Annotated in this window: 115 protein-coding genes and 1 riboswitch (2 of these 116 only partly in view); of the genes, 70 read left to right on the top strand and 45 right to left on the bottom strand. The window is 72.0% G+C overall.

What is annotated here, in order from left to right; all coding sequences use genetic code 11:
• The 3 genes in view from JT1_RS10560 to meaB are tightly spaced (each overlapping or abutting the next) and all read left to right on the top strand, a layout consistent with a single transcriptional unit that may run on beyond the window.
• Positions 1 to 391: the final stretch of a methylmalonyl-CoA mutase family protein gene (locus JT1_RS10560; protein ID WP_255218308.1), read on the top strand. 1,472 nt of this gene lie to the left of the window's left edge; only the last 391 of its 1,863 coding nucleotides appear in the window; its start codon lies beyond the left edge, outside the window; it ends in the stop codon at positions 389 to 391.
• Positions 388 to 2,598 carry a methylmalonyl-CoA mutase gene (gene scpA, locus JT1_RS10555; protein WP_068325996.1) on the top strand — a complete coding sequence of 737 codons (2,211 nt, stop codon included), beginning with the start codon at positions 388 to 390 and terminating at the stop codon, positions 2,596 to 2,598. The genes JT1_RS10560 and scpA overlap by 4 nt, the downstream gene beginning before the upstream one ends.
• Entirely contained in the window at positions 2,591 to 3,592 is a 1,002-nt protein-coding gene (gene meaB, locus JT1_RS10550; RefSeq protein WP_068325994.1) for a methylmalonyl Co-A mutase-associated GTPase MeaB, read from the top strand. The genes scpA and meaB overlap by 8 nt, the downstream gene beginning before the upstream one ends.
• Positions 3,593 to 3,677: 85 nt before the next feature.
• On the opposite strand, the gene JT1_RS10545 is transcribed toward meaB, so the two are convergent.
• Positions 3,678 to 5,099 (bottom strand): CPBP family intramembrane glutamic endopeptidase, encoded by a 1,422-nt coding sequence (locus JT1_RS10545; protein ID WP_068325992.1) that lies wholly within the window; start codon positions 5,097 to 5,099, stop codon positions 3,678 to 3,680.
• A 166-nt stretch (positions 5,100 to 5,265) separates the two neighbouring features.
• Between JT1_RS10545 and infA the strand changes: the two genes are divergently transcribed.
• The 8 genes from infA to truA all read left to right on the top strand — a co-directional run bounded on the left by infA (position 5,266) and on the right by truA (position 10,246).
• Entirely contained in the window at positions 5,266 to 5,487 is a 222-nt protein-coding gene (gene infA, locus JT1_RS10540; RefSeq protein ID WP_007928045.1) for a translation initiation factor IF-1, read from the top strand.
• Positions 5,488 to 5,592: 105 nt separating this feature from the next.
• Positions 5,593 to 5,706, top strand: a complete 114-nt coding sequence (rpmJ, locus tag JT1_RS10535) for a 50S ribosomal protein L36 (protein ID WP_006592630.1) — start codon at positions 5,593 to 5,595, stop codon at positions 5,704 to 5,706.
• A gap of 224 nt (positions 5,707 to 5,930) precedes the next feature.
• Positions 5,931 to 6,302 carry a 30S ribosomal protein S13 gene (gene rpsM / locus JT1_RS10530; protein WP_068325988.1) on the top strand — a complete coding sequence of 124 codons (372 nt, stop codon included), beginning with the start codon at positions 5,931 to 5,933 and terminating at the stop codon, positions 6,300 to 6,302.
• Between the two features lie 74 nt (positions 6,303 to 6,376).
• Positions 6,377 to 6,775: a 30S ribosomal protein S11 gene (gene rpsK / locus JT1_RS10525; protein ID WP_068325987.1), complete on the top strand. Its 399-nt coding sequence runs from the start codon at positions 6,377 to 6,379 to the stop codon at positions 6,773 to 6,775.
• 29 nt (positions 6,776 to 6,804) lie between these two features.
• Positions 6,805 to 7,413: a 30S ribosomal protein S4 gene (rpsD, locus tag JT1_RS10520; protein ID WP_068325985.1), complete on the top strand. Its 609-nt coding sequence runs from the start codon at positions 6,805 to 6,807 to the stop codon at positions 7,411 to 7,413.
• A 116-nt stretch (positions 7,414 to 7,529) separates the two neighbouring features.
• Entirely contained in the window at positions 7,530 to 8,564 is a 1,035-nt protein-coding gene (locus tag JT1_RS10515) for a DNA-directed RNA polymerase subunit alpha (protein ID WP_068325983.1), read from the top strand.
• A gap of 58 nt (positions 8,565 to 8,622) precedes the next feature.
• Positions 8,623 to 9,324: a 50S ribosomal protein L17, sunset domain variant gene (gene rplQ / locus JT1_RS10510; protein ID WP_068325981.1), complete on the top strand. Its 702-nt coding sequence runs from the start codon at positions 8,623 to 8,625 to the stop codon at positions 9,322 to 9,324.
• Between the two features lie 91 nt (positions 9,325 to 9,415).
• Positions 9,416 to 10,246 carry a tRNA pseudouridine(38-40) synthase TruA gene (gene truA, locus JT1_RS10505; protein ID WP_068329047.1) on the top strand — a complete coding sequence of 277 codons (831 nt, stop codon included), beginning with the start codon at positions 9,416 to 9,418 and terminating at the stop codon, positions 10,244 to 10,246.
• A 39-nt stretch (positions 10,247 to 10,285) separates the two neighbouring features.
• Here the strand turns inward: truA and JT1_RS10500 are convergent, their stop codons facing one another.
• Positions 10,286 to 10,852, bottom strand: a complete 567-nt coding sequence (locus JT1_RS10500) for an ArsR/SmtB family transcription factor (RefSeq protein WP_068325978.1) — start codon at positions 10,850 to 10,852, stop codon at positions 10,286 to 10,288.
• 231 nt (positions 10,853 to 11,083) lie between these two features.
• Here JT1_RS10500 and rplM point away from each other — a divergent pair, with 231 nt between their 5' ends.
• The gene (rplM, locus tag JT1_RS10495) at positions 11,084 to 11,527 is read left to right on the top strand and encodes a 50S ribosomal protein L13 (RefSeq protein WP_068329044.1); all 444 of its coding nucleotides are present in this window, start codon (positions 11,084 to 11,086) and stop codon (positions 11,525 to 11,527) included.
• Positions 11,528 to 11,557: 30 nt separating this feature from the next.
• Positions 11,558 to 12,073: a 30S ribosomal protein S9 gene (gene rpsI, locus JT1_RS10490; RefSeq protein ID WP_068325975.1), complete on the top strand. Its 516-nt coding sequence runs from the start codon at positions 11,558 to 11,560 to the stop codon at positions 12,071 to 12,073.
• 106 nt (positions 12,074 to 12,179) lie between these two features.
• On the opposite strand, the gene JT1_RS10485 is transcribed toward rpsI, so the two are convergent.
• Positions 12,180 to 13,316 carry a glutamate--cysteine ligase gene (locus tag JT1_RS10485; RefSeq protein WP_068325970.1) on the bottom strand — a complete coding sequence of 379 codons (1,137 nt, stop codon included), beginning with the start codon at positions 13,314 to 13,316 and terminating at the stop codon, positions 12,180 to 12,182.
• A gap of 118 nt (positions 13,317 to 13,434) precedes the next feature.
• On the opposite strand from JT1_RS10485, the gene glmM reads away from it, so the two are divergent.
• Positions 13,435 to 14,784: a phosphoglucosamine mutase gene (gene glmM / locus JT1_RS10480; RefSeq protein ID WP_068325968.1), complete on the top strand. Its 1,350-nt coding sequence runs from the start codon at positions 13,435 to 13,437 to the stop codon at positions 14,782 to 14,784.
• 70 nt (positions 14,785 to 14,854) lie between these two features.
• Here the strand turns inward: glmM and JT1_RS10475 are convergent, their stop codons facing one another.
• Complete coding sequence (locus tag JT1_RS10475) at positions 14,855 to 15,370, bottom strand: beta-class carbonic anhydrase (protein WP_068325965.1); 516 nt, start codon at positions 15,368 to 15,370, stop codon at positions 14,855 to 14,857.
• Between the two features lie 195 nt (positions 15,371 to 15,565).
• Here JT1_RS10475 and JT1_RS10470 point away from each other — a divergent pair, with 195 nt between their 5' ends.
• From JT1_RS10470 to JT1_RS10455, 4 genes are read left to right on the top strand one after another with little or no spacing between them, the layout of a single operon-like run.
• On the top strand, positions 15,566 to 16,873 hold the full coding sequence (locus JT1_RS10470; protein WP_169701953.1) for an extracellular solute-binding protein: 1,308 nt from the start codon (positions 15,566 to 15,568) through the stop codon (positions 16,871 to 16,873).
• Complete coding sequence (locus JT1_RS10465; RefSeq protein WP_068325962.1) at positions 16,870 to 17,814, top strand: carbohydrate ABC transporter permease; 945 nt, start codon at positions 16,870 to 16,872, stop codon at positions 17,812 to 17,814. Before JT1_RS10470 ends, JT1_RS10465 begins: the two co-directional genes overlap by 4 nt.
• 1 nt (position 17,815) lies before the next feature.
• Positions 17,816 to 18,673: a carbohydrate ABC transporter permease gene (locus JT1_RS10460; protein WP_068325960.1), complete on the top strand. Its 858-nt coding sequence runs from the start codon at positions 17,816 to 17,818 to the stop codon at positions 18,671 to 18,673.
• Positions 18,674 to 18,703: 30 nt separating this feature from the next.
• Entirely contained in the window at positions 18,704 to 19,957 is a 1,254-nt protein-coding gene (locus JT1_RS10455) for an ABC transporter ATP-binding protein (RefSeq protein ID WP_068325959.1), read from the top strand.
• A gap of 27 nt (positions 19,958 to 19,984) precedes the next feature.
• Here the strand turns inward: JT1_RS10455 and JT1_RS10450 are convergent, their stop codons facing one another.
• Genes JT1_RS10450 through glpX form a run of 3 tightly spaced genes read right to left on the bottom strand, consistent with a single transcriptional unit; the run spans position 19,985 to position 22,604 of the window.
• Entirely contained in the window at positions 19,985 to 20,638 is a 654-nt protein-coding gene (locus tag JT1_RS10450; RefSeq protein ID WP_068325946.1) for a class I SAM-dependent methyltransferase, read from the bottom strand.
• A complete protein-coding gene (locus JT1_RS10445) occupies positions 20,635 to 21,585 on the bottom strand; it encodes a PfkB family carbohydrate kinase (protein WP_068325944.1) in 951 nt (316 codons plus the stop codon). Before JT1_RS10445 ends, JT1_RS10450 begins: the two co-directional genes overlap by 4 nt.
• Before the next feature lie 2 nt (positions 21,586 to 21,587).
• Positions 21,588 to 22,604: a class II fructose-bisphosphatase gene (gene glpX, locus JT1_RS10440; RefSeq protein WP_068325941.1), complete on the bottom strand. Its 1,017-nt coding sequence runs from the start codon at positions 22,602 to 22,604 to the stop codon at positions 21,588 to 21,590.
• A 79-nt stretch (positions 22,605 to 22,683) separates the two neighbouring features.
• On the opposite strand from glpX, the gene JT1_RS10435 reads away from it, so the two are divergent.
• Entirely contained in the window at positions 22,684 to 23,358 is a 675-nt protein-coding gene (locus tag JT1_RS10435; RefSeq protein WP_068325939.1) for a DUF4245 domain-containing protein, read from the top strand.
• Between the two features lie 68 nt (positions 23,359 to 23,426).
• Here the strand turns inward: JT1_RS10435 and JT1_RS10430 are convergent, their stop codons facing one another.
• Together JT1_RS10430 and xseA are read right to left on the bottom strand one after the other, a co-directional pair.
• Positions 23,427 to 23,705: an exodeoxyribonuclease VII small subunit gene (locus JT1_RS10430; protein ID WP_068329038.1), complete on the bottom strand. Its 279-nt coding sequence runs from the start codon at positions 23,703 to 23,705 to the stop codon at positions 23,427 to 23,429.
• A 174-nt stretch (positions 23,706 to 23,879) separates the two neighbouring features.
• The gene (gene xseA / locus JT1_RS10425) at positions 23,880 to 25,112 is read right to left on the bottom strand and encodes an exodeoxyribonuclease VII large subunit (RefSeq protein WP_068325938.1); all 1,233 of its coding nucleotides are present in this window, start codon (positions 25,110 to 25,112) and stop codon (positions 23,880 to 23,882) included.
• Positions 25,113 to 25,203: 91 nt separating this feature from the next.
• Here xseA and JT1_RS10420 point away from each other — a divergent pair, with 91 nt between their 5' ends.
• On the top strand, positions 25,204 to 26,256 hold the full coding sequence (locus JT1_RS10420; RefSeq protein ID WP_068325936.1) for a 4-hydroxy-3-methylbut-2-enyl diphosphate reductase: 1,053 nt from the start codon (positions 25,204 to 25,206) through the stop codon (positions 26,254 to 26,256).
• A gap of 43 nt (positions 26,257 to 26,299) precedes the next feature.
• On the opposite strand, the gene JT1_RS10415 is transcribed toward JT1_RS10420, so the two are convergent.
• The 4 genes from JT1_RS10415 to JT1_RS10405 all read right to left on the bottom strand — a co-directional run bounded on the left by JT1_RS10415 (position 26,300) and on the right by JT1_RS10405 (position 29,037).
• On the bottom strand, positions 26,300 to 26,551 hold the full coding sequence (locus JT1_RS10415; protein ID WP_218005587.1) for a hypothetical protein: 252 nt from the start codon (positions 26,549 to 26,551) through the stop codon (positions 26,300 to 26,302).
• On the bottom strand, positions 26,551 to 28,083 hold the full coding sequence (locus JT1_RS10410; protein WP_068325933.1) for a molybdopterin-dependent oxidoreductase: 1,533 nt from the start codon (positions 28,081 to 28,083) through the stop codon (positions 26,551 to 26,553). The genes JT1_RS10415 and JT1_RS10410 overlap by 1 nt, the downstream gene beginning before the upstream one ends.
• A gap of 20 nt (positions 28,084 to 28,103) precedes the next feature.
• On the bottom strand, positions 28,104 to 28,232 hold the full coding sequence (locus tag JT1_RS18710) for an RpiB/LacA/LacB family sugar-phosphate isomerase (RefSeq protein ID WP_218005586.1): 129 nt from the start codon (positions 28,230 to 28,232) through the stop codon (positions 28,104 to 28,106).
• 64 nt (positions 28,233 to 28,296) lie between these two features.
• A complete protein-coding gene (locus JT1_RS10405; protein ID WP_068325931.1) occupies positions 28,297 to 29,037 on the bottom strand; it encodes an IclR family transcriptional regulator in 741 nt (246 codons plus the stop codon).
• A 79-nt stretch (positions 29,038 to 29,116) separates the two neighbouring features.
• Between JT1_RS10405 and hutH the strand changes: the two genes are divergently transcribed.
• From hutH to JT1_RS10380, 5 genes are all read left to right on the top strand, one after another.
• Positions 29,117 to 30,670, top strand: a complete 1,554-nt coding sequence (gene hutH, locus JT1_RS10400) for a histidine ammonia-lyase (RefSeq protein WP_068325928.1) — start codon at positions 29,117 to 29,119, stop codon at positions 30,668 to 30,670.
• An 80-nt stretch (positions 30,671 to 30,750) separates the two neighbouring features.
• Complete coding sequence (gene hutU / locus JT1_RS10395) at positions 30,751 to 32,442, top strand: urocanate hydratase (RefSeq protein WP_068325925.1); 1,692 nt, start codon at positions 30,751 to 30,753, stop codon at positions 32,440 to 32,442.
• A complete protein-coding gene (gene hutG / locus JT1_RS10390) occupies positions 32,442 to 33,356 on the top strand; it encodes a formimidoylglutamase (protein ID WP_068325919.1) in 915 nt (304 codons plus the stop codon). Before hutU ends, hutG begins: the two co-directional genes overlap by 1 nt.
• Before the next feature lie 4 nt (positions 33,357 to 33,360).
• Positions 33,361 to 34,521 carry an imidazolonepropionase gene (gene hutI, locus JT1_RS10385; protein WP_068325910.1) on the top strand — a complete coding sequence of 387 codons (1,161 nt, stop codon included), beginning with the start codon at positions 33,361 to 33,363 and terminating at the stop codon, positions 34,519 to 34,521.
• Between the two features lie 135 nt (positions 34,522 to 34,656).
• The gene (locus JT1_RS10380; RefSeq protein WP_082807614.1) at positions 34,657 to 36,024 is read left to right on the top strand and encodes an MFS transporter; all 1,368 of its coding nucleotides are present in this window, start codon (positions 34,657 to 34,659) and stop codon (positions 36,022 to 36,024) included.
• Positions 36,025 to 36,293: 269 nt separating this feature from the next.
• Here the strand turns inward: JT1_RS10380 and JT1_RS10375 are convergent, their stop codons facing one another.
• Positions 36,294 to 36,542, bottom strand: coding sequence for a MaoC/PaaZ C-terminal domain-containing protein (locus JT1_RS10375; RefSeq protein WP_218005585.1), 249 nt, complete (start codon positions 36,540 to 36,542; stop codon positions 36,294 to 36,296).
• Between the two features lie 138 nt (positions 36,543 to 36,680).
• On the opposite strand from JT1_RS10375, the gene JT1_RS10370 reads away from it, so the two are divergent.
• Complete coding sequence (locus tag JT1_RS10370; RefSeq protein ID WP_169701952.1) at positions 36,681 to 37,904, top strand: FAD-dependent oxidoreductase; 1,224 nt, start codon at positions 36,681 to 36,683, stop codon at positions 37,902 to 37,904.
• A 24-nt stretch (positions 37,905 to 37,928) separates the two neighbouring features.
• Here JT1_RS10370 and JT1_RS10365 read toward each other — a convergent pair whose 3' ends face one another.
• Genes JT1_RS10365 through JT1_RS10355 form a run of 3 tightly spaced genes read right to left on the bottom strand, consistent with a single transcriptional unit; the run spans position 37,929 to position 41,361 of the window.
• Complete coding sequence (locus JT1_RS10365; RefSeq protein WP_068325906.1) at positions 37,929 to 38,507, bottom strand: mycothiol transferase; 579 nt, start codon at positions 38,505 to 38,507, stop codon at positions 37,929 to 37,931.
• The gene (locus JT1_RS10360) at positions 38,504 to 39,709 is read right to left on the bottom strand and encodes a DNA recombination protein RmuC (protein WP_068325905.1); all 1,206 of its coding nucleotides are present in this window, start codon (positions 39,707 to 39,709) and stop codon (positions 38,504 to 38,506) included. The genes JT1_RS10365 and JT1_RS10360 overlap by 4 nt, the downstream gene beginning before the upstream one ends.
• Positions 39,710 to 39,744: 35 nt before the next feature.
• A complete protein-coding gene (locus tag JT1_RS10355) occupies positions 39,745 to 41,361 on the bottom strand; it encodes an HNH endonuclease (RefSeq protein ID WP_169701951.1) in 1,617 nt (538 codons plus the stop codon).
• A gap of 109 nt (positions 41,362 to 41,470) precedes the next feature.
• Between JT1_RS10355 and JT1_RS18950 the strand changes: the two genes are divergently transcribed.
• Genes JT1_RS18950 through ychF form a run of 5 tightly spaced genes read left to right on the top strand, consistent with a single transcriptional unit; the run spans position 41,471 to position 43,899 of the window.
• The gene (locus JT1_RS18950) at positions 41,471 to 41,857 is read left to right on the top strand and encodes a mycothiol transferase (RefSeq protein ID WP_255218307.1); all 387 of its coding nucleotides are present in this window, start codon (positions 41,471 to 41,473) and stop codon (positions 41,855 to 41,857) included.
• Complete coding sequence (locus JT1_RS18945; RefSeq protein ID WP_255218344.1) at positions 41,854 to 41,931, top strand: mycothiol transferase; 78 nt, start codon at positions 41,854 to 41,856, stop codon at positions 41,929 to 41,931. The genes JT1_RS18950 and JT1_RS18945 overlap by 4 nt, the downstream gene beginning before the upstream one ends.
• A 19-nt stretch (positions 41,932 to 41,950) precedes the next feature.
• Positions 41,951 to 42,511, top strand: a complete 561-nt coding sequence (locus tag JT1_RS10345) for an NUDIX domain-containing protein (RefSeq protein WP_068325894.1) — start codon at positions 41,951 to 41,953, stop codon at positions 42,509 to 42,511.
• On the top strand, positions 42,508 to 42,801 hold the full coding sequence (locus JT1_RS10340; protein ID WP_068325889.1) for a hypothetical protein: 294 nt from the start codon (positions 42,508 to 42,510) through the stop codon (positions 42,799 to 42,801). Before JT1_RS10345 ends, JT1_RS10340 begins: the two co-directional genes overlap by 4 nt.
• A 12-nt stretch (positions 42,802 to 42,813) precedes the next feature.
• Positions 42,814 to 43,899, top strand: coding sequence for a redox-regulated ATPase YchF (gene ychF, locus JT1_RS10335; RefSeq protein WP_068325886.1), 1,086 nt, complete (start codon positions 42,814 to 42,816; stop codon positions 43,897 to 43,899).
• Here the strand turns inward: ychF and JT1_RS10330 are convergent.
• Both JT1_RS10330 and JT1_RS10325 read right to left on the bottom strand, forming a co-directional pair.
• Positions 43,889 to 45,211 (bottom strand): amidase family protein, encoded by a 1,323-nt coding sequence (locus JT1_RS10330; RefSeq protein ID WP_218005583.1) that lies wholly within the window; start codon positions 45,209 to 45,211, stop codon positions 43,889 to 43,891. The genes ychF and JT1_RS10330 overlap by 11 nt on opposite strands.
• Complete coding sequence (locus JT1_RS10325) at positions 45,208 to 45,417, bottom strand: dodecin (RefSeq protein WP_068329033.1); 210 nt, start codon at positions 45,415 to 45,417, stop codon at positions 45,208 to 45,210. The genes JT1_RS10330 and JT1_RS10325 overlap by 4 nt, the downstream gene beginning before the upstream one ends.
• An 83-nt stretch (positions 45,418 to 45,500) precedes the next feature.
• Here JT1_RS10325 and JT1_RS10320 point away from each other — a divergent pair, with 83 nt between their 5' ends.
• Positions 45,501 to 46,175, top strand: a complete 675-nt coding sequence (locus JT1_RS10320) for a hypothetical protein (RefSeq protein ID WP_068325883.1) — start codon at positions 45,501 to 45,503, stop codon at positions 46,173 to 46,175.
• A gap of 20 nt (positions 46,176 to 46,195) precedes the next feature.
• On the opposite strand, the gene JT1_RS10315 is transcribed toward JT1_RS10320, so the two are convergent.
• A complete protein-coding gene (locus JT1_RS10315) occupies positions 46,196 to 46,630 on the bottom strand; it encodes a VOC family protein (protein ID WP_068325880.1) in 435 nt (144 codons plus the stop codon).
• Between the two features lie 24 nt (positions 46,631 to 46,654).
• Between JT1_RS10315 and JT1_RS10310 the strand changes: the two genes are divergently transcribed.
• From JT1_RS10310 to JT1_RS10295, 4 genes are read left to right on the top strand one after another with little or no spacing between them, the layout of a single operon-like run.
• A complete protein-coding gene (locus JT1_RS10310) occupies positions 46,655 to 47,020 on the top strand; it encodes a zinc ribbon domain-containing protein YjdM (protein WP_068325878.1) in 366 nt (121 codons plus the stop codon).
• Between the two features lie 45 nt (positions 47,021 to 47,065).
• The gene (locus tag JT1_RS10305) at positions 47,066 to 47,989 is read left to right on the top strand and encodes an NADP-dependent oxidoreductase (RefSeq protein WP_068325876.1); all 924 of its coding nucleotides are present in this window, start codon (positions 47,066 to 47,068) and stop codon (positions 47,987 to 47,989) included.
• Between the two features lie 22 nt (positions 47,990 to 48,011).
• Positions 48,012 to 48,455, top strand: coding sequence for an SRPBCC family protein (locus JT1_RS10300; RefSeq protein WP_068325874.1), 444 nt, complete (start codon positions 48,012 to 48,014; stop codon positions 48,453 to 48,455).
• Positions 48,456 to 48,487: 32 nt separating this feature from the next.
• Positions 48,488 to 49,060: a protein-L-isoaspartate O-methyltransferase family protein gene (locus JT1_RS10295; RefSeq protein ID WP_068325872.1), complete on the top strand. Its 573-nt coding sequence runs from the start codon at positions 48,488 to 48,490 to the stop codon at positions 49,058 to 49,060.
• A 27-nt stretch (positions 49,061 to 49,087) separates the two neighbouring features.
• Here JT1_RS10295 and JT1_RS10290 read toward each other — a convergent pair whose 3' ends face one another.
• The 3 genes from JT1_RS10290 to JT1_RS10285 all read right to left on the bottom strand — a co-directional run bounded on the left by JT1_RS10290 (position 49,088) and on the right by JT1_RS10285 (position 50,311).
• Positions 49,088 to 49,267: a hypothetical protein gene (locus JT1_RS10290; RefSeq protein ID WP_068325865.1), complete on the bottom strand. Its 180-nt coding sequence runs from the start codon at positions 49,265 to 49,267 to the stop codon at positions 49,088 to 49,090.
• A gap of 1 nt (position 49,268) precedes the next feature.
• Entirely contained in the window at positions 49,269 to 49,394 is a 126-nt protein-coding gene (locus tag JT1_RS18940; protein ID WP_255218306.1) for a hypothetical protein, read from the bottom strand.
• Between the two features lie 119 nt (positions 49,395 to 49,513).
• The gene (locus JT1_RS10285) at positions 49,514 to 50,311 is read right to left on the bottom strand and encodes a helix-turn-helix transcriptional regulator (RefSeq protein ID WP_068325860.1); all 798 of its coding nucleotides are present in this window, start codon (positions 50,309 to 50,311) and stop codon (positions 49,514 to 49,516) included.
• Positions 50,312 to 50,372: 61 nt separating this feature from the next.
• Between JT1_RS10285 and JT1_RS10280 the strand changes: the two genes are divergently transcribed.
• Both JT1_RS10280 and JT1_RS10275 read left to right on the top strand, forming a co-directional pair.
• Positions 50,373 to 50,900, top strand: coding sequence for a DinB family protein (locus tag JT1_RS10280; RefSeq protein WP_068329031.1), 528 nt, complete (start codon positions 50,373 to 50,375; stop codon positions 50,898 to 50,900).
• A gap of 1 nt (position 50,901) precedes the next feature.
• On the top strand, positions 50,902 to 51,927 hold the full coding sequence (locus JT1_RS10275) for a tellurite resistance/C4-dicarboxylate transporter family protein (RefSeq protein WP_068325857.1): 1,026 nt from the start codon (positions 50,902 to 50,904) through the stop codon (positions 51,925 to 51,927).
• Positions 51,928 to 51,948: 21 nt separating this feature from the next.
• On the opposite strand, the gene thiD is transcribed toward JT1_RS10275, so the two are convergent.
• Positions 51,949 to 52,791, bottom strand: coding sequence for a bifunctional hydroxymethylpyrimidine kinase/phosphomethylpyrimidine kinase (gene thiD / locus JT1_RS10270; protein ID WP_068325852.1), 843 nt, complete (start codon positions 52,789 to 52,791; stop codon positions 51,949 to 51,951).
• A gap of 29 nt (positions 52,792 to 52,820) precedes the next feature.
• Positions 52,821 to 52,930: riboswitch (TPP riboswitch) on the top strand.
• Here thiD and thiC point away from each other — a divergent pair.
• From thiC to JT1_RS10250, 4 genes are all read left to right on the top strand, one after another.
• Positions 52,925 to 54,676 (top strand): phosphomethylpyrimidine synthase ThiC, encoded by a 1,752-nt coding sequence (gene thiC, locus JT1_RS10265; RefSeq protein WP_082807612.1) that lies wholly within the window; start codon positions 52,925 to 52,927, stop codon positions 54,674 to 54,676. It overlaps the preceding riboswitch by 6 nt.
• Complete coding sequence (locus JT1_RS10260) at positions 54,673 to 56,028, top strand: MFS transporter (RefSeq protein ID WP_082807611.1); 1,356 nt, start codon at positions 54,673 to 54,675, stop codon at positions 56,026 to 56,028. Before thiC ends, JT1_RS10260 begins: the two co-directional genes overlap by 4 nt.
• On the top strand, positions 56,025 to 56,828 hold the full coding sequence (gene thiM / locus JT1_RS10255) for a hydroxyethylthiazole kinase (protein WP_068325848.1): 804 nt from the start codon (positions 56,025 to 56,027) through the stop codon (positions 56,826 to 56,828). The genes JT1_RS10260 and thiM overlap by 4 nt, the downstream gene beginning before the upstream one ends.
• Entirely contained in the window at positions 56,819 to 57,466 is a 648-nt protein-coding gene (locus JT1_RS10250) for a thiamine phosphate synthase (RefSeq protein ID WP_068325846.1), read from the top strand. The genes thiM and JT1_RS10250 overlap by 10 nt, the downstream gene beginning before the upstream one ends.
• A gap of 1 nt (position 57,467) precedes the next feature.
• Here the strand turns inward: JT1_RS10250 and JT1_RS10245 are convergent, their stop codons facing one another.
• Positions 57,468 to 58,697, bottom strand: a complete 1,230-nt coding sequence (locus JT1_RS10245; RefSeq protein ID WP_068325844.1) for an MFS transporter — start codon at positions 58,695 to 58,697, stop codon at positions 57,468 to 57,470.
• Between the two features lie 73 nt (positions 58,698 to 58,770).
• On the opposite strand from JT1_RS10245, the gene JT1_RS10240 reads away from it, so the two are divergent.
• Both JT1_RS10240 and JT1_RS10235 read left to right on the top strand, forming a co-directional pair.
• Positions 58,771 to 59,226: a deoxycytidylate deaminase gene (locus JT1_RS10240; protein ID WP_068325843.1), complete on the top strand. Its 456-nt coding sequence runs from the start codon at positions 58,771 to 58,773 to the stop codon at positions 59,224 to 59,226.
• A 40-nt stretch (positions 59,227 to 59,266) separates the two neighbouring features.
• On the top strand, positions 59,267 to 60,178 hold the full coding sequence (locus tag JT1_RS10235) for a universal stress protein (RefSeq protein WP_068325842.1): 912 nt from the start codon (positions 59,267 to 59,269) through the stop codon (positions 60,176 to 60,178).
• Positions 60,179 to 60,208: 30 nt separating this feature from the next.
• On the opposite strand, the gene JT1_RS10230 is transcribed toward JT1_RS10235, so the two are convergent.
• Positions 60,209 to 60,907, bottom strand: a complete 699-nt coding sequence (locus tag JT1_RS10230) for an alpha/beta fold hydrolase (RefSeq protein WP_068325841.1) — start codon at positions 60,905 to 60,907, stop codon at positions 60,209 to 60,211.
• Position 60,908: 1 nt separating this feature from the next.
• Complete coding sequence (locus tag JT1_RS18395) at positions 60,909 to 61,826, bottom strand: pirin family protein (protein WP_068325839.1); 918 nt, start codon at positions 61,824 to 61,826, stop codon at positions 60,909 to 60,911.
• 60 nt (positions 61,827 to 61,886) lie between these two features.
• Between JT1_RS18395 and malQ the strand changes: the two genes are divergently transcribed.
• The 6 genes from malQ to JT1_RS10195 all read left to right on the top strand — a co-directional run bounded on the left by malQ (position 61,887) and on the right by JT1_RS10195 (position 70,088).
• Entirely contained in the window at positions 61,887 to 63,974 is a 2,088-nt protein-coding gene (gene malQ / locus JT1_RS10220) for a 4-alpha-glucanotransferase (protein WP_068325838.1), read from the top strand.
• Between the two features lie 226 nt (positions 63,975 to 64,200).
• Entirely contained in the window at positions 64,201 to 65,832 is a 1,632-nt protein-coding gene (locus tag JT1_RS10215) for a peptide ABC transporter substrate-binding protein (protein ID WP_245634728.1), read from the top strand.
• A gap of 173 nt (positions 65,833 to 66,005) precedes the next feature.
• Complete coding sequence (locus JT1_RS10210; RefSeq protein WP_068325836.1) at positions 66,006 to 66,935, top strand: ABC transporter permease; 930 nt, start codon at positions 66,006 to 66,008, stop codon at positions 66,933 to 66,935.
• Positions 66,928 to 67,932 (top strand): ABC transporter permease, encoded by a 1,005-nt coding sequence (locus JT1_RS10205; protein ID WP_068325820.1) that lies wholly within the window; start codon positions 66,928 to 66,930, stop codon positions 67,930 to 67,932. The genes JT1_RS10210 and JT1_RS10205 overlap by 8 nt, the downstream gene beginning before the upstream one ends.
• A 19-nt stretch (positions 67,933 to 67,951) precedes the next feature.
• Positions 67,952 to 68,953: an ABC transporter ATP-binding protein gene (locus JT1_RS10200; RefSeq protein WP_068329025.1), complete on the top strand. Its 1,002-nt coding sequence runs from the start codon at positions 67,952 to 67,954 to the stop codon at positions 68,951 to 68,953.
• The gene (locus JT1_RS10195) at positions 68,946 to 70,088 is read left to right on the top strand and encodes an ABC transporter ATP-binding protein (RefSeq protein WP_068325813.1); all 1,143 of its coding nucleotides are present in this window, start codon (positions 68,946 to 68,948) and stop codon (positions 70,086 to 70,088) included. Before JT1_RS10200 ends, JT1_RS10195 begins: the two co-directional genes overlap by 8 nt.
• An 84-nt stretch (positions 70,089 to 70,172) precedes the next feature.
• Here the strand turns inward: JT1_RS10195 and JT1_RS10190 are convergent, their stop codons facing one another.
• From JT1_RS10190 to JT1_RS10170, 5 genes are all read right to left on the bottom strand, one after another.
• Entirely contained in the window at positions 70,173 to 71,345 is a 1,173-nt protein-coding gene (locus tag JT1_RS10190; RefSeq protein ID WP_068325807.1) for an ABC transporter ATP-binding protein, read from the bottom strand.
• The gene (locus JT1_RS10185) at positions 71,342 to 72,391 is read right to left on the bottom strand and encodes an ABC transporter ATP-binding protein (protein WP_068325804.1); all 1,050 of its coding nucleotides are present in this window, start codon (positions 72,389 to 72,391) and stop codon (positions 71,342 to 71,344) included. Before JT1_RS10185 ends, JT1_RS10190 begins: the two co-directional genes overlap by 4 nt.
• A 5-nt stretch (positions 72,392 to 72,396) precedes the next feature.
• A complete protein-coding gene (locus JT1_RS10180) occupies positions 72,397 to 73,359 on the bottom strand; it encodes an ABC transporter permease (RefSeq protein WP_068325801.1) in 963 nt (320 codons plus the stop codon).
• A complete protein-coding gene (locus JT1_RS10175; RefSeq protein WP_068325799.1) occupies positions 73,356 to 74,360 on the bottom strand; it encodes an ABC transporter permease in 1,005 nt (334 codons plus the stop codon). The genes JT1_RS10180 and JT1_RS10175 overlap by 4 nt, the downstream gene beginning before the upstream one ends.
• A gap of 89 nt (positions 74,361 to 74,449) precedes the next feature.
• On the bottom strand, positions 74,450 to 76,114 hold the full coding sequence (locus JT1_RS10170; protein ID WP_068325798.1) for an ABC transporter substrate-binding protein: 1,665 nt from the start codon (positions 76,112 to 76,114) through the stop codon (positions 74,450 to 74,452).
• A gap of 266 nt (positions 76,115 to 76,380) precedes the next feature.
• Between JT1_RS10170 and typA the strand changes: the two genes are divergently transcribed.
• The 5 genes from typA to JT1_RS10145 are packed head-to-tail and all read left to right on the top strand — an operon-like array spanning position 76,381 to position 83,182.
• The gene (gene typA / locus JT1_RS10165) at positions 76,381 to 78,276 is read left to right on the top strand and encodes a translational GTPase TypA (protein WP_068325797.1); all 1,896 of its coding nucleotides are present in this window, start codon (positions 76,381 to 76,383) and stop codon (positions 78,274 to 78,276) included.
• Between the two features lie 11 nt (positions 78,277 to 78,287).
• Entirely contained in the window at positions 78,288 to 80,027 is a 1,740-nt protein-coding gene (locus tag JT1_RS10160; RefSeq protein WP_068325794.1) for an ABC transporter substrate-binding protein, read from the top strand.
• Positions 80,024 to 80,944, top strand: coding sequence for an N-acetyl-1-D-myo-inositol-2-amino-2-deoxy-alpha-D-glucopyranoside deacetylase (mshB, locus tag JT1_RS10155; protein WP_068325791.1), 921 nt, complete (start codon positions 80,024 to 80,026; stop codon positions 80,942 to 80,944). Before JT1_RS10160 ends, mshB begins: the two co-directional genes overlap by 4 nt.
• The gene (locus JT1_RS10150) at positions 80,941 to 81,429 is read left to right on the top strand and encodes a flavin reductase family protein (RefSeq protein ID WP_068325789.1); all 489 of its coding nucleotides are present in this window, start codon (positions 80,941 to 80,943) and stop codon (positions 81,427 to 81,429) included. The genes mshB and JT1_RS10150 overlap by 4 nt, the downstream gene beginning before the upstream one ends.
• A 4-nt stretch (positions 81,430 to 81,433) precedes the next feature.
• Positions 81,434 to 83,182 (top strand): VanW family protein, encoded by a 1,749-nt coding sequence (locus JT1_RS10145; RefSeq protein WP_068325786.1) that lies wholly within the window; start codon positions 81,434 to 81,436, stop codon positions 83,180 to 83,182.
• A 19-nt stretch (positions 83,183 to 83,201) separates the two neighbouring features.
• Here the strand turns inward: JT1_RS10145 and JT1_RS10140 are convergent, their stop codons facing one another.
• The 4 genes from JT1_RS10140 to JT1_RS10125 are packed head-to-tail and all read right to left on the bottom strand — an operon-like array spanning position 83,202 to position 89,363.
• Positions 83,202 to 84,236 carry an ABC transporter ATP-binding protein gene (locus JT1_RS10140; protein ID WP_068325783.1) on the bottom strand — a complete coding sequence of 345 codons (1,035 nt, stop codon included), beginning with the start codon at positions 84,234 to 84,236 and terminating at the stop codon, positions 83,202 to 83,204.
• Positions 84,233 to 85,735, bottom strand: coding sequence for an ABC transporter permease (locus JT1_RS10135; RefSeq protein ID WP_255218305.1), 1,503 nt, complete (start codon positions 85,733 to 85,735; stop codon positions 84,233 to 84,235). Before JT1_RS10135 ends, JT1_RS10140 begins: the two co-directional genes overlap by 4 nt.
• 10 nt (positions 85,736 to 85,745) lie before the next feature.
• On the bottom strand, positions 85,746 to 86,765 hold the full coding sequence (locus JT1_RS10130; protein ID WP_068329023.1) for an iron ABC transporter substrate-binding protein: 1,020 nt from the start codon (positions 86,763 to 86,765) through the stop codon (positions 85,746 to 85,748).
• A 21-nt stretch (positions 86,766 to 86,786) separates the two neighbouring features.
• Positions 86,787 to 89,363 carry an AMP-binding protein gene (locus tag JT1_RS10125; protein WP_068325772.1) on the bottom strand — a complete coding sequence of 859 codons (2,577 nt, stop codon included), beginning with the start codon at positions 89,361 to 89,363 and terminating at the stop codon, positions 86,787 to 86,789.
• A 61-nt stretch (positions 89,364 to 89,424) separates the two neighbouring features.
• Here JT1_RS10125 and JT1_RS10120 point away from each other — a divergent pair, with 61 nt between their 5' ends.
• A complete protein-coding gene (locus tag JT1_RS10120; protein ID WP_068325764.1) occupies positions 89,425 to 89,988 on the top strand; it encodes a 4'-phosphopantetheinyl transferase family protein in 564 nt (187 codons plus the stop codon).
• Here the strand turns inward: JT1_RS10120 and JT1_RS10115 are convergent.
• Positions 89,970 to 90,971: a GNAT family N-acetyltransferase gene (locus tag JT1_RS10115; RefSeq protein ID WP_169701949.1), complete on the bottom strand. Its 1,002-nt coding sequence runs from the start codon at positions 90,969 to 90,971 to the stop codon at positions 89,970 to 89,972. The two genes, JT1_RS10120 and JT1_RS10115, sit on opposite strands and share 19 nt — an antisense overlap.
• A gap of 22 nt (positions 90,972 to 90,993) precedes the next feature.
• Between JT1_RS10115 and fdxA the strand changes: the two genes are divergently transcribed.
• The 3 genes from fdxA (at position 90,994) to JT1_RS10100 (ending at position 93,886) form a co-directional block, all read left to right on the top strand.
• The gene (gene fdxA, locus JT1_RS10110; RefSeq protein WP_068262057.1) at positions 90,994 to 91,320 is read left to right on the top strand and encodes a ferredoxin; all 327 of its coding nucleotides are present in this window, start codon (positions 90,994 to 90,996) and stop codon (positions 91,318 to 91,320) included.
• A gap of 16 nt (positions 91,321 to 91,336) precedes the next feature.
• Positions 91,337 to 92,491: a succinyldiaminopimelate transaminase gene (gene dapC, locus JT1_RS10105; RefSeq protein ID WP_068325758.1), complete on the top strand. Its 1,155-nt coding sequence runs from the start codon at positions 91,337 to 91,339 to the stop codon at positions 92,489 to 92,491.
• Positions 92,492 to 92,602: 111 nt separating this feature from the next.
• Positions 92,603 to 93,886 (top strand): citrate synthase, encoded by a 1,284-nt coding sequence (locus JT1_RS10100; protein ID WP_068325750.1) that lies wholly within the window; start codon positions 92,603 to 92,605, stop codon positions 93,884 to 93,886.
• Positions 93,887 to 93,953: 67 nt separating this feature from the next.
• Here JT1_RS10100 and JT1_RS10095 read toward each other — a convergent pair whose 3' ends face one another.
• The 3 genes from JT1_RS10095 to JT1_RS10085 are packed head-to-tail and all read right to left on the bottom strand — an operon-like array spanning position 93,954 to position 96,412.
• Complete coding sequence (locus tag JT1_RS10095) at positions 93,954 to 94,829, bottom strand: hypothetical protein (RefSeq protein ID WP_255218304.1); 876 nt, start codon at positions 94,827 to 94,829, stop codon at positions 93,954 to 93,956.
• A 2-nt stretch (positions 94,830 to 94,831) separates the two neighbouring features.
• The gene (gene dapD / locus JT1_RS10090; protein WP_068325747.1) at positions 94,832 to 95,764 is read right to left on the bottom strand and encodes a 2,3,4,5-tetrahydropyridine-2,6-dicarboxylate N-succinyltransferase; all 933 of its coding nucleotides are present in this window, start codon (positions 95,762 to 95,764) and stop codon (positions 94,832 to 94,834) included.
• A gap of 21 nt (positions 95,765 to 95,785) precedes the next feature.
• Positions 95,786 to 96,412: a helix-turn-helix domain-containing protein gene (locus JT1_RS10085; RefSeq protein WP_068325743.1), complete on the bottom strand. Its 627-nt coding sequence runs from the start codon at positions 96,410 to 96,412 to the stop codon at positions 95,786 to 95,788.
• A 256-nt stretch (positions 96,413 to 96,668) separates the two neighbouring features.
• Between JT1_RS10085 and dapE the strand changes: the two genes are divergently transcribed.
• The 7 genes from dapE (at position 96,669) to JT1_RS10055 (ending at position 102,340) form a co-directional block, all read left to right on the top strand.
• Positions 96,669 to 97,745 carry a succinyl-diaminopimelate desuccinylase gene (gene dapE / locus JT1_RS10080; RefSeq protein WP_068325741.1) on the top strand — a complete coding sequence of 359 codons (1,077 nt, stop codon included), beginning with the start codon at positions 96,669 to 96,671 and terminating at the stop codon, positions 97,743 to 97,745.
• Between the two features lie 10 nt (positions 97,746 to 97,755).
• Entirely contained in the window at positions 97,756 to 98,538 is a 783-nt protein-coding gene (locus JT1_RS10075) for an LOG family protein (RefSeq protein WP_068325739.1), read from the top strand.
• Between the two features lie 2 nt (positions 98,539 to 98,540).
• Positions 98,541 to 98,831, top strand: coding sequence for a DivIVA domain-containing protein (locus JT1_RS10070; protein WP_068325737.1), 291 nt, complete (start codon positions 98,541 to 98,543; stop codon positions 98,829 to 98,831).
• Positions 98,809 to 100,125, top strand: a complete 1,317-nt coding sequence (locus tag JT1_RS10065) for a putative hexosyltransferase (protein ID WP_068325735.1) — start codon at positions 98,809 to 98,811, stop codon at positions 100,123 to 100,125. The genes JT1_RS10070 and JT1_RS10065 overlap by 23 nt, the downstream gene beginning before the upstream one ends.
• A 142-nt stretch (positions 100,126 to 100,267) precedes the next feature.
• Entirely contained in the window at positions 100,268 to 100,444 is a 177-nt protein-coding gene (locus JT1_RS17860; RefSeq protein ID WP_007923758.1) for a DUF3117 domain-containing protein, read from the top strand.
• A gap of 70 nt (positions 100,445 to 100,514) precedes the next feature.
• A complete protein-coding gene (locus JT1_RS10060) occupies positions 100,515 to 101,984 on the top strand; it encodes a leucyl aminopeptidase family protein (RefSeq protein ID WP_068325734.1) in 1,470 nt (489 codons plus the stop codon).
• A complete protein-coding gene (locus JT1_RS10055; RefSeq protein WP_068325733.1) occupies positions 101,984 to 102,340 on the top strand; it encodes a hypothetical protein in 357 nt (118 codons plus the stop codon). The genes JT1_RS10060 and JT1_RS10055 overlap by 1 nt, the downstream gene beginning before the upstream one ends.
• A 4-nt stretch (positions 102,341 to 102,344) precedes the next feature.
• On the opposite strand, the gene JT1_RS10050 is transcribed toward JT1_RS10055, so the two are convergent.
• On the bottom strand, positions 102,345 to 102,983 hold the full coding sequence (locus tag JT1_RS10050) for an O-methyltransferase (RefSeq protein ID WP_068325732.1): 639 nt from the start codon (positions 102,981 to 102,983) through the stop codon (positions 102,345 to 102,347).
• Between the two features lie 67 nt (positions 102,984 to 103,050).
• Here JT1_RS10050 and sigE point away from each other — a divergent pair, with 67 nt between their 5' ends.
• The 3 genes from sigE to JT1_RS10035 are packed head-to-tail and all read left to right on the top strand — an operon-like array spanning position 103,051 to position 105,390.
• Positions 103,051 to 103,683, top strand: coding sequence for an RNA polymerase sigma factor SigE (sigE, locus tag JT1_RS10045; protein WP_068329017.1), 633 nt, complete (start codon positions 103,051 to 103,053; stop codon positions 103,681 to 103,683).
• Between the two features lie 34 nt (positions 103,684 to 103,717).
• Positions 103,718 to 105,010: a S1C family serine protease gene (locus JT1_RS10040; protein WP_068325727.1), complete on the top strand. Its 1,293-nt coding sequence runs from the start codon at positions 103,718 to 103,720 to the stop codon at positions 105,008 to 105,010.
• A gap of 2 nt (positions 105,011 to 105,012) precedes the next feature.
• The gene (locus tag JT1_RS10035; protein ID WP_068325725.1) at positions 105,013 to 105,390 is read left to right on the top strand and encodes a twin-arginine translocase TatA/TatE family subunit; all 378 of its coding nucleotides are present in this window, start codon (positions 105,013 to 105,015) and stop codon (positions 105,388 to 105,390) included.
• A gap of 133 nt (positions 105,391 to 105,523) precedes the next feature.
• Here the strand turns inward: JT1_RS10035 and JT1_RS10030 are convergent, their stop codons facing one another.
• The 4 genes from JT1_RS10030 to JT1_RS10015 all read right to left on the bottom strand — a co-directional run bounded on the left by JT1_RS10030 (position 105,524) and on the right by JT1_RS10015 (position 109,102).
• On the bottom strand, positions 105,524 to 106,669 hold the full coding sequence (locus tag JT1_RS10030; RefSeq protein ID WP_068325724.1) for an Mrp/NBP35 family ATP-binding protein: 1,146 nt from the start codon (positions 106,667 to 106,669) through the stop codon (positions 105,524 to 105,526).
• A gap of 65 nt (positions 106,670 to 106,734) precedes the next feature.
• A complete protein-coding gene (locus JT1_RS10025) occupies positions 106,735 to 107,289 on the bottom strand; it encodes a DUF1003 domain-containing protein (RefSeq protein ID WP_068325722.1) in 555 nt (184 codons plus the stop codon).
• Entirely contained in the window at positions 107,282 to 108,556 is a 1,275-nt protein-coding gene (locus JT1_RS10020) for a magnesium transporter MgtE N-terminal domain-containing protein (protein WP_068325720.1), read from the bottom strand. The genes JT1_RS10025 and JT1_RS10020 overlap by 8 nt, the downstream gene beginning before the upstream one ends.
• Before the next feature lie 36 nt (positions 108,557 to 108,592).
• Entirely contained in the window at positions 108,593 to 109,102 is a 510-nt protein-coding gene (locus JT1_RS10015) for a hypothetical protein (protein ID WP_068325719.1), read from the bottom strand.
• Positions 109,103 to 109,214: 112 nt separating this feature from the next.
• Between JT1_RS10015 and JT1_RS10010 the strand changes: the two genes are divergently transcribed.
• Positions 109,215 to 109,444, top strand: the beginning of a protein-coding gene (locus tag JT1_RS10010; protein ID WP_068325717.1) for an HpcH/HpaI aldolase/citrate lyase family protein. It continues 841 nt past the right edge of the window; 230 of the gene's 1,071 nt are visible here — the first part of the coding sequence; it begins with the start codon at positions 109,215 to 109,217; the stop codon falls past the right edge of the window.

The following is a 109,444-nucleotide window of genomic DNA, read 5'->3' as shown; positions in this document are numbered from 1 at the left end:
CACCGGGGACGTCAGCGTCCCGGTCCTGGCCCTCGGTCCCGCCCGTGAGCACACCGCCCGCCTGACCTTCGTCGCCAACCTCCTCGGCGTCGCCGGCATCCGGCCCGACGTCGTGGAGGTCACCGACGCCGCCGACATCGCGGCCGCCGACGCCCCGGTCGTGATCATCGCCTCCTCCCGGACCGGCTACGAGGCGCTCGCCGAGGCGAGCGTCGCCTCCCTTCGCTCCGCCGGCGTGCAGCGCGTCCTCGTCGCCGGCTCGGCCACGGAGCTCGGCGGGACCACCGTCGACGGCGAGATCCGCGACGGCATGGACGTCGTCGCCTTCCTCACGGAGCTCTTGGACCTCCTCGACACCCCCCGCGCCCCGCAGGCAGGAGCAGACGCATGAGCGCGCAGATCCCCACCTTCGACACCGTCGACCTCGGCGAGGGCACCCCGTCCCCGGACGCCGCCGCCCGCTGGCAGGAGGCGCTCGAGGCGACCCCCGGTGCGGCCGACGGCTGGGAGACGCCGGAGAAGATCGCGGTCGCCCCGGTCTACACCGAGGCCGACACCGCGGACCTCGACTTCCTCGAGACCGCCCCGGGCGCGGCCCCCTTCCTCCGCGGCCCGTACCCCACGATGTACGTGAACCAGCCGTGGACGATCCGGCAGTACGCCGGCTTCTCCACGGCCGAGGAGTCCAACGCGTTCTACCGACGCAACCTCGCTGCCGGGCAGAAGGGCCTGTCCGTCGCCTTCGACCTGGCGACGCACCGCGGGTACGACAGCGACCACCCGCGCGTCTCCGGTGACGTCGGCATGGCGGGTGTCGCGATCGACTCGATCTACGACATGCGCACCCTCTTCGACGGCATCCCGCTGGACCGGATGAGCGTGTCGATGACGATGAACGGCGCGGTCCTGCCGATCCTCGCCCTCTACGTCGTCGCGGCCGAGGAGCAGGGGGTGAGCCCGGAGCAGCTGAGCGGCACTATCCAGAACGACATCCTCAAGGAGTTCATGGTCCGCAACACCTACATCTACCCGCCGACGCCGTCGATGCGGATCATCTCCGACATCTTCGCGTACACGAGCCAGCGGATGCCGCGGTTCAACTCGATCTCCATCTCCGGCTACCACATGCAGGAGGCCGGGGCGACGCAGGACCTCGAGCTCGGCTACACGCTCGCCGACGGCATCGAGTACATCCGGGCCGGCAGGGCGGCCGGCATGGACGTCGACGCCTTCGCGCCGCGGCTGTCCTTCTTCTGGGCCATCGGGATGAACTTCTACATGGAGGTCGCCAAGCTGCGCGCTGCGCGACTGCTGTGGGCGCGCCTGGTCAAGGAGAACTTCGAGCCGACCAACGCCAAGTCGCTCTCGCTGCGCACCCACTCGCAGACCTCCGGCTGGAGCCTCACCGCGCAGGACGTCTACAACAACGTCGTGCGCACGTGCGTCGAGGCGATGGCCTCGACGCAGGGCCACACGCAGAGCCTGCACACCAACGCGCTCGACGAGGCGATCGCGCTGCCGACGGACTTCTCCGCGCGCATCGCCCGCAACACCCAGCTCGTGCTCCAGCAGGAGTCGGGCACGACGCGCGTCATCGACCCGTGGGGCGGCAGCGCCTACGTCGAGCGCCTGACGCATGACCTCGCGCAGCGGGCTTGGGCCCACATCGAGGAGGTCGAGGCGGCCGGCGGCATGGCCAGGGCCATCGAGGCCGGCATCCCCAAGATGCGCATCGAGGAGGCGGCCGCCCGCACGCAGGCGCGCATCGACTCCGGCCAGCAGCCGGTCATCGGTGTCAACACCTACCCGGTCACCGAGAGCAGCGTCGACGAGGCCATCGAGATCCTCAAGGTGGACAACGCCGCGGTCCGTGCCTCGCAGATCGCCAAGCTCGAGCGCCTGCGTGCCGAGCGGGACGAAGGGGAGGCCCGCGCTGCCCTCGCAGCGCTCACCGAGGCGGCTCGTGCCGAGGGCGGCACGATGGAGACCAACCTCCTGGCGCTCGCGATCGACGCGGCCCGCGCCAAGGCGACCGTCGGCGAGATCTCCTCCGCGCTGGAGGAGGTCTACGGCCGCTACACCGCGCAGATCCGTACGATCTCGGGTGTGTACCGGGACGAGGCAGGCAAGGGCGGGGCCGTCGACGAGGTCCTGGCCAAGGTCGAGGAGTTCGAGCAGGCCGAGGGCCGGCGCCCCCGGATCCTCGTCGCCAAGATGGGCCAGGACGGCCACGACCGCGGGCAGAAGGTCATCGCGACCGCCTTCGCCGACCTCGGCTTCGACGTCGACGTGGGCCCGCTCTTCCAGACGCCCGCGGAGGTGGCCCGCCAGGCCGTCGAGGGCGACGTGCACGTCGTCGGGGTGTCCTCGTTGGCCGCGGGGCACCTCACCCTGGTGCCCGCGCTGCGGGCCGAGCTCGACGAGCTCGGGCGCGAGGACCTGATGATCGTCGTGGGCGGTGTCATCCCCGACCAGGACTTCGAGGAGCTGCGCGCCGCCGGTGCCGACGACATCTACCCGCCGGGGACCGTCATCGCCACGGCGGCCGGTCGCCTCGTCGACCGGCTGCGGGAGCGGGCCGCCGGCACCGATGCCTGAGTCGGTCGCCGACCTCGCCCAAGGGGTGCGCGATCGCTCCCGGGCGCACATCGCCCGGGCGATCACGCTCGTCGAGTCCTCGCGCCCGGACCACCGGGAGCGGGCCCGCGAGCTGCTCGCGCTGATCGCCCCGCACACCGGTCAGGGCATGCGCGTGGGCGTCTCGGGGATCCCGGGCGCCGGCAAGTCGACCTTCATCGACGCTCTCGGCACGCGACTCATCGAGCGCGGCCACCGGGTCGCCGTCGTCGCGGTCGACCCGAGCAGCGCGCGCACCGGCGGCTCGGTCCTCGGTGACCGCACCCGGATGGCGTCGCTGACCGCGAGCGAGGACGCCTTCGTCCGGCCGTCGCCGTCGGGTGCGCACCTGGGTGGCGTCGCGCGGGCGACCCGTGAGGGGATGCTCGTGCTCGAGGCCGCCGGGTACGACGTCGTGCTCGTCGAGACCGTCGGTGTCGGCCAGTCCGAGGTCGCGGTCGCGGAGATGGTCGACACCTTCCTCATGCTCGCCCTGGCCCGCGGCGGCGACCAGCTCCAGGGCATCAAGCGCGGCATCCTCGAGATGGCCGACGTCATCGCCGTCAACAAGGCCGACGGCGAGCACGCGGGTGATGCCCGCGTCGCCGCGCGCGAGCTGGCCGGCGCGATGCGCCTGATGAACTCCGACCCCGACGCCCGCCGTCCCCCGGTCCTCACCTGCAGCGCGCACACCGGCGACGGTCTCGACGAGGTGTGGGAGGCCGTGCTCGAGCACCGTGCCTACCTCGAGGAGCAGGGCTCGCTCCTGGGCCGGCGCGCGGAGCAGCAGCGCGAGTGGATGTGGGCGATGGTCGACGCCGAGCTGCGTGACGCCGTGCGCCGCTCGCCGCGGGTGCGCGAGCTCCTCGGGGCGCTCACGAGCGGGGTGCGCTCCGGCGAGGTGAGCGCCGTCGACGGTGCCGCGCGCATCATCGAGGCCTTCTCCGCCGATCTCGCCGAGCGATCCGGCGACTGACGCGTCCCCGGAGCCCGCGTCCCGGAGCCCGCATTCCCCTAGGGCAATGCACATCCCGTGTGCATTGCCCTAGGGGAATGCAGCGTCAGGCGAGTGGGTCGGCAGGCGCGGGGGAGCTCGTGGCCGGGGCGCCGAGCTTCTTCGGGGCGACGCCGGCGCGGCGCGCCTGCCACAGCAGGATCGCCGTCATGACGAAGGTCGCGAGCACCCCGAGCCCGGCGGTCCCCGCGGTGCTCGTCGTCTGCTCGGTGACGTACGCGTCCTGGAGCCCGCCGAGCAGGGTCAGGCCGATGGTGATGACGAGGTTGTTGACGACGTGGAGCACGATCGCGGCCTCGAGCCCACCGGTGCGCCACGTGAGGTAGCAGCAGGCGATCGCCATGCCGCCGAGGTCGAGGAGCACCCACGGGTCGAGCGAGGTGTGCGCGAGCGCGAAGAGCGCGGCCGACAGGACCGTCGTCACGACGAGGGCGATCACGGGGCGCCGGATCCACGCGCCGACGCCCTGCATGAGCCCGCCTCGGAAGGCGACCTCCTCACCCGCTGCCTGCAGGGGAGTGGTGAGCACCGTGATGACGAGCAGCCAGGGCCAGTGCTCGGGGCGCGCGCTGGTCTCCTCGCCGCCGGCGAACCACATGACCGCGAGGTAGGCGCCCCACACGATCGTCGTGACGAGCGCCGCGCGCAGCAGCCACCGCCAGCGGATGCGGCCCGCGACGGAGAAGAGCTTGCCGACGGGCCGCCAGTGGCCCACCCGCGTCGCGACCATCGTGGCCGGGATGAGCCCGGCGAGGATGAGGTTGCCGATGAGCATCGTCACCGGGGCGGCGGGGTCGACGTCCGCGCTCCCGGTGGCGTCGAGCATCGACGGGTCGAGGACGAACCACAGGATGCTGAGCGCGACCGCGATGACGACGAAGGTCGCGATCCCCGCGGCCAGCGCGAGCAGGGGCCGCCACCAGCGGTAGCCGGTGGTGCGCATCTGGTGGACGTAGCTGCGCGGCTCGTCGTCGGGCAGTGGGGCGAAGGGAGATCGCGCGGCGGTCGTCGGACCGGCGTGCCGGCGGGCGGCCTCGACGAAGGCCACCGCCACCGGGTGGATCCCCGCCTCCGCTGCCAGCGGCAGGGCCGAGAGGGTCGCGAAGGGAGCTCCGCCGGACCGCACGGTCGCCGGAGCGGCCGGCCCCGCGGGCTCGTCCGTCGTCCAGGTCGTCCCGGGAGCGGTGAGGTAGTCGCCGGCCGGGCGGGCGCCCCCTTCGTCCCCGCCGAGCGGACCGACGACCGGCAGGCCGAGGTGGAGAGCCCAGGAGATCGTCGGGTCGTGCACCGTCGGGTCCGTCTCGGGCGAAGGGAGGACCCACACCCCGTCGAGGTCGGGCGTGGGCGCGGCGCCGGTCGGCAGGCTCACCACCTGCGCGTCCGGGGCCAGGACGGACAGCGCGCGCCGCGCGTGGAGTGCGTCGGGCCGGTCCGTCGGTCCGACGAGGGCGATCCTGGGGCCGGTCATGGCTCGACCCTACGTGGGGGTGAGGATTTCCCTCTGGGTGGCCCCATGCCGTAATCTTGACTGTCGGTCACGTCTGTCATGCCTTCCCGGTCCCCGGGGAGGCGTTGCACGCGTGCCGCCCAGGCCACTCCCACCCAGGGATCGGCCACCAACGGATTGAGAGGGTATGGCCAAGAAGGACGGTGTCATCGAGGTCGAGGGCACGATCGTCGAAGCTCTCCCGAACGCAATGTTCCGGGTCGAGCTCACGAACGGTCACAAGGTTCTCGCCCACATCTCGGGCAAGATGCGGCAGCACTACATCCGGATCCTCCCCGAGGACAAGGTTGTCGTGGAGCTCAGCCCGTACGACCTGACCCGCGGCCGGATCGTCTTCCGTTACCGCTGATCGAGGCGGTCGTGGGCCTGCCGACGACCGACGAGTGAAGCACCACGAGCACGACCCGTCACCACATCCTGGGGCGGGACAGATCGAGAAAGATGCGAGACGGCAATGAAGGTTCAGCCGAGCGTCAAGAAGATCTGCGACAAGTGCAAGGTGATCCGCCGCAACGGTCGGGTCATGGTGATCTGCGAGAACCTGCGCCACAAGCAGCGCCAGGGCTGATCGCGTCCACCAGGACCCCCGTACGGCGGGGACCACGGCTTGTCGCCGGATCCTCGAGCAACGCCCAGTGAAGAAGCACGCACCACCCGGCCCCTTCCCCTTCGCGGGGCAGGACGTCACCCCCGGCTCGGAGGCTGGGGACCGATGGCCCGCTGACAGCAGCGGGAGACACCGTCGGACCGGTGGTGTACCAGACCTCCGAGAGAAGCAAAGGAAGCCAGCACATGGCACGACTTGTTGGAGTCGACCTCCCGCGTGAGAAGCGCGCCGAGGTCGCCCTGACCTACATCTTCGGTGTGGGACGCACGACCGCGCAGAAGGCCCTCGCCGCCACCGGCGTCGACCCGAGCATCCGGGTCAAGGACCTGGACGACGAGCAGCTCGTCGCCCTCCGTGACTACCTCGAGGCGAACGTCCAGCTCGAGGGTGACCTCCGCCGCGAGGTCGCTGCCGACATCCGCCGCAAGGTCGAGATCGGCACCTACGAGGGTCTGCGGCACCGCCGCGGTCTCCCCGTCCGCGGTCAGCGCACCAAGACCAACGCCCGGACCCGCAAGGGCCCGAAGCGCACCGTCGCGGGCAAGAAGAAGGCCTAAGACACCCCGCGTCGCCGCCCTGGGCCAGCCCACGGAGCGGTGACGACCCCACCGAAGAACCTCGTAGGAGAAACATGCCCCCCAAGACCCGCTCCGGCGCCAAGGTGCGCCGCAAGGTCAAGAAGAACGTGGCCGTGGGCCAGGCCCACATCAAGAGCACGTTCAACAACACGATCATCTCGATCACCGACCCCACCGGCGCCGTGATCTCCTGGGCCTCCGCCGGCCAGGTCGGCTTCAAGGGTTCGCGCAAGTCCACCCCGTACGCCGCCCAGATGGCCGCCGAGGCCGCCGCGCGCCGCGCCATGGAGCACGGCATGAAGAAGGTCGACGTCTTCGTCAAGGGCCCGGGGTCCGGTCGCGAGACCGCCATCCGCTCCCTGACCGCCGCCGGCCTCGAGGTCGGCGCGATCTCGGACGTCACGCCCAGCCCGCACAACGGTGTCCGCCCGCCCAAGCGCCGTCGCGTCTGAGCAGCAGAGATACGGGAGACAGATAAGACATGGCTCGTTACACCGGCCCCATCACCAAGAAGTCCCGCCGCCTCAAGCTCGACCTCGTCGGCGGCGACAAGAACTTCGAGCTCCGTCCCTTCCCGCCCGGCCAGCACGGCCGTCGGCGGATCCAGGAGAAGGAGTACCTCACCCAGCTGCAGGAGAAGCAGAAGGCCCGCTTCACCTACGGCGTCATGGAGAAGCAGTTCGTCCGGTACTACAAGGAGGCGGCCAACCGCCCCGGCCAGACCGGTCACAACCTGCTGATCATCCTCGAGTCACGCCTCGACAACGTGATCTACCGCGCGGGCCTGGCCCGCACGCGTCGTCAGGCCCGTCAGCTCGTCACGCACGGCCACTTCGAGGTCAACGGCGTGCGCACCGACGTGCCCAGCCAGCGGGTCGAGCAGTACGACATCATCACCGTCCGCAAGCAGTCGGTCGAGGCCTTCCCGATCCAGCTCGCTCGCGAGACCTTCGGTGAGCGTCCGATCCCGGCGTGGCTGCACGTCATCCCCGGCAGCCTCAAGGTGCTCGTGCACCAGCTGCCGACGCGCGAGCAGATCGACACCCCGCTCACCGAGCAGCTCATCGTCGAGCTCTACTCGAAGAACTGATCCAGCTGCACTGAGGGTGGCTCCCGCGGACCGATGCGGGAGCCACCGTCCGGCTCACGACCGGACACCTTCACGAGGCGTCATATAGCGGTCGCCCGTGGGAAGGAAGAATCACCGTGCTCATCGCACAGCGCCCCAACCTCAGCGAAGAGGTCATCGCCGACAACCGCTCGCGGTTCGTCATCGAGCCCCTCGAGCCCGGCTTCGGGTACACCATCGGCAACTCGCTGCGTCGCACCCTGCTCTCGAGCATCCCGGGTGCCTCGCTCACCTCGATCCGCATCGACGGGGTCCTCCACGAGTTCTCCACGATCCCCGGGGTCAAGGAGGACGTCACCGAGATCATCCTCAACATCAAGTCCCTCGTCGTCTCCAGCGAGAACGACGAGCCGGTCGTGATGTACCTGCGCAAGTCGGGTGCCGGTGCGGTCACCGCCGCCGACATCAACCCGCCCGCGGGTGTCGAGGTGCACAACCCCGACCTGCACATCGCCACGCTCAACGACAAGGGCTCCATCGAGATGGAGCTGACGGTCGAGCGCGGTCGCGGCTACGTCTCGGCGCAGCAGAACAAGTCCGGCGACCAGGAGATCGGCCGCATCCCGGTCGACTCCATCTACTCGCCGGTCCTCGCGGTGACCTACAAGGTCGAGGCGACCCGTGTCGAGCAGCGCACCGACTTCGACCGCCTCGTCGTCGACGTCGAGACCAAGAACTCGATCGCCCCCCGGGACGCGCTGGCCTCCGCCGGCAAGACCCTGGTCGAGCTCTTCGGCCTGGCCCGCGAGCTCAACGTCGAGGCCGAGGGCATCGACATGGGCCCGTCGCCGACCGACGCCGCGATCGCGGCCGACCTGGCGCTGCCGATCGAGGACCTCGACCTCACCGTCCGCTCGTACAACTGCCTCAAGCGCGAGGGCATCCACACCGTGGGTGAGCTCGTCGGGCGCAGCGAGGCCGACCTGCTCGACATCCGCAACTTCGGTGCGAAGTCGATCGACGAGGTCAAGGCCAAGCTGCACGAGATGGACCTGGCCCTGAAGGACAGCCCGCCCGGGTTCGACCCGACGTCCATCCCCGGCTACGGCGAGGACGACGACGACGAGTCGGTGGACGAGGATGCCTCGTTCGCCGAGGACGAGCAGCTCTGACCCACCGCCCTGTTGACCACCGCTGACGCGCGGTAGGTCAGAAACCAAGGAGAACCACATGCCCACCCCCACCAAGGGTCCCCGTATCGGTGGCGGCCCGGCTCACGAGCGGCTGATCCTCGCGAACCTCGCCACCGCGCTCTTCGAGCACGACCAGATCACGACGACGCAGGCCAAGGCCAAGCGTCTGCGTCCCCTGGCCGAGCGCCTCATCACCTTCGCCAAGCGTGGTGACCTCCACGCCCGCCGCAAGGTCATGACGGTCGTCAAGGACAAGAGCGTCGTCCACCGTCTCTTCGTCGAGATCGCGCCCGACGTGGCCGACCGCCCGGGTGGCTACACCCGGATCACGAAGATCGCCGCCCGCAAGGGTGACAACGCCCCCATGTGCGTCATCGAGCTCGTCCGCGAGCCCGTCGACGCCAAGCCCCGGCGAGCGGTCGTCGCCGAGGCGGAGGCCGCCACGCAGCGCTCCGCCCGCGACGAGGCGGCCGAGACCGAGGCCGAGACCGCTGCCCCCGCCGCGCTCGTGGACCTGCCCGAGGGTGCCGTTGCGCCGCTCGAGGACGGTGCCGCGCCGAGCGACGAGTACACGGTCAAGGGCAACCTCGACTCGATGAAGTACCACGTCGCGGGCTCGCAGTGGTACGACCAGACCACCGCCGAGGTCTGGTTCAAGAACGCCGACGAGGCCAAGGCGGCCGGCTTCGAGCCGGCCGGCGGCGAGGCCAAGCAGCAGGAGTCCGACGAGGAGGCCTGAGCCGCCTGAGTCCTCGGACACCCCGGCGAAGGGGGCCGCACCCGTGACGGGTGCGGCCCCCTTCGTCGTCGGCTCGCCTACGCTGGCCCGCATGCGGCTGCGCCTCGACCTCGCCTACGACGGGACCGACTTCCACGGGTGGGCGGCGCAGCCCGGGCTGCGGACCGTCGAGGCCGAGCTGTCGGCGGCGATCACGACGGTGCTGCGTCTGGCCGAGCCGGCGCGGCTGACCGTCGCCGGGCGCACCGACGCCGGCGTCCACGCGGCCGGGCAGGTCGTGCACGTCGACATCGAGCCGGATGAGCTGGAGCGCGCGGTCGGGCACTCGGGCCGTCGCCCCGAGGAAGCCCTGGCGACCCGCCTGCGCGGCGTCCTGCCGCCCGACGCCGTCGTGCACCGCGTACGGGTCGCGCCCGAGGGATTCGACGCGCGCTTCTCGGCCGTGAGCCGGCGCTACCGCTACCTCGTGTGCGACGACCCGGCGCGGGTGGACCCCCTTCGTCGGCGCGAGGTCGTCAGCCTGCGCACGCCGCTCGACGTGGACGCCATGAACTCCGCCACCCGGCAGCTGCTCGGGCTGCGCAACTTCGCGGCCTTCTGCAAGAAGCGCGAGGGGGCGAGCACCACCCGCACGCTGCTGCGCTACGACTGGACCCGCCGCGAGGACGGGCTGCTCGAGGCGAGCGTGCTCGCCGACGCCTTCTGCCACTCGATGGTGCGCGCGCTCATCGGCGCGCTCGTGCCGGTGGGGACGGGGGCGCGCGGGACGGACTTCCCCGCCGAGGTCCTCACCACGGGTGTGCGCGACCCGCGCGTGAAGGTGATGCCGGCGCACGGGCTCTGCCTCGTCGAGGTCGGGTACCCGGCCGACGACGCGCTGGCGGCCCGGGCGCTCGAGGCCCGGGCCCGACGCGAGGAGTGACCTGGTCGCGCTCGGCGGACCCGGGTGGCAGCGGCCACCCTACGGGCGCCGGGGGAGCGGGGTGAGCGCCACGGTGGCCGTGACCCGTCGCGCTCCGGGTGTGCCCGCGCCACGCCGTCGGTAGCGGTCGAGGACGGCGCCGAGCTCGGCGCGCAGTGCGGCCAGCTGGGTCTCGTCGACGAGCACCTCGCGGTCCTCGATGCCGCACTCCTCCTGCCACACGAGCGGCCACGAGACCTGGGAGTCGATCCACGCGTGCTGTCGCTGGGCGTGGTGGTCGACGAGGTCGTGGGCGAGCCAGAGCGCGTCGGCGAGCTCCTCCGCGTCGTCGATCGTGCTCACGGCGACCGTCTCGAGGTCCTCCTCCTCGTCGCTCTCGGCGGCGGCCCACACCCGCGAGCGCCCGTCACCCAGCCCGGTGTCCTCGAGCAGCCCGGCCTGGGCGAGCACGCGGGCGTGGTAGCTCGTGGCGCCGGTGTTGGTGCCGAGGGCGCGGGCCAGCTCCGCGGCCGTCGCGCCGCCGTGCAGCCGCAGGTGGGCGAGGATCCGGGAGCGCAGCGGGTGCGCCAGCAGGCGCCAGGGGGCGGCGGACGGGGTCTCGGTCACCGCCCAAGAATTGCACAAGTATTGTGCAGTTGTCCGGCGCAGATCCTGCACGCAGCGGTCGAAGGGGGCGAAAAGCCCTGTCCTGCAAGGGTTGTGAGCCGTCCGCACGGATTTCGGCAGGCCGCACGGCCCCCGTAGAATTGATCGAAGCGGCGCCGCGTCCCTGCGGGGACGAGCGGCGCCTCCCCTTCGCTCAACCACGAGGGGGACGGACGAGCAGAAGGCATGAACATGCGCACGTACACCCCCAAGGGCGGTGAGATCACCCGTCAGTGGCACGTCATCGACGCCACGGACGTCGTGCTCGGCCGCCTCGCGAGCCAGGCCGCCATCCTGCTGCGCGGCAAGCACAAGACGACCTTCGCCCCCCACGTGGACACCGGCGACTTCGTCATCATCATCAACGCCGACAAGATCGCGCTCACCGGCGCCAAGGCCGAGCAGAAGCGCGCCTACCGCCACTCCGGTCACCCGGGCGGCCTGTCGTCGATGAACTACACCGAGATGCTCGAGAAGCACCCGACCCGCGCCGTGGAGAAGGCCGTCCGCGGCATGCTCCCGCGCAACAGCCTCGGCCGCCAGCAGCTGGACAAGCTCAAGGTCTACGCGGGTGCCGAGCACCCGCACGCCGCCCAGCAGCCCACCCCCTACACGATCTCGCAGGTCGCGCAGTAAGCGCGCCCGATCAGGAACTGAGGATTACCCGTGGCTGAGACCACCGAAAACACCGAGGTGCTCGAGGGCGACGAGCCCGAGCTGAGCTCCTACACCTCCGAGTCCGAGGGCCCCGTCGCCGGCGGCTCCGACGAGCCCGTGCGCCGTCCCTCGGCCTCCGCTCCCGGCGCGGCCACCGGTCGCCGCAAGCAGGCCATCGCCCGCGTCCGGATCGTCCCGGGCACCGGCGAGTGGAAGGTCAACGGGCGCACGCTCGAGGAGTACTTCCCGAACAAGGTCCACCAGCAGATCGTCAACGAGCCGCTCGTCGCGCTCGAGCTCGACGGCGCCTACGACGTGCTCGTGCGCGTCCACGGCGGTGGCCCCTCCGGCCAGGCCGGTGCCGTGCGGCTCGGCGTCGCGCGCTCGCTCAACGGGGTCGACCCCGAGCTCAACCGCGCCACGCTGAAGAAGGCCGGCTACCTCACCCGTGACGCCCGCGTCCCGGAGCGCAAGAAGGCCGGTCTCAAGAAGGCCCGCAAGGCCCCGCAGTACAGCAAGCGCTGATCCACCGATCACCCGCTGGTCGAGGAGCGTGCGCAGCACGCACCCGGAGACCACGAAGGGCGCCACTCACCTCACGGTGGGTGGCGCCCTTCGCCGTGCGCGGGGCCTAGGCGGGCAGCGGCCGCCCGGCCCGCATCTCGGCCGCGAGCGAGCGCGCCACCTCGACGAGGTCACCGTCGTGCGCCTGGGCCACGGCGAGCTGGCGCTGGTAGCTGGCGCCGCTGCGGATGATGTCCTCGACCCCGGCGAGCTCGGCCTCGCAGCCGAGGCGGCGGGCGATGGGGGAGAGGCGCTCGAGCAGGTCGTGCAGCTCGTCGGTGACGAGGCGCTCGCGGTTGCGCGAGTCGAGGATGATGATCGCGTCCATGCCGTAGCGGGCGGCGCGCCACTTGTTCTCCTGGACGTGCCACGGCGGCAGGACCGGGATCGTGCCGCCGTCGGTCAGCCGGTCGTCGAGGTGGACCATCAGGCACTGGGTGAGGGCCGTGATGGCGGCGATCTCGTGGATCGTCGGGACACCGTCGCAGACCCGCACCTCGAGGGTGCCGAGGCGCGGTGAGGGCCGCAGGTCCCACCGGATCTCCTTGATCTCGTCGATGACGCCGGTGACGAGCAGGTCGTCGACGTAGCGCTCGTACTCGGCCCAGGTGTCGAACTGGAAGGGCAGGCCGGCCGTCGGCAGCTGCTGGAACATCTGGGCCCGGTTGCTCGCGTAGTCGGTCGGGACCCCGCCCCACCACGGCGACGACGCGGAGAGCGCCTGCAGGTGCGGGGCGTAGGTGAGCATGCCGCCGAGGAGGGGCAGCACCTTGTCGCGGTGGGTCACGCCGACGTGCGTGTGCACCCCGTAGATGAGCATCTGCCGGCCCCACCACCGGGTGCGGTCGATGAGGGTCGCGTAGCGCGCGCCCTCGCTGACCTGCTGGGACTCCCACCGAGCGAAGGGGTGCGTGCCCGCGCAGAGCATCTCCAGACCCAGGTCGTCGGTGAGCGAGCGCAGCCGGGTGAGGCTCGCGGAGAGGTCGGCGACCACCTCGGGCACGGTCCGGCACTTGTCCGTGACGATCTCGACGGTGTTGGTCAGCAGCTCGCGGTGCAGCTTGGGCGCGAGGCCGTCCTCGGCGGCGAGCGGCTCGACGACGCTGTCCGCCAGCGGGACGAGGTCGAAGGTCTCGCCGTCGACGAGCGCGATCTCCCACTCGACCCCGAGGGTGGGGCCGTCGGACGGCGTGAACTCGATCATCGTGCTCTCTCTCGACACCCTGGACCTGCGGTCCTCCAGCGTAACCAGCGGGTATCGTCGATCAGGCCCGCTGCCCCTGCGACATGCGGCGGTCCCCCCACGAGAGGTAGTTCCATCCATGTCCCGACTCTTCGGTACCGACGGTGTGCGCGGTCTGGCCAACGGCGAGGTCATCACGGCCGACCTCGCCCTGCGACTGGCCCAGGCGGCGGCACTCGTGCTGCGCGACCCCGAGGGCACGGAGGGGCGGCGACCCCTCGCCGTCGTGGGTCGGGACCCACGGGCCTCGGGTGAGTTCCTCTCCGCGGCGGTCATCGCGGGCCTCGCGAGCAGCGGCGTCGACGTCCTCGACGCGGGCGTGGTCCCCACCCCGACCGTCGCCTACCTGACGGCCGACACGCGCGCCGACTTCGGCGTCATGCTCTCCGCCTCGCACAACGCCATGCCGGACAACGGGATCAAGTTCTTCGCCCTCGGTGGGCACAAGCTGCCCGACGCCGTCGAGGACGCCATCGAGGCCGCGATGGGCGAGGAGCCGGAGCGTCCGACCGGTGTCGACGTGGGCCGCGTGACCCGCATGGAGGACGGGGGCACCCGCTACGTGCGCCACCTGCTCCAGGCCGTGCCGCAGCGCCTCGACGGGTTGACGATCGTCCTCGACACCGCCCACGGCGCCGCGAGCGAGGTCTCGCCGGAGGTCTTCCGCCTCGCCGGGGCCACCGTGCACGTCATCGGCGCCCACCCCGACGGGCTCAACATCAACGACGGGGTCGGCTCCACCCACCTCGAGCCGCTGCAGGAGGCGGTCCTGCGCCACGGCGCCGACCTGGGCATCGCCCACGACGGCGACGCCGACCGCTGCCTCGCGGTCGACGCCGCCGGCGAGCCGATCGACGGCGACCAGATCATGGCGATCCTCGCGATCGACCTCAAGGAGCGCGGGCAGCTCGTCGACGACACCCTCGTCGCGACGGTCATGAGCAACCTCGGGCTCATCCGGGCCATGGAGCGGGCCGGCATCACCGTCGTCCAGGCAGGCGTCGGCGACCGCTACGTCCTCGAGGAGATGCGCAGGGGCGGCTACTCGCTCGGTGGCGAGCAGTCCGGCCACGTCATCATGCTCGAGCACGCCACCACCGGCGACGGCGTCCTCACCGGCCTCATGCTCGCCGCCCGGGTCGCCGCCACCGGGCGGCCGATGTCCGAGCTCGCCGCTGCGATGACCCGCATGCCCCAGGTCCTCATCAACGTCAAGGGCGTCGACAAGCACCGCGTCGACGGGGACGAAGGGGTGCGCGCCGCCGTCGTCGAGGAGGAGACCTCGCTCGCCGAAGAGGGCCGCGTCCTGCTGCGCAAGTCCGGCACCGAGCCGGTCGTGCGGGTCATGGTCGAGGCCGCGACCCACGAGCGGGCCCTCGCCACCGCCGAACGGCTCTCCGGCGTCGTCAGGGAGCGCCTGGCGCTCTGACCGCCGCTCAGACGATGCTGCCCGTGGTGACAGGGGACGTGCGACCCCTGTCGCCACGGGCGGGTCCGACTCAGAAGTGCTGGGCGAGCAGGCCGGTGTCGACGTCGTAGACGAAGCCGCCGACCTTGGCGCGCCCGGCGATGAGCGGGTGCGTGCGCACGGCGGCGACATCCTGGCGCAGGGCGTCGAGCTGGTCGTGGACGACGTGGAAGCCCTGCCACGAGGCGTCCTGGCCGGCGGAGGCGCCGACCTTGGCCCGGAACTCGTCCTCCGTGGCGCTGCCCATGGCGCACCGGGTGTGCGGGATGACGAGGATGCGCTCGACCTTGAGCAGGTGCACGCCGAGGACGAGGGCCTCGAGCGCGGCAGAGGTGACGCGACCGCCGGGGTTGCGGAAGATCTTGGCGTCGCCCGGGGCGAGGCCGAGCATGCCGAGCGGGTCGATCCGGCTGTCCATGCAGGTGACGATCGCGACGCCCGCATGGGCGATCCCGTCGAAGCCGCTCAGCGCGAAGCTCTCGGAGAAGGTCTGGTTGGCCGCCATCAGGTCGGCGAAGTCCTCAGGGGCGGACGGGGTTGCGGGCATTGGGTTCCTTTCGACGTGGTCCTTGCACACTAGACCCGGCGCCGGACCCCACTTGACCCCTGTCATCACAAACACGTCGCGACCCGAGATCGTGGCCGCGGGAACGTGGTGCGGACCACGTCCGGGGTGTAGACAAGGGCGCAGGGAGGCGACGTCGTGTGTCCTTGTCGCGCCCGGGACGAGAGGAGTGACGTGGTGACACGACGACGGCGTCGGATCGCCTTCATGGCGGCCGCGGCCACCGCCGCCAGCCTCGGGCTGGCCGCGTGCGGCGACGACAGCAGTGGCGGGGGTACCGCCCATCTCACCTGGTACATCAATCCCGATGGTGGTGGTTCCGACCCCGCCGGTGGCGGCCAGGCCCAGCTGGCCAAGGAGTGCTCGGACGCCTCCGACGGCGCCTACACGATCGGCGTCCAGCTCCTGCCCAACAGCGCGAGCGACCAGCGCCAGCAGCTCCTGCGGCGCCTCGCCTCGCAGGACAAGGGCGTCGACCTCATGTCGATCGACCCGGTCTTCGTCGCCGAGTTCGCCGAGGCCGGCTTCCTCGCGCCGGTGCCGCAGGACAAGAAGGAGGAGTTCACCGGCGACGCGGTGGACCCCTCCGTCACCAACGCGACGTGGAAGGACGAGCTGTACGCCGCTCCCTTCTGGGCCAACACCCAGCTCCTCTGGTACCGCAAGTCGGTCGCCAAGAAGGCCGGACTCGACATGACCAAGCCGGTCACCTGGGACCAGGTGATCAAGGCTGCCAAGGAGACCGACAGCGAGATCGGTGTGCAGGCCTCGCGCTACGAGGGCTACATGGTGTGGATCAACGCGCTCGTCGAGGGCGGCGGTGACCACATCGTCGAGAACCCCGGTGCCGACGGCGGCCAGCTGAAGTTCGGCCTCGAGTCCGAGGGGGGCAAGAAGGCCGCGGAGATCATCCGCTCCGTCTCCTCCGAGGGCGTCGGTGGACCGGCCCTCAGCTCGACCAACGAGACGACGACGCTGGACATGTTCCAGAACGAGCAGGCCGGTTTCATGGTCAACTGGCCCTACGTCTACGCCGCGCTCTCGGGCGCGAAGGTCGACTGGATGAAGGACCTCGCCTGGGCGCGCTACCCGCAGACGGTCGAGGGCACCAAGTCCAAGCCCCCGCTCGGCGGCATCGAGATGGCCGTCGCCTCCTCCTCGGAGAAGCAGGAGCAGGCGTGGGACGCCGTCGAGTGCCTGACCTCCGAGGAGAGCCAGAAGAAGTACATGGTCGGCACCGGCAACCCGGCCGCCCGCAAGGCGGTCTACGACGACCCGGAGGTGAAGAAGGCCTTCCCCATGGCGGCCCTGATCCGCCAGTCCCTCGACTCCAGCGGACCGCGTCCGCTGACGCAGTACTACGGCGATGTCTCCAGCGGGATCCAGCGTGAGTACAGCCCACCGGGGTCGGTCGACCCGGGGAGCACGCCGCAGCAGACGACCACCTTGCTCCAGGACGTGCTGAAGGGAGATGCGTTGCTGTGAGTACCGTGACCGACCCGTCGCCGGAGGTGACGAGGAGGGCCAAGCCCCGCCTGTCCGACCGCTCCCGGGCCGAGGAGCGACTGGGCTGGAAGCTCGCCATGCCGGCCTTCGTCGTCATGCTGCTCGTCACGGCCTACCCGATCCTGCAGGCCGTGTGGAACAGCTTCTTCGCCTACCGGCTCACCGACCCCGCGAACCGCGAGTTCGTCGGGCTCAACAACTACATCGTCTCCTTCAGCGACTCCGTCTTCTGGAGCGCGATGTGGGCGACGGTACTCATCACCGTCATCACCGTCGTCGTCGAGCTGATCCTCGGCTTCATCATCGCCCTGGTGATGCACCGGATCGTGCTCCCGCGGCGCACCCTGCGGACCATCGTGCTCATCCCGTACTCGATCATCACGGTGGTCTCCGGCTTCACCTGGCTCTTCATGTACCGCACCGACACGGGCTTCGTGAACAGGTGGACGAGCTGGGTCCCGGGCGTCAGCGAGAACTACGACTGGTTCGGCAGCTTCTGGCCCTCGATCTTCGTCATCTGCCTCTCGGAGATCTGGAAGACCACGCCGTTCATGTCGCTGCTGCTCCTGGCTGGCCTCGCCCAGGTCGACACCTCGATGGAGGAGGCGGCCAAGGTCGACGGCGCCTCGTGGCTGCAGGTGCTGGTCAAGGTGATCCTGCCGAACATGAAGCCGGCGATCATGGTGGCGGTGCTCTTCCGCACCCTCGACGCCTTCCGCATCTTCGACAACATCTTCATCATGACCGGAGGCGCCAACGGGACGAACTCCCTCTCCGGCCTGATCTACCGGCAGACGATCGACCGGACGGAGATCGGCCTCGGGTCGGCGCTGTCGGTGATCCTCTTCCTCTGCGTGCTCGCCATCGCGGCGCTCTTCGTCCGCGGCTTCAAGGTCGACCTGACCCAGGGGAGGAACTGACATGGCCAAGGAGCCGATCAAGGGGTCGGGACTGTGGACCGCCCTCGCCGTGCCGATCATGATCTGGACCGCGCTGCCGCTGCTGTGGATGCTCTCGCTCTCGCTCAAGAGTGCCGACACCCTCGCGGACCCGGAGTCGAGCTATCTCGGCAACTTCTGGCCGAAGGACCCGACGCTCGACAACTACCGGCTGATCTTCACCGGGGGAGCGAGCGACCTCTTCATGCCGGCGTTGCGCAACTCGCTCATCGTCTGCCTGCTCGCGACCCTCATCTCGGTCGTGCTCGCGATGTTCTGCGCGTACGCGATCTCGCGGCTGGAGTTCAAGGGCAAGAAGATGATCCTCACGACCGCGCTCGCGGTCAGCTTCTTCCCCGTCGTCGCGATGGTCACGCCCCTGTTCGACGTGTGGCGGCGGGTCGGGCTCTTCGACACGATCCCGGGCCTGATCATCCCCTACCTCGCACTCACCCTGCCGCTGTCGATCTGGACGATGTCGGCCTTCTTCACGCAGATCCCGTGGGAGATGGAGCAGGCCGCCCAGGTCGACGGCGCGAGCAGCTGGCAGGCCTTCCGCAAGGTGATCATCCCGCTCGCCGCACCCGGCGTCTTCACCACGGCGATCATCACCTTCTTCACCGCGTGGAACGACTTCGTCTTCGCGATCTCGCTGACCTCCGACCAGGCCCGCACGGTCCCCGCCGCGCTGGCCTTCTTCACCGGGGCCAGCCAGTTCGAGCAGCCGACGGGCGCCATCATGGCGGCCTCCGTCGTCGTCACCATCCCCGTCGTCATCCTCGTGCTGATCTTCCAGCGCCGGATCGTCGCCGGCCTGACCTCGGGCGCCGTCAAGGGCTGACCCCCGCCTTCAAGAACTGGAGAGAATCCCATGGCTGAGATCACCCTCAACAACCTCGTCAAGAAGTACGGCGACGGCTTCCCGGCGGTCAACGACGTGAGCCTGGACATCAAGGACGGCGAGTTCATGATCTTCGTCGGCCCGTCCGGGTGCGGGAAGTCGACGCTGCTGCGCATGGTCGTCGGGCTCGAGGACATCACGAGCGGCGACCTGCTCATCGACGGCGAGCGGGTCAACGACAAGTCCCCGAAGGACCGCAACCTGTCGATGGTCTTCCAGAACTACGCGCTCTACCCGCACCTGAGCGTGTTCGAGAACATCGCCTTCCCCCTTCGTCTGGCGAAGGGGGCGCACAGCGAGGAGGAGGTCCGGCAGAAGGTCACCGCCGCGAGCGCCATGCTCGAGCTCGACGAGCACCTCGAGCGCAAGCCGGCGAACCTCTCCGGCGGCCAGCGGCAACGAGTCGCGATGGGGCGGGCGATCGTGCGTGACGCGGACGGCTTCCTCTTCGACGAGCCGCTGTCCAACCTCGACGCCAAGCTGCGCGGGCAGATGCGCACCGAGATCGCACGCATGCAGCGGCGTCTCGGTGTCACGACGATCTACGTCACCCACGACCAGACCGAGGCCCTGACCCTCGGTGACCGGGTCGCCGTGCTCAAGAAGGGCGTCCTGCAGCAGTGCGCCAGCCCTCGCGAGCTCTACGACCAGCCGGTCAACCTCTTCGTCGCGGGCTTCATCGGCACCCCGCCGATGAACTTCCTGCCCGCGGAGATCGAGGGCGACGAGCTCGTCCTGCCCTTCTGCCGGGTGCCGTTGCCGGCGGCCGTGCGCGAGCGGGCCGGCGGCACGGGCCTGCTCATCGTCGGCATCCGACCCGAGCACATCAAGGACTCCGACCTGGGCGACGTCCCGAGCCAGGGCGTGCACTTCGATGCGCCCGTCGACCAGACGGAGTGGCTGGGCAACGAGCAGTACGCCTACGTGCCCTTCTCGGTCGAGGGTGACGTCAAGGCCAAGCTCGACGAGCTGGACAAGGAGCTCGACGGCGAGGGCATGCGCACCCAGATGGTCATCAACCTCGACCCGCGCTCGCGGGTGCGTGAGGGCGACGACGGGCACTTCGTCTTCGACCCGGCCCTCATGCACGTCTTCGACCCGGAGTCGGGGGACTGCCTCACCCGCGACGAGGAGCGGGCAGCGGACCTCGCCCGGCAGTCGGAGGAGGACCGCACCCGCGCGCTCGAGCGGGCCAAGGCACGCGAGGCGCAGCCCACCGCCTGACGGGACACCCGACCGCCCCCGGCCGCATCAGCGGTCGGGGGCGTCGCCGTCCCGGGTGTACTCGGCGACCCACAGCGGGCCGGGGACCTCGTCGAGGGAGACCAGGCGCAGTCCCTGGCCGAGGGCGAGCATCGCGTCGCGGGTCTGCGCGAAGGGCGGTCCGTCCTGCGGGGACCCGCTCCCGTCGTGCCGGTACTGGATCGCGAGGAGCCGCCCGCCGGGCGCGAGGAGGCTGCGCACACCAGTGGCCAGGGTCGGACGCACGCGGGCCTCGACGGCCTGGAGGGTGAAGATCTCGACGACGAGGTCGAAGGCCCCGGCCCACTCCCGCGGCAGGTCGGTGAGGTCGGCGACGTGCAGGTCGAGCGCGGGGTGCCGGCGACGCGCCTCGGCGATGGCCGAGGGGGACAGGTCGAACCCGGTGGTCGTCCAGCCCTGAGCAGCCAGGAAGGCGACGTCGGCCGCGAGCCCGCAGCCCACGACGACGGCGCGCCCGTCGAGGGTCGGTCCGCGCGTGGCCGCCCAACGAGCCAGCTCGGGGTGGGGGTCGGTGCGTGACCACGGCATGCCGATCGCGCCGGAGCTCGCCTCGGCGTAGAGCCGTTCGAACCACGCCGTGGGCTCGCCCGCGGCGATCGCCTCGTCGCTGAGCTCCCCGGCCCGGCGGCCCCAGTCGCTCACCGGGCGAGGTCGGCGCGGGTGGGCGGCTGTGCTCCCGGGCGCTGCACGGTGAGCGCCGACGCGTCGATGCCGCGCTGCACCGCGGGCACCACGACGGAGCCGCGCGCCTTGCGCAGGCGCCTGCGCGCGTCCGCGCCGCCGAGCAGACCGGCGTCGAGGAGCCCGGAGACCAGCCCGGCCATGAAGGAGTCCCCGGCACCCACGGTGTCGGCGACCACCACCTGACGACCCGGCAGGTCCACGCGGCGACCCGAAGGGAGGATGACCATGGCCCCCTTCGCCCCCAGGGTGGCGACGGCGAGGGTGGGTCCGAGCGCCCGCCAGGCGCGGAGCCGGTCGGCGACGGCGTCGCCGTCGAGCGGGCCGCCGGCGAGCCACTCGAGGTCCTCGTCGCTCACCTTGACGACATCGCTCACGGCGACGCGGCGCTCGATCTCCGCGAGCGCGACCTCGCGATCGGGCAGGAGCGCGGGGCGCACGTTGGGGTCGTAGGAGACGGTGGTGGTGCGTGCCGCGCCCGACATGGCAGCGAGCACGTCGACGCCGCCGCGACCGAGCAGCGCGCCGATCGAGCCGGTGTGCAGGTGCCCGGTGACCTGTGGCAGCTGCGGCATCCGCCAGGTGAGGTCGAAGTCGTAGGTGGCGGCGCCGGTGGTGTCGATCGTCGCGGTCGCGACCGAGGTCTCCTCGGCGCTGTCGCTGCCGGGCAGGAGGTGGACGTCGGCATCGGCGAGATGGGCACCGATCGTCGCGCCGCGGGCGTCCCGGCCGAAGCACGTCGCCAGGCTGACCCGGTGGTCCAACCGGGCCAGCCCCACCGCGACGTTGAGCGGGCTGCCTCCGACGTGCTCGTCCCGGCTCCCGTCCGCGCCGACGACGACGTCGACGAGCGACTCGCCGACGACGAGGGTGGGGGCCGGGGCGGGAGTGCGGCGGAGGCTGGGCACGGCTAGGAGGTGAGCGCGGGGGAGAGCCGCTGCACCTTGGTCAGGTTGTGGTGGGCCTCGACGAGGCGGGTCGTCCCGGACTTGCTGCGCATGACGAGGGAGTGGGTCGTCGCGCCGCCGGCGCGGTAGCGCACCCCACGGAGCAGCTCGCCGTCGGTGATGCCGGTGGCGACGAAGTAGCAGTTGTCGGTCTGCACGAGGTCGTCGGTCGTGAGGACCCGGTCGAGGTCGTGGCCCTCGTCGATCGCGTGCTGCTGCTCCTCGTCGTCGCGGGGCCACAACTTGCCCTGGATGACGCCGCCGAGGCACTTGATCGCGCAGGCGGTGATGATCCCCTCGGGGGTGCCGCCGACACCGAGGAGCAGGTCGATGCCGGTGTCGGGGCGCGCGGCCATGATCGCGCCGGCGACGTCACCGTCGGAGATGAAGCGGATCCGCGCCCCGGCAGCCCGGACCTGCTCGGCCAGCTCGGCGTGACGGGGCCGGTCGAGCATGACGACCGTGACGTCCTCGGGCTGGGTGCGCTTGGCCTTGGCGATGCGACGGATGTTCTCCGCGACGGGCAGGCGGATGTCGACGGTGTCGGCGGCGTCGGGACCGGTGACGAGCTTGTCCATGTAGAACACGGCGCTCGGGTCGTACATGGTCCCGCGGTCGGCGACGGCCATGACGGAGACCGCGTTGGTCATCCCCTTCGCGGTGAGGGTCGTGCCGTCGATCGGGTCGACCGCGACGTCACAGGCGGGGCCGGTGCCGTCGCCGACCTTCTCGCCGTTGTAGAGCATCGGGGCCTCGTCCTTCTCGCCTTCGCCGATGATCACGGTGCCGTCCATCTGGATGCTCGAGATCATCTCGCGCATGGCGTCGACGGCGGCGCCGTCGGCGGTGTTCTTGTCACCACGACCGACCCACCGCCCGCCGGCGAGGGCGGCGGCCTCGGTGACGCGCACGAGCTCCATCGCGAGGTTGCGGTCGGGGTGCATCACCGCGGCGCTCTGGGTGGGCTTGGACTCGCTCATCGTTCTCCTCGGGTGGCGTGGTGCTCGTCGCCTCCGAGCCTATCTGCCGCTCCCATGCGCGCGTGCGACCATGTCATCCATGAGTTCGACCCCCGGCGAGCCCGCCGAGACCGCCCCCGCCGACGCGCCGCAGCGCGATCTGACCCCGAACGAGCTGGCCGCGCAGCAGGGGGTGCCCGCGCGTGGCGCCAGCCACTACGCCAAGGGCACGACCGCCAACATGGTGCGCTCGATGGCCGTCATCGTCGCGATCACCCTGGCCCTGTTCTTCATGACCGGCCGGGCCAACAACCGCACGCCCGAGTCCGTCGACGTCGCCGGTACCGCGCAGTACCGCGCGCAGCAGGCCGGGCAGCCCTTCGCCCACGCGAAGGGCCTGCCGGACGGCTGGGTCGCCACGAACGTGCGCTACGTCCGCTCCAAGGACGGGGTCATGGTCTGGAACGCGGGTTACACCACGCCCGACGGCGAGTACGTGTCGGTGCAGCAGGCCCTCGACCCCGGCAAGGCCTGGGTCGACACCCAGACCAACAACGGCGCCCGCGTCGGTGTGCTCGAGACCAAGGACGGGACCAGCTGGGTCAAGCGGGACCGTGAGGGCAAGATCCAGCGCAGCCTCGTCCACGTCCCCGAGGACAAGGGCGAGCTGACCACGCTCGTGACCGGTACCGGGAGCTGGGAGCAGCTCGAGCTCTTCGCCGATCACCTGGAGCCCGCGAAGGTCACCAACCCCACACCCTCCGCGAGCAGCTGAGGACCTGCATTCCCCTAGGGCAATGCGGACCTGAACCTGCATTGCCCTAGGGGAATGCGGGCGAGCGGTCAGTCGTCGGTGGGGCCGTCGGTCGGTGCGGGCGTGGTGGCCGACGAAGGGGGAGCGGCCGCGTCCGGCGACAGGCTCGCCTCGGCCTTGTCGAGCCACGCCTCGCAGTGCGCGGCCAGCGCCTCGCCGCGCTGCCACAGCCGCATCGACTCCTCGAGGCCGGCCTGACCCCCTTCGAGCCGGGCGACGAGGTCGATCAGCTCCTGCCGCGCCTCCTCGTAGCTGAGGTCGGCGACGTCGGTCTGCTCCTGCTCGGTCTGCTGCGGATCGATGGCCATGGACACCACCCTATGCGTGGCATCCGACGTCGGTCCCGGCTCGTGACCCGCGGGTACGACGACATGCTGGCGGGATCTGCGGTGGCCGAATCCCGAGATCTCGGGGTTCGTGCGCGCTTCTGCTCCTGTAGTGCACGTCGTACCCGCAAGTAACTTTCCGGCGACGAAGGGCGGTCAGGATCCGGCGACGCGGACGGCGAAGTCGCCGTCCGCCACCGTCACGCGCAGCAGGTCGTCGACGGCGAGGGGCTCGCGTGAGGTGATGACCTCCCCTTCGGGCCGTTGGACGATCGCGTACCCGCGCTCGAGGGTGGACGCGGGGGAGAGCACCCGGGCCTGGGCGCGCAGGTGGACGATGCGGTCGCGCTCGCGGTGCAGGCGCGCCTCGACCCGGCCGTGGGCGCGCCGCCGCAGCGACTCGACGACCTCGCGCTGGCCGCGGACGAAGGCCGTCCGGTCGGTGAGCACCGGCCGGCTCGTGAGGTGCACCAGGCCGCGGCGCTCCCGCTCGACCAACCCGGCCAGGGCCGCCCGGGCGCGACCCCGTGCGTCGAGGACCCCGGCGCGCTCGGCGGCGGCGTCGGGGCACACGAGCTTGGCGGCATCGGTCGGGGTGGAGGCACGCACGTCGGCGACGAGGTCGAGCAGCGGGGCGTCGACGTCGTGCCCGATCGCGCTCACGACGGGGGTGCGCGCCTCGGCGACGGCCCGCACCATCGTCTCGTTGCTGAAGGGCAGCAGGTCCTCGACCGACCCGCCGCCGCGGGTGACGATGATGACGTCGACGTCGTCCATGGCGTCGAGCTCGGCGATCGCCGCCACGACCTCGGTCACCGCGGTGGGTCCCTGCACCGCGACCTGCTTGACGGCGAAGGGGAGGCCCGGCCAGCGGCGACGGGCGTTCTCCACGACGTCGCGCTCGGCGGCGCTCGCGCGCCCGCAGACGAGCCCGACGCGGCGGGGGAGGAAGGGGAGGGACCGCTTGCGGGAGGCGTCGAAGAGCCCCTCCGAGCGCAGGTGCTGCTTGAGGTACTCGATGCGGGCGAGCAGCTCGCCGACGCCGACCGGACGGATCTGGCGCACGTCCATCGACAGCGAGCCGCGCTGGGTCCAGTAGCTCGGCTTGGCCTGGACGACGACGCGGGCCCCCTCGCCGAGCGGCGTGGGCATGGCGTCCAGGGCCGTGGTGCGGACCATGCACGACAGGGACATGTCGACGTCGGGGTCACGCAGGGTCAGCCACGCGGTGCGCGCGCCGGGCCGGCGAGTCAGCTGGACGACCTGCCCCTCGACCCAGGTGACCGACATGCGATCGACGTACTCGGCGATCTTCATGCTCAGCAGGCGCACCGGCCAGGGTTGCTCGGCCGTGGTGTCGGCGGCCTTGTCCGGCAGGGGTGCGCTCACGGGGCCAGCGTACGAGGCCCCCGACGACGGCGCTCGGTCCCGGGGCCCTACGGTCAGGGCCCGCTCAGGGCCCTCACCTACGATGGGGTCCATGACCACCAGTGCGACCCAGCCCATCGCCGGCGCGGCCCCGCAGGACGCCAAGCGCGTCCTGCTCGCGGCCCCCCGTGGGTACTGCGCCGGCGTCGACCGCGCCGTCGTCACCGTCGAGAAGGCCCTCGAGCTCTACGGGCCGCCGGTATTCGTCCGCAAGGAGATCGTCCACAACAAGCACGTCGTCACCACGCTGGAGAAGCGCGGCGCGATCTTCGTCGAGGAGACCGACGAGGTCCCCGAGGGCGCGACCGTCGTCTTCTCCGCGCACGGCGTCGCCCCGGTCGTCCACGAGGAGGCCAAGGCGCTCAGCCTCAAGACGATCGACGCGACCTGCCCGCTCGTGACCAAGGTCCACCGCGAGGCCGTGCGCTTCGCCGACGACGACTTCGACATCCTGCTCATCGGTCACGAGGGCCACGAGGAGGTCGTCGGCACCTCCGGGGAGGCGCCCGAGCACATCACGCTCGTCGAGGGCCCCGACGACGTCGCCAACGTCGAGGTGCGCGACCCCGACAAGGTCGTCTGGCTCTCCCAGACCACCCTGTCCGTCGACGAGACGATGGAGACCGTGCGGAGGCTGCGGGAGAAGTTCCCCCAGCTGCAGGACCCGCCGAGCGACGACATCTGCTACGCGACGCAGAACCGCCAGCTCGCCGTGAAGCAGATGGCCAAGGACTGCGACCTGATGATCGTCGTCGGCTCGCGCAACTCCTCCAACTCGGTGCGTCTCGTCGAGGTCGCCATCGAGCACGGCTCGCGCGACGGGCACCTCGTCGACTACGCCGAGGAGATCGACGAGGCCTGGCTCGAGGGTGTGCGCACCGTCGGCGTCACCTCCGGTGCGTCCGTCCCCGAGATCCTCGTGCGCGGGGTCCTCGACTTCCTCGCGGCGCGTGGATACGGCGAGCCGCAGCCGATCGTCGCCGCCGAGGAGTCGCTCCTCTTCGCCCTGCCCAAGGAGCTGCGTCGCGACCTCAAGGCCGCGGGCATGAGCGACCAGATGAAGCACGACGCCGGCGCGCTCGGCGATGCCGGCCAGCTGCACTGACACGGCACCCACGGCGAGCGCAGACTGACCCGTCCTCGGGGAGCTACCCGTCCACGACGCGGTAGTCGCCCGCCCGGGTCAGGGCCCGGTCGATCAGCTCCGGCGTGGGCTGCACGTCGGCGCGGTGCTTGACCCACAGGCGCGTGTGCTCGCCCGGGATGACCTCGAAGGTCGCCTGCCCGAGGCCGTGCGACGCGAAGATGTCGTAGAGGGCCTGCAGGGCGGCCTTGGTGTCGTCGTCGTCATGGACACCGTCGACGAGGAAGCGGGTGGTCACGATCCTCGGCACCGACATCAGATCCTTCCGTTGAACGCCTGCAGGGCGGAGTCCTCCCTGGTCCCACCACGCCCGTCACCGTAGTCGGCGTAGTCGTGGATCCACATGACCCGGCGAACCCACTTGACGTGCTTGTAGCCGTGGTTGGACTCGACCCGCAGGCGGGCCGGTGCGCCCAAGTGCTCCTCGACCGGGTGACCGTTGCGCTCGTACGCGAGGATCGACTCCTCTTCCGCCATCGTCTCGAGGTCGATCACCGCGTAGAAGGGCTCGCGAGGACGGTTGTCGTACATCTTCTGCGCCAGCCCGTAGGACTCGGCCATGAGGTACCGCGCGCCCTCGGGGCGGGGCCCGAGCACGTCCATGAGGTCCGTGAGGCGCACCCCGGTCCACCGGGAGGTGGCCGACCAGCCCTGCATGCACGTGTGGGTCGCGATGTAGGAGTGCCGCGGCAGCGCCCGGACCTGCGCCGGGGTCAGCTGCTGCTCGACGTCGTTGATGTCGTCGCGCACGGTGATCGTCAGGCCCTGCCAGTCGTTGTCCCGGGCCTCGACCCACTGCTGGGACTCGTCCTCGGTCGGCGGCAGGCCGTTGGTCCAGTGGAACTGCGAGATGTCCCGGTCCGTGTACGCCGTCTTCCTCGCCCCGAGCGGACGCATCCGGTTGAGGAAAAGCCTGCGTCCCATGTCGGAGAACCCCGCGGTGAACCGCTGCGCCCGCACGCGGTCGGCGAGGGACCAGTACGACAGGGCGATCCAGAAGACGATGACGGCGACGATGGTCGCGATCATGATCACCAGGGCTTGGGCCGCGCGAGCGGTGGTGACCTCCCCTCCACCGAAGACCATGTGGATGACGTTGTGGTCCCGGTGGACGAGGAGGACGAGCGAGACGTGCATGACGATGAAGCCCGCGAAGGCCACCAGGCCGATGAAGTGCAGCGACCGGGCGCCCTGGTGGCCGCCCAGCGCCTTGACGAACCACGGGAAGCGTGAGCGGACGGCCGGTGACATCGCCACGCCGGTGAGCATCTGGAAGGGCGCCAGGATGAAGACGACGAAGGTGTAGCCCAGCATCTGCAGCGAGTCGTAGGGCGCGAAGTGGCTGATGTCCGGGGTCTCGAGGCTGAAGTACACCAGCAGCGAGTCCCACGCCTGAGGGAAGACCTCCCAGGACGTGGGCACGATCCGCCGCCAGAGCCCGGTGGCGAGGAGCAGGGTCGCGTAGACGATCCCGTTGAGGACCCAGAGCATCACGGACACGCCGTGCCAGTGCCGCCCGAGCCCGATGTTCTCCCGCCCGGGGAGGGAGAGCAGGGGGGAGACCGACCTCTCGTCCATGAGCGAGGTGTAGACGCCCTCCTCCCGCGGCAGCTCACGCCTGGTGAACTTCAGCCACTCCGTCCCGGGCGCGCAGTCGTTGCGCCACCACAGACGCGGCAGCGAGGAGAGCATCTCGATGCCCGAGCGGATGAGCATGCCCAGGAGGACGAAGTTGAGCAGGTGCTGGGCGCGCAGCCACAGCGGGAAGTCCGATCCGGCGACGTCCATGGTCTGCCTCCTGGCGGGTCTCAGAGCTGGGGGGTCGGCCTGCTGCTGCCGGTGCCGCAGACGAGGACCACCCGGTCGGCCCCTCCGGAGGCCACCGACTGTGTGGCCTCGAAGGACAGCTTCGGGTAGACGCCCACGACGATGCGCATGACCGGCCAGCCCTTCTTCGACGACGTCCCGTCGCACTCTGGCACAGGGGGGCGCAGCGTGGGGTCAGAGGCGGGCGCTGATCCGGCCGGCCGTCTCCCGGGCGCTCGCGGCGAGGCCGGCGGCACCCCCTTCGTCCACCTCGTCGCTGCGGTAGGTGAGCGCCACCGCGGCGACCGGGTGGCCGTCGCGGTCGAGGACCGCCGCGGCGACGGACGAGAGCCCGGGGGAGACGGAGCCGACCTCCACCGCGAAGCCCCGTGCCCGCACGTCGACGAGCTCGCGTCGCAACGCCGACGGGGTCAAGGGGCCCTCGCTCACCATGACCGTGGCCGACGGGTACAGCGCGGTCACCTGGCGCCGCGGCAGCGCCGCGAGCATCGCCAGACCGCTGGCGGTCACCGTCGCGGGCAGGCGCACGCCCACGTCCGTGACGAGCGAAGGGCGTCCCGCCGCACGTTCCTCGATGACGTAGAGGACGTCGCGCCCCGAGAGCACCGCGAGGTGGGCGTTGTGCGTCGTGGAGTCGACGAGGCGCTCGACGAGCGGGCGGGCGAGGCGCTGGAGCGGGTCCTGGCGCTGGTAGCCGGCGCCGAGCTCGTGGACGGCAGCACCGATGCCGTAGGTGCGCTCCTCCTCGTAGTGGACGACGTAGCCGTGCTCCACGAGCACGCTGAGCAGGTGGTAGGTGCTGCTGCGCGGCAGGCCGAGGGCCCGGGCGAGGTGGGCCGCCGGGATCGGCTCGGCGCGACTGGCCAGGTGGGTCAGGGCACGCAGGGCATGGCCTGCGGCGGAGGCATTGGGCATGAGGCTCCTGTCTCGTATCCGAGACACTATCCGGTCTGGTCGGTGCCCGGGCAGGGGCGGGGAGGAGTTGCATGGACGCATGAGCACCGACACCAGCGCCGTCGTCCTCGGCGACCGGCCCCTCACCATCGACGAGGTCGTCGCCGTCGCCCGGCACGGCGCGCCGGTCACCATCAGCGACGCCGCCTGGGAGCGCGTGCGCGCCGCCCGCACGGTCATCGAGGGCCTGGCGCAGGACACCGAGGCGCACTACGGCGTCTCCACGGGGTTCGGCGCGCTCGCCACGACCCACATCCCGCACGAGAAGCGCACGCAGCTGCAGCGCTCGCTCGTGCGCAGCCACGCCGCCGGGGCCGGCGCGGAGGTCGAGGCGGAGGTCGTCCGCGCGCTCATGCTCCTGCGCGTGCAGACCCTCGCGACCGGACGTACCGGCATCCGCGAGGAGACCCTGCGCCTCTACCTCGCACTCATCCAGCAGCGGATCACGCCCGTGGTCCACGAGTACGGCTCGCTCGGCTGCTCCGGTGACCTCTCGCCGCTCAGCCACTGCGCCCTCGTCCTCATGGGCGAGGGGGAGGTCGTCGCCGGCGACGAGCACCTCCCCGCCGCCGACGCCCTGGCCGCCGCGGGACTGACCCCGGTCGAGCTCCACGAGAAGGAGGGCCTCGCCCTCATCAACGGCACCGACGGCATGCTCGGCATGCTCTGCCTCGCCGTCCACGACCTGCGTCGGCTGCTCACCACGGCCGACATCGCCGCCGGCATGAGCATCGAGGGCCTCCTCGGCACCGACGACGTCTTCGCCGCAGACCTGCACGCCCTGCGCCCCCAGCCGGGCCAGGCACTCTCTGCGGCCAACCTGCGAGCAGTGCTGCGGGACAGCCCGATCCGCGACAGCCATCGCGACCCCACGGCGTGCACGCGCGTCCAGGACGCCTACTCCCTGCGCTGCGCACCGCAGGTCCACGGCGGCGCCCGCGACACCGTCGAGCACGCCGCGACGGTCGCCGGGTACGAGCTCGCCTCGGCCATCGACAACCCCGTCGTCACGCTCGACGGTCGGGTCGAGTCCAACGGCAACTTCCACGGGGCGCCGATCGCCTACGTCCTCGACTTCCTCGCGATCGTCGCCGCGGACGTCGCGAGCATGAGCGAGCGACGTACCGACCGCTTCCTCGACGTCGCGCGCAACCACGGCCTCCCGCCCTTCCTCGCGGACGACCCCGGCACAGACTCCGGGCTGATGATCGCCCAGTACACGGCGGCGGGCATGGTCTCGGAGATGAAGCGCCTCGCCGCCCCCGCGAGCGTCGACTCGATCCCGAGCAGCGCGATGCAGGAGGACCACGTGTCGATGGGCTGGGGCGCGGCGCGCAAGCTGCGTCGCTCGGTCGACGCGCTCGCGCGGGTCGTGGCCGTCGAGCTGCACACCGCGGCGCGGGGGATCGCGTTGCGGGCCCCCCTTCGCCCCGGTCCGGCGTCGGGCGCCGTCATCGAGGCCCTCGCCGCGCACGGCCGGGTCACCCCCGGACCCGACCGCTTCACCTCACCGGACCTGGCGGCCGCCCACGCGGCCGTCGTCGACGGGTCCGTCCTCGCCGCCGCTCAGTCCGCGACCGGCCCACTCAGCTAGTCCATCCCAGCACGACCCCTTCGAGACGGTTGCTCCGCAACCTCCTCAGGGAGCGTGCTCCTCACGAAGGAGTGATCACCATGGACGGAGCCCGTCCCGTGCGTGCCGCCCGCGGCACCGAGCTCACCGCCCGCAGCTGGCAGACCGAGGCGCCTCTGCGCATGCTCATGAACAACCTCGACCCCGAGGTCGCCGAGCGGCCCGACGACCTCGTCGTCTACGGCGGCACCGGCCGTGCCGCGCGGTCGTGGGAGGCCTTCGACGCGATCGTCGAGACGCTCACCGACCTCGCCGACGACGAGACCCTCCTCGTGCAGTCCGGCAAGCCGGTCGGTGTGCTGCGCACCCACCCGTGGGCGCCGCGCGTGCTCCTCGCCAACTCCAACCTCGTCGGCGACTGGGCGACGTGGCCGCAGTTCCGCAGGCTCGAGGCGGAGGGCCTGATGATGTACGGCCAGATGACGGCCGGCTCGTGGATCTACATCGCGACCCAGGGGATCCTGCAGGGCACCTACGAGACCTTCGCGGCCGTGGCCCTCAAGCGGTTCGACGGCACCCTCGCGGGCACGATCACGCTCACCGGCGGCTGCGGCGGCATGGGCGGCGCGCAGCCCCTCGCCGTGACCCTCAACGGCGGTGTCGCGCTCGTCGTCGACGTCGACCGCACCCGCCTCGAGCGTCGCGTCGCCAAGCGCTACCTCCACGAGATCGCCGACTCCGTGGACGACGCGATCGCCCGCGCCACCCAGGCGAAGGGGGAGCGTCGCGCGGTGTCCATCGGCATCGTCGGCAACGCCGCGGACGTCTTCCCCGAGCTGCTCGCCCGGCACCGTGCCGGTGACCTGACGATCGACGTCGTCACGGACCAGACGAGCGCGCACGACCCCCTGAGCTACCTCCCTTCGGAGGTGTCGTTGGAGGAGTGGCAGCGCGAGGCCGCGGCCGACCCCGAGGGATTCACGAAGAAGGCGCGGGAGTCGATGGCCCGGCAGGTGCAGGCGATGGTCGAGCTCCAGGACGAGGGGGCCGAGGTCTTCGACTACGGCAACAGCATCCGCGACGAGGCCCGGCAGGCGGGGTACGCGCGGGCCTTCGAGTTCCCGGGGTTCGTCCCGGCGTACGTCCGGCCGCTCTTCTGCGAGGGCCTCGGCCCCTTCCGCTGGGTGGCGCTGTCAGGGGACCCGGAGGACATCGCCGTCACCGACGCCGCACTCAAGGAGCTCTTCCCGGACAACGAGCACCTGCACCGGTGGCTCGACGCCGCGGCCGAGTTCGTCGAGTTCGAGGGCCTGCCCGCCCGCATCTGCTGGCTCGGCTACGGCGAGCGCCACAGGGCCGGCCTGCTCTTCAACGAGCTCGTCCGCGACGGCAAGGTCAAGGCGCCCATCGTCATCGGTCGTGACCACCTCGACTCAGGCTCCGTCGCCTCGCCCTACCGCGAGACCGAGTCGATGCTCGACGGCTCCGACGCGATCGCCGACTGGCCGCTGCTCAACGCGCTCACCGCAGCCTCGTCCGGCGCGACCTGGGTCTCGATCCACCACGGCGGGGGCGTCGGGATCGGGCGCTCGATCCACGCCGGCCAGGTGGGCGTCGCCGACGGCACCGAGCTGGCCGCGCAGAAGCTCGAGCGCCTGCTCACCAACGACCCCGGCATGGGCGTCCTGCGGCACGTCGACGCCGGCTACGCGCGGGCGGCGGCGGTCGCGGCCGAGCGCGGCGTGCGGGTGCCGATGGCGCCGACGATCCGCGACGCGGAGACCACGGGCTGATGGCCCCCTTCGCGTGGGAGGGTCGGAGCGACGGCGACGGACCGCAGCACCGTCGCTTCTGGAACGCGGTCGTCGAGCCGGGTGCCCGTGCGGACGTCGCGCTCGTCGGCTTCGCGAGCGACGCGGGGGTGGCGCGCAACGGCGGCCGGGTCGGTGCCGCGGAGGGGCCGACCGCACTGCGGCAGGCGCTCGCCTCGCTCGCCGTGCACGACGACCTCGTCGTCGCGGACCACGGTGACGTCGAGGTGACCGACGACGACCTCGAAGGGGGGCACGACCGCCTCGGCCGGGCCGTCGCCACCGCCCGGGAAGGCGCACCGCTCACCGTCGTCCTCGGCGGCGGGCACGAGACGGCGTACGGCAGCCACCTGGGACTGGGGCTGCGGCCCCGGCTCGGGGTGCTCAACCTCGACGCGCACTTCGACCTGCGGGAGGCCGACCGACCCACGTCGGGGACGCCCTTCCTGCAGATGGCACGCGAGCGGCAGGCCGCCGGCCTCGACGTGCACTACGGCGTCGTCGGCATCAGCCGGACGAGCAACACGAGCGCGCTCTTCGACACCGCCCACGCGGTCGGTGCGTCCTGGGTGCTCGACGACCACTGCCAGACGGAGGCCGGGCCGCTCGCGTACGTTCGGCGCTTCCTCGCCGGTGTCGACGAGGTGCACCTGTCGATCGACCTGGACGTGCTGCCCGCGGCGGTCGCCCCGGGCGTGAGCGCGCCTGCGGCACTGGGGGTCCCCCCCTTCGTCATCCAGCGCGTGTGCGACGCGGTCGTCGCGAGCGGCAAGCTCGTGCACCTCGACGTCACCGAGCTCAACCCCCGGTACGACGTCGACGCGCGCACGGCCCGGGTCGCCGCCCGGCTCGTCCACCGCGTCATCACCGGTCGGACCGCACGGCAGAAGGGCTGAGCACATGTCCACCCTCGTCACCGGCATCGGCGAGCTCGTCACCTGCGACGGGAGCGGCGAAGGGGGCGCCGGCCCCCGCGCCGACCACGCCCTCGTCGTCGAGGAGGGCCGCATCGCGTGGCTCGGTCCGGCGTCGTCTGCACCCGCGGCGGACACCGTCATCGACGTCGAGGGGCGGTGCGTCACACCGGGGTTCGTCGACAGCCACGCGCACCTGGTCTTCGCGGGGGACCGGTCCGCGGAGTTCGCCGCCCGGATGGCCGGGGAGGCCTACGACGGAGGCGGCATCGGCGTCTCGGTCGCGGCGACCCGCGCGGCCGGCGACGAGGTCCTGCGGGCGGCGCTCGCGGCCCGCGTGGCCGAGATGCGCGCCCAGGGGACGAGCACCGTCGAGGTGAAGTCCGGCTACGGGCTGACCGTCGCCGACGAGGAACGGGCCCTGCGGCTGGCCGCGGAGGTCACCGACGAGGTGACCTACCTCGGCGCCCACGTGGTGCCCGCCGAGATGCGCGAGGACCGGGCCGGCTACCTCGAGCTCGTGACGGGGGAGATGCTCGCGGCCTGCGCGCCGCACGCGCGCTGGGTCGACGTCTTCTGCGAGCCCCACTCGCCGCACGCCTTCACGGGCGAGGAGTCGCGGGTCGTCCTCGAGGCGGGGCGTGACGCCGGGCTCGGGCTGCGCGTCCACGGCAACCAGCTCGGCCACGGGCCGGGCGTGCAGCTCGCCTGCGAGCTCGGCGCCGCGAGCGTCGACCACTGCACCTACCTCTCGGACGCCGACGTCGACGCCCTCGTCGGCTCGGCCGGGACCACGACCGCGACCCTGCTGCCGGGCGTCGAGTTCTCCACCCGTTCGCCCTACCCGGACGCGCGGGCGTTGCTCGACGCCGGGGTCTCGGTCGCGCTCGCCAGCGACTGCAACCCGGGCACCTGCTACTCGAGCTCGATCCCCTTCGTCATCGCGCTCGCGGTGCGGGAGATGGGCCTGACCCCGAGCGAGGCGCTCGTCGCCGCCACGCGCGGGGGGGCGCGGGCGCTGCACCGGGAGGACATCGGCCGCATCGAGGTCGGCACGCGCGCCGACCTGGCGGTGCTCGACGCGCCCAACCACCTGCACCTGAGCTACCGCGCGGGCGTGCCGATCGCGCGGGTGCTGGAGGTGTGACGCCTCACCACGGAGGCACCGGACCGGCGTTTTCCACGGGACGGAACTCGTGCTTGGTCGGTCCGCATCGCCTCCGTACGTTCGGCCCTCAAGACATGGGGCAACGGGGCCCCATGCCGGCGAGAGGCACCCTGCATGTCCGCAACCACCGCTCCAACGGCCGAGCCCCAGGGGCTCAAGCGCGTCGTCGCTGCCGGCTTCATGGGCACGACGATCGAGTACTTCGACTTCTTCATCTACGGGACGGCCGCCGCGCTCGTCTTCCCGAAGCTCTTCTTCCCAGCCCTCGGGACGGCAGCCGGCACGGCCGCGTCCTTCGCGACCTTCGGCGTCGCCTTCCTGGCGCGCCCGGTCGGCGGCCTGGTCTTCGGCCAGATGGGCGACCGCGTCGGTCGCAAGGCCACGCTCATCACGACGATGCTCCTCATGGGTGCGGCCACCGTGCTCATCGGCCTGCTGCCCTCGGGCAACACGATCGGCCTGGCCGCGCCCATCCTCCTCATCGTCCTGCGTTTCCTCCAGGGCCTGGCCGTCGGCGGTGAGTGGAGCAGCGCCGCCCTCTTCGTCGTCGAGCACGCCCCACCCGGCAAGCGTGGTCTGTACTCCCTCGCGCAGACGCTGGGCACGACCTTCGGCCTGCTCCTCGCGACGCTGACCTTCCTCGTCATCGGCCTGAGCATCTCCGAGGCCGCCTTCGCCTCGTGGGGCTGGCGCATCCCCTTCCTGCTGAGCGCGATCCTCGTCGCGGTCGGCATGTGGGTCCGGCTCGGGGTGACCGACACCCCGGTCTTCAAGGACGCGATGGCCCAGGCCGAGCACGCCAAGGCGGCCAAGGCGCCGGTCCGTGAGCTCTTCGCCAACCAGCGCAAGGAGGTCTTCCTCGCCTCCGGGTCGGTGCTGATGTGGCTGTCCTTCTTCTACATGGGGGCCGTCTACCTGACGAACTACGGCACCAAGGTCCTCGGCATCCCCAAGAACACGATGCTGACCATCCAGTTCATCGCGATCGCCGGCTGCATCCTCGGCCAGGTGATCGGCGCACGGATGTCGGACAAGGTCGGGCGCCGCGCCATCCTCCTCGCCGGCAACGGTGCCGCCGTGGTGTGGGCCTTCGTCCTCTTCCCGATGGTCGACACGGGCAAGCCGGTCATCATCGGCATCGCGCTGACCGTCACCCTCTTCGTCGTCGGTCTGTCCAACGCGTCGACGACGGTCTTCCTCCCGGAGACCTTCCGTACCGCGTACCGCAGCACGGGCACGGGCGTCTCCTTCAACATCGGCAGCGTCGTCGCCGGTGCGCTCCCGCCGATCCTCGCGGCCCCGATCCTCGCGGGCTACGGGAGCATCGGTCTGTCGATCATGCTCGCGGTCCTCGCGGCCGTGGCCGTCGTCTCCGTCGTCCTCATGCGGGAGACGAGCAAGGAGTCGCTCTACGACCACGACCACCGCGAGATCGAGGGGGGCACGGAGAGCACGGACGCCGCGCCTGCCGTGACCGCCTAGGTCCGCGACCACGACGAAGGGGGTGTGTCCCGGCTCGACCGGGATCCACCCCCTTCGTCGTGCGTGGGCTCACGGCGGCCCAGTGGGTTCCGGGCGCCGGAACCTCCTCTGGGGCGCGCGCACGCGCGTGGCTAGCGTCACGCACACACCAGTTCCACCACTGCCCAGGAGGCATCCCCCATGAGCGCACAACTCACCGTCGAGCAGAGCGCCGAGCTCACCGCCGAGAGCACCAGCCGCTTCGTGCAGACGGCCACCCACCGGATCCACTAGATGCCCAGGCGGGAGGCCAGGCCCATGGCGACCGACAGGCCGAGCACGCCGTGGGCGATGGGCCGGCCGAAGCGTCCGTCCGCCGTGTGCACGGCGTCGGTGTGCACCGGGTTGGTGTCCCAGCTCCACCCGGCGAAACCCACGAGGTCGGCCTCGGTGATGGTGCGGCCCTGGGTGCGGAAGACCTGCCCGGCGGCGAAGTCCTCGAAGTACCAGTCGGCCGGTGATCCCGTCGCAGTGGTCATGGGGCCATCATCGCCCGGGACGAAGAGGGTGCTTCCGAGCGGTTCCGAGGCGTGGAAAGAGCAGTGCGGGTCGATCGTCGGCGCGGGCGAGGATGCGGCAACCCATCGTCAGCGCGGCATCGCGCAGGAGGCATGAGCATGAGCGACAACGACGTCATCATCGTCGGTGCGGGCCCGGTCGGGCTCATCACCGCACTGGGACTGGCCCAGCAGGGGGTGTCCGTGACGATGCTCGACGCGGCAGAGGACATCCTGGACGAACCCCGGGGCATGACCTACCACTGGGCGGTGCTGGCCGGGCTCGAGCGCCTCGGCGTCCTCGACGACGCCATGGCCACCGGGTGGCTGAACCACGACTGGAGCGCTCAGGTGCTCCGCACCGGCGAGCGGTTGTCGATGGACATCGGGCTGCTGGCGGACGACGTGCGTCACCCCTACAGCCTCATCCTCGGGCAGGACGCCCTCGCCGGCGTCGTGCGGAGCCACCTGGAGCGGCTGCCCGACGCGCAGATCCGCTGGGGGCACGTCGTCACGGGCTTCGAGCAGGACGACACCGGCGTCACGGTGCACGTCGAGACCGCCGACGGGACCCACGACCTGCGCGCCGGCTGGCTCATCGGCGCAGATGGTGCCCGCAGCGTGGTGCGCAGGGGACTCGGCCTCGACTTCGCGGGCATGACCTGGGGTGAGCGCTTCGTCGCGACCAACTGCCGCGGTCGGTACGAGGACCACTTCGTCTCGGGGTACCTCATCGACCACGAGCACGGAGCCGTGATCCACAAGATCACCACCGACGGCCTGTGGCGGCACACCTTCTCCGAGTCCCTCGACCTGCCCGAGGAGGGGATCGAGCAGCGGATGGTCGAGCACTTCCGGGCCGTGCTGCCGGCGGAGGACTTCGAGCACGAGATGATCCTGTGGAGGCACTACCGGATACACCAGCGTTCGGCCGAGACCTACCGCGTCGGACGGGTCCTGCTCGCGGGAGATGCCGCCCACGTGACCAACCCGACCCGCGGCTTCGGCCTCGTCGGCGGCATGTTCGACGCCTTCACGCTGACGGAGGCGCTCGGGGCCGTGATCGACGGGGCCGACCTCGAGCTCCTCGACCGGTACGCGCAGGAGCGCCAGCGCGTCTTCTGGGACTACACGACGCCGATCTCGAGCGACAGCAAGCGGCTGGTCTTCGAGCCCACCGAGGAGCGGCTCGACGGTTTCCGCAGTGTTGCAGCGGACCCCGCGAAGACCCGCAGCTACCTGCTGAGTGGGGTCGCGCTCGCCACGCCCTCGCTGCTCGGGACGATGGACGTGTGGGAGACGGTCGGTGCCGAGCCGGGACTCGGGGCGGCGCTCGGCGGGTGAGCGCACGGTCCGGGTCGGCCGTCGTCAGGCCGGGGGCCAGGCCCAGTCGTCCGGCGGGTCCTCGCCCGTGCGTCCGTCAACGGACTCGCGGATCAGGTCGGCATGGCCGGTGTGCCGGCCGTACTCCTCGAGCAGGTCGAGCAGGAGGCGGCGCAGGTTGGCGCTGCCGCGGTCGGGGTCCTCGACCTCGACCGTCTGGTCGAGCCCACCGGCCGCGACCGCTTGGGCGATGCGGGTGCGCGCCCGGGCCACCGCGTCGTCATAGCGGGCGTACAGCTCTTCGGCCGACTCGCTCGGCGCGAAGATCTCCGCCCACCGGTCCGGCTCCCTCGGGTCACCCCAGTGCTCGGCGATCTCGGTACCGTCCAGCGAGTGCGTCGAGGCGAGGTCCTCGATGAAGGCCAGGTGGTTGAGCAGGCCACCGAGCGAGAGCTCGGAGACGCCGACCCGGTGGGCCAGCCCCGTCTCGTCGAGGCCGTCGGCCTTCCACCGGAAGGTGGCGCGCTGCCGGTCGAGGGCGGCGACGACCTGCTCGGCGTCGGTGCCGGCGACCGGCGGCTCCCACGGCGGGATGTCCGGGTGCGCCTGCGGTGACTGCGTCATGAGGCCTCCTCCTGCGCGGTGCTCGTCCGGCCACCCTCCCACCGACCCTGCGTGCTGTCGACGTCCAGCTCGGGGCGTGCGTCCTCGACGGCCACCGCATCGAGGAGCTCGGGGGCGGTGAGCGGCCGCGGGGCCACGGTCACCGGCTGGACCTCGGCGATCGTGTCCGTCGCCAGCCCGAGCTCCTGCATGCGGCGGGCGCTCACGAGGACCCGGCTCTCGAGCGAGCCGACGAGGCGGTTGTAGTCCTCGACCGACCGCTGGAGCGAGCGACCCATCCGGGTCGCGTGCTCGCCGAGGTTGCCGAGCCGCGCGTAGAGCTCCCGGCCGACCGCCAGCAGCTCGCGGGCCTCGCTCGTCACGGTGTCCTGCTGCCAGGCGAAGGCGACGGTGCGCAGCAGCGCCAGCAGGGTGCTGGGTGAGACGAGCACGACCTTGCTCGCCATCGCCTCCTCGTGGAGCCCGGGCACCCGGGCCAGCGCGGCGGCCAGCGTCGCGTCCGACGGCACGAAGCACACGACCATCTCCGGCGAGGGGTCGAAGGCGGTCCAGTACCCCTTGCCCGAGAGCGTGTCGACGTGCGCGCGAAGTGAGGCCGCGTGCCCCTCGAGCAGACGCTCGCGCTCACCCGGGTCGATGTCCTCGGCCTGAGCCTGCAACCAGTGCGACATGGGGGCCTTCGCGTCGACGACGAGGTGCTTGCCGCCGGGCAGGCGGACCACGACGTCGGGCCGCACGTCACGACCGGCGGAGGTCACCCCCTTCGCCTGCTCGTCGAAGTCGCTGCGCGCCAGCATCCCGGAGACCTCGAGCACCCGACGCAGCTGCACCTCGCCCCACGCACCCCGCACGGAGGACACGCGCAGCGAGGAGGCGAGCGAGGACGCCTCGTGCCCGACGCGCGTCGTCGTCTGCTCGACCCGGCCGAGCGCCTCACGGACGGAGGCGAACTGGTCGACCCGGTCGCGCTCGAGCTCCTCGACCTTGCGCGAGACGCGCCGCAGCACCTCCTCCATCGGTGCCAGCGCGGCCGCCGTGCGCGAGTCGTCCTCGTGCGCCGAGGTGAGCTCGTCGACCCGCTCGCGCAGCCCGTCACGCTCGGCGCGGGCAGTCGCCACCCGAGCCTGTGCGGCCAGGTGCGCGACGAGGGCCCCCACCAGCGCACCGATCACCAGTCCGGTCAGCAGCGTCGTGATCTCCATGGCCCCAGCCAACCAGCGGCCGCCGACAACGCGGGTCAGAAGGGTGGCGGGTCGTCGCTCCGGGTCGCCGGCCCGGTTGCCTCGTTGGTCCCCGTGGGTGGGGACGAGGTCCTGGCCCGGTCGTCTGCGTCCACGGTGTCCACGGTGTCCACGGTGTGCGCCGGGAAGGTGAAGGCGGTCGTGCCGCCGGGGGTGACCCACTCGGTGGACCCGTCCGCCCGCAGCCGGTGGGTCCAGCGCGGAGCGTGCTTGACGCGGTGGTGGTGCCGGCACAGCGCCGAGAGGTTGGCGGGCGTGGTCCCGCCCCGCGGCCACGGGAGCGCGTGGTCCACGTCGGCCTGCCAGCCGAGTCGCGTGGACTCCACCGGGCGACCGCAGCCCCACATCCGGCACGTGCCGTCACGCGTCGCGACGAACTCGCGCTGGGCCCTGGGGACGACGTACCGGTCGGTGGACGTCTCGAGGAGGGTGCCGGTGCGGGCGTCCAGGAGCGCTCTGCCCACCCGGGTGTCCAGGCGCCCGACGATGGCGGCGACGACGTCCGGCGGGACGAACCCGACACCCGGGATGGTCGTGCCGGAGATCCACGGAGACTGGTCCGAGTCGTCGAGCCGGACCTGGGTGGTGACGTCCGCCATCCACTCCTCGGCGAGGACCTCGACCGCGTCCGGGCTCGACCCGGTGACGAGGCGCACCCTCTCCGTCGTGCCTCCGCAGCACCCCTGCGGCGGAGCGAAGGTCAGGCGGGACACGGCGGAGGCGATGACGGGGATCCCCAGGCGTACCTGTGCCTCCACCTCGACCCCGCGCAGGACCAGGTCCGCGAGACCGAGGGCTCGCGCGCTCCCGGCGGTCAGTGTCGGGTCGCTCTCCCGCCGGACCCGCCCGGCGGCGTCGACCGCAGCCTTGATCGCGGCCCCCACCTCAGTGGGCAGGGTCGCCGTCAGGCACGTCGTGCCGACCGGCCCCGGGTCGGTGCGCACGTCGAGCCGGTCCCGCCGGTTGGCCTCGGCCCGTGCCTGCATGAGGTCGGGGTCGAGCCGGCTGATCAGCCGTCGGCAGGTCTTGGCGATCTCGTGCGGCTCCATCCCGCAGATCCGGACGGAGCCGGGCTGGCCTCGTCGGGCCCCGAGGAGGTGCTCGACGATCGCCTGCGTCGTCTCCGCGCTCGTGTCCTGCGTGTGCCGGTGCACCTGCTCCAGCGCCCGGCGGCTCACCTGGCCGCTGGCAAGCAGGGGAACGATGCCGGCCAGGTCGGTCGCAGCGCGGGCAGCGAGCTCGCAGCGGCGCCCGGCCTCCGTCGGCCCCACCGCGACCGCGAGGGCGAGGACGTCCGGTGCCATGTCGGCGACCCGGTCGGCCGGCAGCCGGAGCTCGCGGAAGAGCCCGTCGGGGCCCCGCTCCTCGCCCCGCCGGTTGAGCTCCGCCACGAGCGTGAGCTCGAGGGCATCGATGGTGCGGCGTGCCGCCTCGGTGCTCCGGAGTGCCGCCTCGAGGTCCCGGTCGTCCATGCCCGGTGCCGCGGTGCGGGCACCCGCGTGGGCCCGGGCCACGCCTGAGATCACCGCGGCGATCGCCCCCGGCGGCCCCTCCCCACCTCCTGCGGACCCCGTGCCCCTCGCGTCCATCGGATCTGTCTCGACGACTGCCACGTCATCCCCCTTCGTCCGTGTCGACGACCCCATGACTGATCCTCTCGTCGACCACCGACAACGGTGCCGACCCGTTGACCACCGGCAGGCGCCGCAGGATCGTGGAGCCATGAGCGACACCCAGCGCGCCGAAGGACTCGTCGACGCGAGCGGACGCGACCCCCGCTCGCCCCAGGACCTCGCGGGCGACGAGCGCACGATGCTCACCGGGTACCTCCGGCGGCAGCGCGAGACGCTCGAGGCCAAGTGCGCCGGGCTGGGCCCAGAGCAGCTCGCCGAGCGCGCGGTGGAGCCGTCGACGATCTCCCTCCTCGGGCTCGTCCGCCACATGGCGCGCGTCGAGCGCGGGTGGTTCCGCCAGTGCGTCGAAGGGGAGGACGTCGCTACCCTCTTCCGCGGTCCGGGCAACATGGACGGTGAGTGGGGCGAGGCGGTCGGGCCTTCGTCGACCACAGCGGGTGGCAGTGGAACCTGCGCTCCCTGCTCGGGCACATGATCGACGAGTACGCCCGGCACCTCGGCCACGCGGACCTGCTGCGTGAGCGCATCGACGGCCGTCTGGGGGAGTAGCGCGGGTAGCCTCGGGGCCATGACGCGCGACGAGCCCACCGAGGAGCAGGTCAAGGCCTCGACGGCTCGTCCCGACCTCGGGACCGAGGCCGGGCGCCTCGCCTTCAACACGGTCCTCAACGCCCGCCTGCCCAAGAAGCGGCTCATCGCCCAAGGGGTCCTGCGCACGGACGGCGGTCGCATCGCCCTGTGCGAGCTGGTCTACAAGCAGGACTGGGACCTGCCCGGCGGCATCGTCGACCCGGGGGAGTCGCCGGCCCACTGCGTCGTGCGGGAGGTCAGGGAGGAGCTCGGCCTCGACGTCACCGTCCGGGGACTGCTCGCCGTCAACTGGCTGCCGCCCTACCGCGGCTGGGATGACGCTCTGCTGTGCCTCTTCGACCTCGGCCACGTCCCGGAGGAGGTCCTCGCCGACGCCCGGCTCCAGGCACGCGAGATCAAGGCGGTCCACTGGGCCGACGCGCAGACCGTCGCCGAGCGGGTGGCCCCGTACACCGCGGCCATGGTCGCGGAGGTCGCCATGGGCGCCGTCGACGCCACCGCCTACCTCGAGAACTCCACCCCGCCGGAGGACGCGTGAGCGACGACCCGCTCGAGGACGTGCAGCTGCCGCGGCGGACCACGCGCCTGCCCTTCTGGTCCATGTGGGGTCGGGAGACCGCCAAGGACTTCGCGCTGCTCCTCGCGGCGATCCCTGTGGTCTGCGTCCTGATCTACGTGCCCGTCCTCGCGACCTCCGGCGGGTCGTGGCCGCGGCTGGTCGGCCTGCTCCTCCTCTTCGTCGCGATCTGGTGCGTCCTGCGGGTCGTGCTCCACCGCTGGGTGGCCGCGGGGACGGGCGAGGCGGGGGATCCCCCTTCGCGCGGTTAGACTCCTGTCCCCGTGGCACTCTCCATCGGAATCGTCGGTCTCCCCAACGTCGGCAAGTCGACGATGTTCAACGCCCTGACGAAGAACAACGTCCTCGCCGCGAACTACCCCTTCGCGACCATCGAGCCGAACGTCGGCGTCGTCCCGCTGCCGGACGCGCGCCTGAAGCGGCTCGCCGAGATCCACGGGAGCGAGAAGATCCTCCCCGCGACGGTCTCCTTCGTCGACATCGCCGGCATCGTCCGTGGCGCGAGCGAAGGGGAGGGCCTCGGCAACAAGTTCCTCGCCAACATCCGCGAGTCGGACGCGATCTGCCAGGTGGTGCGCGCCTTCGTCGACGACGACGTGACCCACGTGGACGGCAAGATCGACCCGGCCTCCGACATGGAGACGATCAACACCGAGCTCGTCCTCGCCGACCTCCAGACCCTCGAGTCCGCGATCCCGCGGATCGAGAAGGAGGTCAAGGGCAAGAAGACCGACAAGGACGTCCTCGACACCGCGCTCGCCGCCCGCGAGGTGCTCGAGGCGGGCGACACGCTCTTCGCGAAGGGGGCCGCCGCCGGGGTCGACATGAAGATCGCCTCCCAGCTCGGTCTCCTCACGACCAAGCCCTTCCTCTACGTCTTCAACGTCGACGAGGACCAGCTGACCGACACCGAGCTGCAGGCGCAGATGCAGGCGCTCGTCGAGCCGGCCGAGGCGATCTTCCTCAACGCCAAGCTCGAGTCCGAGGTCGCCGAGCTCGACGACGAGGACGCGCGTGAGCTCCTCGAGAGCGTCGGCATCGACGAGCCGGGTCTGGACCAGCTGGCGCGCAAGGGGTTCAACACGCTCGGCCTGCAGACCTACCTCACCGCCGGCCCCAAGGAGTCGCGCGCGTGGACGATCCACCGCGGCGACACCGCCCCCAAGGCGGCCGGTGTCATCCACACCGACTTCGAGCGCGGGTTCATCAAGGCCGAGGTCGTCTCCTTCGAGGACCTCGACCGGCTCGGGTCCATGGCCGAGGCCAAGGCCGCCGGCAAGGTCCGCATGGAGGGCAAGGACTACGTCATGGTCGACGGTGACGTCGTGGAGTTCCGCTTCAACGTCTGACCCGCACCCGCTCAGCGCGCGGCGAGCGCCAGCTCGGCCGCCAGGGCCACCTCGGCGACGCGGGCATCGGTGCCGCGGGGTCCCGCGACCATGAGGCCGACCGGCAGCTCTCCGGCCGCGTGGCAGGGCAGCGAGAAGGCGCAGCCGTCGAGCCAGCTGACGACGAAGGGGTTGCGCAGGAGCAGCCGGTTCGCGGCGAAGTAGGCCTCGTCGGAGGCCTCCAGCTCGGCGATCGCCGGCGCCACGATCGGCACCGTCGGGCACAGCACGGCGTCGAAGGGAGCGCCCGCTCGGTCTCGGCGATCCACCGCGCGCGGCGGTCCTGGATGGCGAGGTAGTCGGCCGCGCTGATCCCGTGCCCCGGCGCCATCCGCTGCCAGACGCGGGGGTCGACCTCGTCGTGACGGGAGCGGACCAGCTCTCCGTGCGCGGCGTAGCACTCGATCGGTGACAGGCCGGCCGGTTGGTTGAGCTCCGCGATCCGGCCGAGCTGCGGCAGCGGCACCTCCTCGACGCTCGCCCCCGCATCGGCGAGGATCCGCAGGGCCCGCTCGTAGGCCGTGGCGACCGCCGGCTCGAGGTCGTCGAGGACGAGCGTCGTGGCAGCCGCGAGCCGCATGCCCGACAACGGACGCGCGGCCACGTCGAGCGGGTCGTCGGCCAGGACGGCGTCCAGGGTGAGGCAGTCGGCGACCGAGTGGGCGATCGGCCCGATCGAGTCCAGCGAGCGGGACAGCTCGACCGCCCCGGTCAGCGGCACCCGCCGCTGGGTGGGCTTGAACCCGACGAGTCCGCACAGGGCTGCGGGGATCCGCACCGACCCGGCGGTGTCCGAGCCGACGGCAGCGACCGCCAGCCCCAGCCCCACCGACACCGCGGCACCGGACGAGGAGCCGCCCGGGACGCGCGCCACGTCGGGGTCCGCAGGGTTGCGTGGGGTGCCCAGGTGGGGGTTGAGGCCCACCCCGCCGAAGGCGTACTCGACCATGTTGGTCCGTCCGGTGATCGCTGCGCCGGACCGGCGCAGGCGCGCCACGACGACGGCATCGGCCTCGGCGGCGGGCAACCCCCGGCGCACGGACGTGCCGGACAGCGTGGTCTCGCCGGCGACGTCGAAGAGGTCCTTGATCGTGACCGGCAGGCCGGCCAGGGGGCGCTCGGGCCCCGGGGCGGCAACGTCCGCCGCGCGAGCCGCGGCCAGGGCATCCGCGGCATACGTCCGCGTGAAGACGTGCGCCGCCGCCGGATCCGTCCGCCCGCGCTCCAGGACCTCCGCGACGGCCGCCTCGGCCCCGTGGCCGCCCCCGCTCACCCTTCGTGCCGGAAGCCCAGCTTGATCGTCACCTGCCAGTCGGCGACCTGGTCGCCCTGCACGTGACCGCGGACGGACTGCACCTCGAACCAGTCGAGGTTGCGCAGCGTCTGCGATGCCTCGGAGATCGCGTTCCTCACGGCCGCGTCCACCCCGTCGGGGGACGTGCCGACGATCTCGCTGATGTTGTACGTCCGGTTCGCCATGACTGCCTCCAGGTCGGCCCCGGCGCCGTTGCCGAGGATCGGTCCCGTCACGCTAGTGGAGGTCGCGGCCCTACGCTCGACCCGTGAGCACGTGGAGCGGTGAGCGGCTGAGCCTGCGGTACGACCCGGGTCGCGCCGGCCGGCAGCTCGTGGGCTTCGGCCTCGCCACGCTCCTGATGATCGCCCTGGGCGCCCTCGGGGTCTGGATGGTCATCGGCTCCCTCGAGCAGCTGGACCTCGCCGGCAAGATCGTCGGCTGTGGGTTCGGGATCTTCTTCTTCCTGCTGGCCCTCGCGACAGTGGTCAGTGCCGTCGAGGTGCTCACCAAGGTCCTGCGGCAGTCCCGGCAGGCCGACGCCCTGGTCGTCGTCGACGACCGCGGTCTGGACGGGCTCGTCGTCCTCGACGGGATGGTCAGCGTCGGCCAGCCCCACATCGACTGGGACGAGATCTCCTCGCTCACCCTCGGGAGCCATCTGCCGGGAGCTCGCCGCACCAACGCGCTCGCCCGGCTCGATCCCGGGTACCGCCTGCGAGCCGCGGTCCAGGGCGGCCTCGACCGCACGGCCGGCACCGGGCTCGGCATGCGTGACGGGCGGCGGTCCATCGAGCTCGAGCTCGTCGACGGTCGCAGCGCCCTGCGCGACCTCACGCTCCCGCTGTCACCGCAGTCCTTCGCCGACATCGCTCCGCGGCTCGTCGACCTCGCGCACGCCCACGACGTGGAGGTCCACCTGAGCGGGAACCTCCTGGCCTGAGGGAGCCGGGCCCGGACGGGTCAGCCGAGCTCCTCGGCCAGGCCGATGAGGATGCCCTCGGGACCGCGGATGTAGCAGAGCCGATAGGCGTCCTCATACCGCTCGACCTCGCCCACGAGCTCGGCGCCCTTGGCCCGCAACCGCTCCAGCGTCACGTCGAGGTCGTCCACGGCGAACATCACCCGCAGGTAGCCCAGCGCGTTGACCGGCGCAGTGCGGTGGTCGGCGATGACGGCCGGCTCGACGAAGCGGCTGAGCTCGAGGCGAGCATGGCCGTCCGGTGTGCGCATCATCGCGATCTCGACGCGTTGGTCGCCCAGACCGGTGACGCGACCGGCCCACTCGCCCGCGACCTCCCCTTCGCCCTCAAGCTCGAGACCGAGCTCACGGAAGAACTCCACCGTCGCGGCGAGGTCCTCGACGACGATGCCGACGTTGTCCATCCTCAGGGCCATGACCTCAGGCTAGAGTCCGGACCCATGAGCGACCAGCTGCCGGCGTGCCCCGAGTGCGCGGGCGAGTTCACCTACGCGTCCGGCGCACTCCTCACCTGCCCGATGTGCGCCCACGAGTGGTCGCCCGACGACGCGTCGCAGCCGGGCCCGGACGCGGCCGAGCCGGTGACCAAGGACGCCGTCGGCAACGTCCTCGTCGACGGCGACAGCGTCACCGTGGTCCGGGGCCTGAAGGTCAAGGGATCCGGCGGCGGCGTGCTCAAGATCGGGACGAAGGTCCGCAGCATCCGGATCATCCCCGACCGCGGTGACGGGCACGACCTCGAGGCCAAGGTGGCTCCCTTCGGCGAGATCCTCCTCAAGTCCAGCGTCGTGAAGAAGGCGGACTGAGCCCCGTCCGGAATGCCCACGCCCCATCGGGCGGTTGACCCCACCATGCGAGCAATGACGTATGACCGGTACGGCGACGACGACGAGCTGCGGATGGCGGACCTGCCCGTCCCCAAGGTCGGGCCCGGTGAGGTCCGCATCCGCGTGACCCGCGCCGCGGTCAACCCGGTGGACTGGAAGGTCATGTCCGGCGGGCTCGACGCCCTCATGGACGCGAGCTTCCCCGTCATCCCCGGGTGGGACGTGGCCGGCGTCGTCGACGCGGTGGGCCCGGACACCCCGGACCTCGCCGAGGGCGACCGGGTGGCTTCCTATGCGCGCAAGCAGATCGTCTCCGCCGGGACCTTCGCCGAGTACGTGACGGTCATGGCCGACGACGTCGCGGCCGTCCCGGACGAGGTGGGCGACGACGTCGCCGCCGCCCTGCCGCTCACCGGGCTCACCGCTCTGCGCGTCCTCGAGACGCTCGCCGTGACGAAGGGGGACACCCTCCTGGTCCACGCCGCGTCCGGAGGCGTCGGGTACCTGGCCTCGCAGCTGGCCGTGGCCGCCGGCGCGACCGTGCTGGGCACCGCGTCGCCCGCCAACCACGACCGCCTGACGGCGATCGGGGTGACGCCGGTGGCCTACGGGGAGGGGCTGCACGAGCGCCTCACGCAGGTGGCCCCGGACGGGGTCGACGCCGTCGCCGACCTCGTGGGCGGGGTCCTCGACGTCTCCCTCGACGTGCTGCGCGAAGGGGGCCGCCTCGCCTCGGTCGCCGACCCCACCGTCGAGGAGCACGGCGGCCGGTGGGTGTGGGTGCGGCCCGACGGCGAGCGTCTGGCACAGCTGCTGCAGGAGGTCGCCGCCGGGCGGCTCGCGGTCGAGATCGACCGCTCCTTCGCCCTCGAGCAGGTGGCCGACGCCTTCGCCCTGAGCCGCAGCGGCTCCGCCAACGGCAAGATCGTCATCGCGGTCACCGACTGACGTCCGCCCTAGGGTGGGTGCCATGGACGAGACCAAGGTCGTCAGTGCCACCGCCGTCGTCGACGCGCCCCCGGAGGCGGTCTTCGAGCAGATCGCCGACCCGGCCCGCCAACCCGCGTGGGACGGCAACGACAACCTCGCCGAGGCGCCGTCGGGGCAGCGCGTCCGGGCCGTCGGTGACGTCTTCGTCATGGTCCTCACCAAGGACGGCATGCGGCGGGACAACCACGTCGTCGAGTTCGAGGAGGGGCGGCGGATCGCCTGGCGACCCGCCGAGCCGGGCAGCGTGCCTCCCGGCCACCTGTGGCGCTGGGAGCTCACCCCGACCGACGACGGCCGCACCGAGGTCACCCACACCTACGACTGGAGCGAGCTGACCGACGAGCGGCGCCTCGCCCGCGCCCGTCGCACGACGAGCGAGCGGCTGCAGGTCTCCCTCGACCGGCTCGCCGCGCTCTTCGCCTGACGGTCTCCGGGTCGGCGTCAGGAGGTCACAGGATGCAGCGTCCGGACCGGGTCGAGGCCGCGATGCGCGCCTGTCCGCGTGAGCGGTTCCTCCCCCCGGCACGTCGACGCTCGGCCCACCTCGACGCCCGCGTGGCCATCGGGCACCAGCAGACCAACTCCCAGCCCCGCACCGTCCTGGCGATGCTGCGCCTGCTCGACGTGCGCCCGGGCCAGAACGTCCTGGACGTGGGCAGCGGCTCGGGCTGGACGGCGGCGATCCTCGGCGAGCTCGTCGGCCCCTCCGGCAGCGTCCTGGGCGTCGAGCGCATCCCGCAGCTGGTGGCAGCGGCCCGGGACGCGCTCGCCCTCGACCCCCGAGCCTGGGTGCGCGTCGAGCAGGCCGAGACCGGCGTCCTGGGAGCCCCGGACCGGGCCCCCTTCGACCGTGTGCTCGTCTCCGCCGAGCCCGACGTGCTGCCCGACGCGCTGGTCGAGCAGCTGGGTCCCGGAGGGGTGATGGTCATCCCCGTCGCCGGCGAGATGCTGCGCGTGGTGCGGGGGCCGGGCGGCGCGACCGTGACCCGTCACGGTCGCTACCGGTTCGTCCCCCTCGTCGAGGACTGATCCCGGCCGCCCGACCACCAGACGCGATCAGGCCTGGTCGGCCATGCACTGCTCGATCGCCATCCCGAGGCCCTCCTCGAGGATCGCGAAGTCGGCGTCCCCGAGGTAGGCGAAGGGCTTGACGGTCTTGCCCTGGTGGGCGGCGCCGCCCCCGGCGGTCGCCTTGCTGTGGATGAGCGGCTCCGTGGTGGTGCCGGTCTCGCTCATCCTAGGCCTTCTCGTTCCAGTCGACCTTGTAGCAGTGGTGGGCGCTGGCCGTGCTGGCGACGCCGAAGGTGAGTGCGGCCGCGCCGGCCGTGACGGCCAGGGTTCTGCGCAGGATGGTGCGTGACATCGGATGGTTCCTCTCCCCGGGCCACCGGCCCGTCCGGTGGTCACGGGTCCAAGCACACCGCTGAGCCGCCGGGCCTCGCCATGGGTACATCTACCCATGGCGCGGGGGTGGGCGGCCGGTCAACGCGTCCCGTCGTCGGAGGGCTCGAGCTCGAAGACCGGAACCTCCGCAAGCAGGCCGAGCTGCTGGGCCCGGGTCACCGCCGTCAGCCGGTCGCCCACGTCGAGCTTGCCGTACACGTTGGACAGGTGCCGGTGCACCGTCCGCTGGGAGCACCCGATCCGGCGCGCGATGGAGCTGGCCTTGTGCCCGCCGGCAAGCAGCCGCAACACCTCCTCCTCGCGCGCCGTGAGACGGGCGACCCGCAGGTTCGGCCCGGCCAGGTGCTCGGGCTCGAGGAGCTGCGCCAGACCAGCGACGACCGGCTGGACCGACCGCAGCAGGTCCAGGTCGTCGTCGTCGTAGTCCTCGCCGTACCGCCCGATGAGGAAGGCCACGAACTCCACGCCACCCCTCACCGGCAGGGCTGCGACCTGGTTGATGCCCCAGATCTCGATGCTGCCGATGCACTTGGCGCTCGCCTGCCAGGTCTCCTGGCCGCCGTGGGCGCGCGCCGCGGTCGTCGGCTCGAGGATCCCTTGGCGGAAGGGGTCGAGGAGCGGGTCGGGGGCGCCGGTGATGCGCATCTCCTCGCCCATGCGTTGTCGCGCGTGCGGCGTGGCGGCGCGACCGACCGCCCGCACGGCGTAGCCGTCGGGCGCGCCGTGCACCATCAGGCCCACGCCGGAGTGCAGACGCTCGGCCAGCAGGTCGACGATGACCTCGAGTCGCTGGTCCGGCTCCTGCGAGGCACTGCCCACCCGGGTCACGAGCTCGACCACCGTCGCGAGGGTTTCGGTGGTGGGGTCGTTCGCCACGCCCACCAGTGTGGTGGAGGTTAAGCATTCAGTAAAGAGCCCGAGTGGCACCATGGCGGTCATGGACGCCACGCCTCCTCCCGCCACGCCCGACGCCCGCGACTGGACCTTCGTCGTGGACGACGGGTGCCGGGAGTGCGGGTACGCCCCCCACGACCCCGTGCTGACCGGCGAGCGTCTGCAGACCGCTGCCCGCCGCTTCGCGACGGCGCTGCAGCGCCCGGACGCCGGCGAGCGACCGGCCCCCGGCGTCTGGTCGACCGTCGAGTACGCCGGCCACTCCCGTGACCTCGTCCGGGTCCTGCGTGAGCGGGTCGAGGCGATGCTCGCGACGCAGGGCGCTCCCTTCGCCGACTACGACGGGGAGGCCGAGGCGGTCCGTCGTCGGTTCTGGGCCGCAGACCCGGCGCAGGTCGAGCGCGAGATCGCCGACGAGACGCAGCGCACCGTTGCCGTCCTGGCCCGGGTGCGCGGCGACGACTGGGAGCGGACGGGTCTGCGCGGAGACGGCCTGCCCTTCACCGTCACCCAGCTCGCCCGCTACCTCCTGCACGACGTCGAGCACCACCTGCACGACGTCGACGCCTGACATGGACCACGTGCGCTCGGCGGTCGCGGGTCTGCCACCCGGAGCCTTCGCCTTCGTCATGGCGACCGGCATCGTCTCGGTCGGGATGGACCAGCAGGGGCGGGCCCTCCCTTCGACCGTCCTGCTCGTCGTCGCCGCGACGGCGTGGGTCGCCCTGGTGCTCGCGCTCGTCGTCCGACTCGTGGGCCACCGCGAGCGGGCGCTCGCCGACCTGCACGACCCGCGGCTCGCCTTCGGCTACTTCACGGTCGTGGCCGGGACGGGCGTGCTCGCCGTCCGGCTCATCGAGATCGCGCCCGGCGTGAGCGCCGTCCTCCTCGTCGCTGCCACGACCGCCTGGGTCCTCCTCGGCTACGGGGTGCCGTGGGCCGCCGTCCTCTCCCGGGCGGAGCGACCCGTGCTCACGGAGGCCAACGGCACCTGGTTCATCTGGGTCGTCGGCAGCCAGTCGGTCGCCGCGGCCGCCGCGGGGCTCGAGCCCGTCGTCACCTCCGGGAGGCAGGCGCTCGCCGTCCTCGCGGTCCTCGCGTGGTCTGTCGGGGTCGTCCTCTACGCCGCCTGTGCCGTCTTCGTCGCGCTGCGGCTCGTGCTCTACCCGCTCAGCCCGCAGGACCTCAACCCCCCGTACTGGGTCTCGATGGGTGCGGTCGCGATCACCGTCGTCGCGGGCGCCAAGATCGTCGAGATGGACTCGACGCCGATGGTGGACGCGACCTCGGGGCTCATCGCCGGTCTCGTCGTCCTGTGCTGGGCCTGGGCGACGTGGCTGATCCCCGTGCTCTTCGCGGTCGGCGTCTGGCGCCACCTCGTGCACCGCATCCCCCTGCGGTACGAGTCCACGTGGTGGAGCATCGTCTTCCCGCTCGGCATGTACGCGGTCGCCGGGATGTACCTCGGGCGGGCCGACGCCCTGCCGCTCGTCGAGGCCATCGGGGCGGCGTGGCTGTGGGTCGCCGTCACGGCGTGGCTGCTCGCGGCAGGGGCCATGGCGGTCAGCTGGGTGCGGGCCGGGCGCCGCGAGCGGTAGGGCCGGCCCCGGGGACGCGGCTCACCCGCCGACCGGCGCCCGCCACCGCTCGTGCTCGTGGAAGTGGTGCACCGGCCCCGGCCCCCGGCCGATGTCGAGGGCCTCACCGTGACGCAGTGCCTCGGTGAGCCACGCCTTGGCCTCGATGACCGCGGGCAGCCACTCGTCGTGTCGGGGACGAAGGGCGGCGATCGCCGAGCTCAGCGTGCAACCGGTACCGTGCGTCGCCCCCGTCGTGATGCGAGGAGCCTTGAGCGGCAACGGGTCCGAGACGTCGAGCCAGATGTCGACGGACGCGTCGCCGGCGAGGTGCCCTCCCTTGGCCAGCACCCTGCGTGCGCCGAGCTCGCGCAGGCGCCGGGCCTGGTCCGCGAGCTCGTCCGGTGACCCAGCGACCGGCTCGTCGAGCAGGACCGCGGCCTCCGGGACGTTGGGCGTGATGACGTCGGCCCGGGGGAGCAGCTCGCGCACGGCGGCGACGGCGCCCTCGGCGAGCAGACGCGACCCGGAGGTGGACACCATGACCGGGTCGAGCACGACGGGCACGTCGCCCAGGGCACCGTGGGAGAGGAGCTCGTGCACCGTCTCGACGAGCGCCCGCGAGGCCAGCATCCCGACCTTCACGACGTCGATGCGGACGTCGGCCACGAGCGTCTCGACCTGCGCGCGGACCACCGCGACCGGCACGTCGTGAACCCTCGTGACGCCACGCGTGGACTGCGCCGTGAGGGCCGTGAGCACGCTCGTGCCGTACGCCCCGAGCGCGCTGAAGGTCTTGAGGTCCGCCTGGACGCCCGCACCTCCCGAGGGGTCCGACCCTGCGATCGTCAGGGCCACCGGCGGTCGGGGGAGAGGGGGTGCCATGCCGCCAACGTAACCATGTGGTTGTATCTAGTCACCCCCACGGGAGCTCGGGCACGAGCTGAGATCGGACTGATGCCGTCCGGACCGTCTGAACCTGTCCGGATCATGCCGGCGAAGGAAGAGGAGGCGCTGCATGCGCACACCCCTTGAGTCCGAAGTCCACCCCCAGCACCGTCGGGTCGAGGTCGTCGACCCGCACGACGAGAGCATCCGCGTGCCGGTCACCGCGATCTCCTTGGCGCCGGCTCCGGACGGCACCCCCCACGAGGACGTGCACGTCTACCGGACCCGTGGGCCGGGCTCGGACCCGCAGGTCGGTCTGCCCGACCTGCGCACCGAGTGGATCCGGGCCCGCGGTGACGTCGAGGTCTATGAGGGTCGCCCGCGCGATCTGGCCGACGACGGACGCTCGGCCATGCGCCGCGGCGAGGCCTCGCTGGCCTGGCGCGGACGCGAGCGGACCCCCCTTCGCTCCGAGGGCGGCCGCACGGTCACGCAGATGCACTACGCGAGGCGCGGTGAGATCACCGCGGAGATGCGCTTTGTCGCTCTGCGAGAAGGCTGCTCACCCGAGCTCGTCCGTGACGAGGTCGCTGCCGGTCGGGCGATCATCCCCAACAACGTCAACCACCCCGAGTCCGAGCCGATGATCATCGGGCGGGCCTTCCTGACGAAGATCAACGCCAACATCGGCAACTCCGCGGTCACCTCCTCGATCGCCGAGGAGGTCGAGAAGCTGACCTGGGCCACCCGCTGGGGCGCCGACACGGTGATGGACCTGTCGACCGGCGACGACATCCACACCACCCGTGAGTGGTTGATCCGCAACAGCCCGGTGCCGATCGGGACCGTGCCGATCTACCAGGCGCTGGAGAAGGTCGATGGGCAGGCGGAGGCGCTCACCTGGGAGATCTTCCGCGACACGGTCATCGAGCAGTGCGAGCAGGGTGTGGACTACATGACCATCCACGCGGGCGTGCGGCTGCCGTTCGTCCCCATGACGGCCGACCGCGTCACCGGGATCGTCTCGCGCGGCGGCTCGATCATGGCCGGTTGGTGCCTGGCCCACCACGAGGAGTCCTTCCTGTGGACCCACTTCGACGAGCTGTGCGAGATCTTCGCGCGCTACGACGTCGCCTTCTCCCTCGGCGACGGTCTCCGTCCCGGATCGATCGCCGACGCCAACGACGAGGCCCAGCTCGCCGAGCTGCGCACCCTCGGCGAGCTGACGCAGCGGGCGTGGGAACACGACGTGCAGGTCATGGTCGAGGGCCCCGGCCACGTGCCGATGCACCTGGTCAAGGACAACATCGACCTCGAGCAGGACTGGTGCCACGGTGCGCCCTTCTACACGCTCGGCCCGCTCGTCACCGACATCGCACCCGGCTACGACCACATCACCTCCGCGATCGGTGCCGCCGAGATCGCCCGCCACGGGACGGCGATGCTCTGCTATGTCACGCCCAAGGAGCACCTCGGCCTGCCCAACCGAGATGACGTCAAGGTCGGCGTCATCACCTACAAGATCGCGGCACACGCGGCCGACCTGGCCAAGGGCCACCCGGGCGCCCGGGTGCGCGACGACGCGCTGAGCAAGGCCCGCTTCGAGTTCCGCTGGCACGACCAGTTCGCGCTCTCCCTCGACCCGGAGACGGCGATGGCCTTCCACGACGAGACCCTGCCGGCCGAACCGGCGAAGACCGCGCACTTCTGCTCGATGTGCGGCCCGAAGTTCTGCTCGATGCGGATCAGCCAGGACATCCGGGACGCCTACGGCTCGGCCGCGGAGCAGCGTGCCGTCGTCGAGGCGGGCATGGCGGCGAAGTCCCGCCAGTTCGTCGAGCTCGGCGCCAGCGTCTACGTCGCCGGCGAGCCCGGCCGATGAGCCTCGTCCCGGGCCTGCCGCCGGCCGGGCGGGCCGCCGTGCGTGCCGGCGTCGTCGGCAACTACGTCGACCAGGTCCACATCTTCCTCCCGGTGCTCGCCCTCGCCCCCGCACTCACGACCCTCGCCGGCCCGGACGCCGGCGTCACCACCGGGGCAGTCGTCGTCGTCGCCACCCTGCTCGGTCGTCCGATCGGGTCGATGGTCTTCGGTCGCGTCGCCGACCGGGTGGGCCGCACCCGCACGACCCAGGTCGCCATCGCGGGCACCGCCGCGTGCACCCTCGCCATCGCGGCGGTCCCCTCGCACGAGAGCGTCGGGACCGCCGCGATCGCGCTCGTCGTGCTGCTGCGCTTCGTCGGGGGCGTCTTCATCGCGGGGGAGTACACCTCGGCCATCCCGCTCGCCATGGAGTGGTCGCCCCCGCGCCGCCGTGGCCTCGTCTCCGGCCTCATCATGTCGATGGCTCCGTGGGCGCAGTCGACGATCGCCTTCGCGACCGCCGGACTGATCGCGCTCCTCGGTCCTGCCGCGTACGCCGGGTGGGGCTGGCGCCTCTCCTTCGTCGCCGGGGGCCTGGCGAGCCTGGCGCTCCTCGCCTACTACTCGGCGCGCGTCGCCGACGCGCCGGGCGTCGTGCGGGAGCGCGAGCTCGCGGGCGAAGGGAGGGCCCGCACCTCCCTGGGGCTGCGCGCCGTCCTCGGCGGTGCGTATGCGGGCGCCTTCTGGCAGATGTTCGGGCTGATGAGCGGGCTGTGGCTCATGACCAACATGGTCGTCATCCTGGTCACCGGTCGGCTCGACGCGGACGCCGGTCTCGCCGGCGGTGCCGTCGCCGTCGTCATGGGCGTCGCCGCCGTCACCCAGGCCCTCGTCATGTCGACGACCGGCCACCTCTCGACGCTCGTCGGCCGCCGCCGGTTCCTCGTCGGCTGGGGACTGACGGCCGCCCTGCTCGCGCCCGCCCTGTGGGTCGCCACGATGACCGCGGGCGTCCTCCCCTTCGTCGTCGGCATCGCGCTCCTGCAGGTCGTCACGGTCTGCGGTTACGGACCGGTGGGCGCGTACCTGTGCGAACGGTTCCCCGCCCACGTGCGCTCGACCGGCTACGGCACGGCGTACTCGCTGTCGATCGTGGGACCGGCGCTGTGGCCGTGGTGGATCCCGCAGCTCGAGCGGGTCCTCGGCCACGACGGCTCGGTGGCCGCCGTCCTCGTCGTCGCGGGCCTGCTCGTCGCCGGGTGCGGTGCGCTCGGCCCACGGCTCGCGCCCGCGGACCTCGACCGCGACCTCGCCCGGGTCGTCGCGGGTGAGCGCGTCGACGCGCGGGCCGCGGTGGGGGCCGGCAGATGAGCGACGTGGACGACCTGCGGCCCCGGGTCGCCGCCGCGGTCGGGGCGCTGCGCGAGCGAGCGCCCCTCGTGCACGGCGCGACCGGATCCGTGACCCGGGCCCTCGTCGCCGACGGGCTCCTCGCGGCCGGCGCGCGGCCCATGCTCACCGAGAGCGCCGCGGAGGCTCCGACCCTCGTCACCGTCGCGGATGCCCTCCTGGTCAACCTCGGGTCGCTGAGCACGGACGGCATGGTCGGATTCCTCCCGACGGCGCGGACCGCGGCCGAGCGCGGCGTGCCGTGGGTCCTGGACCCGACGGCGATCGGCATCGCGCCCGTGCGCACGCCCCTCGCCCGCGAGCTGCTCGCCCTGCGACCGTCGGTGGTCCGCGGCAACGCCTCCGAGGTCCTCGTGCTCGCCGGCGGGACGACGGGGGGCCGCGGCGCCGACAGCACCGCCTGCCCCGAAGCGGCCGCCCGCGCGACCCGGGCGCTCGCCCTCGACCACGCGTGCGTCGTCGCCGTCTCCGGTGAGGTGGACCTCGTGACCGATGGCCGGCGCTCCGCCCGGATCTCCTCGGGGACACCGCTGCTCACCCGGGTCACCGGGACGGGTTGCCTCCTGGGGGCGCTGACGGCGGCACACCTGGCGGTGGCGACCCCCTTCGTCGCAGCGGTGGCCGCCACCGCCCTGCTCACCGTGGCATCGGAGCGGGTGGCGCACCTGCGGCCCGGGAGCTTTCGCGTCGGCCTCCTCGACGCGCTCGACGAGGTGGGCGCGGACGAGGTCGCGGGGGAGGTGCGGCTGGCATGGGGCTGATCGACTGGCGCGCGTACCTCGTGACCTCGGGCGACGGGCCGGCCACGGTGGCCGCCGCAGCGGCGGCGGCCACCGCAGGAGCCGGTGTCATCCAGGTGCGGGCCAAGCACCTGCTCGCCGGTGAGCTGCTCGACCTCGTCATCGACGTGGCCGGGGCGGTCGCCGCGGTGGCGCCGGCCACCCGCGTCCTCGTCGACGACCGCGCCGACGTCGCCCACGCCGCCCGCCGCCACGGTGCACCCGTGCACGGGGTCCACCTCGGGCAGGCCGACCTGCCCGTCGCCGCGGCCCGGGCACTCCTCGGGAGCGATGCGCTCGTCGGGCTCACGGCGGGCACCCTCGAGCACGTCCGCGAGGCGGAGTCCCGCAGGGGCGCCGCGCGACCCGACTACCTCGGCAGCGGGCCCTTCCGCCCCACGCCGACCAAGGACGTCGGTCGCCCACCGGTGGGGCTGGCGGGCTACCCCCTGCGCGTGGCGGCGACGCGCCTGCCGGTCATCGCGATCGGCGACGTCACGCTCGCCGACGTCCCGGCGCTGTCGGCGACCGGTGTCGCCGGGGTCGCCGTCGTGCGCGAGGTCATGGGTGCCGCCGACCCGGGCGCCGCCGCAGCGGCGGTGCTCGCCGCGTGGGGCTGAGTCAGGCCCCCTCCGCCACCTCGTCGTCGACGAAGACCGGACGCGCGACGCGCAGACCGGAGAGGGTGATGCCGACGCCCGTGGCCATGAGGAGCAGGAGCACCGCCGTCCACCCTCCGGTCGCCTCGTGGAGGACACCGACGACGAAGGGCCCCACTCCCGCCACGAGGTACCCGATGGGCTGGACGAAGCCGGACAGCTGGGCCGTGACGTGCGGGTCACGGGTGCGCGCCGTGATGAGCGAGATGGCCGTGGGGAAGGCGAAGCCGGACAGGCCGAGCAGCGTCGCCCACAGCCACGGCGCCGCGGCCGGTGCGACGAGCAGACCGAGGTACCCGGCCACCGCGAGCACACCGAAGCCGACCATCCAGGCCGACAGGTCCCGGCTGCGCGCGATGACCGTCGGCATCATCAGGCCGCCGACGATGCCGAGCCCCGCGACGATCGAGGTGTACGCGCCCGCGGACCCGGCCGAGAGCCCTGCGTCGCGGTAGATCTGCGGCAGCCAGCCGAACTGCACGTACGCGTTGGTGGACTGCACGCCGAAGAGGACCGTCAACGCGATCGCGGTCGGGGAGTGGCGGATCCGCGACGTGGGGTTCTCGCCGGCCGAGCGGCGGTGCACCCGGTCCCTGAGGCTGATGACGACCCACGGCACCAGCGCGGTGAGCGCGACGAGCCCCCACATGCCGAGGGCGCCGCGCCACTCGCCGGGCGCGACGGCCGCGACCGGGGCCGCGAGCAGCGGACCGAGCGTGCCGCCGACGGTCAGGCCCATGCCGTAGACCGTCATCAGCCGCACCCCGCCGTCCCTCGAGTGCCTCTTGATCCACGCGGGCACGAGGACATTGCCCAGGCCCATGCCCGCGAGGCCGATCGCGGTGAGGACGAGGAAGACCGCGGCGGAGTCGGTGAGCACGCGGGTGACGAGCGTGATGACGACCGCGAGGACCCCGAGGGTGATGCCGGCCGAGACACCGACGCGACGGGCGAGCCCGACGGCCGCGCCCCCGGCGACCGCGAAGGCGAACCCGGGCAGGGCCGTGAGCACGCCGGCGAGCGTCGACCCGAGGCCGAGCGTGGCCCGCACCTCCTGCAGCAGGGGTCCGAGGGAGGTCGCGCCCGGGCGGAGGTTGACGGAGACGAGCGCCACCGCGGCGACGACCAGGACGGGGCCGAAGGGGGGAGTCCGGTGGATCTTCCCCGTCACCGGGGTCTCGTGGCTGCTCACCACCGTGGTCTACCACCGGTGGTGCCCGGTCGCCGCATCGGTCCCACCCCGCGCCCTGCCTAGGATCACCCTCATGCCCGACCTGACGACGCCCGAGCGGACCGTACCGAGCTGGGACGAGTACTTCCTCGGCATCGCCGGCGCGGTCGCGGCGCGCGCCAAGTGCACGCGGCGGCGGGTCGGTGCCGTGCTGACGATCGACCACCGGATCATCGCGACCGGGTACAACGGCGCGGCCCCCGGCGAGGCGGACTGCCTCGAGGGGGCGTGCCCGAGGGGGCGGCTCGACTACGACGCCGTGCCCGGCCTGGGGGACTACGACCGCCCGGGCACGCCCGGGTTCTGCATCGCGATCCACGCGGAGGTCAACGCGCTGCTCTTCGCCACCCGGGACACCAAGGGGGCGACGGCGTACATCACCGACCCGCCCTGCCCGGGCTGCCGCAAGGCCCTCGCCGCGGCCGGCATCGTCCGGGCCGTGTGGCCCGAGGGCTCGCACGACCGGCAGGGACTCACCGACTGGGGGTGACCCCCCTTCCCGCGGCGACGCGGCATGGGGACAATGGGGCATGAGCAACGACGCGAGCCCCCACGACACCCCGACCCCAGCCGCCGCCGTGGTGGCGGCGCTCGACGGCAGCCACCGGGACGCCGCAGTCCTCGCCTGGGCCGCCGCCGAGGCCACGGCCATCGACGCGCCCCTCCACCTCGTCCACGCCGTCGACCTCGGCACGCCGCTCTCCGCGTACGGCGAGCTGCTCACCAGCCCCGAGATCGTCGAGCGGGTCGAGGAGGAGTCCGAGCGGGTCGTCGCGCAGGCCCGCGCCCAGGTCGTCGCCGAGCACCCCGACCTGTCGGTCACGACAGCGCTGCCCACGGGTGCCCCGGCCGGTGCCCTGCTCAACGCCGCCAGCGGTGCCCGCGTCCTCGTCGTCGGCTCGGCCCGCAAGAACCGCGCCCAGCGCATCGTCCTCGGCACGACCTCGCTGAGCGTCGTCGCCCACGCCCCGTGCCCGGTCGTGCTGGTGCCCGAGGGCAGCTCGACGAAGGGGGACGGGCGCGTCGTCGTCGGCGTCGACGGCAGCGACCACAGCCGCTTGGCCTTCCGGCACGCGCTCGACGCCGCCCAGGTGCGCGGCAAGCAGGTCACGACGGTCACGACGTGGAACGTCGAGGTCGAGCACGGCGTCGTCGTCACCGAGCCCGGCACCCCGGCGTGGGAGGCGGTGGATGCTCGCTACCGCACGATGGCCGAGCGCACCATCGCCGAGGACCGTGCGGCGCACCCCGAGATCGACGTCACCGTGGAGGTCCACCACGGCCGGGCCGCCGACACCCTCGTCGAGGTGTCCGAGGGCGCGGACATGCTGCTCGTCGGTTCGCGGGGTCGCGGCGGGTTCCGCGGGATGCTCCTGGGCTCGGTCTCGCAGCGCGTCCTGGCGCTCGCGACCTGCCCCGTGGCGGTCCTGCACCGGCACTGAGCCACCGCGCGCGGGGCCCGGCGACGGGCGTCAGGCCCCGTGCGCGTCCCAGAACTCGTGCATCGCGGCCAGGCCCTCCGGGGTGTCCTGGGGGCGGTGGCCGCAGCCCGGGACGACGCGGTGGGTCGCCCCCTTCGCCTCGAGCGCGGCGGCGACCTCCGCGTACATCGGGTCGACGCCTCCGGTGATCACGAGCGTCGGCACGAGGGCCGGGGTGTCCGTGCGCAGCGACACCTGCCAGGGCGCCGGGGTCGCCCGGATGCGGGCCGCGACGTCGGCGCAGGTCTCGTCGTCGAGGGCGGGTGCCGGCGCCCCCATGCCCTCGGCGAACCGGGTGATGAACTCGCGCCCGTCGACGCTCGGGTCGTCGGCGACGGCGAAGACCGGGGCCATCGCGCTGATGTGCCGCTCCACCTGTCGGCCGCCGCGGGCCACGTCGTAGCAGGCCGGCTCGATGAGGACCAGGCTGCGCAGGCAGTCGGGTCGGCGCTGCGCGGCGAGCATCGCGGTCACCGCGCCGTAGGAGTGCCCCACGAGGTGCCCGCGACCCTCGAGGGCAGCCAGGGCACGGTCGGCGTCGCGCTCGGGCTGGTCCGCCTGGCAGGTGCGCTCGAGGAAGACGTGGGTCGGGTCGTGCTCCGCCGCCACGAGGGGCCAGGCGGCGGCGCCGGTGCGGCCGCGGCCGTGGACGAAGACGGTGCGCACGGTGGGGGTGGCCCAGACGCCCATGTCAGCCACGCGCCCGGAGTCGGCCGCCCGGCAGCGCCGGGGCGGGCAGCGGGGCGGGCTGGTCCGGGGCGAAGGGACCGAAGCGGCCCTCGACCTGAGGTTTCTCCGCGATCTCGGCCATCCACGCGTCGCGTGCGGCGACGACGTCCTCGTGGGAGCGACCGACGAAGTTCCACCACATGACGATCTGCTCCCCGAGGGGCTCGCCGCCGACGAGCACCAACCGGGCGCCCGTCGCCGAGCGCAGCGTGATCCTCGTGCGCCCGGGCGCGACGTAGCCGAGCTCGGACTGCTCCAGCGCGGTGCCCTCGACGGTGATGTCGCCGTCGTCGAGCAGGATCGCGTGCTCGTGGTCGGCCGGGACCTCGATGACGGTCTCGGCGTCGGCGTCGAGGAGGATCTCCGCGCCCGTGAGCGCCCCGTCGGTGACGACCGGGGAGCGCTCGCCGAAGAGCTCGCCGAGGAAGACCCGGGCGATGCCGCCGGGCACGTAGACGGGCTCGGGCACGTGGTGCTCGAAGGTCGGCTCGCGGTCGACCGAGGCGGCGGGCAGGGCGAACCACAGCTGCACGCCGTGGAGGGTGGTCGTGCCGTCGGTGGAGAACTCCGAGTGGCTCACCCCACGGCCGGCGGTCATGAGGTTGAGCTCGCCGGGTCGGACGATCGCGTGCGCGCCGGTGGAGTCACGGTGCTCGATCTCGCCGGTGAAGAGCCACGAGACCGTGGCGAGCGCGGTGTGCGGGTGCCGCGGGACGACCATGCCGCCGGTGCTCGCGACGTCGTCGGGGCCGTAGTGGTCGAGGAAGCACCATCCGCCGACGAGGGAGCGCTGCCGCGACGGCAGCGTCCGCCGCACCGGCATGGCACGCGGTCCACCGAGGGGTACCTCACGGGGCTGCAGGATCTGTACGTCGTCCACCTGATCACGCTACCCCGCGCCCGTTGGACACGGCCCGGTCGACTGCTGGAGGGTGGGCCCGTGACGGATGCGACCTCCTTGATCGTCCACCTGGCTGCTGCGCGGGGGGTCGACACCCAGTGGTGGGACTGGCGCGGCGAGCACCGCGACGTCCCCGAGGACACCCTGCGGGCGGTGCTCCAGGCCATGGGCGAGGACGTCGGCAGCGAGGCCGAGGTCGCCGCGGGCCTCGAGCGGGCCCGGACCGCGCCGTGGCGCCGGACGCTGCCCCCGACCGTCGTGCAGCGTGAGGGGGACCCCCTTCGCCTCCTCGTGCACGTGCCGCACGGGAGCGAGGTGGCCGTCCACGTCGTGCTCGAAGGGGGCTCCCGCCGCGACCTCGATCAGCTCGAGCACGTCGTGGAGCCGGTCGACGTCGACGGCGCGCTCGTGGGCGAGGCCGCGTTCGCGGTGCCGGCGGACCTGCCGCTCGGCTGGCACGAGCTCGTGGCCCGGACCGACGCGTCGCCGGACCCGGGGAGCCGGGCGGTGCTCGTCACCGTCCCGCAGCGGCTGGAGCTGCCCCCCGTGCTCGCGGAGGAGCCGAGGACCGGGCTCATGACGCAGCTGTACCAGGTGCGTGGCTCCGGCAGCCAGGGCATCGGGGACCTCGGCGACCTGGCGACGTTGGGGGAGTGGGCCGCTCGCGCGCACGACGCGCACTTCGTGCTCGTCAACCCGCTGCACGCGGCCGAGCCGGTCGCGCCGATGGAGCCCTCGCCCTACCTGCCGACCTCGCGCCGGTTCCTCAACCCCGTCTACACCGACCTGCGGCAGGTACCCGGGCTCGACGCGCTGCCGACCACGGCACGCACGGAGTACGACGCGCTCGTGGCCGAGGCGGCGGCTCTCAACGCCGCGGACACGATCGACCGCGACGCAGCCTGGGCCCTCAAGCAGGCCGCCCTGCGGATCGCCTACCGGTACCTCGCCGAGGACCACGCGTCCGGGGTCGCGGCGCTGCACGCCAGCGAGGGCCAGGCGCTCGTCGACTTCGCGACGTGGTGCAGCCTCGCGACCGAGCACGGGACGCTGTGGGAGACGCAGTGGCCGCAGGAGCTGCACGACCCGGCATCGGACGCCGTGGCGGCCCACCGGGACGCGCACCGCGCGGAGATCTCCTTCCACGTGTGGCTGCAGTGGGTCGTGCGCGGGCAGCTCACGGCCGCGCAGGCGCGGCTGCGGGCAGCCGGGATGGGGATCGGCGTGGTCGCAGACCTCGCGGTCGGCATCCACCCCGAGGGGGCCGACACCTGGGCGCTCGGCGACGCGCTCGCGCGCGGCATCGACGTCGGAGCCCCGCCGGACCAGTTCAACCAGCTGGGGCAGAACTGGTCCCAACCGCCGTGGCGCCCGGACCGGCTCGCCGAGCTCGGCTACGCCCCCTTCCGCGACATGCTGCACGCGGTGCTGGCCGACGCCGGTGGGCTGCGCATCGACCACATCATCGGCCTGTTCCGCCTGTGGTGGGTGCCGGAGGGCCACGCGCCGGGCGAGGGCGCCTACGTGCGCTACGACCACGAGGCCCTCGTCGGCATCCTGGCGCTCGAGGCCCACCGGGCCGGGTGCCTCGTCGTGGGTGAGGACCTCGGCGTCGTCGAGCCGTGGGTGCGCGAGCACCTGCTCGAGCGCGGCGTGCTCGGCACGAGCGTCGCGTGGTTCGAGTGGGGCGAGGACGGCCGCCCGCTGCCGCCCGAGGACTACCGGGAGCTGTGCCTGGCCACCGTCACGACGCACGACCTCCCGCCGAGCGCGGGCTACCTCGCGCTGGAGCACGTGGCGATCCGCGAGCGGCTGGGTCTGCTGACCCGGCCCGTGGAGGAGGAGCGCGCGGCGGAGGAAGGGAGTGTCCGCGCCGTGCGCGAGGCCCTGCGGGAGCGGGGCCTGCTCGAGGACGTCGACGCCCCGGACGCTGCGGTCGTGGCGGCGCTGCACGCGTGGATCGGCCAGACCCCTTCGCGGATGCGTGGGGTGGCGCTCACCGACCTCGTCGGCGACGTGCGTGCGATCAACCAGCCCGGGACCGACGAGGAGTACCCCAACTGGCGCCTGCCGCTGGCCGGGCCGGACCGCCGGCCGGTGCTGCTCGACGACCTCGTCGAGGGATAACCCTGCATCTCCCGCGCGGGGTGCCGGAGCGGTCACCGAAGAGTCACAGTTGTGTCTCACCCCACACCGGTTCGTCCTCTGGGCCCGCCGCGTGGTTTTTGATGTGCGGAGCAGTCGCGACAGCGCTGCTCCCAGGGGTGGACCCGGACCGTCGGGAACGCCGTATGAACCCGCCTTCCCGGCGGCATGACGTAGGAGGACATCCATGCGAGTCAAGTCTCGCGCGATGGCTGTTGCCAGCATCTCCGCGGTCGCGCTCCTCGCGACCGCCTGTGGCGGCGGCAGCGACGACGAAAGCACTTCGGGCGGTGGCGAGGGCGGCACCATCACCGCGTCCGGCTGCAACCCGGAGAACCCGCTCGTCGCGGGTAACACCGCTGAGACCTGTGGCGGTGACGTCCTCGACGTCCTGACCGCGAAGCTGGTCCACTACAACCCGGAGACGGCCGAGCCCGAGAACGACATCGCCGAGTCCATCGAGACCGACGACAACCAGACCTTCACGGTCAAGCTGAAGAAGGGCTACAAGTTCCACGACGGGAGCGAGGTCCTGGCCAAGAACTTCGTCGACGCGTGGAACTACACCGCCAACGGCGAGAACGGTCAGCAGGGCAGCTACTTCTACGAGCCCATCGAGGGCTTCGCGGACCTGCAGTGCACCGGTGACGACGAGAAGAAGCCGTGCGCCGGCAAGGGTGCGCCGAAGGCCAAGGAGCTCACGGGCCTCAAGGTCGTCGACGACCACACCTTCACGATCAAGACCACGGAGAAGGTCTCCAACCTCCCGCTGCGCCTGGGCTACACCGCCTTCGCGCCGCAGCCCGACTCCTTCTTCGAGGACCCGGAGAAGTTCGGCGACAAGCCGATCGCGGCCGGGCCGTACAAGCTCGACTCCTGGGAGAAGAACCAGGCGATCACCCTGAGCAAGTTCGCCGACTACTCCGGTGACTTCGGGGGCAACGCCGACAAGATCATCTTCCAGAACTACCAGGACTCCGACGCCGCGTACGTGGCCCTGCAGTCCGGTGACCTCGACGTCGTCCGCGAGATCCCCGCGAGCGCCCTCGTCGACAACAAGTTCAAGGACGACCTCGGTGAGGGTCGTTACCTGGAGAAGGAGAACTCCACCCTCCAGTTCATCGGCATGAACTACCACGTCGACCCGAAGCTGAAGGACGTCAAGGTCCGTCAGGCCCTCTCCATGGCGATCGACCGCAAGACGATCGTCAAGCAGATCTTCAACGACGCCTTCACCCCCGCCACCGGCTGGGTCTCCCCGGTCGTCGACGGCTACAAGGAGGGCACCTGCGGCGAGTTCTGCGAGTTCAACCCGGAGAAGGCCAAGCAGCTGCTCAAGGAGGGTGGCGGCTACGAGGGCAAGCTGACCCTGACGTACAACGGTGACGCCAGCCACAAGGGCTGGACCGAGGCCGTGTGCAACTCGATCAACAAGACCCTCGGCATCGACTGCGTCGCGACCCCCACGGTCGACTTCGCGACCATGCTGACCAAGCTCGGCAACGACGAGCTCAAGGGCATGTTCCGCATGGGCTGGGTCATGGACTACCCGTCCATCGAGAACTACCTCTCGCCGATCTACGGCAAGGGTGCGAGCTCGAACTACTACGGCTACGCCAACGACGACTTCCAGAAGAAGATGCGTGAGGCCGGTGCCGCCGAGACGCCCGAGGAGGCCAACAAGCTGTACCAGGAGGCCGAGGGCATGATCGCCAAGGAGTTCACGACCATCCCGACGTGGTACGGCAAGACCATCATCGGTTGGTCCGAGAACGTCTCCGACGTCCAGGCGACCCCGTTCGGCAACCCCGACCTGGCCGCGATGAAGGTCAAGAGCTGACCCTGACGCAGGGTTGACGACGCACGACCGCCGGCCGGCCATCCCCACTCGAGATGGCCGGCCGGTAGTCGTGCCGACCGGCGTCCGCACGGCGTAGCGTCGGTCACATGCACATGAGTTAGCCTCACCCGGCACCCCGGGTCGAGGTGCGTCCCAGATCCGAAGGAGGTGCCGTGGGCAAGTACATCGTCCGTCGATTGCTCCAGATGATCCCGGTGATCATCTTCTCCACGTTCCTGATCTATGCCATGGTCTTCGCCATGCCGGGTGACCCCACGGCTGGCAAGTGTGGTGAGCGGCCCTGCCCGCCGGCCTACATCGCCGCGTTCAACGAGAAGTACCACCTGAACGAGCCGTTGCCGATCCAGTACTACGAGTACGCCAAGGACGTCGCCCAGGGTGACCTCGGTGAGAACCAGTTCGGCCGCCCCGTCTCCGAGGAGCTCGCCGAGCGCTTCCAGGTCACGGCCAAGCTCGGTGTCATGGCCCTCGCCTTCGAGGGTGTGCTCGGCATCGCCGCCGGAGTCCTCGCCGGCCTGCGCAAGGGCGGGTTCATCGACAACCTCGTCCTCGTCAGCACCCTCTTCGTCATCTCGGTGCCGGTCTTCGTCATCGGTACCGTCCTGCAGTACACGATCGGCCTCAACCTCGAGCTCCTGCCGCCGCTCGCCCGCGGCAAGAACCCGGAGTTCACGGCGCTCATCCTGCCGGCGATCGTGCTCGGCTCGACCTCCCTGGCGTACATCGCACGCCTCATGCGGACCAACATCGCCGAGAACGTGAAGTCCGACTACGTGCGCACGGCCAAGGCCAAGGGGCTGACCCCGCGCCGGATCATCGGTGTGCACACGCTGCGCAACTCGATGATCCCCGTCATCACCTTCATGGGCTACGACTTCGGTGCCCTGCTCGGTGGCGCGATCGTCACCGAGGGCATCTTCAGCATCCAGGGTGTCGGTGGGTACATCTTCGAGGGCATCCGCCACCGGGACGGCGTCGCCGTCGTCGGTGCGGTCACGGCGCTGGTCATCGTGTACCTCCTCGTGAACCTGCTCGTCGACCTGCTCTACGGCGCCCTCGACCCGAGGATCAGCAATGACTGACGACCACGCGACGCGCGACGTCGCCACCCAGCCCGGACCCGGCGAGGACGAGGTCGGCGCCACGACGACCCGCGGCGGGGCCCTCGCCGCGGACACGACGCAGGACACCGGTCAGGCGCGCTCGCTCACCTCGGACGCGTTCCAGTCCTTGAAGCGCAACCCGCTCTTCTGGATCTCCAGCGTGCTGATCATCGTCCTCATGCTGATGGCCGCGTTCCCGTCGATCTTCACGCCCTACGACCTGAAGTTCAACGACCTGAGCATCGCCCGTCAGGGACCGAGCGCAGACCACTGGTTCGGCACCGACATCCAGGGCGCCGACATCTACACGCGCACCGTCTACGGCGCCCGGGCCTCGATCCTCGTCGGCGTCCTCGCGACGCTCGGCGTGCTGCTCCTCGGCTCCTTCCTCGGGCTCGTGGCCGGCTACGTCGGTGGCACCGTCGACACCCTGATCAGCCGCATCGGCGACATCTTCTTCGCCATCCCGCTGCTGCTCTCGGGCATCATCTTCCTGTCCTCGCTGCAGGACACCGAGAAGCTGCTGGGCATCCCGATCCAGGGCTACCTCGGCGTGATCATCCAGGTCGTGCTCGTCTTCGTGATCTTCGGCTGGCCGAGCCTCATGCGCCTCATGCGCTCCTCGGTCATCCAGGTCAAGCCCAACGACTACGTCCAGGCGGCCCGGGCCCTCGGCGCCTCGCCGATGCGGATCATCCGCCGGCACGTCCTGCCGAACGCGATGGCACCGGCGATCGTCGTCTCGACGATCAACCTCGGTGCCTACATCGCGGCCGAGGCGACGCTGTCCTTCCTCGGTATCGGTCTGCGTCCGCCGACCGTCTCGTGGGGCGTCATGATCAGCGACTCGCTGCAGACGGTGCGGGCCTCGCCGCACATCCTCTTCTTCCCCGCCCTCTTCCTCAGCCTGGCGGTCCTGGCGTTCATCATGCTCGGCGACGCCGTGCGTGACGCCTTCGACCCCAAGAGCCGCTGAGAGTCAGGTGAACCAGTACATGAGCACGACGACACCAGCGGGCGAGCACCTCCTCGAGGTGGACGACCTGTACGTCGAGTTCCACACCCATGAGGGCGTGGCCAAGGCGATCAACGGCGTGAACTTCAGCCTCGACGAGGGCGAGACCCTCGCGATCCTCGGCGAGTCGGGGTCGGGCAAGTCGGTGACCGCCCAGGCGATCATGGGCATCCTCGACATGCCGCCCGCCAAGATCCCCGGCGGACGGATCCTCTACAAGGGTCGCGACATCCTGACGATGCCCGAGGAGGAGCGGCGCAAGATGCGCGGCCCGGAGATCTCGATGGTCTTCCAGGACGCGCTGAGCTCCCTCAACCCCGTCTTCCCCGTCGGGTGGCAGATCGGCGAGATGTTCCGCGTCCACCAGAAGATGAACCGCTCGGACGCCTACGCCAACGCGGTCCGCCTCATGGAGCGGGTCAACATCCCCGGCGCCAAGGACCGCGTCAAGGCCTACCCGCACCAGTTCTCCGGCGGCATGCGCCAGCGCATCATGATCGCGATGGCCATCGCCCTCAACCCCAAGATCCTCATCGCGGACGAGCCGACGACGGCACTCGACGTGACGGTCCAGGCCCAGATCATGGCCCTCCTGCAGGAGCTGCAGGAGGAGTTCAGGATGGGTCTGATCCTCATCACGCACGACCTCGGCGTCGTCGCCGACGTCGCCGACCGGATCGCCGTCATGTACGCGGGGCGGATCGTCGAGCGCGCCGAGGTGAACGACATCTACGCGAAGCCCGCGCACCCGTACACCAAGGGGCTGCTCGAGTCGATCCCGCGTCTGGACCAGAAGGGCCAGAAGCTCTCGGCCATCGGCGGTCTGCCGCCGAACCTCACCCGCATCCCGCCCGGCTGCGCCTTCCACCCGCGCTGCGTCATGGCGCAGGACATCTGCCGCACCGAGCGCCCCGAGCTGCTCGACGTCGGTCCGATGCGCCAGTCGGCCTGCCACTTCAGCCAGGAGGTGCTCGATGCCTGATGTGATCCTCAAGGCCCAGGGCCTGAAGAAGCACTACCCGATCAAGGGTGGTGTGCTCCGCACGACCGTCGGCCACGTCAAGGCCGTCGACGGTGTCGACTTCGAGCTCTACAAGGGCGAGACGCTCGGCATCGTCGGTGAGTCCGGGTGCGGCAAGTCCACCCTGGGTCGCCTGCTGATGCGGCTCGAGGAGCCGACGGAGGGCACCGTCACCTTCGACGGCACCGACATGTACTCCCAGTCGGGCAGCGACATGCGCAAGCTGCGTCGCGACATCCAGATCGTCTTCCAGGACCCCTACACCTCGCTCAACCCGCGACGCACCGTCGGTGAGATCGTGGCCGAGCCCCTGGAGATCCACACGGACGTCGTGCCCAAGGGCAAGCGGAAGCAGCGGGTCCAGGAGCTCCTCGAGCTCGTGGGCCTCAACCCCGAGCACATCAACCGCTACCCGCACCAGTTCTCCGGTGGCCAGCGGCAGCGTATCGGGATCGCGCGCGGCATCGCGCTCAACCCCAAGGTGCTCATCTGCGACGAGCCGGTCTCCGCACTCGACGTGTCGGTTCAGGCACAGGTCATCAACCTGATGGAAAAGCTGCAGGACGAGCTCGGGCTGTCCTACATCTTCATCGCCCACGACCTGTCCGTCGTGCGCCACATCTCCGACCGGGTCGGGGTCATGTACCTCGGCCGCATCGTCGAGATCGGCGACGAGGACGACATCTACTCGCGGCCGACGCACCCGTACACGCAGGCGCTGCTGTCCGCGGTGCCGGTGCCGGACCCGACGCTGCGTGGGCAGCGTGACCAGATCGTCCTCTCGGGCGATGTCCCGTCACCCGCCAACCCGCCCTCGGCCTGCCACTTCCACACCCGCTGCTGGAAGGCGCAGGACATCTGCACGACGCAGACCCCGCTGCTTGAGCTGCGCAGCGACGGTGACGGAGAGCACCTCTCGCGCTGTCACTTCGCCGAGCCGCGGGTCATCGTCCGGACCGAGGACGTCAGCGACCAGCAGGGCGGTGGTCTCTTCGCCGGGCAGGGCCTCGTGGACCAGTCCGACGCGGTGGTCGCCGGCCAGGCCGGTGGTGCCACCGGCACTGCCTCGCCGGACACCTCGACGGCCGGCGCCTGAGGCCGACCGCAGGACGCGCGAAGGGGGCGCCCCGCCGGATCACCGGTGGGGCGCCCCCTTCGTCGTGGTGCGGGGCGGTGACGGTCAGGCGAAGGGGATGTCCCCGGTGATGCGCTCGGCCTCGGCCTCCGCGGCCAGGCGCGCCCCGGTCTCGTCCACCGAGCCGGTCACCGCGTGCGGTTGCAGCTCGCCGGAGGCGATCTGCTCGGCCCAGTGGCAGGCGACCTTGTGCTCCGGGCCGGCGTCGTCCCCGAGGGCGCCGCGGATCTCGACCACGCGCAGCTGAGGCCGGTCGGTGTCGCACATCGTCTCCTGCCGCCAGGGGCAGCGGGTGTGGAAGCGGCAGCCGGTGGGCGGGTTGGCCGGCGAGGGGAGGTCGCCGGTGAGGAGGATCTGCTCGCGCGTGTCCTCGACGACCGGGTCCGGGACGGGGACGGCCGACAGCAGCGCCCGCGTGTAGGGGTGCAGGGGAGCGGCGTACAGGCCGTCGGCCGGGGCCTCCTCGACGATCCCGCCGAGGTACATGACGCCGACCCGGTCGGAGATGTGGCGCACGACGGCGAGGTCGTGGGCGATGACGAGGTAGGTCAGCTCGTACTCGTCCTGCAGGTCCGACATGAGGTTGATGACCTGCGCCTGCACGGACACGTCCAGGGCCGAGACCGGCTCGTCGGCGACGATGAGCTCGGGGTTGACGCTCAGCGCCCGGGCGATGCCGATGCGCTGGCGCTGGCCCCCCGAGAACTCGTGGGGGTACTTCTTGAGCGCGGCCGGGGGCAGGCCGACGTCGGCGAGGAGCTGGCGCAGCCGCGGCTGCGCCTCCTTGGCGTTGCTGACGATGCCGTGGGCCTTCATGCCCTCGACGAGCAGCGCCTCGACGCTCTGCCGCGGGTCGAGGCTGCCCATCGGGTCCTGGAAGACCATCTGCAGGTCCTTGCGCCGGCGGCGCAGGTCCTCACCCGTGAGCGTGCTGATCGGCTCGCCGTCGAAGGTCACGGTGCCGTCGGTCGTCGGCTCGAGGTGCAGGATCGCCCGGCCGAGCGTGGACTTGCCGCAGCCGGACTCGCCGACGAGGCCGTAGGTCTCGCCACGGCGAATCTGCAGGTCGACGCCGTCGACCGCGTAGACGTGGCCGACCACCTTGTCGAAGACGACGCCCTTGGTGATCGGGTAGTGCACCTTGAGCCCGCGCACGTCGACGAGGACGTCGTGGGCCGCGGTGCCGGACGGGGTCTGCGGCTCGGTCGTGGTCGTCATCGGACCTCCTGGGTCGTCGCGCCCTCGGCGGGCGAGGGCTCGCCGGCGAGAGGGTTGAAGCAGCGCAGGGCGCGGGACCCGCTCAGGGCGAGCGCCGGCGTCGCCTCCCGGCAGTGGTCGGTCGCGCTCGAGCAGCGCGGGGCGAAGGCGCAGGCGCTCGTCCACGGCAGGTTGTCGGCGACCGACCCCGGGACCGGCTCGAGCCGCGCCCCGCGCTCGCCGTCCAGGCTCGGCACGCTGGCGAGCAACCCGCCGGTGTAGGGGTGCCGGGGCTCGCCGAAGAGCGCGTGGCGCTCGGCGCGCTCGACGATCCGGCCGCCGTAGAGGACGTTGATCTCGTCGCACAGGCCGGCGACGACGCCGAGGTCGTGCGTGATCATGATCAGGGCCGTGCCGGTGTCCTCGACGAGCTCGCGCAGCAGTGCGAGGATCTGCGCCTGGATCGTCACGTCGAGCGCGGTCGTCGGCTCGTCGGCGATGAGCAGCCGCGGCTCGCAGGCCAGCGCCATGGCGATGAGCGCCCGCTGCCGCATCCCGCCGGAGAGCTGGTGCGGGTAGTCCCGCAGCCGGCGGTCGGGGTCGGGGATGCCGACCTTGGCGAGCATGTCGCGGGCGTGCGGCGTCGCCTCCTTGCGGGACATGCCCTTGTGTCGCTCGAGGACCTCGGTGACCTGCCGACCGATGGGGACGACGGGGTTGAGGGAGGACAGCGGGTCCTGGAAGATCATGCCGACGTCGCGACCCCGTCGTGCGCGCATCTCCTTGTCGGACAGGCCCAGCAGGTCGGTCCCCTCGAGCTCGACGGTGCCGGTGACCCTGTTGCCGCGGGTGGGCAGCAGGCCCATGATCGCGAGCGAGGTCACGGACTTGCCGCAGCCGGACTCGCCGACGAGGCCGATCGTCTGACCGGGCTGGACGTCGAAGCTCACGCCGTCGACGGCGACGAAGGGTTCGGCCCCCTGCCGGGTGAAGGTCACCGACAGGTCGCGCACGGACAGCAGGGGAGAGGCCGCGTCGGCGGCCCGGTGGGTCGAGGCGGTCGCCATGCCGCTCACCTCCGGCTCTTGGGGTCGAGGGCCTCGCGCAGCGACTCACCCATGAGGGTGAACCCGAGCGCGACGACGATGATGCACAGCGCGGGGTAGACGGCGAGGTGCGGGTGGTCCTGGAAGTAGGTCTCGGAGGTGCCGAGCATCTGCCCCCACTCGGGGACACGGTCGTCGGGCAGCCCGAGGCCCAGGTAGGACAGCGCGGCGGCATCGATGATGGCGGTCGCGAGCACGAGCGTCGTCTGCACGATGACCGGCCCGAGCGAGTTGGGCAGCATGTGCCGCAGCACGATCGCCGAACGCCTGACGCCGAGGGCCCGGGCCGCGAGGACGTGGTCCTTGCTGCGTTGCGCGAGCATCGAGCCCCGCAGGAGCCGGGCGAAGATCGGCACCTGCACGACCGCGATGGCGATGATGACCGTCCACTGGCTCGGCCGCGCGGCGATGGCCGCGATGGAGAAGGCGAGCAGCAGGCTCGGGATGGAGAGCATGACGTCGACGACGCGCATGATGACGGCGTCGACCGCCCCGCCGAAGGCCCCCGAGAGGGTGCCGAGGACGAGCCCGCCGCCGAGCCCGCCGATGGTCGCGGCGACCCCGACGATCAGCGTCTGGCGGCTGCCGACGATGAGCCGGGAGAGGAAGTCGCGGCCGGAGCTGTCGGCGCCCAAGGGGTAGCCGGGTTCCGGGCCGGGGATGGGGTTGGACTGCGGGCTCACCTTGTCGATGAGCGGGTTGTCGGCCGGGTCGTGCGGCGCGATCCACGGCGCGATGACCGCCAGGACGATGAAGGCGATCGTGATGGCCAGGCCGAGGAGGAAGATCGGGTTGCGGCGCAGCCGTCGCCACGCCGAGGCGACCAGGCCGACCCCGCCGGTGTCCTTGATGTGCCCGGCCTCGGCGACGGTCGTCGTGCCGCTGCTCGCGGCGAGCGCGTCGATGCGTTGCTTGCGACGGGAGTTCATCGGGTCCTCACTCGGGGGTCGACGACGGCGTAGAGGATGTCCACGAGCAGGTTGACGAGCACGTACGTGCACGCGGCCGCGAGGATGAGCACCTGCAGGACCGGGTAGTCGCGCAGGCTGAAGGCCTGTCGCAGGGCGTCACCGATGCCGGCGAGGTTGAAGACCGACTCGGTGAGGACGGCGCCGGCGAGCAGCCCACCCATCTGCAGACCGATGGCCGTGATGACCGGCAGCAGCGCGTTGCGCATGACGTGGCGGCCGCGCACGACCCGCTGGGTGAGGCCCTTGGACTCGGCGGTGCGCACGTAGTCCTCGTCGAGGACCTCGAGCACGCTGGCCCGGGTGATCCGGAAGATCATGGCGAAGGGGATGGAGGCCAGGGCGATCGCCGGCAGCAGCAGGTGCTTGAGCGCGTCCCACGCGGCGTCCCACTCCCGGGTGAGCAAGCCGTCGAGGACGAAGAAGCCCGTGACGCGTGTGGCGTCGACCTCCTGCCGGCCGGAGACCGGGAGCCAGTGCAGCTCCTGCGCGAAGAGGTAGCGCAGCAGGAAGGCGAGGAAGAAGACGGGGACCGCGACGCCGACGAGCGACCCGACGACGCTGAGGTTGTCGAGCATGCTGCCGTGCCGCTTGGCGGCGAGGTAGCCGAGGGGGAGGGCCAGGCCGATCGCGATGACGAGGGCCAGCACGCTCAGCTCGATCGTCGCGGGGAAGCGGTCGAGGAGCAGCTCCATCGCGGGCTTGCCCGGCTGGACGCCGTTGGAGACGCCGAAGTCCCCGGTGACCGCCCGCTTGAGGAAGGTCCAGTACTGGACCCAGATGGGTTCGTCGAGCCCGAGCTCGTGGGTGAGGCGGGCGCGGCTCTCCGGGGTGGCGCGCTCGCCGAGCATCGCGGAGACGATGCCGCCGGGCAGGGCCCGCAGCCACAGGAAGAGCAGCAGCGAGAGGACGAAGACGACGAGCACCAGCTGCATGAGCCGGCGGAAGATGAATCTCAGCACGGATGCGCTCCTGACGTGGATCGCGGACGGGGGCCGCCTCGACCGGGTGGTCGAGGCGGCCCCGTCACGTGGTCACCTGCGGTTGGGCGTCACTTGCCGCCGACGGAGACCGTGGAGAAGCGCTCGGCGGTCAGCGGGCTGGCGACCAGGCCCTCGACGTCCTCGTTGACGACGATGGCCGGCGGGGAGTGCGAGATCGGCAGACCGGGGACGTACTCGTCGTGGATCTTCTTGTTGAGGTCCTCGTACATCGAGGTCCGCTCACCCTCGTCCACCGTCGAGTCGGCGGCCTTGAGCTCCTTGCTCAGGTCGGCACCGAAGTCCGTCGCCGAGGTGTGGAAGTCGTTGGACTTGAGGTTGCCGAAGAAGGTGCCGATGAAGTTGTCCGCGGTGTTGTAGTCACCGGTCCACCCGAGCAGCCACGCGTCGAACTGGCCGTTGTCGACACCGTCGAGGTAGCCGCCGTTCCACGGCTTGGTGACGACCTTGACCTTCACGCCCACGGCCTCGAAGTCCTTGCGGATCGCCTCGTGGATCTTCTGCGGGTTGGGCATGTACGGGCGGGTGACCTCGCTCGGGTAGGCGAAGGTCAGCTCGAGGTTCTCCTCGCCGGCCTCCTTGAGCAGCTTCTTGGCGCCCTCGGGGTCGTACTCGGTGACCGCGACGTCCTTGTTGTAGCCCTCGACGGTGTCGGGGATGAACTGGGACGCGGCGGAGGCGCCCTCGGGCAGCTGCGACTTCACGAGCTGCTCGCGGTTGACGGCCATGTCGAGCGCCTGGCGGACCTTGAGGTCCTTCAGCGCCGGGTTCTTCTCCGGGTTGAAGGCGACGTAGAGGATGTTGAAGGGGTCGCGGATCTCGACCTTGTTGCCGTCGTCCTCGAGGCCCTTCCAGTCCACCGGGTTGGGCAGGTCGTAGCCGTTGATGCTGTCGGCCTCGAGCTCCTGCCGGCGGGTGCTCTCGTTGGGGATGATGTTGAAGACGACCTTGGCGTTCTTCGCCTTCTCGCCCCAGTAGTCGTCGTTGCGCTCGAGGGTGACGGTCTTGTTCGCCTCGTCGTACGTGCCGAAGGTGTACGGGCCGGTGCCGACGGGGTTCTTCGAGTTCGCCGGGTAGGCGAACCCCTCGCCCTGCTTCTTGACGTCGTTGGCCTTGCCCTCCTCCAGTGCCTTCGGCGACTGCATGGCGAAGGCGGACAGCGAGAGCATCGCGGGGAACTTCGAGGTCGCGCGGGCGATCTTCAGCTCGACGGTCTGCGCGTCCTTGGCGGAGCAGCTGCGGTAGAGGGCGTCCTTGCCGAAGCCCTCCATCGTGTAGGCCCAGTACTCGGCCGGGCCGGCCTGGGCGGTCGCGTTCTGGTCGGCCATGCGCTCGAAGTTGGCGCAGACGGCCTCGGCGTCGAAGGTCTCCCCGTCGGTGAACTTCACGCCGTCGCGCAGGGTGAAGGTCCAGGTCGTGCCGTCCGCGGACGGCTCCCACTCGGTGGCGAGGCCGGGCCCGATCTCGGAGCCGCCCTCCTTGACCTCGACGAGGCCCTCGAAGATCTGGCGGGTCACGCGGAAGGTCTCGCCGTCGCTGGCGTAGAAGGGGTCGAAGACCTCGGGCGCGCCGGCGGCGCCGAAGGTGAAGGTGCCGTCCGTGCTGCCGCCGCCACCGCCGTCGCCCGACTCGTCGCGGTCGCTCTGCGCGCACGCGCTCAGGGTGAGTGCGGTGGCGGCGAGAGCGGCCAGCGGGGCTGCTTTCCTCATCGACATGGTGTTCCTCGCTCCGTGTCCGGCCCGGGCAGGGTTCCCGGGGGTTGGCCCGGGCACGGGGACGCGGCCCACGACACACCGGGTAGAGCGGAACCTAACCCCATCCTGCGGCCGATGTGGGTCTGCGCCCTCACCTTTACCGGAGTGAGACCACGGGGGCGCGACTCGTGCGGTGACAGCGGGAAAACCCTCGGCGCCACCGACGAAGGGAAGGTCACCCCCCTTCCATTTGGGGCATGGGGAGGTCGGCTGAGAGAATCGCGGACATGCCCATGACTTCCCGCAGCGACATCCGCAATGTCGCCATCGTCGCCCACGTCGACCACGGCAAGACCACCCTCGTCGACAAGATGCTCTGGCAGGGGGGTGCCTTCGGCGAGCACGACCACGTCGACGAGCGGGCGATGGACAGCGGTGACCTCGAGCGTGAGAAGGGCATCACCATCCTCGCCAAGAACACGGCGATCCACTACAACGGCCCCTCCGCGGCCGCCCACGACGCCCCCGACGGCGTCACGATCAACATCATCGACACCCCCGGTCACGCCGACTTCGGCGGCGAGGTCGAGCGCGGCCTGTCGATGGTCGACGGGGTCGTCCTGCTCGTCGACGCCTCCGAGGGCCCGCTGCCCCAGACCCGCTTCGTCCTGCGCAAGGCGCTCGCGGCGAAGATGCCCGTCATCCTCGCGATCAACAAGGTCGACCGTCCCGACAGCCGCATCGCCGAGGTCGTCGACGAGGCCTACGAGCTCTTCATGGACCTCGACGCCGACGAGGAGCAGATCGACTTCCCGATCGTCTACACCTCCGGCAAGAACGGCGCCGCGAGCCTCAACCGTCCCGAGGACGGCACCCTGCCGGACAACGACGACCTCGAGCCGCTCTTCAAGACGATCATGGAGACGATCCCGGCGCCCTCCTACGACGACGACGCCCCGCTCCAGGCGCACGTCACCAACCTCGACTCGAGCAACTTCCTGGGTCGGCTCGCCCTCCTGCGCGTCCACAACGGTGAGCTGCGCAAGGGCCAGCAGGTCACGTGGTGCCGCCACGACGGCACGACCGAGAAGGTCAAGATCACCGAGCTGCTCATCACCGAGGGCCTCGAGCGCAAGCCGCTCGACCAGGGGTCCGCGCGCCCCGGCGACATCATCGCCATCGCCGGCATCCCGGAGATCATGATCGGCGACACGATCGCCGACGCCGACAACCCGATCCCGCTGCCGGTCATCACCGTCGACGAGCCGGCCATCTCGCTGACCCTCGGCACCAACACCTCGCCGCTCGTCGGCCGCGGCCCGACCAAGGGCACCAAGGTCACCGCCCGCATGGTCAAGGACCGCCTCGACAAGGAGCTCGTCGGCAATGTCTCGCTCCGCGTGCTGCCGACCGAGCGCCCGGACGCCTGGGAGGTCCAGGGCCGTGGTGAGCTCGCGCTGGCCATCCTCGTCGAGCAGATGCGTCGCGAGGGCTTCGAGCTGACCGTCGGCAAGCCGCAGGTCGTCACCAAGGAGGTCGACGGCAAGGTCCACGAGCCCGTCGAGCGCCTGACGATCGACACGCCGGAGGAGTACCTCGGCGCCATCACCCAGGTCCTCGCCGCACGCAAGGGCCGCATGGAGCAGATGACCAACCACGGCACCGGCTGGATCCGCATGGAGTTCCTCGTGCCCTCGCGCGGTCTCATCGGCTTCCGCACCGAGTTCCTCACCGAGACCCGCGGCGCGGGCATCGCCCACCACATCTTCGAGGGCTACGAGCCGTGGTTCGGCGCCATCACCACGCGCGTCTCCGGCTCGCTCGTCGCCGACCGCTCCGGGCCGGTCACCGCGTACGCGATGGTCAACCTGCAGGAGCGCGGCTCGCTCTTCACCGAGCCGGGCACGGAGGTGTACGAGGGGATGATCGTCGGTGAGAACTCCCGCGCCGACGACATGGACGTCAACATCACCAAGGAGAAGAAGCTGACGAACGTGCGCGCGTCGTCGGCCGACAACTTCGAGAAGGTCGTCCCCGCCCGCAAGCTCAGCCTCGAGCAGTCACTCGAGTTCTGCCGCGAGGACGAGTGCGTCGAGGTCACCCCGGACGCGATCCGCATCCGCAAGGTCGAGCTCGCCGCCAACCTGCGCGCACGCGCGGCCTCCAAGGCCCGCAACTCCTGAGAGGAGCGCCGATGAGGCGCAGCAGAGGACTCACCGCCGTCGCGGTCGCACTCACCCTCGTGGTGGGTGCGACCGCGTGCACGGACGACGAAGGGGGTGCCCCCCGGGCCAGCACCACGTCCACCGAGGGCAGGGTGAGCGGCGCGAAGGACCAGCTGACCGTCGTCGCCGCGGGGCCGGTGGACGCCTGGGACCCGCAGCGCATCACCTCGCGCCAGGCCGCGGGTTTCGCCTCGCGCACCTGGATGCGCACGCTCACCGCCTACGAGCCCGCGACCGACCTCGCCGGGCAGCGCACGCTCACCGGCGACCTCGCCCGCAGCACCGGCCTGCCCAACAAGGACGCGTCGGCGTGGACCTTCACCCTGCGCAAGGGCGTGACCTGGCAGGACGGCTCACCCATCACCTGCCAGGACGTCCGGTACGGGGTCGCCCGCTCCTTCGACGCCAAGATCTCCTCCAGCGGCTACGCACTGAACTACCTCGACATCCCCAAGAAGCCGGACGGCACGTCGACCTACCGCGGGCCGATCGCGGCGGGCGGGACCTCGGCGAGGTCCAAGGAGCTGATCCAGGACGCCGTGGAGTGCAAGGACGCGCGCACGGTCGTCTTCCACCTCGCCGAGCCGGTCGGCAACTTCGACGAGGTCGTCTCGCTGCCCGAGTTCGCGCCGTACAAGCGCTCGCGCGAGGGCAAGGGCGGCTACGACGCTTTCTCCTCGGGCCCCTACGAGCTCGAGGACGGCTGGACCCCGAGCTCCGGCGGCACGTGGGTGCGCAACCGCGAGTGGGACCGCGCGAGCGACCCCCTGCGTCGTGTCGGACCGGCAACGATCCTGCACAAGGAAGGCGTCGAGCCCAAGGACGCGCTCGAGACGATCGTCGAGGGCGACGACGGCGGGCGCACGCTCATGCTCGACCCGCTCCCGAGCGCCCTCACCCCGGCCCTCGACGAGGCCGGCGAGACGGCCCAGTCGGTCGACGTCGACGGCCAGCTCGTCGACTACCTCGCGGTGAGCGCCACGAGCACGTCGCTGAAGAAGCAGGCCGTCCGCCGGGCCCTCGCCACCGCGACCGACCGGGAGGCCTACACGCAGGAGCGCGGAGCCGCGACCGGTACGCCGACGTGGTCACTGCTCGGCACGGCGCTGCCGTCCGCCCACGAGACCGTGCTCGACCGCGGGCCCGCCGGCGACGCCGCCGAGGCCCGCCGGATGCTCAGGAAGGCCAAGGTCAAGGTGCCCGTCAGGATCAGCGTCGCCCACCGCGGCGGCGACCTCGACGCCGCCATGAAGCGCCTCGAGGGTCAGTGGGAGGACGCCGGCTTCGACGTCACCCTCAAGGCCCTCGACGACGACTACTTCACGCAGATCGGTCAGCGCAAGGTCGCGCAGGAGCATGACGTCATCTGGGCCAACTGGGGTCCCGACTTCCCGTCCGCGGGCACCGTGCTGCCGCCGCTCTTCGACGACCGGATCAACCTGTCCAGGACCTCGGTCGGTCGCGACTACGGCGCCTTCGCCGACAAGGACGTCAACCGGGCCATGGACAAGGCTGCCCGCACCCGCGACCCCGCGGACCGCGCCGACGCGTGGGCGAAGATCGACACCGGGCTCCTCGAGGACGGGGCGTACATCCCCCTTCGCCAGAGCCGTCTGACGTACGCGGCCGGCTCCGAGGTCACCGCGCTCATCGGCAACCCCGTGTACGGAGGTGTCCCCGAGATCGGGGTCATCGGGGTCTCCGAGTGACCGCCGCCGAGCCCGTCGTGGTGACCGGGCGGCCGGCGCGGCTGCTCTTCGTCCACGCGCACCCCGACGACGAGTCCCTCGCGACCGGCGTCGCCATCGCCCACCACCTCGCCGTCGGCGACGACGTCCACGTGCTCACCTGCACGCTCGGCGAGCAGGGCGAGATCATCCCGCCGGAGCTGGCCCACCTGGATGCCGACCACGAGGACACGCTCGGCGAGTTCCGCAGGGACGAGCTGCGTGGGGCCATGACGGCGATCGGCGCCGGCAGCACCGTCCTCGGGGAGGACCAGGAGGCCGGTCGCCTCTCCCGCTGGCGCGACTCCGGCATGGCCGGGACCCCGAGCGCCGACGACCCGCGCGCCTGGGTCCGCTCCGACGACGCGGAGGCCCTCGCGGCCGTCGGCGAGGTCATCGCCCGGGTCGCCCCGGACGTCGTCGTCACCTACGACGCGCACGGCGGCTACGCGCATCCGGACCACATCCGCACCCACGAGGTGACCCGACGGGCCGTCGCCACGATGGACGCGGGGGAGCGACCGGCCCTCTTCGGGACCTTCACCCCGCGCTCGTGGGCGCAGGAGGACCGTCGCCTCCTCGCCGACCTCCTCGTCGGGGTCCCGCAGCTCGCCGACCTCGGGTGGACGCAGCCGACGGGGGACTTCCCCCCTTCGGTCGTCGACGACGCGGTCGTGACCCACGCGGTGGTCGACGCGGACGCCGTCGCCGGGCAGGTCGCCGCCCTGCGGCACCACCGCACGCAGGTGACGCTCGGCCCCGCGCGCACCTACGCGCTGTCCAACGACATCGCCGCGCTGCTGCCCGGGCGCGAGGGCTACGCCCGCCTCGACCTGCGCACCGGCGAACCGGTGCCCGCGGACCCCGACGCGCGCCCGGGGCTGGTGGTCCGCCGATGAGCGGGCTGGCACCGACGGGCCTGCGGCACGCGATGGCGCACTTCGCGACCGGGGTGACCGTCGTGACGACCGTGCAGGACGGTCACGACCACGCGATGACGGCCAACTCCGTCACCTCCGTCTCGCTCGAGCCGCCGCTCGTGCTCGTCTGCGTCCAGAAGGACACCGGCTGGCACGAGGCCGTGACCGAGGCCGGGATCTGGGGCGTGTCGATCATGCCGCGCGACGGGCGACCGGCCGCGAGCTGGCTGAGCACCGGCGGGCGGCCGCTCCACGGCCAGCTGACCCGCATCCCGCACCACCGCGGCGAGCTCGGGGTCGCGCTCGTCGACGACGCACTCGCCACCCTGGAGTGCCGCACGAGCGGCCTGCACGACGCCGGGGACCACACGATTGTCGTGGGGGAGGTCGTCGCGAGCCGCGCCGACGCCCACCGGGATGACCCACTGATCTACTACCGCAGCCGCTACACGACCACGAGGTGACCACATGACGCAGGACGCGAACTGGACGGACGAGGACGTGCTCGACCGTCCCGGGCGGGGCCGTGGGCTGCTCGCCGGCGCCTTCGTGCTCGTCGTCATCGCCGCGCTGTACGCGGCGGCGGCGCTGTACCTCGGCGACAAGGTTCCGGCCGACACCCGCGTCGGCGGGGTCGCCATCGGCGGCCGGACCCCGAGCGAGGCGCAGCAGACCCTCGAGGCCGAGCTGGCCGACGAGGAGGCCGAGCCGGTCGTCGTCGACGTCGCGGGGACCGAGGTCGAGCTCGCGCCCGCGGACTCGGGCCTGTCCTACGACTACGAGGGGTCCGTCGCCGGGCTCACCGGGTTCAGCCTCAACCCTGCCGACCTGCTCGCCCACGTGCGCGGCGGCATCGAGCGTGAGGTCGAGGTCGAGGTCGACGAGGACGCGCTCTCCGCGGCCGTCGAGGACAAGACCAAGGCCCTGGACAAGAAGCCGGTCGAGGGCAGGGTGCGCCTCCAGGGCACGAAGATCGTCAAGACCGCTTCCAGGCCCGGCCTGACCGTCCGGCGCGAGGAGCTCGTGCAGGCGATCGCCGACGGCTGGCCGCGGACCCGCACCCACGAGGCGCCGACGAGCGCGCCGGCGCCTGAGCTCTCCCAGGACGAGATCGACCGGTTCGCCGAGGACGACCTCGCCCCGCTCGTCTCCGGCCCGGTGACCGTGCGCACGACCGACCCGCAGGGCAAGGGCGCCGACAAGGACATCTCCTTCGGCGTCCCGGCCGAGTCGCTCGCCGCCGCGGTCTCGATCAAGGACACCGACGGCACGCTCTCCGCGAGCGTGGACGAGAAGAAGGTCGCCGAGAGCACGCTCGCCGCCGGCTCGGCCTCCGGGCACTTCCGCGAGGCCGTCGACGCGGGAGTCGTGCACCGCGGCGGCTCGCAGTTCGCGGTCACCCCCTCGCGCACCGGCCTGGCCCTGCGCGAGGACGGCCTGGGTGCGAAGGTCGCCGGGGCGATGACGAAGTCCGGCGACCAGCGCGCGGTCACGGTCGACTCGCAGGAGTCCGAGCCCGAGCTCACGACCGCCGAGGCCAAGAAGACGCTCCCGAAGGAGCAGATCTCCACCTTCACCACGTACCTGCCCGACAACCCCGTGCGCACCAGCAACATCAAGATCGCCGCCCGCCGGCTCAACGGCGCCTACGTCGCACCCGGCGAGACCTTCTCGATGAATCAGCGGCTCGGTGAGCGCACGCCCGGCAGGGGCTACCAGAAGGCGGGCGTCATCAACGCCGGGCGGCTGACCAACGACTACGGCGGCGGCATCTCGCAGCTGTCCACGACGCTCTTCAACGCGGTCTTCTTCTCGGGCGCGCGGATCGAGGAGTTCCACCCGCACTCCTTCTACATCTCGCGCTACCCCGAGGGTCGCGAGGCGACGATCTCCTGGCCGGACGTCGACAACCGCTTCACCAACGACACGGGCGCGGGCATCCTCATCACGGCGCAGGTCAACGGGGACGAGGTGACGGTGACCTTCCACGGACGCAAGCCCTACGACGAGGTCAAGGCCGACAAGAGCGCCCGTCGCAACATCACCCCACCGAAGAAGATCACCGACGACAGCAAGGGCTGCGTGCCCCAGTCGCCGGCGCCGGGGTTCACCGTCGACGTCAAGCGCAGCTTCGTCGAGGGCGGCAGGACGGTCAAGACCTCGACCTTCACCACGACCTACATCCCGCAGGACGACGTGACCTGCACCAGGTCCTGACGCTCGCGGCTCGCCCGCGTCAGTCCCGCGCGTAGACGAGCACCGGCCCGTCGACGCTCACCGGGACCTGCTCGCCCGGCTCGGGGGCGCGTCGGCCGGGCACGCGCACGCTGACGAGCGTGCCGTCGGCCAGCGCGACCCGCACGAGAGCGTGGGCCCCGTGGTAGCCGATGTCCTGGACGGTGCCGTGCGGGCAGCGCGGGGAGTCGGTGAGCGTGAGGTCCTCGGGCCGCACGACGACGTCGACCTCGGGAGCAGCCGGGACCTCGCCCCGCGCGGTGACGACGCCGAGGGCGCACGTGACACCACCGGTGCCCGGGTGGCCCGGCAGGCGCATGACGTCGCCGAGGAAGCCGGCCTCACGGGCGTCGACGGGCGCCTCGTACACCTCTCGAGGCGTCCCGATCTGGCTGAACCGTCCGTCGCGCATGATCGCGACCCGGTCGGCGAAGGACAGCGCCTCCTGCTGGTCGTGCGTCACGAGGATCGTGGTCGCCGAGGTCTCGGCGAGCGCGGTGGCCACCGCCTCGCGCGTGCTGGCGCGCAGTGCCGTGTCGAGCGAGGAGAAGGGCTCGTCGAGCAGGACGACGGCCGGGGACAGGGCCAGGGCCCGGGCGAGCGCCACGCGCTGCTGCTGGCCACCGGAGAGCTGGTCGGGGCGACGGGTCGCGGTGCTCGCGGGCAGTCCGACGAGCTCGAGCAGCTCCTCGACGCGGTCGCCGCGTCGCCGGGCCGGTCGGTCCATGCCGAAGGTGATGTTGCCGGCGACGTCGAGGTGTGGGAAGAGCCCGCCGTCCTGGCGCACGTAGCCGATGCCGCGGCGCTCGGGCGGCACCGAGCGACCCTGGCCGTGGACGACCCGGTCGCCGATGCGCACGGTGCCCGCGTCCGGGGTGAGGAAGCCGGCGATGACGCGCAGCAGCGTCGTCTTGCCGCCGCCGGAGGCGCCGAGGACGGCGGTGGTCGTGCCGGTCGGCACGGTGAGGTCGACCCCGTGCAGGATCGGCTCGGAGCCGTACCCGACGGTGATGCCGGCGATGTCGACGGTGCTCATTCTTCGATCCCACTCTGTCGGAGCATCAGGATGGTCAGGGGGGCGGACAGCAGGATCATCATCGCTGCGAAGGGGGCCGCCCCGGCGTAGTCGAACTCGTCGCTCGCGGCCCAGAAGGCGGTGGCGAGGGTCGAGGTGCCGGTCGGTGACAGCAGCAGCGTCGCGGTGAGCTCGGTGGCGGTCGCGATGGCGACGAGCGCGGCGCCGGTGAGGACGGACGGCAGGATGAGTGGCAGCACGACGCGGCGGAAGGCCGCCGCGGGGCTGCAGCCGAGCGAGCGGGCGGCCTCGCCGAGCTCCGGCGGCGCGGCGGCCAGGCCCGCGCGCAGCGAGACCATCGCGCGCGGGATGAACAGGATCGTGTAGCCGAGGACGAGGAGCAGCGGGCTCTGGTAGATCCCCGGCACGTAGCTCACCGACACGGTGATCAGGGCCAGGGCGATGACGACGCCCGGGAGGGAGCTGGCGACGTAGGTGACCCGCTCGAGGACGAGTGTCCAGCCGGAGCGGCGGCGGCTCAGCAGCCACGCGCCGGGCAGGGCCATGACCGTCGTGAGCACCGCGGCGGCGAGCGCGAGGGAGATCGTCGAGCCGGTGGTGAGCAGGAGCGAGGGCCGGATGCCGAGGTCGTCGGCGGGTGCCGCGAGGTGGGCGAGCAGCCACCTGCCGACGAGAGTGACCGGCACGACGAGGGCGACCAGGACGAGCCCGGCGAGGACGACGCAGACCAGCGGCGCCCAGCGTCCGAGGCGCACCTGGGTGCCGCGACGGTGCACTCCGCGCCCGACGCGCGAGGTGCGGGCGGAGCCGCGCACGAGGTGCTCGAGGGTGAGCACGGTGACGCACAGCAGGGCGAGGACGAGCGCGAGCAGGCTGCCCTGGTTGCTGCTGAAGCTCACCTGGTACTGGACGAGGATCGCGGTGGTGAAGGTCGGGTAGCGCATCATCTCGAGCACGCCGAACTCCGCGAGGAGGTGCAGCCCGACGAGGAGGCCGCCACCGCTGATGGCCGGGCGCAGCCGCGGCAGGACGGTGCGTCGCCAGGCGGCCAGCGGGCTCGCGCCGAGCGCGCGGGCGTCCTCCTCGGGCGCGGCGTCGAGGTCGCGCAGGATCGCGGCGACGGGCAGGTAGACGAAGGGGAAGTACGCGGCGGTCGTCACCAGGGCGGCCCCCGCGAGCCCGTCGAGCCCGGGGCGGAAGGAGACCCAGGCGTACGCGGCGACGAAGGCAGGCACGGCGAGCGGGGCGCCGAGCAGGACCCGCCACACCCCGGCGAAGGGGAGGTCGGTCCGCTCGACGAGCCATGCGGCCCCGACCCCGATGAGGATGCACGCGGGGACGGTGACCAGGACGAGCAGGAGGGTGTTGCTGAGCAGCTCGGCCGTGCGGGGCCGCAGCAGGTAGTCGATGGCGCCCGCGGGCGAGCTCCCGAGACCGTCGACGGCGACGACGGCGATCGGGAGCAGGGTGATGGCCGCGACGATGATCGCCGCGGCCATCATCGGGTGCCTAGAGGAGGCCGGCATCGGTCATCAGCTGGGTCACCTTTTCGGAGTCGAGGTCGAAGGGGTCGACGGCGGGTGCCTGGAGCGACTCGAGCGTGGGCAGGTCGGGGTCGGAGTCGGCGCCCTCGGCGACGGCGTACTCCTTGGACCCGCTCGTCTCGAGGACCCGCTGGCCCTCGTCCGAGAGAATGTAGTCGACGAACTGCTGCGCCTCGTCGGGGTGCTTGGCGCCCTTGAGCACGCCGGCCGCGGACAGGCTGACGAAGGCGCCCGGGTCCTCGTGCTTGAAGTAGTGCAGCTTGGTGTTGGCCGTGCCCTCCTTGGTCTCGGCCTGGTCGCGGTACCAGTAGTAGTGGTAGATGACGCCCATCGGGACCTCGCCGGCGTTGACCGCCTTCATCGTCGCGATGTTGTTCTCGTAGATCCGGGCATTGGTCTTCATGCCCTCGAGCCAGCTCTTCGTCTTGTCCTCGCCCTGGTCGGCGAGCATCCCGGCGACGATGGCCTGGAAGTCGGCGCCGGTGGCGCCCGCGCCCCACTGGTCCTTGTACCTCGGGTCCTGCAGGTCCATGAGGGAGGCCGGCAGGTCCTTCTCCGAGACCTTGTCCGGGTTGTAGACGAGGACCGTGGAGCGGGCGGCGACACTGGTCCAGTCGCCGCTCGAGGGGCGCCGGTTCTCCGGGACCTGCTCCAGGGTCTTGGCGTCGATCGGGGCGAGCAGCTTGCTGTCCTCCACGAGGGTCATCGCGGGGCTGTTCTCGGTGAGGAAGACGTCGGCGGGGGACTTCGCGCCCTCTCGCACGATCTGGTGGCCCATCGAGGAGTCCTTGCCGGGGCGGACCTGGGTCTTGATGCCGGTCTTCTGCGTGAAGCCGTCCGCCCACGCCTTGGTGAGGTTGTCGTGCTGGCTGGAGTAGATCTGCAGCGCGTCCGGGTCGGTCGCCGGGCCGTCCGCGCCGCCGCAGGCGGCGAGGGCGAGGACGGACGCGCCGAGGGCGCTCACCATGAGGGTGCGTCGGGTCATCATCGAGGGGTCTCCGATCGATCAGGCGGTCCCGGCCCGGGGGCCGGTCGGGGCGGGGGTGGGACGTCGGTGCCGGGTGGCCAGGTCGGCCAGGGCGAGGGTCGGGCGCTGCAGGAGCCACCACAAGGCGACTCCCAGCGCGAGGGAGGCGATGAGGGCGGCCCACGGGTCGTCGACGACCCGGAAGACCTGCCACTGGACCAGGTAGATGTGCAGCGACGCGGCGGCGACGAGCCCGAGGGGCAGCACGAGCGGTCGCGGCAGCGGGACGCGCGGGACGAGGGCGAGGACGACGATCGCGACGAGCACCGTGAGGCCGCGGCTGGGCTCGACGAAGAAGTCCCACATCCCGACCGCGGTGAGCGCCAGGGTCGCCAGCCGCTGGCGGTGGGTGCGGGCCGCGCCGAGGGCCATGCCGAGGGCGAAGAGCCACAGGACGGACCCGGGCAGGCCGCGCGTCGCGCCGGTCGACTCCGGGACGAGGATCCATCGGGGGACCAGGGCGATCGCCGCGAGGGCCATGCTCCACGCCCACGGGTGGCGCACGTGGAGGCGGCCGAGCCCGGGCACGGCGACGAGCGCGAGCGCGAGGACGGTGCAGGCGAGCAGGGCCTCGATGAACCACAGGTTGATCCGCGCACCCCACTCGACCTCGCCGACGAGCCAGTTGACGAGCAGCACGTTCTCCCAGCCGTAGCCGGAGGCGGTGGCCAGCCCGAAGAGCGCGACGGCCATCGACGGCACCGCGAAGGTGGCGATCGAGCGCAGCCCGCGGCGGCGCCGCTCGGCGGGTCGGGGGTCGTCGAGGGTGAACCGGGTGAGCGACCAGCCGGCGAGCGCGAGGAGCGTGTGCGCGCCGCCGGGGACGGCGACGATCCCGAGGTGGCTGGCGCAGATCGCGAGGGCGGCGACCGCGCGCAGCACGACCGGGGTCTCCGCCCAGCGCACGATGTCGCCGGGGGTGCGCGCCTGCGCCGCGAGAGCACGAAGGGGGACCCGGTGCCAGCCGTCGGGGAGGGGGCCGAGGACCCGCTCGAGCGCCACCGACGTCTGCACGAGGCTGTAGGAGTCGCCGCCGAGGTCGGCGAAGGAGCGGTCCGGGTCGACCTCGTCGCGCCGCAGGGCGCTCGCGACCACGGCCACGGTGGCGGCGAGGAGGTCACCCGTCGGCACGGCCTCGCCTCCCGTCGCCGCGAGCGCGCGCTCGCGGCAGGCGGCCCGGTCGGTCTTGCCGTTGGGGAGGCGGGGCAGGTCGCTCACTGTGTCGACGACGACGGCCCCGGGGGCCAGGCCGGCGGCCCGGACCGCGGTCTCGCGGACGGAGCGGACGAGGTCCGGGGCGCCCCCTTCGTCCGTGACCAGGGTGACGAGCAGGTGGCGGGCGTCGGCGGTGACGACCACCTCGTGGCCGGCGTCGGCGAGGGCGGCGGCGACCCGTCCGAGGTCGATGCGCAGCCCGAGGACCTTGGCGATCTCGTCGCGGCGCCCGATGACCCGCACGCGACCGCCGTCGAGCCGGCCGAGGTCGCCGGTGCGCAGCTCCGCGACCATGCGGCCGAGGGCGAGCTCGTCGGGGTGCTCGGCATAGCCGAGCATGACGCCGGGCCCGGTGAAGACGAGCTCGCCGACGTCCGGTCCGCCGCCGGGGACGTCGCGGTCGAGACGGAAGTCCGACCCGGCGATCGCCCGCCCGACGGCGTCGGGGTGCTCGAGGACCTCGGCGCCGCGCTGGATCGCCATGCGCGCGGTCGCCTCGGTCTGGCCGTACATGACCGCGAGCTCCCAGCCCTGCCGGCGACCGAGCGTCGCGAGCTCGCGCACCCGCTCGGCGCCCAGCGCACCGCCGGCCTGGGTGACGAGACGCAGCGCGGGCGTCCCGGCGCGCAGGCGCGCGTCGACGAGGTCGAAGGTGTGCGGCACCCCCGCGAGGACGCTGACGCCGTGCTCGGCCTGCAGCCGCCAGAACTCGTCGTCCGTCACGGAGCGCTCGGTGACGACGAGGCTGCCGCCGGCGAGCAGCGTGCTGTGCAGGACCGACAGGCCGTAGCAGTAGTGCAGGGGGAGCGAGGTGATCGCGCGGTCGCCCGCCTGCAGGGCGAGGCCCTCGGCGATCGCGGCCGCGTTGCTCGTGAGGTTGTCGTGCGAGAGGCGCACGAGCTTGGGGCTGCCGGTGCTGCCGGAGGTCGACAGCAGCAGCGCGAGGTCGGGGTGCAGCAGGTGCTGGGGCTCGGTCGAGAGGGCCTCGACGCGCTCGCCGACGAGCCGCACGTCCGGGGCGAACCGCTCGGTCACCGACTCCCCGCCCGGGCCGGTGACGAGTGCGACGTGGCCGGCCGCGAGCACCGCCAGGTGGGCGACGACGCCCGGCACGTCGCGGGTCGGGTGGAGGTGGACGAGGCGCCGACCGGTGGCGACGTCGGGCAGCCGGTCGGCGAGCGCCTGGACGCGCGCGGCGAGGTCGGCGTGCGTCAGCACCCGGTCGCCGTCGAGCAGCGCCGGACGGGTCGACCCGGGGTGGACGAAGGGAACCGCCGACCGGCCCCGGACGCGCTCGGGAGCCGGGGCGGCCGTCTCGGTGAGCGTCGCTGTGAGGGTCATGTTGGTGTGCCTATCCTTAGTACTCAGGGCGAGCGTACAACCGTCGACGTCAGGACCTCACATGCACACCCACGTCGTGGACACCTGGTGGTCGGACCTGCGGGCGATGGACCTGGACCTCCTGCCGCTCCTCGACCCGCTCGAGGCGTCCCGGGCCGCCGGCATCGCCCGGCCCGCGGACCTGGGGCGCTTCGTCGTCGGGGCCTGGCTGCTGCGGGTCGCGGTGGGGGCGGCGACCGGGGCCGACCCGCGCGCCGTGGTCGTCGACCGCACCTGCACCGACTGCGGCGGGCCGCACGGTCGCCCGATCGTCGACGGGGTGCACGCGAGCGTCGCGCACGCCGGGCCGCTCGTCCTCGTCGCCACCGCGCCCGTGCCGGTGGGCGTCGACGTCGAGTCCGGCTCCCGCGGAGGGGACATCGCCGCGTGGGTCGTGCAGGAGGCGACCTTCAAGGCCACGGGCGCACGCTCCCCGGACGGCGTCCGGGTGGTCGGCCTGCAGGCGCCCCTGCCCGGCTACCACGCAGCGCTCGCGGTCGGTGGTGAGGCAGTCACCGGCGACGCGGTGGACGTGCGCGCGCACGGGCCGGAGGAGTCGGCGCTCGCTCAGCGCCGGGCGAGGTAGACGTACTCGTGGTGCGTCGTCAGGCCGAGGCCGCGGTAGAGGCGCTGGGCGGGCTCGTTGCCCGGCTCGACCTGGAGGTAGGTCAGGCTCGCGCCGGCGTCGAGGGCCGCGCGGGCGGCGGCGACCGTGAGCCAGCGGCCGATGCCGCGACCGCGGTGCGAAGGGGGGACGTGCAGGCCGTAGAGGCCCGCCCAGCCGTCGTCGAGCGAGACCCGCACGACCCCGGCCGGTCCGTCGGCGTCGCGCGCGGTGAGGAAGACCTGTCGCGGCGGCCGTGCGAGGACCGCTCGCGCCGCGTCGAGGTGGTCGCGCAGGCGCGGTGACCCGCCGGCGAACCAGTCCGCGTCCGGGTGCGCGCCCGCGGCGATGGTGAGCCCGGCGGGTGCGACCGCCTCACCCACCAGCGTCTGCGTCCTGCCCGTCAGGACGTCGGTCCGGTGGCCCTCGAGCCAGCCACGCTCGAGGAGCAGCGCGCCGAGCGGGTCCTCGAGCGTCGCCACGCCCGTCGGCCGGGGCAGCATGACGAGCGGCGTGAGGTCCCGCTCGCGGTACCAGTCCTCGACGGCGTCGACGGCCCGCGGCAGCGGCAGGCCGGGGTCGCCCACGGGCAGGGTCGAGTTGGAGCGGCCCGTCCAGCCGGCGCCGGCGCGCAGGAGCCAGCCGGCCCCCTTCGTCCCGAGCCACGACTCCTCGAGCCCCGGCTGGCCCTTGGTCATGACGAGGTGCAGGTCCTCGATCGTGATGGCGCGGTGCGGGGCGCCGCGGCGCACGGGCCTGGGTGGGATGGCCCGGGCGGCGACGACGAGCTCGCGCCGGAGCGTGACCTCCCCGCTGCGGGTGGCGATGAGCACCCGGTCGTCGTCGAGCGAGAGGAGCTCACCGACCGTGTCCGTGAGCGTGGGACCGTGCTCGGGCACGGGGTCGATCCGGGTGCGGACCGCGACGCGCGTCCCTGTGGTGAGACCCACCATGAGATCGCTCATGGGGCGACATAGTATGTCGGGCATGACGTACGTGATCGCGCAGCCGTGTGTGGACCTCAAGGACAAGGCCTGCATCGAGGAGTGCCCCGTCGACTGCATCTACGAGGGCAAGCGCAGTCTCTACATCCACCCCGACGAGTGCGTCGACTGCGGCGCCTGCGAGCCGGTGTGCCCCGTCGAGGCCATCTACTACGAGGACGACACCCCCGAGGAGTGGGCCGACTTCTACAAGGCCAACGTCGAGTTCTTCGACGACCTCGGCAGCCCGGGTGGCGCGGCCAAGATGGGCATGATCGACAAGGACCACCCGATCGTCGCGGCGCTGCCTCCGCAGGAGCACTCCGAATGACGCAGCGTGAGGACTCGTGAAGTCCCTGCCCGACTTCCCCTGGGACTCGCTCGCTCCTGCCAAGGAGCGGGCGAGAGCCTTTTCCTCCGACGACCCCGCGCAGGGCGACGGCATCGTCGACCTGTCGGTGGGCACGCCCGTCGACCCCACGCCGCAGGTCGTCCAGCAGGCCCTGCGCGACGCCGCCGACGCCCCTGGCTACCCCCAGACCTGGGGCACGCCCGACCTGCGTGAGGGCATCGCGGCCTGGTTCGAGCGACGCCGGGGCGCACCGGACGTCGACCCGGACGGGGTGCTGCCGACGGTCGGCTCCAAGGAGCTCGTCGCGTGGCTGCCGACCCTCCTCGGGCTGGGGCAGGGGGACGTCGTCGGCTTCCCCCGCGTCGCCTACCCCACGTACGACGTGGGCGCGCGGATCGCAGGGGCGACCCCCTTCGCCGCGGACGCCACGACGGCCTTCGGGCCGACGACGCCGGCCACCGCGCCCCGGCTGCTGTGGCTCAACTCCCCGAGCAACCCGACCGGCAAGGTCCTCGGCGTCGAGCACCTGGCCAAGGTCGTCGCATGGGCCCGCGAGCGCGGGGTCGTCGTCGCCTCCGACGAGTGCTACGCCGAGCTCGACTGGCGCTCCGAGGCCGAGCGCGGGCAGTCCTACGCGCAGCTGCCGACGACGCCCAGCCTGCTCGACCCGCGCGTCACGGGTGGCTCCCACGAGGGGCTGCTCACCGTGTACTCGACCTCCAAGCAGTCCAACCTCGCGGGCTACCGGGCGGCCTTCGTCGCCGGCGACCCGAGGCTGGTGCGCCAGCTCACCGAGGTGCGCAAGCACGCCGGCATGATCGTGCCCTGGCCCGTGCAGCGGGCCCTGCTCGCCGCCGTCCGCGACGACGAGCACGTGGCGCAGCAGCGGGAGCGCTACCGGGCCCGGCGCTTGGTCCTGCGGCCGGCGCTGGAGGCCGCGGGCCTGCGCATCGACGACTCCCAGGCCGGCCTCTACCTCTGGGCGACCGCTGGGGAGCCGAGCCGCACGACCGTCGACCGGCTCGCGGCGCGCGGGATCCTCGTCGCCCCCGGCGACTTCTACGGCGCCGCCGGCGCCGAGCACGTGCGCGTGGCCCTCTCCGCGAGCGACGAGCGCATCGCCGCCGCCGCGGCGCGGCTCTCCGCCTGACCCCGCACCCGCGTGGTGGCGCGTGCCGTCGCTCGGGTAGTTTCGGACGTGAAACCGCATGCCCGGGGCCATCGCCTCCGCGGCACGGCACGACCGAAGGGCAGATACCTCATGACCGCTGACGCCACCTTCTCCGCCGCGGGCAAGGACCTGACGTTCCCGCTCGTCGAGGCCTCCGAGGGCAACGACGGCTACAACATCTCCAGCCTGCTCAAGGAGACCGGCAACGTCACCCTCGACGTGGGGTTCGTCAACACAGCCTCCTGCAAGAGCGACATCACCTACATCGACGGCGACGCCGGCATCCTGCGCTACCGCGGGTACCCGATCGACCAGCTCGCCGCGTCCTCCACCTTCGTCGAGGTCGCCTACCTGCTGATCTACGGCGAGCTGCCGACGGCCGACCAGCTGGGTGCCTTCGAGGAGCGCATCTCGCGCCACACGATGCTCCACGAGGACCTCAAGGCCTTCTTCAACGGCTTCCCGCGCGACGCGCACCCGATGCCGGTCCTGTCCTCCGCGGTCTCCGCGCTGGGCACCTTCTACCAGGACAGCCTCGACCCCTTCGACCCCGAGCAGGTCGAGATCTCCACGATCCGCCTCCTCGCGAAGCTGCCGACGATCGCCGCGTACGCGCACAAGAAGAGCGTCGGGCAGCCCTTCCTGTACCCGGACAACTCGCTGAGCCTCACCGAGAACTTCCTGCGGATGACCTTCGGCTTCCCGGCCGAGCCCTACGAGCTCGACCCCGAGCTCGTGCGCGCGCTCGACCAGCTGTTCATCCTGCACGCCGACCACGAGCAGAACTGCTCGACCTCGACGGTGCGCCTCGTCGGCTCGGCCCACGCCAACCTCTTCAACTCCGTCTCCGCCGGCATCCACGCCCTCTCCGGGCCGCTGCACGGTGGCGCCAACCAGGCCGTCCTCGAGATGCTCCAGCAGATCCAGGCGGCCGACCACGGCGCCGAGGACTTCATGAAGAAGGTGAAGAACAAGGAGGACGGCGTCCGCCTCATGGGCTTCGGCCACCGGGTCTACAAGAGCTACGACCCGCGCGCGGCCATCGTCAAGGACACCGCGCACACCATCCTCGAGAAGATGGGCGGCAACGAGCAGCTCGAGATCGCCATGAAGCTCGAGGAGATCGCCCTCGCGGACGACTACTTCGTCGAGCGCAAGCTCTACCCGAACGTGGACTTCTACACCGGCCTGATCTACACGGCCATGGGCTTCCAGCCGAAGATGTTCACCGTCCTCTTCGCCATCGGCCGCCTCCCGGGCTGGATCGCCCAGTGGCGCGAGATGATCGAGGACAAGGACACCAAGATCGGCCGTCCGCGCCAGATCTACACCGGCCCCACCGAGCGCGACTACCTCGGCATCGACAAGCGCTGACCTGTGTCGGCGGCCGTCGGCCCCCTTCGTCCTCGGGCGAAGGGGGCCGACGCGCGTGCGGACCCGCTCAGCCCTCGTGGAGGCGGACGACGACCCGCCCGGCGGGGACGGGCTCGTCGGCGTCCGACCACCCCATGGCGTCCTCGCCGGCACCTCGGGTCCACGTGCGGGCACCGACCTGCACGCTCACGACGTTGCGGGCCTTGGCCTGACCGACCGACCAGGCGCCGACCGCCCAGGCATGGCGCTCGTCGGTCGCGGCGATCGTGACCGTCTGGCCGTCGGCGGTGCCGCTCTGGCCGGTCTCCTCGGACAGGGCCCGGATGAAGGTGTCGGGACGCCCCGCGGCCGTCGGTCCGTCGAGGCGGCAGACGAAGCCCTCGGGGGAGTAGCCGCTCATCGCCGAGGCGATGGTGCGGCCCTCGTGCTCGTGGTCCGCGTAGGCCTGCGGGTACCCGCTGCGCTGGACCTCCTGGGCGATCTCGGTGATGACCATGCCCTCCCAGCCGTCGACCTTGACGAGCGCGTCGTAGAAGGCGGTGGTGGCGTACACCGGGTCCTGCAGCTGCTCCGGTGTGCCCCAGCCCTGGCTCGGCCGCTGCTGGAAGAGGCCGACCGAGTCGCGGTCGCCGTAGGAGAGGTTGCGCAGCTTGCTCTCCTGGATCGCGGTCGCGACGCCGATCGTGCCGGCGCGCGCGGGCAGGCCGCGCTTGACGCCGAGCAGCACGATCGTGCTCGCGTGGTGCATCTGGTCCGGCGCGAAGCTCACGCTCTGCTCGAGCGCGGTCGCCCGGCACTGCTCACCGAGGAAGAGGCCGATCCGGTCCCGGGCGTACCAGGCGCCGACCCCCGCCAGCAGGGCGAGGACGCACACGACCGCGACGACGACCGGCCACCGGGGGGCGCGGTCCTCGTCCAGCGGTGGGTGCGCGGTCCGGGCCACCGTCAGTCGTTGGCGTGCAGCGCGTCGTTGAGCGCGATGCCGTGCCCCGTGCGGTCACGGGCCTCGACGGTGCCGGTGACCGAGTTGCGCACGAAGAGCAGGCCGTCACGGCCGGACAGCTCGGCGGCCTTGACGACCGAGCCGTCGGGCAGCGTGACCTTGGTGCCCGCGGTGACGTACAGACCGGCCTCGACGACGCAGTCGTCGCCGAGGGCGATGCCCACACCGGCCTCGGCGCCGACGAGGCAGCGCTCACCGATCGAGACGCGCTGGGTGCCGCCGCCCGAGAGGGTGCCCATCGTCGACGCACCGCCACCGATGTCGGAGCCGTCGCCAACGACGACGCCCTGGCTGATCCGGCCCTCGACCATGGAGGTGCCGAGCGTGCCGGCGTTGAAGTTGACGAAGCCCTCGTGCATGACCGTCGTGCCGGACGCGAGGTGCGCGCCGAGGCGCACCCGGTCGGCGTCGCCGATGCGCACGCCGGAGGGCGTGACGTAGTCGGTGAGCCGGGGGAACTTGTCGATGCTGCTCACCTGGACCGGGCCGCGGGCGCGCAGGCGGGCACGAGTGGACTCGAAACCCTCGACCGCGCACGGGCCGTGGTTGGTCCACACGACATTGCTCAGCTGGCCGAAGAGGCCGTCGAGGTTGATCGTGTTGGGCGCGACGAGCCGGTGCGAGAGCAGGTGCAGGCGCAGGTAGGCGTCGGACGCACCCTCGGGGGCGGCGTCGAGGTCGATGGCGACGGTGACGACCTCGGTGCGCACACCGCGGGCCTCGTCCTCGCCGGCGAGGGAGAGCAGCTCCGGCGGGACCTGCGTCGCCTCCGGTGCCTCCCCGAGGACCGGCTCGGGGTACCAGGTGTCGAGGATGGTGCCGTCGGTCGTCACGGTGGCCACTCCGTGGCCCCAGGCTGCGCGCGTCGTCGTCATGGGGCGAATCCTACGAAACCCTCACCGCGGCCGCCGCCAGGTCCACTCGGGCTCCTGCTCGACGTCGCCGGGGACCAGACCGCGGTCGCTCTCGCTGTTCCAGGTGACCTCGCCGTGCGGCGGGAGCCGCCGGCCCCGGGCGTCGCGGGCCAACAGCTCCACGGTGCCCCACGTCTCGTCCGGATCCTCGCCGTGCCCCGGCTCGGTGTCCGTGCCGACCGGCACGATCGCCAGACGGAACCCGGCGTGCCGCAGCAGGCTCTCGATCTTGTGCACGCTCAGACTGGCGCCGTGGCGCTCGGCTCGATTGAGGCTCGGCTGGCTCCAACCCAGGGCGTCGGCCAGCGCGCGCTGGCTCAGGCGCTCCAGCCGCCGGTGCCGTCGGCTGACGAGGCCGATCCGGGCCCCGATGTCGAGTGCGGTCCGTCGGGCCTGCAGGGCCTGCGTGCGCAGAGGCGACGTGCGGCCGGGCAGGTCTGGGTAGGACCGATCTCGAGGTGGAGGCAGCTCTGGCCACAGGAGGCAGTCCAAGCAGTCCTCGCACCCGCCCGGGCCGAGCTCGTCGCAGGTCGCACACGGCACGGGGCAGATCACCTGGTCGCCGGAGTCATCGATGATCAGAGGGTCGTCGTGGCGTTCTTCGTCCATGGCCCATCGTGGGTCCGACGCCACGCGCGTGACGTCGCCGTCGTGACCCTGTGGGCAGCGCACCGCCGGGGGTCGGCTCTGTGGACGACCACGGGTATCGAGGTTCGCCCGGCACTTCACCCCTGACTCGTACCCTGGATGGCTGGTCGGCTCCGGAGCAGGTCGCTCTGACGCCGGGGTGCACGCGGCAGGTGATCCACGGGACGAGTCAGGACCGAAGGGACGGAGACGACCCCGGGTGCCTAGGCTGGCGACCATGCCGAGCCTGGATCTCACCGCCGACGTCGTCACCCTCACCCAGCAGCTGTGCGACATCGAGTCCGTCAGCCACGACGAGGCCGCGATCGCCGACGCGATCGAGACGGCGCTGACCCCCCTTCGTCATCTCGAGGTGATCCGCCGGGGCAACACGGTCATCGCGCGCACCGACCTCGACCGCGACGAGCGGGTCGTGCTCGCCGGGCACATCGACACCGTGCCGCTGACGAGCGACCCGGCCAACCTGCCGACCCGCCGCGAGAGCGTCGGCGGTGTCGACGTCCTCTGGGGCCGCGGGACCGTGGACATGAAGGGCGGCGTCGCCGTCCAGCTCAAGGCCGCCCTCGTCGAGGAGCCGAGCCGCGACGTCACCTTCCTCTTCTACGAGGCCGAGGAGGTCGACGCGGTGTACAACGGTCTGCAGCTGCTCGCGGAGTCCGACCCGCAGCTGCTCGCCGCCGACTTCGCCGTCCTCCTCGAGCCGACCAACGCCATGGTCGAGGGAGGGTGCAAGGGGACCATGCGGGTCGAGGTCGTCACCAAGGGGATCGCCGCGCACTCGGCCCGCCCGTGGAACGGCCACAACGCGATCCACGACGCCCACGAGGTCCTCGCCGCGCTCGCCGCGCACGAGGAGCAGACCGTGACCGTCGACGGCCTCGACTACCACGAGGCCCTGCAGGCCGTCGGCATCTCCGGTGGCATCGCCGGCAACGTCATCCCGGACTCGTGCAGCGTCCTGGTCAACTACCGCTTCTCACCGGACAAGGACGCCGAGGCCGCCCTCGCCTACGTGCAGACCGTCCTGCCCGGCCGCGAGCTGCACCTGCGCGACGTCGCGGAGGGGGCGCGTCCCGGGCTCGACCTGCCGGCCGCGCAGGCCTTCGTCGCCGCGCTCGACGTGCCCGTCGGGCCCAAGGAGGGCTGGACCGACGTCGCGCGGTTCAGCGCGCTCGGCATCCCAGCGGTCAACTTCGGGCCGGGTGACCCCAACCTCGCCCACCACGACGAGGAGCGCTGCCCCGTCGAGCAGATCACGACGGCGGAGGCGGCCGTGCTCCGCTGGCTCGCGTAGGGTCGCGACCGTGACGGATCAGGGGAAGCAGCCCGCCAGCGACCGGTGGTACCACAAGGGGCCCGTCGTCATGCGCGGCCGTCAGGTGCCCAAGTCGACGACCGACCAGCGGCTGCTGGACGACCGCGGCCACGCCGACTGGCTGCACACCGACCCCTGGCGCGTCATGCGCATCCAGGCCGAGTTCGTCGAGGGCTTCGGCGCGCTCGCCGAGCTCGGGCCGGCTGTGAGCATCTTCGGCAGCGCGCGCACCGCGCCCGGCTCCGCGGACTACGTCCAGGGCATCGAGCTCGGTCGCCTCCTGGCCGAGGCCGGCTACGCCGTCATCACCGGTGGCGGTCCCGGCGCCATGGAGGCCGCCAACCGCGGTGCCCGCGAGGCGGGCGGCACGAGCGTGGGCCTGGGCATCGAGCTGCCCTTCGAGGCCGGTCTGAACCCCTACTGCGACCTCGGCATCAACTTCCGCTACTTCTTCGCCCGCAAGACGATGTTCGTCAAGTACAGCGAGGGCTTCGTCGTGCTCCCGGGCGGCTTCGGCACCCTCGACGAGGTCTTCGAGGCCGTGACGCTCGCGCAGACGGGCAAGGTGACGAGCTTCCCGATCATCCTCGTCGGCACCGCGTACTGGGGCGGGCTCATCGACTGGCTGCGCGGCTCCGTCCTCGACGGGGGCATGATCAGCGCCGAGGACATCGACCGTCTCCACGTGACCGACGACCTCGCCGAGGCCGTCGAGTACCTCGTGCGCGAGTCCGCCCGGGTACGTCCCGAGCCGGCGAAGCAGCCGGAGTAGCCGTGGTCTGGATCTTCTTCATCCTCGTCGCGCTCCTCGTCGTCGTCGCCCTCGCGGCCGTCGTCACGGGTCGCTTCACCCCGGACCCGATGGCCGAGCCGGTCCGCTCGACCCCGCACCACGGTCTGCCGTCGGACCCGGTCTCCGCGCCCGACATCGACCTCGTCCGCTTCGACACGGCACTGCGGGGTTACCGGATGGACCAGGTGGACGACGTCCTGGACCGGCTCCAGCAGCGCCTCGCCGAGCTCGAGGACGTCCAGCGCCGTCATGACGACCCGCCCCGCGACTGACCCCGCCACCACGGGCGAAGGGGGGACCCCCCACCCCGCCCGGTGGCGCACCTCCGCGGGCCGCTCCGAGCTGGCCCGGGTCGCCCTGGCCCACCCGGTCCGCTCGCTGCTCGTCATCTACGCCCTGAGCCGGGCCGTCGCGCTGCTCGGCATCTGGGTCGCGGCGAGCTACTACCAGTCGCCCGCCGGCGTCGGCCACCTCGACCCGGGCCTGGCCGACATGTTCCGCCTGTGGGACACCGAGTGGTACCGACGGATCGTCACCGACGGCTACCCGATCCCGCTGCCGGCCGACCCGGAGACGGGCTCGATCACCTACAGCGCCTGGGCCTTCTTCCCGCTCTTCCCGGCGCTCGTGCGCCTGGTCATGCTCACGGGACTGGGCTTCACCGCGTCGGCCGTCGTGCTCAACCTCGCTCTCGGCGCCGCCGCGACGGTGCTGGTGTGGAAGGTCCTGAGCTTCCCCGGGCACGCCGCGAGCCAGCCGGCCCGCGAACGGCTCGCCTTCGTCGCGACCGCCCTCTGGTGCTTCTACCCGGCCACGGGCGTCATGCTCCTGCCGTACACCGAAGCCCTCGCGGCCGCGCTCATCGCCGGCGCCCTCCTCATGCTCATGCGCGGCCGCTACCTCACCGTGGCCGCCATCGCCCTGCTGCTCGGCTTCACCCGCGGCGTCGCCGCGCCGCTCGGGCTCGCGGTCCTCGCCCACCTGTGGCTGCGCTGGCGCGAGGACCGGGAGAGCGGCTCGGCCACCTTCGCCCACGACCGCACCCGGATCGCGGTCATGGTGCTGGCGACCGGGATCTCCGGCGTCGCCTGGCCGCTCACGGTCGGGTACCTGTCGGGGCTGCCGGACGCCTTCTTCCAGGTGCAGGCCGCGTGGGGGCAGCGCCCGGACCAGGGCCCCTTCGTCCTCTGGTTCAGCTGGGCCTGGGAGCAGCGCGGGCTCCTCGCGGTGATCGTCATGGTCGCGCTCGTCGGGACGTACCTCGCGCTCGTCGTCGGTCGCCACGGCGCGTGGATCCCGATCGAGGTGCGGATGTGGGCGCTCGTCTACCCGCTCTACCTCTTCGCGGTCGTGCGGCCGATCACGAGCATGTGGCGCTTCCTCCTGCTGGACTTCCCCCTCGCCGCCCTGCTCGCCTCGGTGGTCGTGCGCACCTCGTCCGGCGGCCGGGTCGTGCGGCACTGGCGCCGCCGGGCCGCGCTGGTCGTCGTGGTGCTCGCGGCCGGTGTCCTCGCCTGGTCCAGCGGTCTGCTGCCGTACGTGCCGTGGCACGTCACCCCGCCGTGACCCGTGGCGGGCCGCGGTGTGCTGCAAGGGACCTGATTAGGAGCCCGGCAGCCCACAGGTGGATAATGGCGCTCAGCGTCGACGCGAGGGCGTCGTCCGGTCGGGGTGAGGCTCCGACCGGTGGAGATCGAAGGGAACGCACATGGCGGCAATGAAGCCACGCACGGGGGACGGTCCTCTCGAGGTCGTCAAGGAGGGCCGCGGGATCGTCCTGCGCATGCCGCTCGAGGGCGGTGGCCGGCTCGTCGTCGAGATGAAGCCGGACGAGGTGCTCGCCCTCGGCGAGGCCATCGACAACTGCGAGGGCCTGCAGAAGTAGTCCCGAAGAGGAGCCCCCGGGCGTCGAGCGCCCGGGGGCTCCCGCATGCCCGGGTGGGTAGGGTCGGGGGGTGCCCGAGACCGATCTGCTGTCCCCGCCCACGACCGACCTGACGACCGCGCCGGACCTCGCCGCAGCGCTCGCCGACGCCACGGGCGAAGGGGGGATCGACCTCCTCGTCGTCGACGCGGCCCACCTGTCCGCCCTCGCCGACGCGGGCGTCGCGCTGCCGGACGGCGCAGCGGGCCTGCTCGTCGACGCCGACGACCTCGTCGAGCTCACCCGGCCGGACGCCTCCCGCTCCATCGCCCGGGTGGCCGGGGTGGCGACCCCCGCGGACCGGGACGCGCTGCGACGCCTGGGTGCCCGCGCCGGACGGGCCGGTGCCGACCTCGGCCGGGTCGTCGTCGCGGTCGCCGCCGACGACCTGCGCCCGCTCGTCGAGGGCCTCGTCCTCGGCGGGTATCGCTCCGCCAGACGGGGCCCGGAGGGACCCGTGCCGGGCCTGCAGCCCGCGGCCGCGACGGTGCTCGTCACCGACGGCGCCGCGCTCGACGTCGACCACGTCGTGGCCGTGACCTCCGCGAGCCTCGTCGCGCGCAACCTCGCCAACACGCCGTCCAACCTCAAGGACCCGCAGTGGATGGTCGAGCGGGCCCGTGAGGTGGCCGAGCGGCGTGGCCTCGAGATCGAGGTGTGGGACGAGCAGCGGCTCGCCGCAGAGGGTTTCGGCGGGCTGCTGGCCGTGGGCGGCGGCTCGGTGCGTCCGCCGCGCCTGGTGCGCCTCACCCACGGGACGAAGGGGGAGTCGCCGCACGTCGTCCTCGTCGGCAAGGGCATCACCTTCGACACCGGTGGCATCAACGTCAAGCCCGCTGCGGGCATGGTCTCGATGCGCACCGACATGTCCGGCTCGGCGGTCGTCCTGTCGGTCATCGACGCGGTCGCCCGCCTCGACCTGCCGGTGCACCTGAGCGTCCTGCTGCCCTTGGCGGAGAACGCCTTCGGTGAGGCCTCCTACCGGCCGAGCGATGTCATCGCCCCGTACGGCGGGCGCCGCACGGTCGAGGTGACCAACACCGACGCCGAGGGCCGCATCGTGCTGGCCGACGCGCTCGCCTACGCGGACGATCACCTCGAGCCCGACGTGCTCGTCGACGTCGCGACGCTCACCGGCGCGGCGCGCGTGGCGCTTGCGCGGAGCATGGCCGCCCTCTTCACCCCGGACGACGCGCTCGCCGAGGAGCTGTCGGCCGCCGGCGCGGCGACCGGCGAGCCGTACTGGCGACTGCCGCTGCACGAGGAGTACCGCGCGTACCTGCGCAGCGACGTCGCCGACCTCGACAACGCGCCGGGCAAGGTCGGTGCGGTCACCGCGGCCCTCTTCCTCCAGGAGTTCGTGGGGGAGCGCCGCTGGGCCCACCTCGACATCGCCGGTCCCGGGCGTTCGGATGATGACACGGGCCTGCTGAGCGTCGGCGCCACTGGTTACGGTGCCCGGACACTGTTGACCTGGCTGGAGCAGCCTGAGGGGATCTGATGAACGCTGGATACGGACTCGCCGTGCGCTGGTCGCTGACCGAGGCGCCCGGTGACGTCGCCGAGCAGCTGCGGGAGTATGTCGTCGGGACCTCGATGGCCAACTTCATGTTCCTCGACGGGCTGGCCTTCAAGACCTGGCGCATGCGCGAGGGCGAGTGGTTCGAGGGCACCTACGTCTTCGACGCCGCCAAGGACCGCGACGACTTCTGCGCGGAGTTCACGGCCACCGCCCCGGACTCGGCCGGCACCAGGATCATCGGCTCCGCGCCGATCGAGATCACGCCCTTCGAGGTCGTGGCCATCGCCGAGGGCCCGGCGCAGTTCCGCCGCGGGCCCGGCCCCGGCAGCGTCTGAGCCGTCAGCCCGCGCGCTTGACGGCGGTCAGCAGGCCGTCGCCCACCGGCAGCAGGCTGACGACGAGCCGGTCGTCGTCGCGCAGCTGCTTGCCGAGGTCCCGCAGCAGCACCGTCGTCGCGTCCCGGGCGGCCGGGTCGGCCACCTTGTCGTGCCAGAGCATGTTGTCCATCGCGAGGACCCCGCCGGGGCGCAGCAGCCGCACGGCGTGCTCGACGTAGGCCGGGTAGCCCTCCTTGTCGGCGTCGATGTGCACGAGGTCGTAGGACGCGTCGTTCATCCGCGGCAGCACGTCGAGCGCACGGCCCGTGATGACGCGGGTGCGGTGCGCGGCGTAGCCGGCGGCGGTGAAGGAGCGCTTGGCCCGCATGACGTGCTCGGGCTCGATCTCGATCGAGGTGAGCACCCCGTCCTCGGGCATCCCGTCGAGGAGCCACAGACCGGACGTGCCCGCGCCGGTCCCGATCTCGACCACGTGCCGCGCCCCGGACGCGGCCGCGAGGAGGCGAAGGGCGGCGCCCCCGCCCGTACCGATCGGCACCGCACCGAGCCCGGTCCCCGTGCGACGGGCGGACTCGAGGGTCTCGTCCTCGGGGACGAACTGCTCGGCATAGGCAAGGCTGGTGAGCTGGGCAGCGGTCATGGGAGTCCACCCTAGTCGCGGACGACGTCACAGACTTCCTTCAGGTTGGGCGCCCAGAGTGGTGCGGGTGACCAGCGAAGCGACCGCCAGCACCGCGCCCGCGCCCGTCGAGGGATGGGTCCCGCCGACGTGGGCCGAGGTGGTCGAGCAGCACAGCGAGCGGGTCTACCGCCTCGCGTACCGCCTGACCGGGGACGTCCACGACGCCGAGGACCTCACCCACGACGTCTTCGTCCGGGTCTTCCGCTCGCTCGACGGCTACACGCCCGGCACCTTCGAGGGCTGGCTGCACCGCATCACGACCAACCTCTTCCTCGACAAGGCCCGGCGCAAGCAGCGCATCCGCTTCGACGCCCTGACCGACGAGTTCGCCGCGCGGCTCCACAGCGGCACCGCGAGCCCCGAGCAGATCGTGCTCGCGCACCACCTCGACGGCGACGTGCAGCGCGCCCTGGATGCCCTGCCGCCGCAGTTCCGTGCCGCGGTCGTCCTCTGCGACATCGAGGGGCTGACCTACGACGAGGTCGCCGAAGCGCTCGACATCAAGCTCGGCACCGTCCGCTCCCGCATCCACCGCGGCCGCGCCCTGCTCCGGGAGAGCCTCGAGCACCGCGCGCCGAAGCCCACGACCCGGACCGAGAGCCGTCGTCGTGGCGGGTCGGGCTTCCCGATGGCCCGACCGGTCACCGGGACCCTGTGACACCCCCTTCGTCCGACAAGGCACAATCAAGGCCATGAGCTCTCCGCAGCCCGGCGAGGAGCCGCGTCCCGACGGCCAGCCTCCCACCGAACCCGTGCCGGTCGCCGGCGCGGGGGAGCCGGTGCCCCGCACGCAGCCCGTCGAGCCGGGTCCGTACCTGCCGTACGAGAGCTTCGCGTCCCCGCAGCAGCCGGGGCCGGCCGCGTACGCGGGCCCGCAGCAGGCACCGCCGACGCCTCGCCGCGGACCCGGCTGGGGCGGCGCGCTCGCGATGACTGCGGCAGCCGCGCTGCTCGCCGGCGGCGTCGGGGGCATCGGCGGCGGACTCGTCGCGGCTGAGGGCGGCGGTGGACCGACGATCGTCACGCGCGGGGACGACCCGACCCGACGCGCCGACGGCTCGGTCGCCGACATCGCGGCCGACGCGGTGCCGAGCGTCGCGACCGTGCGCGTCAGCGGTGCGGGCGGCGGCGGGACCGGCTCGGGCTGGGTCTACGACGACCGCGGGCACGTCGTCACCAACAACCACGTCGTCGCTGCGGCCGGCGACTCCGGCAAGGTGAGCATCGAGCTGCCCGACGGCAGCCGCCGGGCGGCCGAGGTGGTCGGTCGCGACAGCTCCTACGACCTCGCCGTCCTCGAGGTCGACCCCGACGGGCTGGAGGCACTCGAGATCGGCACCTCCGAGGACGTGGTCGTCGGCGACGAGGTCGTCGCCGTCGGCTCCCCGCTGGGTCTGGGGTCGACGGTCACCGCCGGCATCGTCTCCGCGCTCGAGCGGCCGGTGACCGCGGGGGAGGCGGGGGACGAGTCCTTCATCTCCGCGATCCAGACCGACGCCGCGATCAACCCCGGCAACTCCGGCGGGCCGCTCCTGGACGACCGGGGACATGTCATCGGGGTGAACACCGCCATCGCGCAGGTGCCCGGCCAGCAGCAGGCCACCGGGTCGATCGGCGTGGGCTTCGCGATCCCCTCCGACGTCGTCGTGCGCACCGTCGACCAGCTGATCGCGACCGGCAGGGCCGAGCACCCGATCATCGGGGTCAGCCTCGACCGTCGCTACACGGGCCAGGGCGCCAAGGTCCTCGAGGACGCCGACGTCGACTCCGGCGCGGCCGTCGTCCCCGACGGGCCCGCTGACCGCGCGGGCATCGAGCCGGGCGACGTCATCACCGAGCTCGACGGCCGCCGCATCACCGATCTCGAGCAGCTGATCGTGCGGATCAGGGCCAAGGCCGTCGGCGACGAGGTCACCCTCAAGGTCCTCAGGGACGGCTCGGAGCAGGAGCTGTCGATGACGCTCGAAGCCGCGAAGGAGAACTAGCGATGCCGGTGCACGGGACCGAGTTCCTCGTCCTCATCCTGCTCGCCTTCATCATCCTGGGGCCCAAGCAGCTGCCGGAGTACGCGGCGAAGCTCGCCCGCCTCGTCGTCAAGGCCCGCCGCATGGCCAACGACGCCAAGGTCCAGCTCAAGGAGCAGATGGGGCCCGAGTACGAGGACCTCGACTGGCGCCAGTACGACCCGCGCCAGTACGACCCTCGCCGCATCGTCAAGCAGGCCCTGCTCGAGCCGCTCGACGACGCGTTCTCGACCCGCGACGCCTTCTCGGTCGACGACGAGCCCGCGGCGACCGCCGAACCGCGCGCGGGGCTGGCCGCGCCCCTCGCCACCGGCACCCCCTGGGACCGCGACGCGACCTGATCGACCGTTCGTCTGCATTCCCCTAGGGCAATGCAGGGTTCTCGACCGTTCGCGTGCATTCCCCTAAGGCAATGCAGAGGGAAGGGGGCGAGGAGACCCGGTCTCCTCGCCCCCTTCGTCGTGCTGCCGGGTGTCAGCGACCCATCGGGGTCAGGCCGAGGCTGCGGCCGGCGAGGCCGCGGGAGCGGGTCGCCAGACCGCGGGCGATCCCGCGCAGCGCCACCGCCGCGGGGCCGTCGGGGTTGGACAGCACGGCCGGCTCGCCGTTGTCGGAGCCCTCGCGCAGCGAGACGTCGAGCGGGATCTGGCCGAGGAGGGGGACGTCGGCGCCGACGGTCCGGGTCAGCGAGTCGGCGACGGCCTGGCCACCACCGGAGCCGAAGAGCTCCTGGCGCGAGCCGTCGGGCAGCTCGAGCCAGGACATGTTCTCGATGACGCCGACGAGGCGCTGGTGGGTCTGCATGGCGATGGACCCGGCGCGCTCGGCGACCTCGGCGGCGGCCTGCTGCGGGGTCGTCACGACGAGGATCTCGCTGTTGGGGATGAGCTGCGCGATCGAGATGGCGATGTCACCCGTGCCCGGCGGCAGGTCGAGCAGGAGGACGTCGAGGTCGCCCCAGAAGACGTCGCCGAGGAACTGCTGCAGCGCGCGGTGCAGCATCGGGCCGCGCCAGACGACCGGCTGGTTGCCGGGAACGAACATGCCGATCGAGATGACCTTCACGTCCGAGGCGATGGGCGGCAGGATCATGTCGTCGACCTGCGTCGGGGCGTGCGTCACGCCGAGCATGCGCGGGATGGAGAACCCGTAGATGTCCGCGTCGACGACACCCACCTTGAGGCCCTCGGCGGCGAGTGCGGCGGCGAGGTTGGCGGTGATCGAGGACTTGCCGACGCCACCCTTGCCGGAGGCGATCGCGTAGACGCGGGTCAGCGAGCCGGGCTTGGCGAAGGGGATCTCCTTCTCCGCCTGGCCACCGCGCAGGTGGGTCTTGAGCTCGGCACGCTGCTCGTCGTTCATCACCCCGAGCGTGACCTTGACGTCGGTGACGCCCTCGATGGCGGCGAGCGCCGTGGTCGTGTCGGTCGTCAGGGTGTCCTTCATCGGGCACCCGGAGACGGTCAGCAGGATGGTCGCGGAGGCGAGGCCGTCGGCGTCGACCGCGGCCGTCTCGACCATGCCGAGCTCGGTGATCGGGCGACGGATCTCGGGGTCGATGACGGTGCTCAGCGCGTCACGCAGCTGCTCGTCGGTGATCGTGGGGTGGGTCGAGGCCATTGGCCCATGGTAGATCGGCCGTGGCACGGCTCCGAATGCGGTACCCCGCCGGGTGTGCGCCGCGCTCAGCGCTCGCGCGGGGAGTCGAGCCGTCCGTCCGGGCCGGCGTCATGTCGCTCGACGCCCTTGCGCTCCAGCTCCTCGAGCAGGTCGCGCAGCTCGCCGCGGATGAAGTCGCGGGTCGCGGCGTCGCGCAGGGCGATGCGCAGGGCCGCGACCTCGCGCGTCAGGTACTCGGTGTCGGCGAGCGCCCGCTCGGCCTGCACCCGGTCCTGCTCCAGCGCCACCCGGTCGCGGTCGTCCTGCCGGTTCTGCGCGAGGAGGATCAGCGGCGCCGCGTAGGAGGCCTGGAGCGACAGGATGAGCGTGAGCAGCGTGTAGTTGAGCGCCCGGGGGTCGAACTGCGCGGCCTGCGGGGCGAAGGTGTTCCACGCCAGCCAGACGACGACGAAGAGCGACATCCAGATGAGGAAGCGCGGCGTGCCCATGAACCGCGCGAACTTCTCCGAGATGACGCCGAAGGACTCGCTCGAGAAGGCCGACGGTCGCTGGATGAGCCGGCGCCGCACCTCCTGCGGGGTGTCGACGCGGCTCTGGCGGCGCTCGTTGCGCTCAGTCATCGGTCACCTCGTGCCGCTCCTCACGCCAGTCCTCGGGGAGGATGTGGTCGAGGACGTCGTCGACCGTCACCGCGCCGAGCAGGTGCTCGCCCTCGTCCACGACGGGCGCCGAGATGAGGTTGTACGTCGCGAGCGTGCGGGTCACCTGACCGAGCGGGGCCTCGGGGCGAAGGGGGTCGATCGCCTTGTCGAGGTAGCGCCCGATGCTCTCGTGGGGCGGCTCGCGCAGCAGGCGCTGGATGTGGATCATGCCGAGGTACTTGCCGGTCGGCGTCTCGAGCGGGGGGCGGCAGACGTACACGGTCGCCGCCAGCGCCGCGGTGGTCTCCTCGCGTCGCACGACGGCGAGCGCCTCGGCGACGGTGTCCTCGGGCGCGAGCACGACCGGCTCGGTCGTCATGAGACCACCGGCGGTGTTCTCGTCGTAGCTGAGCAGGCGCCGCAGCGGCTCGGCGTCGTCGGGCTGCATGAGCTGCAGCAGCGTCTCCATGCGCTCCGGCGGCAGGACCGAGAGCAGGTCCGCCGCGTCGTCGGGGTCCATGGCCTCGAGGACGTCCGCGGCGCGGGACTGGGTGAGCAGCCGGAGGATCTCGGCCTGGTCGTCGTCGCCCATCTCCTGCAGGACGTCGGCGAGCCGGTCGTTGTCGAGCGCGGCGATGACCGCCTCGCGCCGCTCGGGCGCCAGGTCGGCGATGACCTCGGCGAGGTCGGCGACCTTGAGGTCCTCCACCGACTCCAGGAGCTTGACGGCCGAGTGCTCCGCGGCGCTCACCGACGCGGACAGGCCGGTGACGTCCTCGACCGGCACGGTGAAGGTCTCGCCACGACGGCGCACGAGCAGCCCCCGGCGGGCCTGCCGACCGGCCCGCACGAAGACCTTGGTGACCGACCAGCTGCGGCTCGCCGACTGCTCGACACCGATGTCCTCGACCGTGGCCTCGACCTCGCCGTCGTCGGTGCGCACCGTGACCGGCCGCTCGAGCAGGTCGGCGAGCACGAGCGTCTCGGTGGCCCGCTGCTCGAAGCGGCGCATGTTGACCAGGCCGGTCGTGATGACCTGGCCGCCCTCGACGGAGGTCACCCGGGTCATGGGCACGAAGACGCGCCGGCGACCGGGCACCTCGACGACGAGGCCGATGACCCTGGGTCGGCGCGAGGGGGAGAAGCTGACGACGACGTCGCGCACCCGGCCGACCTGGTCACCGAGGGGGTCGAAGACGTTGAGGCTCGCCAGTCGCGCGACGTAGAAACGGGTGGGAGCACTCACGACCCACAGCCTAACGGCGCGTCCCGCGCCCGCCCGTCAGCCGCGACGCGCGCCGCGACCGCCGAGGTGCCACGGTCGGCGCACCCGCGTGGCGGCCTCGCCGGCGGTGACGCGAGCGGCGGCGCGGCCCCCTTCGCCCGGCTGTCCGGGAGCCTGCACCGGGGCGCCGAAGGGGGAGAGGAGCCACACCGTGGACGCCTCCCGCCAGCGGTCGAGCAGGTCGGCCGGGGCGTTGAGGCGCTCGCCGAGGAGGGCGGTCGTCGCGGGCTCCCACCACGGGTTGTCGGGCGGGAGGGTCTGCGCGCGGGCGCGCAGCGTGAGCAGGCGGCCGCCGTCGCCCTTGCTGCGCAGGACGACCTCGACCTGCTCCGGGATCGGGCCGAGGTCGGCCTCGGCGCCGCCGGAGACGAGCAGGACGTGACCGTCGAGGTCGTCGGACCCCGTCGCGAACCACGTCAGGCGCTCGCCGCCGGCGAGGCGCAGCCAGAGGACGCCGGACTTCGACAGCGCCTCGGTCGTGAGCGCGGAGAGGTTGACCTCGGACATGCCCCACACCCTAGGCGCGTCCGGGTGACGTGCGTCATGAACCGCGGCCCGGGTGCGCTGCTAGGTTGCGCGGGATCCCCCTTCGCCACCCTGAGAGGACTCGAGCCAGCCCATGCGCAGCGCCAAGGACTTCTTCGCCCCCCTCGCCGTCGGGGCGCCCGCCCCGGTCCGCGAGGTCCCGGCGCGACCCAGCCGGATGATCCACTTCTTCGACCCGAGCAACGAGAAGATGGCCGCCAAGATCCCGGCCATGGTCGGCGTCTCGGATGTGCTCCTCGGCAACCTCGAGGACGCCGTCGTCGCGGAGAAGAAGGAGGCGGCCCGCCTCGGTCTCGTGAGGAT

This window comes from Janibacter terrae NBRC 107853, from assembly GCF_001591405.1.
Lineage (GTDB): Bacteria > Actinomycetota > Actinomycetes > Actinomycetales > Dermatophilaceae > Janibacter > Janibacter terrae.
This window is presented reverse-complemented; position numbering and strand designations above follow the sequence as displayed.

Excerpts from the sequence above, each read along its gene's own strand:
- JT1_RS10065 (WP_068325735.1), top strand. The coding sequence starts at position 98,809 with ATGACGACCCGCCCCGCGACTGACCCCGCCACCACGGGCGAAGGGGGG.
- rpsM (WP_068325988.1), top strand. The coding sequence starts at position 5,931 with ATGGCACGACTTGTTGGAGTCGACCTCCCGCGTGAGAAGCGCGCCGAG.
- typA (WP_068325797.1), top strand. The coding sequence starts at position 76,381 with ATGCCCATGACTTCCCGCAGCGACATCCGCAATGTCGCCATCGTCGCC.
- JT1_RS10410 (WP_068325933.1), bottom strand. The coding sequence starts at position 28,083 with ATGGACGTCGCCGGATCGGACTTCCCGCTGTGGCTGCGCGCCCAGCAC.
- rpsK (WP_068325987.1), top strand. The coding sequence starts at position 6,377 with ATGCCCCCCAAGACCCGCTCCGGCGCCAAGGTGCGCCGCAAGGTCAAG.
- hutU (WP_068325925.1), top strand. The coding sequence starts at position 30,751 with ATGGACGGAGCCCGTCCCGTGCGTGCCGCCCGCGGCACCGAGCTCACC.
- JT1_RS10040 (WP_068325727.1), top strand. The coding sequence starts at position 103,718 with ATGAGCTCTCCGCAGCCCGGCGAGGAGCCGCGTCCCGACGGCCAGCCT.
- JT1_RS10030 (WP_068325724.1), bottom strand. The coding sequence starts at position 106,669 with ATGGCCTCGACCCACCCCACGATCACCGACGAGCAGCTGCGTGACGCG.
- JT1_RS10050 (WP_068325732.1), bottom strand. The coding sequence starts at position 102,983 with ATGACCGCTGCCCAGCTCACCAGCCTTGCCTATGCCGAGCAGTTCGTC.
- glpX (WP_068325941.1), bottom strand. The coding sequence starts at position 22,604 with ATGAGCGAGTCCAAGCCCACCCAGAGCGCCGCGGTGATGCACCCCGAC.
- JT1_RS10275 (WP_068325857.1), top strand. The coding sequence starts at position 50,902 with ATGGACCACGTGCGCTCGGCGGTCGCGGGTCTGCCACCCGGAGCCTTC.
- JT1_RS10150 (WP_068325789.1), top strand. The coding sequence starts at position 80,941 with ATGAGCGGGCTGGCACCGACGGGCCTGCGGCACGCGATGGCGCACTTC.
- meaB (WP_068325994.1), top strand. The coding sequence starts at position 2,591 with ATGCCTGAGTCGGTCGCCGACCTCGCCCAAGGGGTGCGCGATCGCTCC.
- JT1_RS10215 (WP_245634728.1), top strand. The coding sequence starts at position 64,201 with ATGGCTGTTGCCAGCATCTCCGCGGTCGCGCTCCTCGCGACCGCCTGT.
- JT1_RS10130 (WP_068329023.1), bottom strand. The coding sequence starts at position 86,765 with ATGACCCGACGCACCCTCATGGTGAGCGCCCTCGGCGCGTCCGTCCTC.
- JT1_RS10455 (WP_068325959.1), top strand. The coding sequence starts at position 18,704 with ATGGCTGAGATCACCCTCAACAACCTCGTCAAGAAGTACGGCGACGGC.
- rplM (WP_068329044.1), top strand. The coding sequence starts at position 11,084 with ATGCGCACGTACACCCCCAAGGGCGGTGAGATCACCCGTCAGTGGCAC.
- JT1_RS10475 (WP_068325965.1), bottom strand. The coding sequence starts at position 15,370 with ATGCCCGCAACCCCGTCCGCCCCTGAGGACTTCGCCGACCTGATGGCG.
- JT1_RS10140 (WP_068325783.1), bottom strand. The coding sequence starts at position 84,236 with ATGAGCACCGTCGACATCGCCGGCATCACCGTCGGGTACGGCTCCGAG.
- JT1_RS10365 (WP_068325906.1), bottom strand. The coding sequence starts at position 38,507 with ATGACGCAGTCACCGCAGGCGCACCCGGACATCCCGCCGTGGGAGCCG.
- JT1_RS10115 (WP_169701949.1), bottom strand. The coding sequence starts at position 90,971 with ATGAGCGATCTCATGGTGGGTCTCACCACAGGGACGCGCGTCGCGGTC.
- JT1_RS10170 (WP_068325798.1), bottom strand. The coding sequence starts at position 76,114 with ATGTCGATGAGGAAAGCAGCCCCGCTGGCCGCTCTCGCCGCCACCGCA.
- JT1_RS10025 (WP_068325722.1), bottom strand. The coding sequence starts at position 107,289 with ATGACTGAGCGCAACGAGCGCCGCCAGAGCCGCGTCGACACCCCGCAG.
- JT1_RS10545 (WP_068325992.1), bottom strand. The coding sequence starts at position 5,099 with ATGACCGGCCCCAGGATCGCCCTCGTCGGACCGACGGACCGGCCCGAC.
- JT1_RS10405 (WP_068325931.1), bottom strand. The coding sequence starts at position 29,037 with ATGCCCAATGCCTCCGCCGCAGGCCATGCCCTGCGTGCCCTGACCCAC.
- JT1_RS18940 (WP_255218306.1), bottom strand. The coding sequence starts at position 49,394 with ATGTCACGCACCATCCTGCGCAGAACCCTGGCCGTCACGGCCGGCGCG.
- JT1_RS10160 (WP_068325794.1), top strand. The coding sequence starts at position 78,288 with ATGAGGCGCAGCAGAGGACTCACCGCCGTCGCGGTCGCACTCACCCTC.
- JT1_RS10310 (WP_068325878.1), top strand. The coding sequence starts at position 46,655 with ATGAGCGACCAGCTGCCGGCGTGCCCCGAGTGCGCGGGCGAGTTCACC.
- JT1_RS10205 (WP_068325820.1), top strand. The coding sequence starts at position 66,928 with ATGACTGACGACCACGCGACGCGCGACGTCGCCACCCAGCCCGGACCC.
- JT1_RS10185 (WP_068325804.1), bottom strand. The coding sequence starts at position 72,391 with ATGGCGACCGCCTCGACCCACCGGGCCGCCGACGCGGCCTCTCCCCTG.
- JT1_RS10295 (WP_068325872.1), top strand. The coding sequence starts at position 48,488 with ATGCAGCGTCCGGACCGGGTCGAGGCCGCGATGCGCGCCTGTCCGCGT.
- JT1_RS10460 (WP_068325960.1), top strand. The coding sequence starts at position 17,816 with ATGGCCAAGGAGCCGATCAAGGGGTCGGGACTGTGGACCGCCCTCGCC.
- JT1_RS10415 (WP_218005587.1), bottom strand. The coding sequence starts at position 26,551 with ATGTCGGTGCCGAGGATCGTGACCACCCGCTTCCTCGTCGACGGTGTC.
- JT1_RS10380 (WP_082807614.1), top strand. The coding sequence starts at position 34,657 with ATGTCCGCAACCACCGCTCCAACGGCCGAGCCCCAGGGGCTCAAGCGC.
- JT1_RS10085 (WP_068325743.1), bottom strand. The coding sequence starts at position 96,412 with ATGGACGAAGAACGCCACGACGACCCTCTGATCATCGATGACTCCGGC.
- JT1_RS10195 (WP_068325813.1), top strand. The coding sequence starts at position 68,946 with ATGCCTGATGTGATCCTCAAGGCCCAGGGCCTGAAGAAGCACTACCCG.
- JT1_RS10430 (WP_068329038.1), bottom strand. The coding sequence starts at position 23,705 with ATGGCCATCGATCCGCAGCAGACCGAGCAGGAGCAGACCGACGTCGCC.
- JT1_RS10055 (WP_068325733.1), top strand. The coding sequence starts at position 101,984 with ATGAACGCTGGATACGGACTCGCCGTGCGCTGGTCGCTGACCGAGGCG.
- JT1_RS10420 (WP_068325936.1), top strand. The coding sequence starts at position 25,204 with ATGACCACCAGTGCGACCCAGCCCATCGCCGGCGCGGCCCCGCAGGAC.
- JT1_RS10015 (WP_068325719.1), bottom strand. The coding sequence starts at position 109,102 with ATGTCCGAGGTCAACCTCTCCGCGCTCACGACCGAGGCGCTGTCGAAG.
- infA (WP_007928045.1), top strand. The coding sequence starts at position 5,266 with ATGGCCAAGAAGGACGGTGTCATCGAGGTCGAGGGCACGATCGTCGAA.
- JT1_RS10035 (WP_068325725.1), top strand. The coding sequence starts at position 105,013 with ATGCCGGTGCACGGGACCGAGTTCCTCGTCCTCATCCTGCTCGCCTTC.
- JT1_RS18710 (WP_218005586.1), bottom strand. The coding sequence starts at position 28,232 with ATGCGCATCGTCGTGGGCGTCTACCCGAAGCTGTCCTTCGAGGCCACA.
- JT1_RS18945 (WP_255218344.1), top strand. The coding sequence starts at position 41,854 with ATGATCGACGAGTACGCCCGGCACCTCGGCCACGCGGACCTGCTGCGT.
- rpmJ (WP_006592630.1), top strand. The coding sequence starts at position 5,593 with ATGAAGGTTCAGCCGAGCGTCAAGAAGATCTGCGACAAGTGCAAGGTG.
- JT1_RS10240 (WP_068325843.1), top strand. The coding sequence starts at position 58,771 with ATGCCCGACCTGACGACGCCCGAGCGGACCGTACCGAGCTGGGACGAG.
- JT1_RS10300 (WP_068325874.1), top strand. The coding sequence starts at position 48,012 with ATGGACGAGACCAAGGTCGTCAGTGCCACCGCCGTCGTCGACGCGCCC.
- JT1_RS10190 (WP_068325807.1), bottom strand. The coding sequence starts at position 71,345 with ATGACGACCACGACCGAGCCGCAGACCCCGTCCGGCACCGCGGCCCAC.
- hutH (WP_068325928.1), top strand. The coding sequence starts at position 29,117 with ATGAGCACCGACACCAGCGCCGTCGTCCTCGGCGACCGGCCCCTCACC.
- JT1_RS10200 (WP_068329025.1), top strand. The coding sequence starts at position 67,952 with ATGAGCACGACGACACCAGCGGGCGAGCACCTCCTCGAGGTGGACGAC.
- hutG (WP_068325919.1), top strand. The coding sequence starts at position 32,442 with ATGGCCCCCTTCGCGTGGGAGGGTCGGAGCGACGGCGACGGACCGCAG.
- JT1_RS10250 (WP_068325846.1), top strand. The coding sequence starts at position 56,819 with ATGGGGCTGATCGACTGGCGCGCGTACCTCGTGACCTCGGGCGACGGG.
- scpA (WP_068325996.1), top strand. The coding sequence starts at position 388 with ATGAGCGCGCAGATCCCCACCTTCGACACCGTCGACCTCGGCGAGGGC.
- JT1_RS17860 (WP_007923758.1), top strand. The coding sequence starts at position 100,268 with ATGGCGGCAATGAAGCCACGCACGGGGGACGGTCCTCTCGAGGTCGTC.
- fdxA (WP_068262057.1), top strand. The coding sequence starts at position 90,994 with ATGACGTACGTGATCGCGCAGCCGTGTGTGGACCTCAAGGACAAGGCC.
- JT1_RS10485 (WP_068325970.1), bottom strand. The coding sequence starts at position 13,316 with ATGATCGAGTTCACGCCGTCCGACGGCCCCACCCTCGGGGTCGAGTGG.
- JT1_RS10435 (WP_068325939.1), top strand. The coding sequence starts at position 22,684 with ATGAGTTCGACCCCCGGCGAGCCCGCCGAGACCGCCCCCGCCGACGCG.
- JT1_RS18950 (WP_255218307.1), top strand. The coding sequence starts at position 41,471 with ATGAGCGACACCCAGCGCGCCGAAGGACTCGTCGACGCGAGCGGACGC.
- thiM (WP_068325848.1), top strand. The coding sequence starts at position 56,025 with ATGAGCGACGTGGACGACCTGCGGCCCCGGGTCGCCGCCGCGGTCGGG.
- JT1_RS10315 (WP_068325880.1), bottom strand. The coding sequence starts at position 46,630 with ATGGCCCTGAGGATGGACAACGTCGGCATCGTCGTCGAGGACCTCGCC.
- JT1_RS10375 (WP_218005585.1), bottom strand. The coding sequence starts at position 36,542 with ATGACCACTGCGACGGGATCACCGGCCGACTGGTACTTCGAGGACTTC.
- JT1_RS10135 (WP_255218305.1), bottom strand. The coding sequence starts at position 85,735 with ATGGCCGCGGCGATCATCGTCGCGGCCATCACCCTGCTCCCGATCGCC.
- JT1_RS10235 (WP_068325842.1), top strand. The coding sequence starts at position 59,267 with ATGAGCAACGACGCGAGCCCCCACGACACCCCGACCCCAGCCGCCGCC.
- JT1_RS10145 (WP_068325786.1), top strand. The coding sequence starts at position 81,434 with ATGACGCAGGACGCGAACTGGACGGACGAGGACGTGCTCGACCGTCCC.
- JT1_RS10100 (WP_068325750.1), top strand. The coding sequence starts at position 92,603 with ATGACCGCTGACGCCACCTTCTCCGCCGCGGGCAAGGACCTGACGTTC.
- JT1_RS10120 (WP_068325764.1), top strand. The coding sequence starts at position 89,425 with ATGCACACCCACGTCGTGGACACCTGGTGGTCGGACCTGCGGGCGATG.
- JT1_RS10370 (WP_169701952.1), top strand. The coding sequence starts at position 36,681 with ATGAGCGACAACGACGTCATCATCGTCGGTGCGGGCCCGGTCGGGCTC.
- JT1_RS10280 (WP_068329031.1), top strand. The coding sequence starts at position 50,373 with ATGGACGCCACGCCTCCTCCCGCCACGCCCGACGCCCGCGACTGGACC.
- JT1_RS10180 (WP_068325801.1), bottom strand. The coding sequence starts at position 73,359 with ATGAACTCCCGTCGCAAGCAACGCATCGACGCGCTCGCCGCGAGCAGC.
- truA (WP_068329047.1), top strand. The coding sequence starts at position 9,416 with ATGCGGCTGCGCCTCGACCTCGCCTACGACGGGACCGACTTCCACGGG.
- JT1_RS10260 (WP_082807611.1), top strand. The coding sequence starts at position 54,673 with ATGAGCCTCGTCCCGGGCCTGCCGCCGGCCGGGCGGGCCGCCGTGCGT.
- dapE (WP_068325741.1), top strand. The coding sequence starts at position 96,669 with ATGCCGAGCCTGGATCTCACCGCCGACGTCGTCACCCTCACCCAGCAG.
- JT1_RS10345 (WP_068325894.1), top strand. The coding sequence starts at position 41,951 with ATGACGCGCGACGAGCCCACCGAGGAGCAGGTCAAGGCCTCGACGGCT.
- hutI (WP_068325910.1), top strand. The coding sequence starts at position 33,361 with ATGTCCACCCTCGTCACCGGCATCGGCGAGCTCGTCACCTGCGACGGG.
- JT1_RS10125 (WP_068325772.1), bottom strand. The coding sequence starts at position 89,363 with ATGACCCTCACAGCGACGCTCACCGAGACGGCCGCCCCGGCTCCCGAG.
- JT1_RS10290 (WP_068325865.1), bottom strand. The coding sequence starts at position 49,267 with ATGAGCGAGACCGGCACCACCACGGAGCCGCTCATCCACAGCAAGGCG.
- dapD (WP_068325747.1), bottom strand. The coding sequence starts at position 95,764 with ATGACGACGACGCGCGCAGCCTGGGGCCACGGAGTGGCCACCGTGACG.
- JT1_RS10360 (WP_068325905.1), bottom strand. The coding sequence starts at position 39,709 with ATGGAGATCACGACGCTGCTGACCGGACTGGTGATCGGTGCGCTGGTG.
- JT1_RS10230 (WP_068325841.1), bottom strand. The coding sequence starts at position 60,907 with ATGGGCGTCTGGGCCACCCCCACCGTGCGCACCGTCTTCGTCCACGGC.
- thiD (WP_068325852.1), bottom strand. The coding sequence starts at position 52,791 with ATGGCACCCCCTCTCCCCCGACCGCCGGTGGCCCTGACGATCGCAGGG.
- JT1_RS10305 (WP_068325876.1), top strand. The coding sequence starts at position 47,066 with ATGCGAGCAATGACGTATGACCGGTACGGCGACGACGACGAGCTGCGG.
- rpsD (WP_068325985.1), top strand. The coding sequence starts at position 6,805 with ATGGCTCGTTACACCGGCCCCATCACCAAGAAGTCCCGCCGCCTCAAG.
- rplQ (WP_068325981.1), top strand. The coding sequence starts at position 8,623 with ATGCCCACCCCCACCAAGGGTCCCCGTATCGGTGGCGGCCCGGCTCAC.
- JT1_RS10325 (WP_068329033.1), bottom strand. The coding sequence starts at position 45,417 with ATGGCGAACCGGACGTACAACATCAGCGAGATCGTCGGCACGTCCCCC.
- glmM (WP_068325968.1), top strand. The coding sequence starts at position 13,435 with ATGTCCCGACTCTTCGGTACCGACGGTGTGCGCGGTCTGGCCAACGGC.
- thiC (WP_082807612.1), top strand. The coding sequence starts at position 52,925 with ATGCGCACACCCCTTGAGTCCGAAGTCCACCCCCAGCACCGTCGGGTC.